This window comes from Haloprofundus salilacus (genome assembly GCF_020150815.1).
GTDB lineage: Archaea > Halobacteriota > Halobacteria > Halobacteriales > Haloferacaceae > Haloprofundus > Haloprofundus salilacus.
Genome location: NZ_CP083724.1, coordinates 402,132 through 488,583 on the forward strand (window position 1 = coordinate 402,132; position 86,452 = coordinate 488,583).

The window sequence follows — 86,452 nt, forward strand, 5'->3', positions numbered from 1 at the left end:
AACTCCCGGGGTCCTGGTGAACGATCTGTAGCGAGCGACGGACTTCGCCCCAACTCATTTCGTCGTCGTCGCCGCTGTGCACGTCCCAGATGTCGTGGCCGCGGTACTTGATGGAGCCACCGGTCGGTTTCTGGAGTCCGACAGCCGTTTTGCCGAGCGTCGTCTTGCCACAGCCGGATTCGCCGACGAGGACGACGGCGTCCTTCTCGTAGATGTCGAGCGAGATGCCGTCAACGGCTTTGACGACCGGTGGATCCGAGAAGAAGTCGAAGAAGCCCTTCTCTTTCTGGAAGTGGACCTCGACGTCTTCGAGCGACACGATCGGGTCGTCGGTTCGTCGTCTCGTCGCAGTGGTCGTCTGGACCGAGCTCTCGCCGAAACTGTCGAGCGACGATGCGTCCGCGCCCATCGGAATCGCGTCGGCCGACTCCTCCCAGTGGTGACAGTGGACGTGGTGGCCCGAGTCGACCGAATACGGGCCGGGGTCTTGCGTCTTGCACGTTTCGTCGGCGAGCGGACAACGGGGGTGGAACGAACATCCGGCTGGGACGTTCACCGGGTCGGGTGCGCTGCCTTCGACCGGCCGCATCTCGTCGATAGACGATTCGAGATTCGGCGTCGACTTCAGAAGAAGCCGCGTGTATGGGTGTGCCGGGTCCTCGAGCATTTCCGCTGTCGGACCGAGCTCAGCGATTTCGAACGCATACATCACGCCGATGCGATCGACCAAGTCCGCGATGAGCGGGAGGTCGTGCGTGATGAACACGATGGTCAGGTCGTACTGCTCCTTAATGTTCTGCAGCAGCGAGATGATCGACCGCTGCATCAGCAGGTCCAGCGCCGCCGTCGGTTCGTCCATCACGAGCACCTCGGGTTCGAGGACGAGGCTAAGCGCGATGAGCGCACGCTGTTTCATCCCGCCGGAGAGTTCGTGCGGATACGATTCGAGGACACGCTCCGGGTCGAGATACAGGTCCGAGAGCAACTGTTCGGCGCGCTCCATCCCCTCTTTGACGTTGTAGTCGTGCGCGGTCAGGGTTTCGACGAAGTGCGTCTTGATGTTCCGGACGGGGTTGAACGAACTCATCGCACCCTGGAATACCATCGAAATCTGTTCCCAGCGCAGCTCCTTGAGTTCGCGTCTATCGAGGTCGAGAACGTCGACCGGTTGGCCGTTCTCCGGGTAGTATGTGATGTCGCCCGTGAGGACGCCCGGGTCGACGATTGCATCGAGGAATGCGGATGCGAGCATCGACTTGCCCGACCCACTTTCGCCGACGACGCCGAGGATTTCGTTCCGTCGGACGTCGAGGTCGACTTCGTTGAGAACGCGTGAATCGCCCCGCTCCATGTCGAACGAGACGGACGCGTTGCGCATCTCGAGTATCGATTCGCTCTTCGGGACCCCGCTCGCGGGGTCGGTCTGTGAAATCGTCATTGTCGGTTACAGCCCTCCCATCGTGTTAGTGTTCGTCTCTGCGTCGTCGTTGATTTTTTCGGCAGCGTCGGCGCTCATCTTCTCGTGGCGCGCGCGGACCCGGGGGTTGAACACCCGGTCGAGCGACTGCCCGAGCAGGATGAGTCCAATGGAGATGAAGATAATCGCGACCATTGGAACCATGAACCAGTGCAGCGCTTCGGGGCGGTAGTGCCCGCCAGCCGTGTACGCGAGGTTCAACGTGACCCCCCAGTTGAGGTTCTCGAACGGCAGAATGCCGAGGTAGTACAGCGCCGCCGCCTCGAAGATGACCCGCCGCGCCGCGTTGGTCAGATTGATCACGACGAACGGCATCAGGTGCGGGACGATGTCCTTGAAGACGATCTTCCGCGTGGGGATGCCCATCGCACGCGCCGCTTCGACGAACGATTCCTGTCGGAGCGTCAGAACCTGTGACCGGATGGCCCTCGCGAGGCCACCCCACGACGCCACGCACAGCAGGATACCGATGACGTACGGATTACCGCCGATGGGCAGCAACAGCGCCAGCACCATCACCAGCGGGAAACCGGGGATGTTGATGAACACGTCAGTGATGGAACTCAGAACCGTGTCGGTCGTTCCACCTTTGTATCCGGCGACGGCGCCAACGACCGTTCCGAGGGTCACTGTGAACAGCGCCCCCGAGAGAATCATCTTCAGCATTTCTTGGGTCGCGTGGACCGTCTGCGAGAACAGGTCGCGGCCCATATCGTCGGTGCCGAGGGGGTACTGCATGGTCTCGAACGGTTGGGCAAGCGCCGGCCCTTCTGCCACTACGGTCGGTTCGACTACCCACGTCCCGACAGTGCCCATCAGGATGTAGAGCACCACGATGGTGAAGCCGATGCGGGCACGCCAGTCGCGCCAGACGATGGCGACGGGGGCGTAGATGTACGCATCGTACAGTTTCTTGTAGCGGTCGCGGCGCGTCTCTTCGTACTGGGAGACTGCGTCAAACGGCGAACTGACGTTGCCGCCGTCGGTCATCACACCGAAGTCGGTTGACTCGCTGGGGCCACCGGAGCCATCTGGGCCGTCGCATTCGGGGTTCTGTTCTCGGTCAGTGTGGTCCGTCATTGGTGAGTTCCTCTAGAGGCTTCGGTTGATTCGCTCGCTCGTGCTCGGTTCGCGGAGAGGGACGACACCGATGTCGACCCCGCTCGTTCCGTCGGTCGCTCAGAACGAGTCACTGTTCTGTCCTCCTGCGCGCGGGTCGACGTAGCCGTACGTCAAGTCGGCAACGAGTAACGCGATGACGACTGCAATCGTGATGAGCATGAACCCGCCCATCATCAGCGGGTAGTCGCGCTGATACATGGCCGCCAGGATGTAGTATCCCAAGCCTCGGTACTGGAAGACCTGTTCGAGAACGACGGATCCCCCGAACATCTCGCCGATGCTGATGAGCAGCGTCGTGTACATCGGGAGAACAGCGTTACGCGCGACGTACTGTGTCGATATCGTTGAGTCCGAGAGCCCCCGAAGGCGGGCGACACGGAGATAATCTGACCCGAGCACGCGGATACTGTTACCACGCATTCCGAGCGAGGCGACCCCCGATGCGACGAGCATGGACATGACTGGCAGCGCGGCGTGGTGGGCGATTCCCTTGATGTACGGCCAGTTGAACCCTGCCGGAACGCCGGTCGGCGCGCGACCGCTCGTCGGGAACCAGTTGAGCCGGTAAGCGAGGAATATCAACAGCATGAACGCTAATACGTAGTAGGGAATCGATCCCATCAGGATAGCCCACGAGGTTAGTCCCGTGTCGAGTTTGCCTCCCTCCCAGTACGCCATCAGCGCCCCGAACGAAATTCCGACGAAGAAACTGATGAAGAGCGACCAACTGAGGACGAAGAGCGTCCACGGCATCGCCTGCGCCAACACCTCGGCCACAGGCTGTGCGTAGTAGGTGGACACACCGAGGTCACCCTGGAAAATGTTTGCCATGTACTCGACGTACGCAATCGGAATAGGTTTGTCCGGGTCGATACTCAACCGTAGTTCGACGAGCTGTCGAGCCCGAACTGGATTTACGCCCTGTGCCTCGAGCTGTCTGACCATCGCACCCATTGGATTTCCGGGCATCATCCGTACGAGAACGAACGAGAGTGTGGTGACAGCCCACACCGTAAACGCTGCTTGCGCCACCCGTCGTAAGCGCCAGTCTATCATTGCCATGGTATAGATATACATGTGATTTGGGGACCTCCGTTATCAATGTATCTCCTCCTTTAATTGGAATGATACGCAGGAAGCTGTAGACATTCACGCACAAATACTGGTTTGGAAGGGGGTAGATACTACGTCATGAATCGTCGATACTCGCGTTCGACGGAACGTCTACCTTCTCACTTCCGGTAAACTTATCGGTGATACTACGTCTCTCAGCGTATGACCGACCGAAACGACGAGCGACGGATGCCGATGCCAACCCGTCGAAGAGTAGTCTCTCTATCAGTGGCCGCACTAACGACGCTCCTGGCTGGTTGCAACGGCGATGCGGGACTCGAAAACGAGTCGGTTCCGACCGAGACGGCTTCGACTTCGACGAACACGACACTAACGAACACGACGCCGACGAACGGCACGAATCGGATAGACGCTGCTTCCATCGCTCAGTCTCCGACGTCTCACGTCGCACCCACCGACGGGTTTGCAGACGTTTCGTGGCTCGCGGAGGTACCCGTAGAGGTCGTCAAGGTGACGACGCTCGACAGTTCTGGGGACGGCTCACTCCGCTGGGCGCTCGAACTCGACCGCCCGCGTATCGTCGTCTTCGAGGTGGGTGGCGTCGTCGACCTCGGGGGAGAGTCGATAGATGTGACCGGTTCGAATCTCTTCGTCGCGGGACAGACCGCACCTTCGCCGGGTATCACGACGATTCGAGGCGGTATCTCCATCGACGCCGACGACGTGTTCATCCAACATATCAGGGTCCGACCGGGTGACGACATCTCTGAGCCGGTCGACGGCATCGGCAACAGTGACGGGTCGAACGTCATTGTCGACCACTGCTCCGTGAGTTGGGCCACTGACGAAGGCATTTCGAGTGCCAGCGGTGCGGACAACCCTGACGTGACCTTCTGCAACAACCTCGTCGCGGAGGCGTTGAACGACTCCATCCACCCGAAAGGGACGCACTCGTACGGGACGCTCGTGATGGACCGCAGTAAGCGAGTGACTATCGCCGGAAACCTCTGGGCGCACAGCGTCGGCCGCCACCCTCGGCTGAAAGGCGGCTCGAGCACCGTTGTCGCCAACAACGTCGCCTACAACTTCGAGCGGGGACTCCGACTCGGGGGCGGCGTCGACGACGAGACGACCGCGACGATCGTCGGGAACTACTACCGCGCTGGGACGCTGACGTCCAGCGATGACCCGGTCATCGGAACCACCTTCACGGACTCGGTGGGACCCGTCCGCGCCTACATCGCATTCAACGCGACCGACCCGTCAGAGATTCCGGTTACCGGGGCGTCGTCTGGAATCACCGTTCCGAACCAACGACCGCTGTGGCCGGAGTCGCTGCAGACCGCCTCTGCGACGGAGGCCTACGAGACGGTACTCGCGTCGTGCGGTGCGCGTCCGGCCGACCGAACGCCGCACGACGAGCGCGTCCTTCGAGACGTACGCGAGCGGTCCGGATCTATCATCGACAGTCAAGCAGATGTCGGCGGCTACCCTGATCTGGAGTCGAACGAACGGAAACTGGAGGTTCCCGACGAGGGGTTCGCCGAGTGGCTCTTCGAGTTCACGCTTGCGGTCGAGAGTGGGGAGTGAATGCGGCGACGTTTCGTCGGTTAATCAGTTTCGCCGATATCGTCGAGTAGTCGCCGAAGGAAGGTGTTCTGCGGCGACGAAATTTCTAATGGCACCGACGAAACACGATGGCGACGTGGTCGCAATTGCTCGGAGTTGCTTTCGACGACAAAAAAGAATGCGTTAGCGACTGTGGCGCTCAGTCGTACCGAACGAAGACGAGCGCGGCCGCGAGTAGCGCGAGTATCGCGACCAGGACGCCGAACCCGGGCGTCGTCGTCTCCGACGTGTCGTCGTCCGACGACCCACTCGTTTCGGAACTCGACGTCGTCTCGGTGCTCGATTCGACCGTGTACTCCGCGTTAGCGGAGAGCGAGGAGCCACCTTCGTCCGCGTACGCCCCGTCCTCGGCGGGGAAGTCGAACTGCTCGTTGCCGTTCGTATCTTGGTGAACCATCACGTAGAGCGACGTGTCCCCGGTGACGGACTCGTCGAGGGCCACTTCCACGTTGGAGTGGGTCCCCGATTCGAGGTACGAACTGGCACCGATGGTCGGTCCGTTGGGCGATCCGGTGTGGACGGAGACGAATCCGCCGTCGCTCAGTTCGATCTCCTCGACGACGACGGACTGGCCGTCACCCGACTGGTCGGAGAGCGAGACGCTCCCGCTCGGGGGTTCGGCGATGACGCCCGTGACCTCGTCGACGACGACCGTGTCGTTGTACTCACCAGGGAGGTCAGCCACGATGAGGGCCTGAACGGTTACCTCGGTACCGACGGGGAGACCGGATGTGTTGAACGTGGCGGACGTCGTCCCCCACGGCTCTGTGGCCGGGCCGTCACAGCAGATGGTTTGACCCATGCCATCCAAGCCGAGTTCGCCGCTCTGTTCGTCGTACCCCTCTGCGTCCGCAACGAGTCTGATGCCCATCGCGGTGCCGCGAGCTTGCGTCGAGTTAATTGTGATCTCTTGCTCTTCCGACTGCGTCAGCTCCAACTGGTCGCCGGGGTACTGAACTTCAGTCTTCCCCTCAACGATCTCGAAGCTGGTGGTCTCCTCTCTCGTCCCCTCGTCAGTCTCGATGGTCAACGTGGCTTCGAACTCGTCGCCTACTTCGGGTTTGACCGGTTCACCATCTTGGTAGAAGACCATCTCGTTCAGTTTGAACGAGAAGAAGAGTCCCGTCTCCTCGGAGCTGTTGTAGATTCGTGGGTCGGAGTCCCCATCGTCGGGGACGACGTAGACGCCCGATGAGTTCTGCGACAGGTTGAGCGTCTTGGGTTCACCTTCCGCGTTCACCTGCGTGACGTCAAGCGAGGCCGGCGAACTCTGGAATTTCTCTACCGTGTCGCGACCAGGTGAACGCCGAATCGCCTCGAAGATTTCGTCGCTCGTCTCGTAGTGGAGCCACATCTCGTCGAAGTACGTCGGATCCACGTCGGCGTTTTTCGCAATCGTGGAGTCGCCGGAGGCGTGACCGTCACCGATCTGGTTCGCAATCCCTGCCGGCGTGTCATGGTCGGGGTTCGTGTACGCGATCGTCATCGTCTTCGAATCCCTGATCGTCGCATTGGATATCGTGTACTCCGGATCGATGTAATCTTTGACCGTCCCTGAACCCTCGCCCAGGAGGACGGAGAAATCACCGCCGCGGTCGTCCTCGGCGTACAGATACACGTTGAACGACTCGCCTTCCATCCCGCTGAAGTCGAACTTCCCGGTGATGTTACCGGTCGGAACCGTTCCCGGGTTCTCGGCGTCGGCGAGTACCCTGTTCCCTTCGACTTCGACTTCGGTCGACATGTTCTCGCCCTCCTCGGGCTCAATGACCATCTCGACTGCCGTACCGGCGGCGAGCGTCGTCTCGACGCTGAGCTCTTCACCGAACGAGTTCACCGGCTCGTAGTCGTCTCTCGTTGTCGCCGTTCCGTCGACCATCTCAAAGGTAACGGTCTGCGTCTGGCCGTGTATCTTGAACTTCGCCTCGTACGTTTCGCCCGGCTCGAAACTCGCCTCCTCGCCGTTCTCGGTCAGTGTGGCTCGGTTCGGATCGACCCACACATAGAGGCTCGTCTCGGGGTCGCCGTCCGTGAGGTAGTCACTCATGACTACTTCTGTATCAGCGAAGATCATGACCGGCGGGATGTCCGCTTCGGTCGGCGCTTCGAGCTGTGGCGACTCGTAGCCCTCCTGATTAGCCGCCAAGTCTAGCGTTTTATCCCCATCGACCTGCGAGATATCGACGTCCCAGTTCTCGTTTTCGATGAAGTTCTCGGTCACGAGTCCGGTTTTCGCAGGGTCGTCGGAGCCCGGCGGGTCGAGTTCTTCGAGTCCAGTCGTCTCGACGTTGAGGACGAGCATATCCCACTTCCCGTTCGGGTTCCGCGCAGTCGAGTTATCGACTCGAATCTGGGCGTCGCCCTTGGCGTTCGCGAACATCTGCAATCCTGCGGACTCGTTACCGTCGTACTCGTTCGGTGGAACGGGATACGGACCGTTCGCATCACCGTCGTCTCGGAACCAAGAGATCGTCATCGCCTTGGCGCTCTCGTTCTGCATAGTTGGACTTTCCTGTGCAACTGTCGAATTCGTCGTTGTCGAGGTCGCTGCCCCCGCGATGGCCGTCGTGCCAGCGAACACCGATATTACCATCAGTGCTGCGAGGAACAGCGCTCGACCCTTGTAGTTCGAGGCTGTCATATTGACCAGTGTGTGATTCAATCGAAACGATATAATCAATAACGTATATAGTTTCGTGTTCTCACCATTCACGGGCCTCAGGAGAAAATCGCTCGATGAGCAGTTCGCACGTAAACACTAGCGAAAATCGAACGCGATGTGGTGCCAGTACCCAAAACTCTATTATTCATTAGTAAAAGTGATATTACGACACTAAAATGAGTCACGACAGGAGAAAGTTCCTGCGAGTGCTCGGCGTCGGCAGCGTCGGGGCTCTCGCAGGCTGTCCGAGTAAAAATGCGGTAGATGCAGACAGTTCGTCAGGGTCCAACGAGACGGAGGATTCGTCGAACGACGGCGATTCCGCGGCACCCAAGGTGATCACCGTCAACGGGGCTGGGGCAGATATCTGGAACTCCAGCGACCTGGGCCACTTCTACTACGCGCAAGTGAGCAGCGACTTCGATGTATCGGTGCAGGTGACGTCGATCGAGAACACCAACCCCCACGCGAAGGCGGGTCTTATGGTTCGCGAGAGTTTAGAACCGGACTCGCGGAACGTGATGGCCCGGCGTCGTGCGGGTTTCGCACTCTCGCCGCAGTGGCGCCCTGAAGATAGCGCGTCGACGACGAGTACCACTTCGGAGGACGGCTCGGATCTAAGCAGAGTCGAAGGCGGTACGATGGAGGGGAGTTGGCTCCGTCTGCAGCGGGTTGGCGACACAGTCCGGGCTTACGGGTCGGAGGATGGCGAGAACTGGACGCTCATGGTCGAGCTCACGGCGAGCCAGATCGACCTCAGTTCGGAGGTCTACGTCGGCCTCGCAGTCACGAGTCACGATCAAGCGCAAGCCGCATCCGCAAGATTCCGGAATCTGTCCGGAATCGAGCTCGAGGAGAACGGCGACATCGGCAAGCCCATCGTCCCCGGAAGCGTCGACGTCTCTCAGTCGGCTGTCCTCACGGCCGTCGAACCGGCGGACACGACGGCCACGTCGGCGACGCTGCGGGCCAACCTGGAGGCGCTCGGCCAGGCTGAGTCGGTTGACGTCCGTTTCGACTACCGCGAAGTCACTGCCGACGAGTGGCAGCAGACTGAGGCGAAAACGCTCCCGGAGACGGGCGAGTTTGGAATCGACGTGTCGGGGCTCACCGGGAGACGGTACTACGAGTTCCGCGCGGTCGCCGACGATGGCGAGAACGAAATCAGTACCGTCAACGACCTGTTCTCCACGCCGAGTGGGTCCAGCGGCGGGTCGGGCGACGGACCACGGAGCAGTTCCCAGTTCGACCCCGACGACGGGTTTGCGGAGATGGCTCCGTGGCTCGACGACGACACGCCGCTCGTCATCGTGAGTGAGCCGACTCGAGAGGCGCTGGAGACGGCGACCAACGTCGACGGTCCACGCGTCGTGGTGTTCGAGACGAGCGGCGTGATCGACCTCGAAGCGCAGGATCTGAACCTTCGAAACAGTCAGTGTTGGATTGCCGGTCAGACAGCGCCATCTCCGGGAATCACACTCATCCGCGGCGGGCTCTGGGTCTACGGCAACGACTGCGTCGTCCAACACATACGCGTCCGTCCCGGTGACGCCGGTCAGGAAACCGGCTGGCAGCCCGACGGCATCGAAATCGCCGACGACACCCGAAACAACGTCGTCGACCACTGTACGGGGACGTGGGGTGTCGACGAGAACATCAACGCTGGCTACGACACGGAGAACAGCACTATCTCAAACTGTTTGGTCGCCGAACCGCTCAACGACGCCACCCATCCCAAGGGGACGCATGGGTACAACACCATCATTGGTAACCGCGCGAAAAACGTCACGCTCGCCGGAAATGTCTGGGCTCACGCGACTGACCGTAACCCACGGCTGAAGCAGGGTTCCGAGGCCGTCGTCGTCAACAACTTCATCCACTACTACCACGACGGCATGTGGGCGGACCCCGATACGTCTCACAGCATCGTCGGCAACGTCTTCGAGAAACCGCAAACCGACCAGCCGAACATCTTCGGCGAAGGGAGCGTCTACGTCGAGGACAACGTTCCCGACCCCGACGCGGACGTCCCAATGGTCGGTGAGGGGATTTCGGAACTCGACTCGCGGCCGTTGTGGCCCGAGGCGTTGTCGGCTATCTCCTCGGCCGACGTGAAGGAGCACAACCTCACGAACGCCGGTGCCCGACCGGCCGACCGGACGGAACACGACGAGCGAATCGTCGAGAACATTCGCAACGGCGGTGGTGGTGTTATCGACAGTCAGGACGATGTCGGTGGCTACCCCAGCCTCGCCGAGAACTCCGAACCGCTCGACGAACCGGAGAGTGGTCTGCGCGCGTGGCTCCGTGAACGGGCATTGGCAGTCGAACAGTAGCCCTCTACGGAAACGGCGTCGAATCTCTTTTCTGTGCGTGGTGTGATTTTCCAACGATTCTCGCGAGACGACTCAGCTGATTTTGCACCTGTCAGTCACCGTACTCGTGGTAGGGTCCGTCAGAACAGTCCGTCGGTATTGCCCGCCGAAACGGTTGCTCGAAGATGTTTGTTGAAGTGGTTCGTCGGGCTACTCTCTCACTCGAAGGGTTCCCACTCGGTGTAGAGAATCACGAGGCTCGCAATCAGCGTGAGCGTGATAGGAATCAGCGTGATCTGCGCTGTGACGTACGACCCCGATCCGGGTTCGAGAAAGACGAACGAAAAGCCCAGAAGGAGTAAAAAGAGGATGTCGATTCCAACGATGGTCCTCGAAGCCGATTGGAGTAGTCCCATGCTCGAACGGTACCGACGCGGCGTATTAAATATTCAGTCGCAACTACGCGGGTGAATGCGGACGAAACAAAAACGTACCTCGACGAAAACGAGTGACTGACGGACCAGGACTAGCAGTACACGATCTCAGTTATCACCTATGTAGCGCAGCGTGCCGTCGGACATCTTCGGCGCGATGTAGAGCGCGTCGTCGACACCGTTGCGGATGCCGGCTCTAACGTCCAGTTCCCAGTTGCCGCCGTCGTAGGCCCCCGCGTCGGGTTGGTACATCATCTCGGCCTCGGGCAGCGTCTGGTTCCACCACCACATCAGCTCCTTGTGGTATTGGGAGTCGCCGGTGACCTGCCACTGGCTGATGTGGTCGCGGACGTTGATGGTCTTCGTCCCGCTGGAGCCCTCGGGGTCGCCGACGGGCATCGGAATCTCTGCCTCAGGGTTGAAGTGCGTAATGGACTGGACCCAGTCGGCGACGAGGTCAATCGACCAGAGGGCGGTTACGCCGTTGGCAGACGACCCATCCGGCATGATGTCGTAATCGCCGTTCATTCGCCGCTCGTCGAACGTCGCGTCGTCGACCTGCTCTTGATTGACGCTGATACCGAACTCGTTGAGGTTCCGCTTGAGCACCGAGATGTCTTGGCGGTCCGCGCCGTTCATGATGTTGAGCTCGAAGCGCTCGCCGTTGGGCGTCATCCAGTTGCCGTTGCTCTCTTGTGAGTAGCCTTCTCGCTCGAGGAGCTCCGTAGCGCGCTCGGTGTCGTTCTGTCCGTAGAGGGTGAAGTCCTTGACCCACTCGGTGGCCTCGTGGTCGCCGGCCTCCAGCACCTTGCCGGGGACACGACATGGTGCCCACTCGAACATCCGGTTGACGCCCTGAAGCAGACCCTTGACTTGTTGACGGTCGAAGACGTGTGCGACCGCCTTGCGGACGTTTCGGTTGTTCACCGGCGAGTCGTACCCCTCGGTCTCGTGGCCGCAGTTGAACGCGAAGAGTTTGTTCTCCGAACGCCCCTCGCGGAAGAGCGTGTGGCCCTCCGGTAGCCGACTCTTGAGGTCGTCTTGGACCGGGAACCCTTTGTGGGCGGCGTCGACCTGCCCCGTCGCGTACGGCTGCGTGGGGAGGTTCTGCGAAAAGAGGTGCAGCGAGAACCTGTCGAAATTGATGTTGTCTGCGTTCGGGTGGTCCTCGTACTTCTCCATGATGACGACGTCGTCGCCGACCTCCGCAATCTGGAACGGGCCGTGTCCGATAGGTTCGTCGGTGAGCTTCGGATACTTCGCCGACGTGAGTTCCTCGACGACGGCCGTCTTCTCCTCGCCGGATTTGTTTTTGAGGCCGTCGAGCCACTCGCTCCATTTCGGGTCGTCGTGTTTGGTGAAGATGCCCCGGCCGAGGTTGCCGTGGTACATCGCGATGGTGTTCTGGACGGCGAACACCTCGGCGAGGGGGTCGTGCAGCGTGACTCGGATGTGCTGGTCGTCGACCGCTTCGACCGACTTCATCACGGCATGGGGTCGGTCCGAATCCGGGTTAGCCGCACGGGCCAGTTCGATTTCCATCTGTTGTTGCATCACCCAGTCCTGCGCGACGAATTGGTCGCCGTTGTGCCAGGTCCACTGGTCGCTAAGCGTGGCCTCCAGGACGTTGTCTTCCGCCATTTGCCACTCTTCGGCGATGAGCGGGTACGACTCGTTCTTCGTCGGACTGTACACCGCGAGGCGGTCGAAGATGGCCGCGCCCGGATGCCAACAGCCAGTTTGGGATGGATTCCACGGGTTGAAGTGGCGCTGGTCAGGTGTGGCTCCGCTGGTCAACGGATCGAACACTCGGAACTGGGTCCCCGATTGTTGGCCGTTACCGCCGGTGCCGGTACCGTTACCACCACCCGGCTCGGGAGGGTTGTCGTCGCCGGCACAGCCAGCGAGCATCGCGGCACCGCCGACGGCGCCCATCTTGAGGAAACTCCGTCTTGTACTCAGGTCTCTCCGCCAGTTGGTAGAATCTGGCATGACAATACCATACAAACTATAGTATATATATTTATTTATCGCCGTACCAACGAGTCGGCAGTCTCAGTCGGTCTGTCGGAATGCCGAGCGACCGCGGTCTCAGCGCGAGACGTTGGCGAGGAACGGGTAGTGTTCAACGAGTTCGAGTCGCTCGTTACGCCGACCCGATTCGTACGCGGCCATCGTGACGACAGTCGCCCAAAACGCATCGCGCGCTGTCGACGGCGGTTCCGTCTCGTTCACGATGGACTCGACGAACGCACCGGCTTTGCTCCCTCTGCCTTTCGGGTAGGGGACGTGTTCGGTCCCGTCGGTGTCAATAGTGTAGGACGTCCGCTCGTCCCACTCACGACCCTCGAAGTAGACTGCGCCCTCGTCGTCCCAGATATGAATGTGCTCCCGTGTACGCGGAACAACGCCCGTGTCGGCGATGTTGGCGACCGCTCCGTTTTCGAACTCGACGATAATCGACGACTGCTTGTCGAACAGTTGGTCTTCGTCGTGAAACTCCACTGTTGCAGTTACGTGCGTAGGGGTTAGTCCCGTCGTCCAGAGGATGGCGTCGATGATGTGCGTCCCGACGTTCAACAGATGGCCGCCTCCGCTTAGTTCCGGGTCCATCCGCCAGTCAGTCATTTCCTCGTAGTACTCGCGCCAATCGTGCGTGATCTCTCCGGTGATGAACGTGGGGTCGAGATTGCCGAGCGCCCAGCGTTCTCGCCCAGCGATGAACGCTGGATTGAGGTGGCGCTGATAGCCCAGCATCACGACCTTCTCGCTAGCTTCGGCGCGCTCTAGCAACGCGTGGGCGTCCTCGACGGTCGTCGCCAGCGGTTTCTCACAGAGGACGTGTAGGTCGCGATTGAGCGCCGCGGTCGCTTGGTCGTAGTGCAACCCGTTCGGCGTCGCGATAGCAACCGCGTCGAGTGACTGTTCGTCCAACATCGTCTCGTATTCACGGTACTGTGACGATTGCGGGATGTCGAACTCACGACCGGCCGCGGTCAGTCCCGCCTCGTCTACGTCTGCAATGGCGACGAGGTCCGTCTCGAAGAGCGAGTCGAACTCCCGCCCGAGACGGATACCTAAGCTACCGAGGCCGACGAGGCCGACACGGAGTCGACCGTCAGATTCCGGTTCTCTAAACATTGTGAGTGGTTCTTCGTTCTGCGAAAAGAGCATAATTGTTTTTGTTTATTTTCTGTCGAATCCCGAAGTGCTGACCGTTCGATATCAGTTTGTTGTGGCAAATCTGTTCCCGAGAGGGGAACTCACCCGTGGTACGAAGTAGCTTAAGATTACAGCATTAGTGCTGTAATGCAAGGCGTTCTTCAAGTCGACCGTCGGTACGAGATTACGGGTGAGCAATCGCGCTACCCGACGTATACTACGGCCAGAAACAGTTTCAGAAACCATTTCCAGACGGCGTTCTCGAAGGGGGAACCCACTGCACTTTCTTCGCAGATTCTATTCCCCACTATGTGCGGATTTCGGGCCCCTCGGTGGCGCGTCTCGAAGGAAACGTGGATACGATCACACGTTACGACCGAACACATCAGGAGAGTAGTTTTGGAAGAGGCGTTTGCCGTAGGGGAACGAAAGGCCACGTCCGAAAAATCGTTTCGAAAGTTGAAAACTAAAGACAGAGTGAGAAACGAAGCGCGCGCCGAAACGAGCACCGAACGATAGTAGCGGCGTCTCGTCTACGATGTTTCGAAGGTAGCATCGCACGACGAGTCGATATCGACGTGCTCCGCGAGACGGCCATGATTTCCACTGAGCGAGACCTGTTCGGTTCCTGCACCGCTCGCTCGCAGAAACGTCTGTTCCGGGGACGAGACACGGCAGCCGCGTATCTGAACCGTTTCGACATCAGTCACAGCCACTGCTGGCGACGGTGCCTCTCCGGATAACTGGAGTCCGTCTATCGAGAGCCGTTCTACCTCTTCGAGTGCCAACGCGGGGCTCTCCGGCGAGCGAATCTCTACATTCGTGAACGTCACGTCGGCGAGTGACTTTGCGAAGAACGTGTGCGAGGCCTCGTAGTTGTCGGCCATCGCCGGTCTGTGGTCGGTGGCGTCGAGCGGCCGGGTCGCGTCGATACGAACGTTGGAGAACGAAATTCCCTCGAAGGGTTGCTCAGGGAGTCCAGCAAGGAACCCTGCGTAGGACACCTCCCGGGCCGTGATGTTGTGAAAGTGGACGTTTTTGACCATCGGCGTCCCCTCGTCGACCGGAAGCGGGTCGCTGTCGATGTCGGTGAAGTAGTAACCGTTGATGACGAACGGACAGGCAACACGTCGCATGGCGATGTTGTCGAAGCGCAGGTCCTCGACGACACCACCGCGGTCACGCTGGGTCTTGATACGGACGCCGCGGTCGGTGTCCGTGAAGGTGCAATTACTGACGACGACATCCCGCACGTCTCCGGACATCTCGCTTCCGATGACGACCCCGCCGTGACCCGCCTCGACCGTACAGTTGGTAACGGTGATCTGTGCTGCCGGTCTGCCGACCTCACGGCCCTCCTCGTTCTTTCCGGATTTGATGCAGATGGCGTCGTCGCCGGCGTTGATGTACGTGTCGCTGATTCGGACGAACTGCGACGAGTCGATGTCGATACCGTCGCCGTTCGGTGCGTCGGCCGGGTTCTCGACGTTCACATCGTGTAGCGTCACGTTCCTGGAGTAGACGACGTGGGTGTTCCAAAACGGGGAGTTTCGGAGGGTGACACCGGAGACAGTGACGTTCTCTGACTCCAACACTTGAAACAGCGGTGGCCGGAGTGTGAAACTGCTCACGTCGTCGCTCTTCCCGTTTCGCTCGTCGAACTCGTCGAGCCGCTCGCAAAGTCCCTCGGGATACTCCGACTCCGGCATGTCGTAGAAGTTCCACCAGTAATCGCCCTGTCCGTCGATCGTTCCGCGGCCCGTGACAGCGACGTTCTCCGCGTCGGCGATCCAGAGACACGGGTGGAAGCCGACCTGGTCCCACCCCTCCCACCGACTTTCAACCATCGGGAAGGCGTCGTAATCTCTCTCGAACTGGAGTGTCGCTCCGGCTTCGAGATGCAGCGTCGTGTCGCTGCTGACCTGCAGCGGTTCTGTCCGGTACTCTCCGGGCGGAATGTGAACGGTACCGCCGGTCGCCGCGCAGTCGTCGAGTGCACCTTGGATCGCCTCGGTGTCGAGCTCGTCGCCGTCTCCGACAGCACCGAGTTCACGAACGTTGTACTGGGCCGTGCCTGACGTTGTCATCGCTCGTTAGTTTCGCAGTGCACCCATAAACGTTGCGTCGATGCGTCGCAGCACGCGAGGGAGCTGCCCTTCGACCCGACTCCGGCTATCCGCGTAGACGCATCGTTCAGTCCGGTTGTTCGACGACGCTACCGTCGGTCGACTACTCGTCTTCTTCGACTTCTCTAGACCACTGCCGCAGCCACGCATGCGTGCCGCTCTGGGGCACGTCCAGTGTATGCGTGTTTTCGGAGAGGTCCGGGTAGCCGCCGACCTCCTCTTGGCTGTCGATGTACGACCCGTTTCCGCTTCGGACCGCTTCGATGATTCGCTCGTCGTGCGCTGTTCGGTCGGCGGGTCGCGCACCGACGTTCCGGAAGTTGTGTTCCCGAACGTCGTCGGCCGCGAGCGTCTCCAATCCGTCGGGCCACAACGGTCGCGAATCGAGTTCGGTGATTCTGTCGCCGACCATCGGAACGTCCGCCTCCCAGTTCAGGACGTTGTCGTCGACGTACACCCCGCCGTCGCCGAAGACGTTCGGCTGTTCGCTGATGGGCCACTCGAAGACGTTGCCCTCGATGCTGGCCTGCGTGTCGGGGTCCATCCAGACGCCGTCCTTGTAGTGGTGGACTACGTTGTTGACGACGACGGTCCGCGTACCTTCCTTCAGCCGCGGGTTGCGGTCGAGGGTGTGTGCCCAGACGTTTCCTGCGAGCGTGACGTTCTTCGCGTTGTTCCCGATTAACGAACCGTAGCCGTGGGGTCCCTTCGAGTGCGAGGAGTCCTGAAGCGCCTCTGCGATGAGACAGTTCGACACCGTCGTATCGCTGGTGTCGTATCCAACCGAGATGTTCTCGTCGACACCCCACGTCGCCGTGCAGTGGTCGATGACGTTGTTCTCGGTTCCGTCCTCCGTGAAGATACAGTCTGGTTCCCATCCGCTGTCGTTCCCGGCGTCGCCCGGTCGCACCCGAATGTGTTGGATGACGTTGTCGCTCGAGTCCAACCAAATGCTCCCGCGGACGAGCGTGATACCGGGTGAAGGAGCTGTCTGACCGGCGATGTAGAGCTCGTCGTTGGTTACCGTGAGCTGCTGTTCCTGAAGGTCGATGACGCCGCTCGTCTCGAACACCACAACACGCGGACCGTCGACGTTGAGCGCGGTCTCAAACTGTCGGGTCGTCGGCTCGGTGATCTTGATCACCGGTGTGTCGTCGTCGAGCCACGGCGCGGGGTCGGCGAACCCGTCGCCGAGGTCGAACTGCGAGACGCTCTCCGGTCCGTTCTCACCGCTTTGACCGTTCGCGCGACTCGGCGTTCCGAACGTAACCGCCGATCCGGTCGTCGAATCGCCGTCGCTCATCTCCGCGACCGCGCGCACCTCGTAGTAGCGACGCCTCGTAAGGTCGTCGAGCTCCGCGCTGTACGTCCCGGTCGACGAGAGCGTCGTGGAACTCGCCGTCTGCCACGACTCGGTCGGTACCTTTCGGTACTCGAAGTAACACTCGGCCGACTCCGCGCCACCCATGTCGGTAAGGTCGCCGTTGACCGTCGCTGACGTCGCCTCCACGTCCGTCGGTGGCTCCGTCGAGACGAACGGCACGCCCTCCTCGACAGAGACGCTCCCTGCGACCTGTACGTCTCCGATGTCCCGGTTGGTGTCGGGCGAGAGACCCGAGAGATCGCGGAGTTCCGCGGTACAAAGTGTCCCCTCGACGTGGCTCGTGACCGGAAGTCCGACGTACGTGTCCGAACTGAGTTCGAGATTGTCGGCGGTGAGTTGAGCGATACGGGTCCAGTCGCTTCCGTCGGTAGAGCCGTAGGCTTCGATCACGTCTCCGGAACGAGTGAGTCGGAGCCAGTCGGCTTCAAGACTCCCTCCGCTCACTTCGCTCTCGTCTTCGCCGCCGGAGGTGGTACTCAGCGTGTCTATGCCGGCCGCCGGTCGCCACTGGAGCGACGCTTCGCCGCTGGGTGTCCGACGGAGCATGACGTTCTTCGCGTCGGGTTCGAGCGTCTCTCGAACCATGATGCCAGTCTTCGCGTTGGCCTCGGTCCGTTCGAGCGCCGTGTTCCGCACAACGACGTCGAAGTCGCCGCTTCTCGCCTCGTAGTAGTAGTGGAACGCGTCCTCGGAACTCCAGATGTCTGCGCCCGCCCCTCGGATGGTGATGATGGTCGCCGCCACAGCCGTCCCGCTCGTAAGTGGCAACAACGCGGCTCCGATACTTCCTGCACCGACTGCTCGCATGAACGATCTTCTGTTCGGCGTCATTGTTTGAACACCGACAGTAAGGTAATTATAATAAGCAAAAAACATTATGGCTATACGTGTGACATGAATTTATCTATGTTTCATACATGAAGAACTGCACCTTCACGGAGGAGTTCGTTAGAGAAATACGAGGCGAGTTTTCGAGTCGTCCGAGACGAGAGAGGTCTCGTGACGAGTCGTAATGATGAGAGACTGGGAGTCTCTCGGAGCTCCCGATCGTGAGGCGGAGTCGTCCTTCCCCGTTCACTGCTCCTGTGCGTCGACGACGGCGACGCCCGCGAGATTGACGATATCTTTGACCTCGTCGCCGCGCTGGAGCACGTGGACGGGTTTGTCCATGCCGACAAGCATCGGGCCGATGGCCTCCGCGCCGCCGAGGCGCTGGAGCAGTTTGTAGCCGATATTGCCCGCCTCTAAATTTGGGAAGATGAGCACGTTCGCCGGCTCGTCCAACTCGGAGAACCCGTAGGTTCCGTCGAGGATATCTTCGACGACGGCGGTGTCGGCCTGCATCTCGCCGTCGACGGGGAAGTCGACCGCGTGCTCGTCTCTCAGCGTGCGAGCGGCCGCTCGCGGCTTGCGCGTTCCGTCGTTGTCGACGCTGCCGAAGTTCGAATAGGAGAGGAACGCGACTCGCGGTTCGACGTTGAACCGACGCGCGAGGTCGGCAGTATGGAGTGCGATCTCGGCTAACACGTCGGCGTTCGGGTCCTGGTTTACGGTCACGTCGGCGCAGAACACCACTCGGTCCGGAAACGCAAGCAGGTAGACTCCGGCTACGTAGTCGGCGTCGTCGTCGGTCCCGATGACTTGCAACGGCGGCCGAAGCGCCGACCCGTAGTCGTGGGTGAGCCCAGTGAGCATCGCGTCCGCATCCCCGGCGTCGACCATCACGCTCGCGAGGTAGTTCGGGTCAGTCCGGACGAGCGCCGCTGCCTCACGACGCGTGATGCCTTTCCGACGCCGACGTCGGTAGAGTCGGTCGGCGTACGCTTCGAGGACATCTGCGGAGGGGTCGACGATACGGGGCTCGTAGTCTAGACCTCGCTCGATGACGACCGATTCGATCCGCTCTCTGTCACCGACAAGCAACGGTTTCGCGATACCTTCTGACTCCATTCGCACGGCCGCGCGAATCGTCTTCTCGTCGTCGCCCTCCGCGAGGACAACGCGTTTAGGTTCGTTCTGTGCCTTGTTGAGGACGACGCGCATCATCTCCAACGACTTGCCGACGCGTCCTTCGAGATACTCTCGGTAGCTGTCTAACTCGACCGCCTCTCGGGCGACTCCGCTTTCCATCGCCGCCTTCGCGACGGCCGACGACACCTCGAAGAGGACGCGAGTATCCAGCGGCTTCGGGATGAGATACTCGGGGCCAAACTGCAGTGATTGGTCGCCGTACGCTTTCACGACGGCGTCGGGCACGTCCTCACGCGCAAGTTCGCCGAGCGCCTCCGCGGCGGCGACTTTCATCTCCTCGTTGATTTCGGTCGCGCGTACGTCGAGCGCACCGCGGAAGATGAACGGAAAGCCGAGTACGTTGTTCACCTGGTTCGGGTAGTCCGAGCGCCCCGTCGCCATGATGACTGTGTCGTCGCGAGCCGCTTTGGCTTCTTCGTAGCCGATCTCGGGGTCCGGATTCGCCATCGCGAAGATGATCGGATTGTCAGCCATCGACCGAACCATCTCCTGTGAGACGATGCCGCCAGCCGAGAGACCGACCAATACGTCTGCGCCCGCAATCGCGTCGGCGAGACCTCCCTCGGGTACGTCGCGCACGAACTCGTGGTGGTGTTCGTCGAGTTCCCCCTTCGACTCGCGCTCTGTCGTGAGGATACCGTCGATGTCGCACATGACGATGTTCTCTGGTCGAACGCCGAGCGAACGGTAGAAACGAGCGGTCGCCGTCGCGGCGGCTCCCGCTCCGGCGAACGCGACGCGCACCGATTCAAGGTCCTTGTCGACGATGTCGAGCGCGTTGAGGAGGGCCGCTCCGGAGATGATTGCGGTTCCGTGCTGGTCGTCGTGGAAGACGGGAATGGACATCTCCTCACGGAGTCGGTTCTCAATCTCGAAGCACTCGGGCGCGCTGATGTCCTCTAAGTTGATACCGCCGAAGGTTGGTCCCATCGCGCTGACGGTGCGGACGAACTCCTCGGGGTCGTCGACGTCGAGTTCGATGTCGAAGACGTCGATGTCTGCGAACCGCTTGAAGAGGACTCCCTTGCCTTCCATTACGGGCTTCGAGGCCTGCCCGCCGATATCGCCCAGTCCGAGGACTGCGCTTCCGTTCGAGACGACGCCAACGAGGTTCCCTTTCGCCGTGTATTCGTAGGCGCGTTCGGCGTCGTCTGCGATGTCCAGACACGGTGCGGCGACGCCCGGCGAGTACGCCAAACTCAGGTCCCGTTGCGTACTCGTCGATTTCGTCGTCGATATCTCGATTTTGCCCGGTGGTGCGTCCCGGTGGTACGTTCGAGCGTCTTCTTCCAAAGACATACTCGATTTCTGTGGTCTCAACATATAAAAATAGGCTGCACTCCGCTACTGTCGACGACGAATCGTAACGACCCGAAAAGTCAAGTCCGTCGGTAGGACATACATTCGCATGACAACGTCGGGCGTGGACGAGTTTATCGATTCAGTGCGAACTCACGCGAAAACCGTACTAGAACATGGCAGGGACCAATACGGACACAAGCGTACACCACTGTTTGCTGATGCGATAGACCCGACTGAGGGGGAAGCGCTTCCGTACGATGCGCGTGACGTGGACGACGAGCGACGACTCTCGAATTTCTCCGTGCAACAGGAGTTTCTTCGAACGCTCGTCGCGCTCACGACGATGACCGGTGAGACGGTGTTTCGTGACAAAGCCGAGAGACTCACGTCGTGGGTTACGACCAATCTCACAGATACGTCCGGCTTGTTGTACTGGGGCGGACACACCGCGTACGACCTCGACGACGACGAACTCGTCTTCCATAAGGGAAAACACGAACTGAAGTTCGAGTATCCGTTCTACGAACTCCTCTTCAACGTCGATACTGAGGGGACGAGACGCTTCGTCGAGGCGTTCTGGAACGCGCACGTCTGTGACTGGTCGACGCTCGATTTCAATCGTCACGGGGAGTGGGACGAAGTCGTCGGCGATGTCTGGCAGCACGACTACGATGGGGGAGATGTCTTTTTCTGGGGCGATGGACTGACGTTCGTCAACACGGGGAGCGATCTTTACTACGCCGCAGCCATGTTGGCGGCGTATACCGACGACGACGACCCACTCAGATGGAGCAAACGCCTCGCTCGACGGTACGTGGAGACGCGTCAAGACCCGGGAATCAGCGGATACCAGTTCAGTCAACACGCCAGCTACTGTAACGGACCAGCGATCCGCGGCGACCGCGCACAGTACCAGTTTGCCCCTTATATCCATGGCGACCACCTCGTGTACGAGGGGACGCTCTTTCGCCCACGACCCGTGATCCAGCGTCAGCAGCTGGCCCTCGGCGAGTTGCTCGGTGACCGCGGTAGCGAGTTCACGCGATGGGCAGTCGAGGAACTTCGTGCGTGGTACACAGTGGCCTACCGAGTCAGTACCAACGAGTTCGAACCCATGCTCACGGATGGGTTCAGTCTGGAAGGCTTCGTCTGTCGCCGTGAAGGGTACTTTGGACCGAAAGGCCGCATCGTCGAACCCATTAGAGCGGGACCGGAGTTCTTCTGGGCGTATGCTCAGGCGGTTCGGCTCACGGGCGATGTGATCTGCTGGCGAGCCATTCGAGATATCGGACGCGGTATCGGTCTGGGCGACGTGGGCGATGCCGTGGATGGCGAAGTGGACCTTCACCCCGAATCGAGTTCCGACCGCCCGGACTACGCCGTACTCTACGGGTTGCTCGAACTGTACCGCGCTACCGAGCGGAGCGCGTATCTCGACGCTGCTCTCGAGGTCGGCGAGAGGCTTCGAGACAACCGATACCGGGAGCAGTTCGGCGGGTTCGTCGACGACAACGAACGGCTTCGACTCGACGACCCCGTTCCGCTGGCTCTGCTTCACCTCGCGGCTGCCGTCCACGGTGACGACGGTGAGAACCTCCCGAGTCCAGTCGGAGAATCCCACATCCCGAAGGGCGGTATCTGACATCTCTTCGCTACTCCACTATTCTGCATCCGAAAACGGATACTCCGTTCATCGCTGAGAAAAGTGTCAGATATGTGGTTGCCGACATCGGTTGATTCGCCACCCCCACTCGGTCCTTATGTTCCACTACCTTCTGTTGTTTGTACAGCCCCTGGTAACGACTTCAGGCGATTCTGTTCCCGCCTGAGGAATGAGGAGACGCGCAGCGGTGGTGACGAGTTCGCGTACGGCGATATCGTCGAATGGTCACTAGCAAGTCTGTGAGCCCTGTTTTGGTGGGATTGTTTTAGGCGAATCTCTGCCATCTGGGGAAAATAGTGAAACCGTCGTACACGTGCCCAGTGGGCGCCTCTCGGTCGAATCTCACCCCTCTTCATCTCCTCATTTGGGGTTCCCGTTACGGGAACAAAAATCGTCATTCAGTGGCTCAATCGGTCATCCCGTGCTCGTGATACCGATCCCTCGTCGATTCAAATCGCCTGCCTAGACGGAGAGACGGCGGTTGTGCCCGTGTTTTCTTGTCGTTCGCTAAACACGGTTATGTTTGTCAGAGGGGAACACTTTCTGCGTTGGCAGCGCCCTGATATAGTCGAGGGTTCTGAGCGTTGGGGGAGCCTCGAGACGAAGCTACGAAAAGAGCGATAAGTTACTGACTCGCTGCTAAACCCCGTAGGGTTGCGTAACTGCTACGAATAATGGGCGTGATTGGTAGTGTTCGGTAGCAAACCAAACCCAAACCATTATATGTATATCTAATCTACATGGTGGCAATGGCTGAGTTCACGTATCAAGGCAAAGAAGCAATCACGAAGGAAGTCACCAAAACCGGGACCGGAGCGCACGTCTTCGTCCCGAAAGAATGGCTTGGCGAAGAAGTCGCAATCATCAGACTCGACCAAGACTAATCAGCAAGAATGGCGTCCACACACCTCTCCCTCCCGATTCGGCTACCATTCGAGGAGCGAGAGCGCCACGCCCGACTCGACACACTCACGACTCGCGTAGCAAATACGCTTATCGAGCGATACTGGACGCCCAACCACCTCACGGGGATTGACGATTACCAGTATCAAGCATGGAAATACTTTGACGAGGGCGAAGCGTTCGCAGACGTTGACTTGTACTTCCCAAGTCGGTACAAACGCTGTGTGATGCAGAAAGTCGGAGAAACGCTTCGCAGTCACGCAGACAAACTCGAAGCGTTCAAATCAACCAAATCGGTCCTCCCCGACCACAAGATTCGTCGTATCCACACCCGGCAAATCAAAGAACAACTCTGGAACGCTGAGGACTACATCAAATCCGGGTACGTTGACATCCTCATCGGGCAACTCAACTCGTACTACGACCGTCACGGACGGTATCCTGAGTCGTATTTCGAGATGCAGGACTGCCCATCATACTCGAAAGGCGTGCTTCCGTACTCCGCAGACGATGGCCCAACGAGCGGACAGGCTGTGAAATACGAGTACGACGAAAACACGCAGACACTCACGGTTAAACTCAAAACGCCTGATACAGTCGAACCGGAATCTCGTGGTGATTGGACGTGGACAGAACACGACTTGGAAGGCTATGAAGCCTTTCACGAATTACTCGAACACGGCAGTCTCTCCGCCCCATCGTTCCAACCCACAACCACAAACACGGGAGACGACTACTACGAAATCTCGCTCCCTGTAGAAGTCGAACACCACGAGAAACCAGACGACGTTACAACCATCTTAGCGATTGATGGTGGCCTCCGCAAAGACGCTACTGCCGTCGTCGTGAACGAGGAAGGAGAACAACTCTCTGTCCCGTATTTCATCCAGAACACGGAACGAGACAAGATGAAGTATCTTGCACGGGAACGCAACCAACTCAACTCGAAACTCGCGTATCTGCGTCGTGAAGGGCGTGACCACTTGGACTCATTCAGACAAGTGCAGGCGGAGTACGAGCGCGTGAACAACAAGATTCGACACAAGCGCGAGCAACTCGTTCACGATGTAGCCAACCAAGTTCTTGCGCTCGCTCTCGTGTACGACGTGGGTGCAATCGTCCACGAAGACCTGCGAAGCCTGTCACCGCCTCGTGGTGAGGGGCAACTCTCGTGGGAACTCTCGTCGTGGGCGCGTCGAGAGATTATCTCGAAAATCGAGTATCGAGCGGACATCGCCGGACTGCACGTGAGGCGAGTGTATCCGGGCAATACGTCTCGCTCCTGTCCTCGATGTGGCTCTACCGGGCATACCACGAAGTCTCCCGAACACTTCCACGAAGTGTGGTGGGGCGGGCACTTCCGCTGTGACAACGCCCGATGTGGCTTCCAAGCCGACCGTGACTACGTTGGTGCGGTGAACGTAGCTCGCGTGTTCTTCAGCGAGACGACAACGCTGGACCACGATTTCACGTCTTCCTACACGGGGGACTTTAAAATCGTGCCAGCTAGCCGTTCCGCTGGCACGCGTCTCACGTTCGGTGACGCCCCAGTAGCGTACATCGAACAGTCTAACGAGCAGAGGATGACTGCTGGTGGCGGGTCGTGCTTGATAGCGCCCGCTGTCACCCCGACAGAGACGAAAAACAACAGTAGCAAACCTTCCGCATCAAGCCCAGCGATGCTTGGCGTGACCCGTTTTACCCGGGTCACTACCAATTGCTACCGAAAATATGAACGGTTAAGTTGGTCGTATCGAAATGACTCCACATGAAGCGATATCAGACTGACGTACGAACTGATGACCTCTACATCGAGACCGATGACGGGTGGCTCACAGTCGGGGCGATGGACGACATCTGTGAGTTGGTCGGTGGCGAGACGTATAGTATCGTGTACGGGAAACGGCAGCAGGCAGTTAGTTGGCTCGACACTGACGACGAGGGAACGCTCACCTTCGACGTGCGTGAAACGCTGGCGGAGATGAGCTACGACAAGGAGTTCGTTTCCACGGTCGCCGACGTACCGATTACCGAAAGCGACGACGAGGGGTATCCGCTTCGGACGTCGGTCTTTGCGGATTTAATGATGCGCATCTGGGACTCGAAGGGTAATCTCGAAGCAGGCCCAGAAACGCAAACTACTGGGGACGACACCTCGACGTGAGGTGTAGGTGGTCGTGCGGAAAGAGTTCCTATCTGTGTACTTGCGCTGTAGTCCGAAAATTTCTTTGAATGATCACCGAGATCTGAGTCAATCCAGTGTGGCTGATTCTGCCATTACAACTATAGAGGTGTAATCGTCTGTGAAACGTACGGTACATTGGTGTGGTTTTTATTCACGTTCGATCAATAATCGGATGTGCGGCTCATCTGGGCACCTGTTCAGACAGGCAGAACAAAGATTTTGCCGACGTTGCTGACTGGCAGGTGTCTGGACGTCGGGGGACCTCTCGCTGGTGACCGGTGGACGTATATTTATCGCATGCGCGTACACGTTATGATGCAAACGGCAATCAATCTGTTTACCCTCAGCGATTTCGAGAAGACACATACGCTGTCAGACGTACTCGAGCTGTGTGCAGACGCAGGATACGACGGCGTCGAATTTCTCCATCGGTTCCCGGAAGCCGACTTGGAGAGTGTCAAGCGAACACTGGAATCGAGTGGTCTAACGGTTCCTGGTGCACATCTCGGTCCGTTCATCAGCTTGGACGAACAGCCTGCCGAACTCGAACGAACCATCGAAATGTACGCGGCCGTCGACTGTGGCGCCCTGGCGATTTCCGTCGGCGATCAGACGTACTTTGAGACAGCCAACCGCATTGCAGAAACGGCCCGAAAACTAGAGTCACTCGCCGAAACAGCTGCAGATTACGACATCGACTTTCTCTATCACAACCATCACTGGGAGTTTCAGCCCCTCTCGGGGACCGACACGGTGATCTTCGACGTGCTGATGGCAGAACTCGACGACTCCGTCGGTGTCGAACTCGACGTCGGTTGGGTCGCCGCAGGTGGCGATGACCCGGTCGAGCGAATCGAGTTACTAGGCGATCGGCTCGAAATTCTCCACGTCAAGGACGTCGATATAGCGGAGAAACGGTCTGTCGAGGTCGGGGAGGGTGGCGTCGATCTCGCTTCGTGTGTCGACGCAGCCCTAGCAGCGGGTGTCGATTGGTTCGTCTACGAGCACGACGAACCGGACGACCCGCTCACGTCCCTCGAAACCGGTGCTAGATTCATCACTGATCTCTAGTTGAGCGTGCGTTTTTGATTCAGTGGCATGTACGTCGTTCCACACCGTGTCCTGTCGCCTCCGAAAAGACAACTGTTCAGCCAAGATGAACTGAGATTCAATTCTCGACGGATATCATGAATTTTGTTTCTGATTTACCATATCCACACATCTACCTAGAATTCCATTTTTTGTTTCAATTTGCTCCATATATACCCATAGATATCTCTGTAACAAAAACGTAACTGTCTGAGATTATTCCACCATCTGGGCTCATAAATAATTTTGTATCGACCGTAAGTCAGTTGAGCGCGTGTGATACTACCAAGCATATTTTAAGTTCAGACTGTTCGTTTCGATGTTCTATCTGGGTGAACGGATCTTCCACATAATGTGGACCTCCTTCGCTGATAGGTGAAGGTTGTGCGATAGCGACGAATTCCCTCCTTCGTGGATAAGTAACACTCATGTGGGTCTGAGCAGGCAATCAATGTATGCAACGGTACGACGTTGTCGTGACCGGAGCGACACCTGCGGGCATCGGTGCAGCGGTCCACGCTGCTCGGTCAGATCTCGACACGCTCCTGATTGCGTACAACAATCATCTCGGTGGTATGATGGCGAGTGGACTTGGGATGACCGACACACTTTTGCACCCTAGCAAGGGCCGATCACCAGTTCTCGACGAGTTCTTCGAGCGTGTCGCAACACATTACCGAGAAGAGTACGGACCCGATTCGGCCCAGTATCGGACCTGTAACGACGGTCTTGTTTTCGAGCCCCATGTTGCAGAAGGGGCATTCGACGCCCTCGTCGACGCAGAAGAGACGCTCGACATCGACCGCGAGTGGCACCCCGTTGCCGCAGGACGCTCTGAGCGGACTGTCTCGGATGTCACATTCGTCGCCTCTCACGACGATCAGATGATGACAGTGAGCGCCGAGACCTTCGTCGACGCGACCTATGAGGGCGATCTGGCTGCGACAGCGGGGGTTCCCTATCGGGTCGGCCGTGAGGCTCGCGAGGAGTACGGCGAACGCTTCGCCGGTACTGTGTTCACGAACGCCGACGACGTAACGACGATCGGAGCCGGCAGCACGGGCGAGGGCGACGACGCCGTCCAATCGTACAACTACCGCATCTGTCTGAGTAGCGACCCGGACAACATGTGCCACCCGGAGAAACCCGATGGCTACGACCGACGGGAATACCTCTGGGTACTGCACGACCTCAAGCAGATGCGCGATCTGCTCAACGAACGGGGCATCGAAGACCCCATGGCGTTCGGACTCTCGAATCGATCAGCCCCGGAACTCGCAACTGCCATGCGGCGCTGGTACGACCGAGATGAACCCCCCGTCGCCGTCGACGACGACGACCGCTGGGTCCCGCTGGCGCACGATGTGTATCGGGGCTCCGATCCGGTCGAAGACGAACTACTGCCGTTGCCGGCCCAGACGCGCCTGCTGGACCGAACCCCCGAAGGGCTCGCGGGTGACATCTACCTTGAACAGGAGGGCGAGGAGTTCGTTTGGGGGAACCTGCCCAACAACAAGCGAGACATGAATGCATGCGACCTCGTCGGTGAATCTCACGCCTACCCCGAAGCCGACTGGGAGACGCGCCGCGAAATCGCCCAGCAACACCTCAATTACGCTATCGGCTTCATCTACTTCCTCCAGAACGACGACGCAGTTCCGGAACGCGCGCAGCGTGAGGCTCGGCAGTGGGGGCTCGCGACCGACGAGTTCGAGGATAACGACAATAAGCCGTTCCAGCTCTACGTCCGCGAAGCCCGCCGTATCGAGGGGCGTGAGACATTCACAGAACACGACGCCTTCCTCGCCGAGCAGCTCGACCGCGCGCCGGTCAATGACGGGTCGGTCGCCATCGCCGAGTTCCCGCTCGACCCCCACGACGTGAAGGCGGTCCGACGCACCGGGACCGCCTCGGACGGGCGGTTTTTCCTGACCGAGTCGACTGTCCCCTCCCAGATCGACTACGGGACGTTGCTTCCTGAGGGGCTCGACAATCTGCTGGTGCCGGTCGCGCTGTCGGCCAGCCACGTCGGATTCCAGACGGTTCGGCTCGAACCGACGTGGTTCCAACTCGGCGAGGCCGCCGGCGTCGCCGCCGCCCGTGCGCTTCGGACGGACACACTCCCTGGGACGCTCGACCCCGTCGACCTCCAATGTGAACTGGCCGAAGCCGGGACAATGCTCACCTACTTCGCAGACGCCGATTCGACTGCCGACGAGCCATGGGCAGCGGCCGTTCAGGTCCTTGGCGCGAAGGGCTTCTTCGACGGTTACGCGGCCCGTCCCGACGACCCAATCGACGCTGCGACGGCCGACGTGTGGGCCGCAGCGACCAATGACCTCGTTTCCGGTGATGGTGATGCGACGGAACGAGCCCGCCAACTGCCAACTCCTGAAGAGCGATCTGTCGCTGAACCGGTCAGCAGCGAGAATTTCCTCGCGGCGCTCGCGGCCGAACTCGAAGCGGACATCGATCCGGCGGCTGCTGCGTCAGAGGTAGGAGTCCCTGACGAAGTGACGCTCTCACGCGGCGAAGCCGCCCGGATCGTCTACGAACTTGTGGCCGGCAACCGTGGTATCGACATCTGAACGTCGCTGAATCAGCCTCTGGTTGCCGGCTCAGCGTTGCTCGTAAACGCGGGCCTCGTAGGGACGCAGTGCCTCGTCGACGGCGGGAACCGTTTCGTCTGAGTAGTTGCCGATCAGTGCTTCGAACTCGTTTCCGGCGATCGATTCCGGCAGTTCGATTGTGGTCGCTTCGTCGTCGAAGTTGAGGGCCACGAGCGCCTGCTTGTCGCCGTCGGATCGCAGATACATGAAGAGGGCTTCATGGTCGGGGACCAGTAACTCGAACTCGCCGTCGACTAGCAGCGGCTGCTCTTTTCTGAGGTCGATAAGGTCTCGATAGTAGTGCCAGATAGAGTCAGGGTCGGTCCGGGCGTCGGCGACGTTGACCGATTCGTAGTCATCGTTGACCCTGAGCCACGGCTCGCCGTCCGTGAAGCCGGCATGTTCGCCGTCGGTCCACTGGACCGGGGTTCGGGCGTTGTCCCGGGTGCGACGGTTAATGTCTTCCTTTACTTCTTCGAAGCTCGACACCTCGCCATTCTCGATGGCGTGAGCGAGAGTCCGCCGGGTAGCGATATCCTGGATCTCCCTGAGGTCGTCGTACCAAGGGTTGGTCATGCCGATCTCTTCGCCCTGATAGACGAAGGGCGTCCCGCGCAGCGTCAGCAGCAGCGTCGCGATGACTTTTGCGGACTCACGCCGATACTTGCCGTCGTCGCCGAATCGCGAAACGGCCCGCGGCTGATCGTGATTGTTGAAGTACAGCCCTTGCCACTCATCGCCGACTAGTCCGGTCTGCCAGCGCTCGATCACCGATTTTAGCTCGGGGAGTTCCCACTCGCGCATCTCCCAGCGCAGCCCTTCTTCGGCACGGTCGACCTCCACGTGTTCGAAGTTCAGCACCATGCTTAGGCTGTCGGTCTCGGAGCCGACGTAGGAGCGAGCACGGTCGACAGAGAGGTCGGGCGTTTCGCCGATTGTCACCACGTCGTTGTAGGCGTGGGTGCGCTCACAGAGCGCCCGAAGGTGCTCCTCGACCCGGGGACCGTTGGCGACGACGCTAATCCCGTTCGGGTCTTCGGCCTCGGCCGTATCCGGCAGTCCCTCGGGCTTGGAGATGAGGTTGATCGAGTCCAGTCGAAAACCGTCGACGCCCTTCTCGAGCCACCAGTCGACGATCTCGAAGATCTCCTCCCGCACCGTTGGATTGTCCCAGTCCAGGTCGGCCTGACGCTCGTGGAAGAGGTGGAGATACGACGCCGCCGCCGTCTCGTCGTACTCCCATGCGGTTCCTCCCCATACCGCTTCCCAGTCGTTTGGTGGCGTCTCGCCGTCGCTCTCCCGCCAGAAGTAGTAGTCTCGATAGTCGTCGTCGCCCCGGCGTGCACGCTGGAACCACTCGTGGTCCGTCGAGGTGTGGTTCAACACCATGTCCATAATCAGGCGCATTCCCCGCTCGTGGAGGCCGTCGATCAGGTCTTCCCAGTCGTCCATCGTCCCGAACTCTGTCATGATCGCGCGGTAGTCGCTCACGTCGTAGCCGTTGTCGACGTTGGGTGAGTCGTAGACTGGACTCAACCAGAGCGCGTCGACGCCCAGCTCCTCGAAGTAGTCCAGTTTCTCGATGATACCTGGGATGTCGCCGATCCCGTCCCCGTCTGTGTCGTTGAAACTGCGCGGATACACCTGGTAGATGACGGCGTCTCGCCACCACGGTCGATCGTTGCTCATATCCCTCCGGTAGGCAGTCACCGAAATATAGTTACTGACCAAGGGTCGCGGTCGCCCCAATGCCTCATCGCCCACGGGTCGACCACCTCCTGTCTCACACCCACTCGCTGGCACCGTCTCGCGAACGGACGAAGAAGTTGGGACCCCCGAGTTGGCCGCTCTTGAGTGCGATTTCCAGCCCGTCGAACCGCTCAGTCGTCGCGTGAGCGGTGCAAATCGGACTCCCCGGCGCGAGCGGGAAGCGTGACCGGAGGGCGTACACATCGAGGTGAGGCGTAACGTAGCCGCAGGTGTCGCCGCCGGCCACACAGACCCGGTCAAGCGGTTCCGCTTCCAGAAGTTCACGCAGCAATTCGCCCTGCTGACGCCCGATATAGCGACCGACATCCTGGGGGGCGTCGGTCAGTTCGTCGGCACGAGCCTTCGTCTCCGCGACGGCGTCGTCCCCTGGGCCGAGCGCGGTGTAAGCGACAACGCTGTCGCCCGAACGCAGAGCGGACAGGACCTCATCGCGGACCCGCTCACGCTCGTCGTCGGTCGCCGGATCGACCACCGCTGCCGTATCGATCCTAACTCCTGTAAACCCCGCCGCCAGCGCGGTCTCTATCTGGGTCTTCGTCACCGGCGACGCGCTGCCCGACACGACAAGCAGCCTGTCGACAGGGTCGAGCGTCTCGAACGCAGGGGTTTCGTCAGCGATTCCGGCGGTCGCCCAGTATTCCGTCATGGCGTACTCGAAGCCCGAGGAGCCGACCGCGAAGGCCGTCGATTCAGTCGCTTCCGCGTACTCTTCCCAAACCAGTCGCCCGACTGTCGCCTGCTGATCCTCATTGAGCGTGTCGAAGAAGACGATGCTAGGGTCGTCCTCGCGCACGTCGGCCAGCGAAGCTTCCGGGTCCGCTTGCAGTCCCAGCACGTCGACCAGTCCCATCGACCGGTCGGTCTGCTCGGCGAGGTGGCGGCACAGGTCGCTTTCGTCCATCGGTGTCACCGGATGTTCGCTCATCGTCGGGTGGCGGTCCAGTCGATAGACGCCGTCCTCGTCGGCCGCGAACATGTTGCCAAAGACGACGTAGCGTCCGAGCGCGGGGGCGGCCGGGACGACCGGCACCGACTCCGTCTCGAAGGCGTCGGCAGCGGCGTCGATGGCGCGTCCGATACTTCCGATCTCTGGGGCCGAGTCGAACGTCGAGCAGACCTTGTAGTGGACGATCGGTACCGGCAGTTTGGCGAGTTGCTCGAACACCGATGGGAGCGCCTCGTCCATCTCCGCGGGCGTCATCGATCGGCTGGTCCCCGCGACGCCGACGGCCTGTGCGTCCCCGAACTCACGCTTGACCATGGACCGCTCGGGTGGATCGAGGAAGAGGACCGTCTCGATGCCGGCCCGGCTCAGCGCGTCCATTGCGTCCGTTGATCCGGTGATGTCGTCGCCGTAGAAGGCCAGCAGGTGTCCGTGATCGTTCATTGGTATTGCCTCCCTCGGTGTGTCGGCCGTTCCGACCGGCGGTGACTACCAATACGTCTCCGACGAGCGATGGGCTGCGCTTCGTTGATCATCGAGTCGACGATGTCTGCGATAGAATTTAACCATTGTGCCGAGAGTGCGACGTGGTGGAAAGATATTTTATCGACCATAGCCAGTGTCAAGGCGAATGGTAGTGCTATCAGACGATCAGCTATCGTCGTTCCGCCGGAACGGGTACGTCAGGATCGAGCAGGCTGTTCCAGACGACAATTGCGAAGCCGTTGTCGACGCAATCTGGGACTTCCTCGGGAAGTCGCCGGACGAACCGGAGACCTGGTACGGCCCGCCTTCGGGCCTCGACGAACCGGCTCACGGTCAATTCGCCGGCATGGTCAACCTCTATCAGCATCAGGCGCTCTGGGACAACCGCCAGCATCCGGACGTGTATGAGGCGTTCAGCCAGATCCTCGACGAGTCCGATCTCTGGGTGAGTCTCGACCGCTGTAACATGACGCCGCCGAGACGCGAAGAGTATCCGGAGTACAGTTCGTCGTTTATCCACTGGGACGTCGATACGTCGCCGCTTCCCGAACGGCCCGTGAACGACCAGGGAACGCCAGCCGTCCCGTTCGGCGTTCAAGGGGTTCTCTACCTTGAGGACACGACCAAAGAGATGGGCGGGTTCCAGTGTGTCCCAGAACTGTACCGCGAACTCGACGAATGGGTGCAAAATGCGCCCGAAGACAGGGACCCCTACGAACCAAACTTCGACGATCAGTACGAAATCAAGTCAATCCCGGGCAAGCGAGGGGATCTCGTCATCTGGGACAGTCTCCTCGCACACGGCAACGGACACAACGAATCGAATCAGCCGCGTCTCGCCCAGTATATCAAAATGTCACCCGCACAGCCGAGTGACGTGGCCACTCGCCAAAACCGGATCGAGTGCTGGCAGAAACAGCAGGCTCCGATTGAGGAACGACGTGACCCCCGAAACAGAGAAGCGCAACGATACGAGAGAGCCGAACTCTCAGGGCTCGGCGAACAGTTGCTCGGAATCGAACGGTGGGAGGACTGATTCGGACGACTGCAAAACAAGGTTCTCTCCGAAAGCCACGAAGGTTTATTTGCCCACAACGTGCAGCGCAACACACTCACGATGCCAGACGAGCGACCATTATACGAGGCACGCATGGAAGTTGGCGACCTAGGTCGCCGGATGCTAGCACAGGATCTCACCCGCGGGACCGGCGGGAACGTCAGCGTTCGCGGGGACAACCGTGTTGCGATGAGCCCCTCCGGCGTCCCCTACGAGGACGTGACGCCAGATAGCGTTCCGCTGGTGGATCTCGACGGCGAAGTGGCCAGCGGCGACCTCAAACCCTCCAGCGAGACCCCGATGCACACGATGATCTACCGCGAGCGTGACGACGTGGGTGCGGTGATCCATACCCATTCGCCCTACGCAAGCACGTTCGCCAGTCTGAACGAACCGGTCCCCGCCTCGCACTACCTGATTGCCTACATCGGTCGTGAGATTCCCGTTGCAGGCTACGAACCGCCGGGAACTGAGGCGCTGGGCCGGCTGGCTGCCGATACGATGGGCGACGACCACGACGCCGTCTTGCTGAAGAACCACGGTGTCATAGCCGTCGGCCCGACCGGCGAGGACGCCCTCGAGTGCGCGATGATGGTCGAGTACTGCGCCCGGATCCACTATCAGGCGTCGGCGATTGGTTCTCCAGAGATCCTCCCAGATGAGGCCGTCGACGACCTAAGGACGATGTTCAGAGAAGATTACGGCCAGCAGTAGCCCCCTCAGCTGACGCGGTCGGCCGCCGACCGTTCACGAGGGTAAACGGTTTGTACCAGTGGCTGCACTGGTCGGACGTACTAATGACCACAGTGTGTTTCTTCCACACAGTCGCGAGTCTCTCGGGCCGCTTCGGCGAACTGGCAGTCGACTACATCCCAGAGTCAGAGCACTTCCACGTCGTCGATGAGAGCACGCTTGACGATCTGCTCGACGTAGGCAAACTGACACCGTCGATCAGGAATCGGATCTGTACGCAGATGGAACTGGCACAACGGGGCGGCGCGGATATCGTGCTGGACACGTGTTCTAGTACATCGCCTGCGGTCGACACGGCGCGGGAACTCGTCGACGTGCCGATCGTTAAGATTGACGACCCAATGACCGAGCAGGCCGTCGAACTCGGTGAGCACATCGCCGTTGTTGCCACTGCGAATTCGACGCTCGGACCGAGTACGGAACTGGTTCAGCGCAAAGCCGACCAGCGCGGTCGGGACGTGACGATCGAGTCGTCCCACGTAGAGGGCGCACTTGACGCCCGCACGAGCGGCGATCAGGAGCGCCACGACGAACTCATTTCTGAGCGTGTCGACGAACTTGCCGCGGACTTCGACGTGATCGTCCTCGCACAGGCTTCGATGAGCCACCTCCGGCCGGAACTCGACGAGGCATACCATGTGCCGGTTCTCTCCAGCCCGCATAAGGCGATGGAGCACCTCGCCGAGCGGGTCGAAGAATTAGATTGATGTCCACGCCAAACGTCCTCTGTTTCCACCTCGATCAGCTTCGGTACGACCATCTGGGGGTGTCGGAAATGAGACCATCGAGACACCCAGCGTCGACACACTGGCGGACCACGGCGTGATGATGGACTCGGCCGCACTTCAACAACCCGCCATGTATGCCTGTCCAGGCGTCGCTTGTGACCGGACTGATACCACGGGACCACGGTGTCCGAATGAACGGTATCCACTCGACCGGGACGCGACAACATTGCTGAGAACGCTCAACAAGGCTGGCTGCCGATCCTATGCGGCGGGAAAACTCCACTTCCATACGTCGACACTCCCCATGACGTGGACTCGGCGGACGTGAACCCCGCCGAGTTCTCGGAGGCGAAGCCGCTGTAAGAGTCCGGCGGACCGTATCACTGTCTGAACCGTTCTACGACCTCGACAAGATGGACTTCACCGGCGGCACGTCGACTGGACCTTCGGTGAGTACGTACAATGGCTCGAAGACGAACGGCCCGCGGCTGCCGCACTGATCAACCGGGGGCAAGAGCGAAACGACACGCGCCTGGCACCGGACGCCTTCGACTGGGCCATCGACAAAGCCGATCACTACAACCGCTGGATTGGAAAACGGACGTGGACGTTCCTCAATGAGCGAACGAAGCGAGTAGGGAGGGGCCTCAGTGGCTCAAACCAGGTGATCAGTTACAACAGTCACTCTGATCGACCGCGAAAAGTCGAAGTTTTCGGCGCTATACGTCCATCCACTCGCCGATCTCGTCGCTAACCTCGATGGCGTCGAGGATGCGCTGGGCCGAGTACCCATCAAGGAACGAGGGTGTGTACGGCTTGTCATCGACCACCGCGTTGAGGAACTCGTAGTTCTCGTGGACGAAGGTGTGTTCCCAGCCGATGACGTGGCCGGGCGGCCACCAGTGGTCGACGTAGGGGTCGTCAGGATCGGTCACCAGCACCGTCTCGAATCCCCGCGCCCCCTCACTGAGCAGTTCGAGTTCGTTCAGCCGATTGAGCGAGAATCGGATACTTCCCTTCGAGCCTTCGATCTCGATCGAGTGGTCGTTCTTGTGACCCGTCGAGAAACGAGATCCTTCTAGCGTCCCGATCGCTCCATTGACGAATTCCACGCTCGCACTGTAGGCGTCGTCAACTGTGACCGGTTTGGTCTCGCCGTCACCAGTGGGGCGCTCATCGACGAACGTCCGCAAATGTCCGGTCACGCGGTCAATGTCACCTACCAAGAAACGGGCGAGATCGGTGGTGTGTGCGCCCAGATCACCGAGGACGCCGCTGCCGGCCGACTCTTTGTCGAGTCGCCAGGACCACTCGGCCTCGGGATCGACTAGCCAGTCCTGCAGGTAGCGCCCGCGGAAGTGGTGAATCTCCCCGAGTTCTCCCGCTTCAATGAGTCGCTTCGCGTACTGGATCGCCGGGACGAACCGGTAGTTGAACGCCATCCCGGTGATGGCGTCGCTCTCGGCGTCGGCCTCGACCATCGTCTGAGCCTCGCTCGCGGAGCGAGCGATCGGCTTCTCACAAAAAACGTGTGTGTCTGACTCTAGTGCGGCGATCGACGGCTCCCGGTGGAGGAAGTTCGGGCCGAGGTTGTAGAGGACGTCGACCTCGTCGACGACAGCTTCCCAGTCGGTGCTGATGCGATCGAAGCCGAGCGTCTCTTTAGCCTCTGACAGCGCAGCCTCGTCTCGACCGATGAGGACGTCGCGGTTCGTCTTGGGGGCGTCGGGGAAGAACATGGGGAGGCGCTCGAGCGCGTTCGCGTGGGCTTTCCCCATGAACCGGTAGCCGAGAAACCCGATGTCGAGTGGTTCCCTCATACGACTGCCCTCCCGGTTGGCTGCTTCGATCGGTCGCTGCAGTGTGGCAGTCCAGCTATGGTTTTGCTTCGATCCATAGTTCGGGAAGATCAGACGTAATCACATAATACTTGTGTGGCTCCGCTCGGACCTCTGTTTCTGCGCTCTCCGTGGATCTCACCGGTTTCACGACGGGTGTGACCGTGATATCCCATCATAAATATATGGATAGTAACATAATCTTTATTACCATCTGATAGGAGTCAAGAGTAGACGTATGTCAGAAGAGAGCCCTAACAGTTCACAGAGAGTGCAAGATATCGCATCACGTCGCCGATTCCTCCAGGGAGTCGGAGTGGCAGGGATCGCCGGCCTGGCCGGTTGTAACGGTGCCAACAACACGGAAACGAACGGTGAAAACAGCGGATCCGACGGCAGTGGCGGATCCGACACCGGCACGGGGAGCGGTGGCGCACCGATGGACCCGGAACTCACGTTGGACTCACTGGGTGTCCCGGCCAGCGACGTGCAGTGGAATGAGTTCAACTTCGCGAACTACAAGTGGATGGTCCAGGCTCACATTCTGGACCCCTTCGCCGTCCACGACCCCGTGAACAACGAATGGGTCCCCATGCTTCTGGATGACTGGAGCATCGACATCAACAACCGGACAATGACGCTGCAGATCAACGACGAGTACAGTTGGCACGACGGCGAAGAAGTCGTCAAGCCGGTGACTTCGGAGGACTTCTACCGGCACTTCAAGATGGAGCAGTACATGGGCTATTCCTCGTCGAACTACGTATCGGCGATCAATACGCCCGAGGACACGACGGTTGAGTTCGAACTCACGGACGAGGCTTCGAACCGCTCGTTCATTGAGTGGAACCTGTTGAACAACGTTCTCGCTCATGGGATGCCGTTGTACGACGAGTATCTCGATCGCTTCGAGAACGAGGACACTTCCGCGGTCTCCGAGGACGTGGCCTCGCTCTCGATTTCGTCGGAGGACATGCTCTCGTACGGTCCCTTTGCTATCGTTGACGCGAACCAAGAGCAGATCAACGCTGTGAAGAACCCTGGCCACCCCGCAAGCGATGACATCAACTTCCCGGAGATGGCCTTCCGGTACGTCGGTGGTTCCGGCCAGAACCAGTGGCAGGCGCTCAGTGGGGGCGACTTGGACGGACACGTTCGGATGAACGTTCCCTCTGACGTGGTGAGCTCGTTCCCAGACCATGTCGAACACATGACCTACCCGAGCCTTGGCGGAATGTCCGTCGCCGTAGGCTGGGAGGGTGTCACCGCCGATCCCCGCGTCCGACAGGCACTTGCGTACGTTATCGATCAGGAGGGTGCAACTCGGAACGCGGGTGGAGCTACCCGCGAGCCTGTCACGAGCCAGCTCGGAATATCCGACGGGTACGCCGAAGACTACCTCAACACGGACAACTACCGGAGTTATCCCAAGGACGACGATCGGGCAACCCAGCTACTTCAGGATGCCGGCTTTACTAAGGAAGACGGACAGTGGATGACGCCCAACGGCTCACGGTTTGGACCCACGCTCAAGGCGGCAGCCGGTGGCGGTCCGACCATCCTAGCCGCACAAACCATCTCGAGTCAACTTTCGTCGTTCGGGATCGACACGCGGGTGCAGACCTCCGACGCGACCTCTTTCCAGAGCAACATTCTGGAACGTGGTGATTTCGAGCTCGCTGTCACCACCTGGGGTGCGGGGTACCCTCACCCCTATGCCTGGTACAATGATGCAATCAACCAAACCGGCCGAAAGAGTAAGCGAATGCCAAAGACGGTTGAGCTCCCGCCGATCGGTGACTTCGAGGCCGAACCCGGCGATATCTCGATCAACCTCGACCAGGAGGTCGAGGCGCTTTCCCAAATCAGCGACGACGAGATGAACGACGCCGTCGCCCGCATGGCGTGGGTCTACAACTGGGGTATCCCACAGATCCAGATCTTCGAGGCCGAAAACATGACCTGGTTCAGCAACGACCACTGGGAATACCCAGCCCTCGACAGCGATATCATGCAGCGCCGGTTCTACACCCCGTTCCACAACATCCTGAAGACGGGGAAGTTCAAGGCAAAAACGGAGTAACATCTTCGCGCGAGTGGTCCGAGAGCACTATCGGAGACGACGATCAATTCGGCACGTCCGATTCGATCGTTCCGGCCGAACAGTAGACTTTGGAGTGTGGTCGGATACGATACTCCCACCGTATTGTCTGTCCCTCTCCGTTTTCGTCTGTGTATCCGCTCTCGTTTAGCCACAGCAATTCGGTCAGCGAGCAAAATTTTTTATAACAAAATGTTTATGTTGTGGGGTTCGAAATCGAACAGTGGAATGAGATGGCTTATCAAGCGAATAGGGCAGATGCTTATCACTATTTGGGCAGTGATCACGCTGTCGTTTGTCCTCATTCGCTTTCTCCCAGGTGGGCCGATAGATTACTTGCAGGTGCAACTTCGCCAGCAGGGACTCCCTGAGGAAACGATCGATCAGTACGTCCAGAACTACATCAGTGTTCTTCCAACGGACCCCTTGCACGTCCAGTATATCGATTACATGAGCAGCGTTCTGACGCTCGATTTCGGGGTCTCGTTCTGGAACAGCGAACCAGTGTTCCAGATTCTGGCCGCAGCACTCCCGTGGACGATCTTCCTGATGTCGATCGCCACGCTCGTCAACACCGTGGTTGGCATTATTATCGGCGGGATTATGGCCTACATGGAAGGTGGCAAGTTCGACACCGGGACGACGATCACGTCAATCATTTTGACTTCGGTCCCCTATTACGTGAGTGCGATCGTCCTCATTTACATCATGGGCTACCAGTGGGGATGGTTTCCGACCGGTGGGCAGGTTGAACAGGCACTGCAGCCGGGGTTCAACTGGCCATACATCCAAAGCATCCTGTATCACGCAGCACTTCCACTGATCTCGTTGACGATCGGTGGCTGGGCCGGCGGTGCGCTCACGATGCGTGGAAACGCGATCAGTGTTCTCGGCGAGGACTATGTCCGCGTGGCTCGGCTACGTGGGCTCGCGCGCCGTCGGATCGCGCTCAGATACGTCGCGCGAAACGCGATGCTCCCGATGTACACGGGAATCCTGATCTCAATCGCCGCCCTGCTCGGTGGGTCGGTGATCTTAGAACAGATCTTCGCTTATCCCGGCGTTGGCTACTACCTCTTCCAGGCGGTTGAGTCACGTGACTACCCGCTGATGATGGGTGGGCTGATCATGACGACCGTCGCGACGATCTTTGGCGTGTTTATCGCCGACCTGACTTACAGTAGGATCGATCCACGAGCTTCCGGAGAGGGTGACCGTGAAACCTACTAAGCTGCCATCCACGAGCACGAACACATCTCGACAACCAACTAGAGGACGATAATAATGTCAAACGTCGACAGTTCCGAAGACACGGCCGACGATCTCCCGTTCAAGCGCACGGCGGAGTCGCAGATGGGAACGCAGGACCGCCTTCGATACAACCTCGATAGCTACCTCCTCGCACCGTTTCGAGTGATCTGGACTGACATGCGCGCCCGCGTCGGATTCATCATCACGACGATCTTCATTCTTCTGGGAACGGTGGGGGTCTGGGTGATTCCCCAGTCTGCGGTCAGCGGTGCGCCACGCTACGTCCAGCCGTTCAACCACCAGATGACCCATTCTGTACTGGGAATCGCGCCGATCAAAATCGGTATCGGTGGCTTCTCGTGGACGTATACCGGTATCTGGAAGTATCCGTTCGGTACCGACGCGCTCGGCCAGGACGTGTTCACGCAGGTCATCCATTCGACCCCGGTCATGCTCAAGATGATCCTCGCCGGAGCCGTCTTCTCGGTATTTCTGGGGACGTTCTTGGGGACGCTCTCGGGATTCAAAGGCGGGCTGATCGATCGGGTGATCATGACTCTCTCAGACATCATCATGACGATCCCGGGTCTGCCGTTAGTGATCATCATCGCTGCGGCTGTCGAGCCGTCGAACCCCTACATCATCGGGCTTATCCTCGGGATCAACAACTGGCCCGGTCTCGCACGGGCGGTCCGGTCCGAGGTCCTCAGCATCCGCGAACGCGAGTTCGTCGAAGCCTCTCGAACGATGGGCATCTCGACGCCGACGATCATGAAAGACGACATTATCCCCGACATCATGTCCTACGTCGCGGTGAACTTCGTCATGGGCGCTCGCGGGATAATCTTCGAGTCCGTCGGCCTGTACTTCCTCGGAATCTTGCCCTTTACGACGCTCAACTGGGGCGTAATGATGAACCTTGCGTACACGACCTCTGGGGCACTGTACACCTGGCAGTCGGCTCACTGGCTGTTCATTCCGATGATCACCATCACAGTGTTCTCGCTTGGGCTGATGCTGTTTGCCCAAGGGCTGGACCGGCTTTTCAACCCGCGGGTCCGTGCCCGTCACGTCAACCGCATTTCGGTGGAGGATAGTGGCAAAGGCAGCCAACCGAGCCCCACGGAGACCGTGCAGTCACAGGGGCGGTTCTAGGAGCGTACGATGACGACTAACAAACAACAGATCACACACGAGGCGGTGACGGTACCAGACGATCAGGCGATCCTCGAGGTCCGCAACGCGAGCGTGACCTTCGACATGGAACGCGGCGAGTCGAAAGTTATGGACGACGTGAGCGTCGACATCAAACGCGACGAGATTCTCGGCGTCGTTGGGGAGTCTGGCTCCGGAAAGAGTATGTTCGCCTCGGCGTTGCTCGACGCCGTCGTCGAACCCGGTATCCTCACCGGCGAGATCACGTATTATCCGAGTATCGGCGATCCAGTCAACCTGCTCGAACTGAGTGAGCGGGAGACGAAGGCGATTCGGTGGGAGGAGATCTCGATGGTGTTCCAGGGCGCGATGAGTTCGTTCAACCCGACGATGACCATCGGCGGTCACTTCGAGGAGACGCTACGGGCTCACCAGGCCGATGTCGAAGCAGGACTCGAACGAGCCCACGAACTGCTCTCCGATCTGTACCTCGAACCCAAGCGCGTTCTAGGCGCGTACCCCCACGAACTGTCCGGCGGCATGAGCCAGCGCGCATTGATCGCACTGAGCCTTGTGCTCGAACCCGAAGTGCTCGTGATGGACGAACCGACGGCGGCGTTGGACCTGCTGATGCAGCAGTCGATCCTCGCGCTGCTGCGTGACATTCAGCAGAAGTACAACCTAACGGTTGTATTCATCACCCATGACTTGCCGCTTGTCGCCGGTCTCGCGGACCGCCTAGCCGTGATGTACGCGTTCAAGTTCGCCGAGATCGGACCGGCCGATGACATCGTGCGTGACGCGGCTCACCCGTACACTCGGGCGCTCCTCAAATCAGTCCCGAACACCGAGGCCGACGTCGACGAGATGAAGCCGATCGAAGGAGCGAGCCCCGACCCGGTGAACGTCCCGTTGGGGTGTGCCTACCATCCACGCTGTCCGCTGTCGACCGAAAAGTGCGTCCAGCAGGACCCGGACTACTACGAAGCCGGGGAGAACCACTATGCGAAGTGTCACCACTGGGAGGACGCTGCTGATGCAATCAAATACAGCATTGGCAGCGCGACCAGTTCGGGTGATCTGCCATGACGGACCCGGTCCTCTCACTGGACAGCGTCGAAGTCCACTTCGAGGAGAGTGGTGGTATCCTCAACAGTCTGTTTGGCGACAGTGAAACGGTCCACGCCGTCGACGACGTCTCACTTACCGTCGAGGAAAATGACGTCGTCGCGCTCATCGGCGAGTCTGGCTGCGGCAAGACCACGCTCGGGAAGACCTCAATCGGGCTTCAGCGCCCGACCGGTGGGAGCGTCAAGTTCCGCGGTCAGGACATCTGGGACGCCAAGGACGGCAACGGAGACATCGACATCCCGTATCAGGAGATCCGCAAGTCGCTCCAGATCGTCCACCAGGACCCCGGTGCATCGCTCAACCCCAATAAGACGGTGATGCACAGCCTCCAGCAGCCATTGAAGCGCTGGCAGGACGACATGTCTCAGGAAGATCGGCGTGCGCGTGTCCTCGGGATGCTCGAGTACGTCGGGATGACGCCAGCCGAAGACTTCGCACACCGGTTCCCTCACCAGCTATCGGGCGGCGAGAAACAGCGGACAGCACTGATCCGTGCGCTGCTGATGAATCCAGACCTCATCCTCGCTGACGAGGCTGTCTCCGCGCTGGACGTCTCGCTGCGCGTCGACATGATGGACCTGATGCTCGATCTTCAGGACGAGTTCAACACCTCGTTCATCTTCATCAGTCACAACCTCTCGAATGCTCGGTACCTGACGAAGAAGGCCGACGGGAAGATTGGTATCATGTACATGGGCGAACTCATCGAGATCGGATCAGCCGACGAGATCCTCCAGAACGCCCAGCACCCCTACACGAAGGTGCTCCAGTGGGCGACAGCGGAACTCGATCCCGACGCCCACAAGGCTCGCGATCCGCCCGTGCGGACAATTGACATCCCCGACCCAAAGAACCCGCCGTCGGGCTGTCGCTTCCACACGCGTTGTCCGTACGCCCGTGAGGAGTGCAGATCGTCGAAGCCCGCACTGCTTTCCCACGACGGCACGCCCGAGGACCACATTGCTGCCTGCTTCAGGGGGTACGACGAGGACGAGCATCCCTACTGGGACAGTCCGAAACTCGACGAGAACTCGTTCGCTGACAGCGACGGTTCGGAAGGCGAAGCAACTGGGGACTGACCACTCCTCCGTCTGGTTTCAGCCTGTGTCGACATTCGAATTCTGATCGATCGCGTTCAGGACGTCTCTTGGTCGTCTGCCGCCTCGTATTTCTTCTTGTTGAGCGGATCGGGGTACTTCCGGTAGCCGTCCCAGTCGATGTAGATCAGCGTCCCCGTCAAAAGCAGCGTCACGGTGATGACGCCGACCGAGAGTATGGCTACGACGAACGAGCCGCTTCCCCGCTCAATACCGAGAAACGAGACGCCCAGTAAGACAAGGAACACCACGTTCAGCCCGAAGACGACGCGAAGGAATTTTTCCATGCGTTCGCTTCGGACTGGGACGGTAAAGAATCTGCTGGACAGTACGATTCGAATAGTCGGGTTTTTGTGGACCCTCAGTGAGCTGTTTCCATGGAGTTCGGAGCCAGCTACTTCGGTGTGAGAGACGTCAGGCACGTTCGCGACGACCTTGACCGGTTCGACGACGAGGGGCTGAACGCCATCGTGCACACGTTCAGTGAGCGCGACGAGACATTCTACGAGGATACGATGGCGGAGATCGTCGCCGAGAGTTCGGACCGGGGCTTCCGGACGTACGTCAATCCCTGGGCGGTCGGGAAGGTCTTCGGTGGCGAAGCGTTCTCAGAGTTCCTCGCTAAGCATCCCGACGCGCGCCAGCAGACTGTCACCGGCGAGCGCCAGCACGGGGCCTGCCTGAACGACCCCGCCTTCCGCTCGCGACTGCGCGAGTGGACCGAATCCGCCGTCGACCTCGGCCCGGACGTGCTATTCTGGGACGAGCCCCACTGGATCATCCCCGAGTGGTTCGGCGACAGTCACCCCGAGGACGACTGGGTGTGCCGGTGTGAGCACTGTCAGAAACGGTACGAGGAGGAACACGGCGAATTGATGCCGGTCTGCGAGAACGAGACGGTCCAGCAGTTTCGCGAGGACTGCCTCATCGAGTTTCTCGCCGAGATGATGGCCATCGGCGCGGCGGCCGGCGTTGACAACGCCGTCTGTCTCGTCCCTCATTCAGACGCTGACCATGGCATCACCGACTGGGATCGACTCGCGAATATGGACGACATCGATATGCTCTCGACGGATCCGTACTGGGGCATCTCGGGCGACGAGGATGTGGAAGAATTCGTTGCTGACACGACCGACCACGTCGTCTCGCTGGCCGACGAGTACGGTCTCGAGAGTCAGATCTGGATTCAGGGCTTCGGCCTCGACGACGAACCAGAGGCCTACGATAACGTACGCACGGCCACGCGAGTGGCCATCGAGGGCGCGGCCGACAGCGTCTTGATGTGGGGCTGGGACGGCTGCCGGGTCATCTCCGAGATCGCTTCGGAAAACCCCGACGCGGTTTGGCAGGCATACCTCGACACAATCGAAGAACACCGTCCCTGAGTAAGCCGTTCACAACGACTGTTCTCTCTCATCGAGCGCGTCGGACAGTTTCGTGGCCATTCGGTCGAGTTCGGTGTCGACAATCTCTGCCCCCCGCTCGGCGCTCGCGTATTCTCGCGGGTCCTCACCGTCGACGCCAACCGGCCACTCGTCGTCGGGGAGCCGATCCATCGCGACGGCTTCGGCGTGTAGTACCATCAGCAGCGACGTTTCGTTGGCGGCGGCGTGATCGACCTGCAGTCCGGGTCCGTCGCCGGACCGCCGGCAGGTCAGCAACTCAACGTCGAACGACTCGGTCAGACTCTGTCGGTGGTCCTCGACGAACGTCGTTGAGGGCCCGTGCCCGTGTGCGACGACGATCTCGAAGCCCACTCGGTCGAGTTGCGACAGTGTGGCGTTGAGTATGTCTCCGAACAAGTCGTTATCGACCCAGTAGGCGCTGCCGGGCAATCGCTGTGGCTTCTCGCCCCGGAACGCAAACACATCCATGCCGTAGAAGTCCTCGCCGTCGACGCTCTCAGCCTTGTCAGGGCCGAGAATGAACATTGGCAACACGACGCCGCCTACACACCTGCGAGTCGGTCGAAGAAGCCCCCGGAGATGAGCCCGTCCGTGCCGTACGGGAGGTGATTGCCGTGCCATTCAAGCGTTCCCAGCGGGAGGTAGGCGATCGGGGCGGATTCGAGTCGCTCTTCGAACTCGGTGGAATGTAAGTCGACGTATCTGACGGTCCCGGTCTTTGTGTGTCCACTGGTGAGCCGGTGACTAAAATGTACGAGCGTGCTGCTTCGCAGAGGGACAATCTATATCGCCTTCGACAGGATGGACACGAACGTATGCCAGGAATCGAAGAGATCCATGTGGTTCACCACAGCCACACGGACATCGGATACACGCACGAACAGCCTGTCGTCTGGGACCTCCACCGGCGATTCATCGACCGAGCGATCGATCTCGCCGAGCAGGACCGCGACAGCAACGACCCGTCGGCCTTCCGTTGGACCGTCGAGACGACCGGGCCGCTGTTGCGCTGGCTCGAAACCGCTAGCGACGAGCGCGTCGAGACGTTCGTTGACCTCGAATCCGAGGACCGAATCGAGGTGACGGGAATGCTGAGCAACACGACGCCGCTGTACGACCAGCGCGAGTACATTGAGTCGTTGGAGCCGGTACGTCACCTGCGCGAGACGTACGGCTTCGACATCGCGGCCGCGATGAACGGCGACGTGAACGGGCAGAACTGGCCACTGGCCGATCGGCTGCTCGACGCCGGCATCGAGGGTTTCTCGATGGCTGCCAACCGTCACTGGGGGCGGACGACTATCGAGCGCCCGCTGGCCTTCCGCTGGGAGGCACCCAGCGGTCGAGAACTGCTGGCCTACAACGGTTTCCAGTACGGTGGAGGCTACAACTTCGGTATCGGGCGCGACGCCGAGGCACTGCGTGAGCGATGGTGGCCTCGCATCGAGCGCCATCTCGACCGGATCGACTACCCGCTCCCAGTGGTCATGATCCAGACGACCCATCCATTCTTCGACAACAACCCGCCGATGCGTAACCTTCCCGAGTTCGTTTCCTCGTGGAACGAGCAGGACGCCGTCAACGAGGGCAAGTTGCCCCGTATCCGTGTCACGACGCCCGCGACGTGGTGGGATTTGGTCAACGACCATCGCGAAGACCTGCCAGCCCACCGTGGTGATTGGACGGACTTCTGGAGCTTCGGCGGCGTCACGAGCGCCCACGAGACCGCAGAGAACCGCGAGAGCCGACGCCGGCTCAGGACTGCGGAGGCGTTCGACGGTGCGCTGGCCGCTGCCGGCTCGCCGCTGGCTGACGCGCGCCCGGACCGCCGGAGCGATCCCGGCCAGCGCGGTCGTGCGTGGTGGAACCTGCTATACTACGACGAGCACACGTGGGGCGCAGATATCTCCGTCGACGCCCCCGAAGCGCCCGACACGCGCGCTCAGTGGAACCACAAGGCCAACATGGCTCACGAGGCCCGCTCGCTCAGCCTGATGGAGCAGCGCGACGCAGTGGCGGAACTAGCTCGTCGAGTCACGGTCGAGGAGGGCGAGCGATGAGCGACGACGACACCCCCGGCGACAGTGAGTCCAGCGACGACCGTGCCGAGCAGTTCATGCTCGTCAATCCGCTGCCGTGGGACCGTCAGATCTCGGGCTCGGTTTCGAAGTACGCTGTCGCCCAGCGAGGCGAGATGGGTGACGAGACATCAGCACGACACTGGCACGACCGGACGATCAACGACAGCAAGTACCGACTGCCGCCAACCGAGGTGCCGGGCTTCGGATTCCGAATCTGTTACCGTGACCGGCTGGTCGAGTGTGAGGACTCGTTCGACGAGCGGCCAATCGTCGAGACCGACCGCTACCAGGTTCGGTTCGATCGTGAGCGGGGCGGCATCGCCAGCCTCTATGACCGAAAGCGAGATCGCGAACTGGTCGATCAACACGCCGATTACCCACTGGCGGGCTTCGTCTACGAGCGACTGGCCGAGCAAGACCTAGACAGCCCCCGCGAGCGGTTCTTCCGTGCCCCGCCGGCCGACAACCACAACATCAACGGGCTCTGGAACGCCGCGCCAGAACTCGTCGAGGAACTTCGCGAGGAACTGATCGACGAACCTGAACCGGAATGGGGTTATCAGTCGGGCTGGTTCGCCGAGCGCTGCGCCCCTGAGCGCGTAACGTGCCACCGCGTCTACGACACACCAGTCGGCACCGTGGTCCGACAGCACCTCGCGGTCGACGCACTCGACAGCATGGTCGAGCTGATGGTCCGGTTCCCCGACGAGAGCGACGAGATCGTCGTCGAGGTGGAATGGAAGCAAGGCCAGACCACGTACCCCGAATCGACGTACCTCGCCTTCCCCTTCGCCGTCGAGGACGCCACTGCCCGGATCGACGTGGGTGAGCAGGCGATCCAGCCGGGCCGAGACCAGCTGTCGGGGACGAACCACGACAGCTACAACGTCCAGCGGTGGGTCGACTTCGCGAACGACGACCACGGCGTCACGGTTGCCTGTCCGCTCACTCCGATGGTCCAGCTGGGTGACTTCCATTTCGGTGACGCCCGCGACTCGTTCGAACTCGACCGGGCGATGCTGCTGTCGTGGGTGACGACCAACTACTACAACACGAACTTCCGAGCCAACCAGCCCGGTCGGGTCCGTGCCCGGTACCACGTCTCGCCCCACGACGGGTTCGACGAGGCGCACGCCCACCGCGTCGGTCGAGCGGCCGAACACATCGACCCCATCACCCAGCCGCTGACCGAGCCACGAGCGGACGATCCATTCGAGACGGCCGGACAGACTGGGCAGTTGCTCGATCTACCCGAGCCGCCGATCCTCGTCACGAGCATCCAGCCCGACGGCGACGGGACCCTCTCGCCGTTCCCTGGCGGCGACGATTCGGCGGTTCCCGGCTCGCTGATCGTGCTCCTGTTGAACGCTTCCGACGAACCGCGGACGGCGATCATCGACTCCGGTCTGCTGAATATCGAGTCAGGCGAAGCAGCACAGCGGGCGGGAGCGAGTAATCCGAGCGTTGAGGTGATCAAGGGCGAAGCGCGCGTCATGCTCAACGCGCGCGAACTTGGAGCCGTGCGCCTGCATTTCGAGTGACTCGTCAGAAAACGGACGACACGAGAACCGACTGACGTGTCCTCTCTACTCTCCCGAGGTCACGACCGACGGCAGCTTCTCGTACTGATTGGCAGCGTCGGTCTCAAGCGCGACGACATGCGCCTGGACGCGGCGCGATTCGCCCACTTCGACGGCAAGCCCTTCGATCTCCGTGCGACCGAGTACGGCGTGTCGGCGGTCACAGCCGCCTACAACGATCTGCCGGTGCCCGAAGCGTTGCCCGAGGAGTGTCGCAGTCGGTATCGAGCCGATGACTGATCTTCAGGGCGTCGAAGCAGGACTCCTCAGTCCGCGAGGTCGAGACACTCGTACTGGCGGTCCGGGGCGTCAAGCGCGTCGGTCAGCAGTCCAACCATCTCGCTCTCGCATCGGGATGGTCGACGTGGTCCGTGTTGCTCAGGCAGTACTGAATACAGTCGGGCATACAGTGACCCGGTCGCCGGCGGAAATGTTAGCTCTTGTGTCGCGGTCACATCTCGCGCTGGTAGCGCATGTAGAGGTTCGACGCCAACAGGACAGCGTACGTCACAGCGCCAATGAGGATCCAGACAACTGCGAGGCCTCCTAATAGCCCTGCGATGATGTGGCTCAGTACCGGTCCACCCTCTTTGACGGTGATCTCCACCGTACCAGCGATGAGGCCCCCGACGATGAAACACAGTTCGATGCCGAGGAAGATGGCGAGGGTTTTGTGTTTCTCGATGAGATTGCTGATTTGCTCGATTCCGCTCGCGTCGGATGATTCGATCGATGTCGTGCTCATGGTTTCAGTATTCGTTTGGGGTGTTGACGGCGTTCGACAGACCGTTTCGATGATTTGGAGTTCACGTTCATCCGTTAAAAATCCGCCCCCCGAATTGGACTGTCTCCGCTTACACGCCGTTACTCGCTCGGCGCAAGCAGGCAGGCGAATCCGCCGTTCTCCACTACCGTGACGGTCAGTTCGTCCATGGCGGTCACCGTCCGCTCCTCGCGGACCAGCGCCTCGCCGTCGTCGTCCTCGCGGACCACCGTTGCCTCGTAGGTTCCGTCGGCGAGGAACGAGAGCGGGCAAGTCACCAACCTGGACTCGCCAGCGGTGATTGTCCCTAGATACCACTCATCGTCGTTGCGACGGGCGATCGAGGCTCGGTCGGCCGGTCGACCGCCGACGAAGGCGATCTCGTCCCAGACGGCCGGCACGCGTTCGAGGAACCACTCGGCTGCGGGCGTGTTGGCATAACTCTCGATGCTGTCCGCGAAGTGCTGGAGCCCGGACTCGTAGACGACCGACAGCGCGAGTTCGTGGCCCAGCCCGGTCTGGCGGGTCTCCGCCGACAGCGTCACCGGCGTATAATCCATCGGCCCCAGCACGTTCCGGGTGAACGGAAGCGTGACGTTATGTGATGGCTCGATCGTCTGGGGAATGGGGTGGTAGTTCTCGGCACCGTGGACGCCCTCGTAGGTCAGTAGGTGAGGCCAACGGCGACGCAGTCCCTTCGGGGTGATCGAGCCGTGGACGTTGAGCATGAGGCCGTGGTCGGCAGTCGCCGCCGCGAGTTCATCGTAGAACCGCATCATCTGCTGCGTGTCCGAGTTCATGAAGTCGACCTTGACGCCCCGGACGCCGAAGTCGACCCACTTGCCAAGACGCTGGTCGCGCTTCTCGGGCGTGTCAAGCCATGAGTAGCGCGACCAGACGAACACGCCGACGTCGTGGGCCTCGGCGTACTCGACCAGTTCGGCCATCCACTCACGTCCCCAGCCGTCGTCGACGAGGACGTACTCCCAACCCCGCTCGGTGGCGTAATCGACGAACTCACGCTGGCGCTCTTCGTCGGACGGGCTGAACCCGTCGGACCACCACGACCACGCGACACGGCCGGGATCGACCCATTCTGGAATTACGGACTGGGGGTCGACGCCGCGCCCGTCGGCGTCAACGAAGTCAGCCACGGCGTCCGACCGAACCACGTCGTCAAGGTCACCGACGACGGCGAGTCGCCAGGGCGTCGTCAGCGGCCGTCGGGCGCTGATCTCCTCGGGTGCGGACCCGTTGCGGTACATGGCCGCGTCGGGAAAGGTAACGTCGAAGCCCGTCTCGCCGGCCTCGGTCGAAAGCGTCGTCGCGCAGTAACGTCCGTCCACGTCGGTCTCGGCGAGAAACAGCCAGTCTTCACCCAAATCGAACAACACTGGGTAGCCCAGATCACCCTCAGTCTCGGCCGCTGTCGTCTCGCGGAAGACACCCTCGTGTTTGGCTTCGGCGGGCATCGCCCACGCCGCTGCGTCGTCGGGGAGTTCGAACCGGCTCACCTCGTCCGTCACAACGACCGACCCGTCGCCCGGAAGTCGGTAGCGGTAGCCGACAGCGTCGTCGCTTACGCGCACGTCGATTTCGATCCGGTCACCAGCGGCGGTCGACAGCGTCGCGGTCGACTCGTTCATCTCGATAGCGTGTTCGCGCCGCTTGCCTACCGGGGTCTCGTAGCGTCGCTCGAACGACCGCCGTTCGAGCGTCTCGTACGTCAGGTCGGTGTATTCGCGGTCGAGCGTCTCGATACCGAGAGGCGACTGATCGAGGACGGTTCGACCGTCTCGGCTGATCGAGAGTGTCGGTCGAGCGTCTGTCGGTACGTCGAGCGTCGCGACGAGTCCTGTTGATGGTGCGTGCGTTTGCATGATTGCGTTCTGCGGCCGCCGATACAGTCGAGTCGCGGGACACTCCCAAGGTGTATCGGCAGTCAGTTACCCGCATTTCCCGACTGTGATAATTCAATCTACCGGTCCGCGAGAAGCGCCAGCACCGCGCTACGGTGCGGTTCCGACGTCGTCGCATCGTCCTGGCCACGAGCCGAAGTATATACATAATTGGTTGTGAAATTCAGTCTTGTATGATAAATATATCCACACTTCGAGTCGGTATTGTCGGTCTGGGTGGCATGGGGCATCACCACACAGAGCTGGCCCAGAACCACGGCCACAAGGTCGTCGCCGGCGTCGACGTCTCGCCCGACGCCTGTGAGCACTTCGAGAACAAATGGGTAGATGTCGAGACCTACGAGAGTCACGAGGCGATGTACGACGACGCGCAACCGGACGCAGTCGTCGTGACGACGCCGAACAAGTTCCACGCGCCCGCCGCGATCGACGCGTTCGAGCGTGACATCAGCGTCCTGACCGAGAAACCGCTGGCCAACACCCTGGAGAACGCCGAGGCCATCGCCCGGGCCCACGAGGCCTCCGACGGCGTCGGGATGGTCGGATTCCACAACCGTTTCGCTTCGCTGTCGAGCGTGGCCCATGACTACGTCACAGACGGCGACTTCGGCGAGGTCAACCACGTCGAGACGGCCTACGTCCGTCGCCGCGGCGTCCCCGGACGGGGCACGTGGTTCGTCTCCAAGGAACTGTCTGGCGGCGGGTCACTGGTCGACATCGGCGTCCACATCCTCGATCTGACACTGCATCTGATGGACTTCCCGGAGATCGAACACGTCTCAGGCACCACCCGTCAGGAGTTCGGTGGCGAGGACGACTACACTTACCTCCATATGTGGGGTGACGACGCCGAAGGCGAACTCGACTTCGACGTTGAGGACTCGGCGACTGCGCTCATCCACACCGTCGACGGGCGCACGATCAATCTGGAGGTTGCGTGGGCCTCGAACAGTCCCGGTCGCAAGTCGATCAAGCTCCGGGGCACCGACGGCGGCGCGACGCTGGACCTGCAAGACGGCGACCTGACGCTGCACGGCACTAGCGACCGCGGCCGCGCTCACCACACCGACACCGACATCGAGACCACGGGCATCGACGAGAAGGAGGCGGAGACTGAGATGTTCTACGATGCGGTGGCCACCGGCGAGGAACCCGAGCTGAACACCGTCGAGCAGGCGCTGACCGTCCAGCGCGTTCTCGACTCCATCTACCGCTCCAGTGAGCGTGGCGGCGAGACGGTCCAGGTCGACACCATCTACCGCTCCAATGAGCGTGGCGGCGAGACGGTCCAGATCAACGACTGAGGCTGCTTTGGCGAATTCCTCCTTCGATGACTCTCACTGCTGGTCTTGCCCTCCTATAATTTCAGGAATGCGAATGCTTAATTGGGAAGGGTGAGTGAATCACAGACACATGTCGCGAGCCATCAGCAAGAGCGACCACTACAAAGTCGGAATTATCGGCACAGGGTTCCTTGGCCGTGCACTCGGCCGCGAGTTCAAGCGCCATGAGCGCGGGGCCGTCGTCGCGGCGACGGACATCAACGACGAGGAACTCCAAAAGGCGGCCGACGAGTTCGACTTCGACGACGGTAGCCAATACAACGATTACGAGGCGATGCTTGACGGTGAGGAACTGGACGCCATCGTCATCACGACGCCTCACGCCCTCCACGCCGAGCAGATCAACGCCGGTCTCGACCACGACCTCCACGTTCTCTGTGAGAAGCCCCTCTGTACCGACCTCGACGACGCGAAACAGCTCGTACAGCGCGTCGAAGACAGTGACAAGACGGTGATGCTCGGCTTCCAGCGCCACCTCGACACCGCGTTCCTCAAGACCCGCGAGTACTGGCACGATGAGGGCCACGAGCCCAAGTTTATCACCGCTGAGGTCACCCAGGACTGGATCAACGCGGTCGGTGACTCGTGGAAGGCCAACCCGGCCCTCTCTGGCGGCGGTCAGCTCTACGACACCGGAAGCCACCTCGTCGACTCCGTCCTCTGGACGACGGGGCTGGTGCCCCAGAGCGTCACCGCCGAAATGGTGTTCGAGGACGACGAGCAGCGTCTCGACACGCAGGCGATGCTGACGGTCCGCTTCGAGAACGACGCCGTCGCGACCATCGCCGTCTCCGGTGACGCCCCTCGCGTCAACGAGGGTATCCATATGTGGGGCGACGACGGGTCGACCCAGATAGACGGTACGGAATGGAACCCGCGGCGCTACTCCGAAATCAACAGCGATGGCGACATGATCGAGCCAAACGTCAACTGGGGCCCGGAGAAGCCCAAGGCCGAGGCGTTCATCGAGGCAATCGAAGGCGAAGAGGAACCGCCCGCGACGGTCCTGGATGGCTTCAAGACGGTTGCCGTGACCGAGGCGGCCTACGAGGCGGCCCAGACCGGTGAGCGCGTCAACGTCGACCTCTCGCTGGACTGAAGACTACGAGACTCCCGAAGAACCCCTCTTCTCGCGTATCAGAAGGTTTTTCGTCGCGCCCCCGACTGTTATTGACACACATGAGCCGGTATCGAATGCCGACAGTCGAGGACATCGAAGACGTGGCAGACCGGATCGGGATGAGCCTCTCCGAAGGGGAGGCAGAACGAGGTGCGAGCTACGCTGACAACGGAATGCCCGAGCGACTGGAGGGCGTTCCAGTCGAGTCGCTTCGCGCCGGCGACGGCGACGGCGACCAGTACCACGTCGCACCGTTCCGTCCAAGCGACGACGAAAACCCGAACAACGCGTGGATCACGCGCTTCGAACTGGACCGACCCGACGCCGACGGGCAGCTTGCGGGCCTGCCCACGGCAATCAAGGACAACCTCGCCGTCCGCGGCTCGGAGATGACCTGCGCCTCTCGTGGGTTCGAGAATGTCGTCCCCGGCGCCCACGCCACCGTCGTTGAGCGACTGCTCGCGGCCGGGGCTAGCCTCCGAGGCAAGACGAACATGGACGAACTCGGGATGGGCCCCTCCTCCGAGAGCAGCGCTTTCGATCCGGTCACGAACCCCCACAGCGACGAGCATGTCGCTGGTGGATCCTCCAGTGGGAGCGCCGCGGCGGTCGGCGAGGGCGAGGTGGATTTAGCGTTGGGATCTGACACTGGCGGCTCGATCCGCATCCCGTCGAGTTACTGCGGTGTTGTCGGTCTGAAGCCGACACACGGGCGCGTTCCCAAGCGCGGCTTCGTCACGCAGGCTGCGTCGCTCGACGATGTGGGACCGATTGCGACGGACGTCACGACCGCCGCGAAGGGGATGGAGGTCATCAGCGACCCGCTCCCGAACGGCGAGCGCGAATCCTTCGACGACCTTGGCACCGACCTCGCGGATCTCAAGATCGGCGTGATCGACCGCTACATGGAGGAATTCGCCGAGGACGACGTGTTCGACCGCGTCGCCAATGCGCTTGACGACATCGAAGCTGCGGGTGCGACGGTAGATAGCGTCTCGATTCCCGAACTCGAGTACGTCGGTCCGGCCTGGTGGGGGATCGGCCCGGTCGAGTTCGCTGCCGCATTTGCGACCAATGATATCGGCCTGTGGGACCACCACGCTGAGATCCCCAGCCTCGCAGACGGGATGGCTCGCGTCGGGGGTGCGACGAGCGCGGACATCGGCACCATTCCAAAGGAGGTCATCCTCATGGGTGCCCACATGCTCTTCGAGCACGACGGCTATCACTACGTCCGCGCTCAGAACCTCCGCGAGGTGATCAAGGACGCGCTCGACGAGACGCTCGAAACCTATGACGTACTGGCCGCACCGTCGACGCCGACGACGGCGATGGAACTGGGCGCGTTCGGCAGCGAGGAGATGCCCTCGCCTAACGGATCGCTGTGTGCCGGCAACGTCGCCGGGCACCCCAGCTTGACCCTCCCCTGTGGGACGAGCGACGGCCTGCCAGTCGGGCTACAGTTCCTCGGCAGCTGGTACGATGACCGGACGTTGCTAGACGTAGCCGCCGAGTACGAGACGCTTCGCGACGAGTAACGCCAACCTCTGTTCTCGTTCACCTGCGGAGTCAATAGATTGTCTCGCAGATCATCGGTCCGAGGTTTGACGAGTTGGTCTCGTACTCAATGATGACCAGGCGATCGAAGCCGGCTGTGGCAAACAGTTTGTCAGTTCCTCGAATTCGAAAATTCCCACTTCTGGCAACCCTACTGGCCGTCAACGGGGCACCTATCCGCGGGATAGATCGTGTGGACAAGGTCGCCAGTAGTATCGCGGTCGACAGCGAGTGCGACTGGATGGCCATCGCGGCGTCGGAGCTATTGAGTGTCGATACGTTGGTCGTTCTCGCCGATTGTTTCCCACTGGGTACCGTCACTATCGACGGGCGTGATCCGGCGACGGAGTAGGGTCCGAAGGTTCACGGTCTAGTGTATCGATATCTCGGTCATGGCCACGCGAGTCCACGAGATCGAATCATATCTCGAATCGTTGGAGACACTGTATACGCCGCCAGAGCGACTCGACGGGATTTTAGCCGGGTCCCGAGACGACACCGTCGAGCGCGCCGCAGTCGCGTGGATGCCTTACAAGCGGACGATCGAACGGGCACGCGCGGCCGGTTGCAGCCTGCTAGTCACGCACGAACCGCTGGAGTACAATACAGGCCCGACGGCCGATCCGGCGGACGAACGTCCTGTCGTCGCCGAGCAGATGGCCTCGAAGAGCGAACTCGTCGCAGATGCCGGGCTAACTGTTCTCCGGTGTCACGATGTGTGGGACCTCCTCCCCGGCGACGGCGTCACGGATCAGTGGGGCCAGCGCCTCGGCTTCACGGACGACGAAACGGTCGTCAGAGAAGATTATATCAGAGTCTACGACATTTCGGAACGAGTAGCAAGGGACGTGGCGCAAGAGATCGCCGATAACGTCACTGACCTTGGTCAGTCCGCAGTAGAGCTAGTCGGTCCAGACGACACCGCGGTCTCGCGCGTGGCGATCGGAACCGGCGCGATCACACCTGTTCCGCGCCTATTAGAACACGACCCTGACCTTCTGGTCTGTACTGACGACGGCTTCACTCACTGGCGCGACGGGGCGATGACGATCGACGCCGGCGTTCCAGCCGTCGTTGTGAACCACGCCACTGCGGAGGTCGCCAGTATGGCCACCCTGGTGATCCACCTCGATAATGCCTTTCCCGATCTCTCGGTTACGCATTTCGAGCAGGAGTGCATGTTCGACCTCGTCGCAGGCAACAGCGACAGTGCCTAGGCAGAGTCCCAGATCGAGTCCATCGACCAGCAGTTGAGGTGTTTGAGGGTCCCCTCCCCACCAATGGCGTAGGCGCCAAGACCAGTCGCATCGCCCCAGGTGGGGTAGATACGACTCGTTAGGCAGCGCCGCTCGTCGACGAATACCTCGATCACTGAGCGGTCGAGAAACACCCGCAGCGAGACAGTCTCGTCGTTTTGGTCGGCGGGTACCGTTAGCGTGGTCTTTCGCACGTCCTCGCGGAGGCTCGACTCAGACCGGACGATGGCCACGACCTCGTTGTCGGGTCGGTAGCCGATCCGGGTCTGTTCGGTGCCGTCGGGCGTGCGTCGCAGGACGAGACCGATCTCGTCTGCGTCATCGGCGTCAAGTTCGGCGTCAAGTTCGAGCGCATCGCCGGCCGAAAATGGACCGACAGCGAGGTCGTCGCTGGTCCAGCGGCACTCGGTACGTCGATCACAATCTTTGTTGATCGGTGCGACTACTCGGTCGTAGACGCCGTGATGTACGCCTCTGAGCTGTTCGAGTTCCGGAAGCGGTTTGATACGAAGGTCGTCGCTGTCGAGCGAGAGGACCCGCGGGACCGAAACCATCCCACCCCAGCCAGCGTCCCAGTTCCCGCGTGGATGCTGCTGTTCCGTGATCCAGCCTAACAGGATTCGTCGACCGTACTCATCAATGAACGACTGGGGCGCGTAGAAGTCGCCGTAGTCCAGTCGTGTGCGTCGCTCTGGCGTGAATTTTCGACCGTCGAAATCACCAAGAAACGCGTACACGGTGCTATGCGAGGAGACGTGCAGCAGATGCTTGCCGCCGATGTCGAATAGTTCGGGACATTCCCAGATCCGGCCCGTCTCCTCGCGGTCTCCCACCAAAATTGGGTTCAGGTACTCCCACTCGCGGAGGTCTGAGGAGCGGTACAGCAACGCCGTTCCGCCCTCGCCCTCGATCCCGGTTCCGATGATCTGGTACCAGACCCCTTCGTCCTGCCAAACACAGTGGTCGCGAAACTCCTCGTTCCAGTCATTTGAGACGAGGTCGAGACTCGCGGGTGGGTCAGCAATGACCGGATTGTCAGCGTATTTCGTCCATGTTTCGAGGTTGTCAGAACCGAACGCGAGACAGGGGCGCTGGCGACCAGCAGTCTCGTAGCGATCGCCGTCGGTCGCACCGGTGTATACGAACGTGGGCGTCTTGTCGTCGTTGACGATACAGCCCGTCCACGTGCCATAATCGTCTGGTCCCTCCGGGGCGGGTGAGAGCCCGATGGGCCGATCAGTCCAGTGGACAAGATCGTCACTGACGGCGTGGCCCTTGAAGTTTGGGATGCTATGGATGGTGCCGTGGAACGGCCCGGCCGGATTGTGGTTATAGAACAGGTGATACTGGCCGTTCCAGTAGATCAGCCCGTTGGGGTCATTGAGCCAGTTCGCTGGCGGCGAGAAGTGATATGCCGGTCGGTTCGGATCCCGGTCGACTCGCTCACGAATGTGCTTGAACTGGGCGGCAGTGTTGAGGTGCGACGCCTGGGGAAACTCGTAGGTCGGTGTGCTCGTAGCGACGGCCAGCGCGTTGTCGAGGAGGCGAGACCGTGCGTCCTCATACTGACTCTCCGTCGTGAAGCGGACGTGCTGTCCGATCCCAACGACGACGCCTGGTTCGTCCTGCCAGACGACCAGCGGCATCTCGTGAGGCAGCGGAGTACCGTCGACGAGGTTGCCGGCGAAGACCTCGCCGTCGACGGGAAGCGACTCCTCGTATCGAACGCCGCCAGCCTCGCCCGGACCGTCGGTATAGACCTGCAGCGATTGGATCCCCTCAAACAGCGGGTGGTTCCTGTAAATCGACTTCACGAGAAAGCCGCCAGCTTGCTCGTGGTTCGACTCGACTGCTCGATCCGGCGCAAGTTCGTCGATTCCGAGATCGTCAACGGCCCCGAGCGCGTGCCCGGTCAGGACGAGACCACCACCGGCGCTCCGGAAGTTCGTAATCCGGTCGACGAGCTGGGCGGCTGTGTACGCGTCAGGTGATTGGACTGGCCTGTCCTCGTGCCACCACAGCGCATCGAAGAGTTCAAGATTCACGGCTCCACTGACGGCGTCCTCGAATGTGATCCGTCCAGCGTCCCATTCGGTCTCGGTGTCGAGCCACTCGAACACCGCTCGCTGGTTGGGTGTCTGTTCACCCGCGACGACGAAGCCGATACGCGTGTCTATTGCCGACATAACCATCGCGAAGCACTGTATTACCCGGTAGATTAAGTGTATCGGCTCGGTTGAAAACGCTCCGGTGCACCAGCTGCGCACCATCTTTTCGACAGCAACGAATCCGTCCGGCTCAGAGCACGTTTTCGAACTGGCATTCAAGTCGGTCGGCGATGTGGGCGCGATCAGTCTCTCGGAGGCGCTCAACGTACCTCCGGAGTTTGACGGGCCGGCGAGTAGCGTGGTACGGTCCGCCCTCCGCGATCACGGTCCAGAGCGGATCCCTGAGACCGGTCGATGCGTTCGGGTTACCGCCATTCTCGCCGCGAGCGGACTCGTACATCCGATCGCTATGCCACGCTTCCAGCCATTGGACGCCCTCGGCGACGACTTTAGGGCATTCGTCGGACAAGTCTGTCGTCTGGTGGGAATCTTCACCAAGGTCGTACAGCTCCGTCTCATCGAAGTCGTGGATCCCGTCGTGATAAGTACGAAGCAGAAGCCAGTCGTCCCAGCGGACGCCGCGTTGGCAAGCTAGCGCACCCTGACTGAGCACGAGGAAGTCACGGCCGGCCGCTTCACCGTCGGTGACTGTCGGGGCGAACGACTTCCCATCCCAGCCCTCAGGCGCGTCGACGCCGACGAGGTCAGCGAGCGAGGGCGCGAGGTCCAGAGCGTAGTGAAACGCCTCGTCAACGCCGGTCTCGACGCCAGCCCCGCTGACGACCAGCGGGACGCGACCGGTCGGCCGGTCGGCGGTGTGGTGGTCACCGTAGATGTTGGCCTCGCCCTGATTCTCGCCGTGGTCGGCGCTGACGACGATCAGCGTCTCTTCGCGGACGCCATGGCGTTCGAGCTCGTCTAGGAGCGCGCCGATGTAGTCGTCCATGTAGCGGATCCCGACGTCGTATCCGTCTATCCACTGACGGAAGTCCGCTCGGGACTCAATGCGGGCTGGAGTCCGTTCGAGGCCGGGGTCAGCCCCCCAGTCAAGGCTTTCGTCTGGCGTCTTGCCGACGCCATGGAGGTCACGGGCGCTATGTGGACCGTACCCCTCCCAGTGTTCGTCGATAGTCTCCTCGTCGGGCCACTCGGGAGCAGGGTCGTCTTCGAAGGGGTTGCCATACTCCCGCGGCGTATCGTAGGGCGTGTGGGGGTCCCAGAAGTTGACGTGGAGATACCAGTCGTCCTCGTCGGCGTGGTCGTCGAGCCAGTCTTCAGCGATGTCGTACACCTCGCCGGCACGCTCGAACCCGCGCCCGCCGGTGTCGCGCCAGTCCTCGAAGCCGTCGAGGACGTGCCACGCACCGTGACGAGTGGGGAACGAACTGATGAGTGCAGTGTGGTGGCCGGCGTCTCGCAGGACGGCGGGCAGCGACGAGAAGCGGCCGTCGGTGGAGAACCCACGGTTCGTGCCTCGCGACCGAGGCTCAGAAGCGAGACCGCCGTGGTTGACGACGCCGGTGTGTATACCGAATCGACTGGAAAAGAGCGCCGTCCGTGAGGGCAGGCAAGGTAGGTCCGAGGCGTAGTACTCCTCGAAGCGCAATCCTTCCTCGGCCAATGCGTCGATCGTCGGTGTTGTGTCACGCTCGTAGCCGTAGCACCCGAGGTGGTCGGCTCTTAGCGAGTCACAGTCGATGTAGAGGATCTTCATGGGTATCGGATGTCGTGAAATCGAGAGATAATTACCCCACGTTGTAGGTTGCCATCTTCTCGCGCAGGAACTGCGCGGACTGGTCGAGGTGTTTCTCGCCGACGCTTGCATCGTAGCCGTCTTCGATGGAGATCCAGCCGTCGAAGTCGACCTCGGCCAGTCGCTCGAAGACTGCGTCGTAGTCGATCATCCCCTCGCCGGTGACACCGTGTTTGAGGATATCTGCGTAGCCCTGACTCCCCTCGTCCTCCATGGCGCGCAGGTCCTCTATGGTCCCGCCTTCGAGGTAGCGATCACTGGCGTGCATGGTCACGACGCGGTCCTTGATGGCGTCAAGCAGTTCGATCGGGTCGTCGTCCGCGATGATGGCGTTCGACGGATCGAAGTTGACGCCGAAATTGGGATGTTCGGGGATCCGGTCGAGCAGATCCAGAAAGACTTCCATGTCCTGTGCGAACTCGGGGAAGTCCCAGTAGTCGTCCTTGTAGTGGTTCTCGAGGATGAGTGTCACGCTGTGGTCGGCGGCGAAGGGTAGCAGTTCCTCGATGCACTCGGCAACCCAGTCCAGTCCCATGTCACGGTCGACTTGAGGTCGGCGCTGGCCCGAGAGGACCCGGCAGTACGATCCGCCGAGGCGCGCGGTCGCGCGAATTGCCCGTTTCTCCTCGTTGATCTCGGCCTGCCGGTCTTCGGAGACAGGACGAGTGAAGTCGGGCGAGTAGCACATCATCGGTGCGCTGAGGTCACGCGCTTCGAGTTCCGATCGGATCCGGTCGAGTTCGTCGAGGTCGGGCGTGATGCCCCAGTAAAACTCGACGCCATCGAGGTCGATCCGATCGGCCACGTCAAGCCACTTGTCGATGGCCATCTCGCCGCTCATCAGGTCGTCGAGGTAGCACTTGGGGAAGGCAGCTAGCGGCACCTTACTGCTCCTCACCGGGCTTGAGGACGCATTTGACGTACTCACGGTCATGCATCCCCTCGAAGCACTCGCGCCACTCCGAGAGCGGGGCGACGTTGCCGATGATCGGCTCCACGTCGATTTGACCGGTCGAGAGCATCGTCAGGACGTTCTCCCAGACGGACCAGTTGTGGCTGAAACTTCCCTGAACGGTGACACCCTTCCCGACGATCGGGTCAAGTGTGGCGTTTAGATCCTGTGGTCCCCAGCCGACTTTGGTGATGTGACCGTTGGGACGGACCGCCGCCATCGCCGTCTCGAAGGTCGCCATCACACCCGAAGCGTCGATCACGCAGTCGAAGCCTAGTCCGTCGCCCAACTCGTCGACGTAGTCACCAAGTTCGCCCTCGACGGTATCGGTCGCGCCCATCTCGTAGGCCGTCTCCAGACGCTCGGCGTCCTGCGGGAGGCCATTAACGACGACGTTGCTCGCGCCGGACTCGGCGGCCATCGTCGTCGCCAGCAAACCAATCTGGCCGGGACCGATGATCAGCACGTCGTTTCCGGGTTTCACGTCGCCGTTCTCAACGACAGCGTTGTAGGCGACGCTACAGGGTTCGGTGAGCGCGGCCTGCTCCATCGGCAGCCCTTCCGGGACGTGGTGCAGACACCGCTCTGGGACGGCGACGTAGGACGCCATCGCGCCGTCAACTCCGTAGCCGAAGCCCAGCCGCGTCGGATCGAGGTTGTACTTGCCCTGTCGGCTGAGGGGATTCTTCTCGTCGATGACCGCAGCGGTCTCGCTGACGACGCGGTCGCCGGGCTGGAACTCGTCGTCGTCGGAGTCGATCTCTTCGATGACGCCGCCGAACTCGTGGCCCAGCGTCACCGGGTAGTTGACCTCCCAGGAGTTGCTGCCGTGCCACTGGTGGATGTCGCTACCGCAGACGCCGACCGCCTCGACACGCAGCAGTGCCTGCCCGTCCTTGATCTCGGGGACCTCAACTTCCTGCAGTTCGACGCTTTCGGACTCGTAGTTGACCAGCGCCGTCATCGTCTCGACACCGTCGTTTTGTACTGGTGACTGTTCGACACCTTCACTCATACTTATCACCCGTTCACCATCGTGGTTATAAGTATCGATTTCTCAGAATATGGAACGTACGGTGCCCTCGCTTGCGGATGGCCGACGATGGTCGTCAGTAAGGTCGGCGACCCAATACTTATACTGAATTTATGAGAACGTGACACTATGTCCCGACAACGGCTCCGTCGCGCCCGGCGCAAACTTCTCGGTGGGCGACCACGCGAGGTGGCGCTGGGTTGGGCCGCTGGCGCGGTCTACACCATCGTCACGTTCACGGCTGCCACCGAAGGTCTCGTCCCGATGACCGTCGCCAGTATCGGCGGCATCGTCGCGGGGCTCGCCGCAACGACCCCGGCGCCCTACCGGTGGGGTGACGGCGCCAGCACTGGCGCGCACGCCGCGACACTGGCCGCAGTGACGTTCGCCGTTTACTTCCTCGCTCACCTGCTGCACTTGTTGTACGTCATCACCGGTGACTACTTTCTCGTCGTGGCCCCCTCCTACGCGCTGATCGTTGGAATCGGTGTCGTCATCGGGTTCGTCCTCAGCGGGGGACTGGCGGGGCTCGTCGTGTTCAAGGTCAAAGGATGGATGCTCCGCAATGAAGTCGGTCACATTCGGCGACGAAAACCGAAGTAAACGACCGGAAGCGGCCGATCAGAGCACGTCCTCAACGGCGGCGTCATCGTAGACGATCCGTTCGAGTTTGTCCAGCATCGCGACCGGGTCCTCACGCTGCCATATATTCCGGCCGACGGTCAGGCCATCACCGCCGCCGTCCATGAACGTCTTTACGTCCTGCAGGAACGCTTTTTCAGTCGTCGTATCGCCGCCGCTCATCAGGATTGGCATCTGCCCGGAGACGTGGGCGGCCCACTCCACGTCCTCTTTCCGACCAGGGTACTTGATCTTCGAGAGATCCGCGCCCAGTTCTAGCCCGATCCGGGCGGCGTAGGCGACGACCTTCGGAGCATCGTGGTCGTTGACACCCTGTCCGCGCGGGTAGGACCACAGCACGATCGGCAAGTCTTCGTCGCGTGCGGTTGCCTGGGCCTCGCGGAACTCCTTGAACATCTGGGCCTCCTTGCGCGAGCCGGTGTAGACGGTGTATCCGATGGCGTCCGCACCGATTTCGGCGGCGCGCCTGGCGTCCCAGTTCGGTGGCGCGTACCGGTCGCCTTCGCCTAGCAGCGTTTTTCCGTTGAGCTTGGCGACGAGGTTAACGCTGTCATCGTAGGAGGGGTAGTACGTCTCAGCGACACCCTTCTGAACTGCGAGCCCGGTGACGGCGTCGTGGGTCGCGATCTCGAAGACGTTGGCCGGGTCGGCCCGCTCGGGCACGTCCCGGAACACTTCGGGGCCGCGTTCGAGGCCGTGATCCATTGCAATGATGAGTGATTTTCCGTCACGTGACAGTGGTGAGTCTCCTAGTGGTACCATCAACAGCCGGCGTTTCGGAGGACACTGTCATATCACTTTTGGACCGTGGGAGTTACTTACTCGCTCTTGGTCGATGCGTCGTAGGCATAGACTGCCGGCTGTCGCGTTCGGTCGTCTGGGTCCGCCTCCTGTTTGGTCAGGCAGTGCAGCGCGACAAGCGTCGAGAACCCACCGACAGTCGTGAAGTTTACCAGCGGTCGTTTGAGCTCCGAAGCGAGGCTCACGACGGCCCCGTTGCAGTCGCCCTGGCTGATGGTCTCGTCACTGTCTGCACAGCACGCGAAGGTGCGGCAGTTGCGATCATACCACCTTAGAAGATGCTCGATAGCCTGCCGAGAGTGGTCATAGTACTGCGGAAGCGCTCATCTACTTCCCGACGGGCATGCGATTCGGGATCGACACTCTGGACAGCGCCGCCAACGGAAAATCGCTCTAAGAATTCGTGTCAAACACCAGTAGGGAAGCCTGTGAAACACTCTTTACACAATATTATTATTTGTAATCAAGTGGAAAACAGTTACAAGGCCTTGTGGCATAGTTGCAAATAACAACAATCTATGTCAGCAGAGATGGAGACGCAGAACCATTTGCGTGAGTGTCGCCGCAATCTCCCGAATTCGCTCGATGGCGAGAAGGTAGTGTTCGGCTTCGACGGCGTCGTTGACCGCGTGCGACGAGTCGTCGCGAAGCGTACGGGACCGGAAGAGTACGAGATAATGGGCTTGATGTCCGATTTCAGTACCCGCATCGGAGACTCCGCAGGGATGAAAACATCGCTCAGTATCGAGTGGAAAAACAACGGCATGCGTGCTGGCGGACATACCTCGCATCTCGGACGCGCGATGGAGCAACTGGGCTGCAAACCGACACTTATCGGTACGTTTGGGAACCCGCCGGTCGAAACCTTCACCAGGGAGTATGAGCGTGCGGATCTCCTGTCAGTCGGGCATCACGCGACAACCGATGCCGTCGAATTCAATGACGGCAAGATCCTGCTCAGTGACAGCGGTATCCTCGCATCGCTTGACTGGGATACTATCTGTAACGAAGTCGGACTCAACACGTTGGCGAGCCGTATCGATCGGACCCAGGTGCTCGGTATTGGCTACTGGGCGACCGTCCTCCAAATTCCCACGATCCTCGAGGGGCTCCGAACGGAGCTGTGGCCACGCCTTCGGGATCCGCCGGAGCGGATCATCTTCGACCCTGCCGACATCCGGCGGCTCTCGAAGCCGACACTGGAGAGCGGCCTCGAAGCGATCGAACGCCTCAACGAGACCGTCCCGATCACTGTCAGTTCCAACCGTGTCGAGACGCTCCGGATCGCCGACCTCTTCGACGACGCAGACGAGCTCTCGCTGACCGATGCCGCCCAGACAGCACGTGAGGGACTCAATGTCTCGAAGTTCGTCGTCCACACGGTACACGAGGCAATCTCAATCACGGCGGACGGCATCGATAGAGTCGAAATCCCTCACGTCGAAGAACCTACCCTCACCACGAGCGCTGGCGATCATTTCAATGCGGGGCTCGTACTCGGTCGAATCGCTGGCCTCAACGACGGGGCACAGTTGATCGCCGGCAGTGCCGTCGCGGGCTACTTCGTCCGTAACGCCGCCCCACCGACATTCGAGGAGTTCACGTCGTATCTCGACGAATACGAGGCGATGTTCCCCGAGTCCCAGGCCACCGAATAGTCAGAGACCTCCGGAAGACTTATTCGTTCATTCGCACCCATCACAGCCATGTCAACAGCAGACGATGCTGCAGTTGTACGGTTCGGTATCATCGGCGGTGGCTGGCTCGGGATCGACATTGGCGGGCAAGCCCGTGACTACGACGGCGCAACGGTTGGCGCTATCGCGGACGTATCCAAATCGGCGCTGGCCGATGCCGGTGACAAGCTCAACGTTCCCGAGACGCAGCACTACACCGACTACGAGACGATGCTCGACGAGGCTGACATCGACGTAGCGGTCGTTACGACGCCACATGCGTTTCACTACGAACAGGTCGCGGCCGCACTTGACGCTGACCTTCACATACTCTGTGAGAAGCCGCTGTGTATCGACACCGAACGCGCTCGCGGACTCGTTGAGCGCATCGAGGACAGCGATCGTCAGGTGATGCTGGGTTACCAGCACCACCTCCGCCAATCATTCCAGATCGCCCGCGACCACGTCCAGACAGCAAATGAGATCACCGCGGTCGACGCAGAGATCACCCAACCATACCTCGAGAGCTTCGACGGCACCTGGCGGACCAATCCAGACATTAGCGGCGGCGCGATCACGTACGATACGGGAAACCACCTGATCGACGGCCTCCTGTGGACGACAGGTCTGACGCCCGTCGCCGTCTCTGCCGAGATGGACTTCGTCGACGACGATGACCGCGTCGACGCGGCCGCTTCGATAAGCGTCGAGTTCGAAAACGGCCTTGTCGGATCGATCGGTATCTCAGGGAGGACAGCGCGTTTCAGCGAATCCTTGCGAGTCTGGACCGACGAGGACAGCATCCGGTTCGACGAGGATAGCGTCGAGATCGTCGACGAGGAGGGCAAACACCGACCGAATCTCGAACGCCACGAGGAACAGAATAAGGTTGAGGCGTTCCTCGACGCACTCGAGAGCGACGAAGAACCAGTCGCAACAGCCCGAGACTCCTATCGTACGATCGCCCTGACCGAAGCGGCGTACGAGGCTGCACGGACCGGGGAGCGGGTGCCGGTCGATATCCAGTAGCCTTACTCCCGGTACGGGTACTCCATGTTGAGTTCAATGACATTCGCCGAACTCTGGACGAGATCCGGGAATTCTTTTTCGTACATGTCGCCCGACAGGCGTCGGGTCGGACCACTGATCCCAATCGCACCTAATGGGTCACCGTTCCGGTTCAGGATTGGGGCGGCGACACACCGCAAGCCCTTCATCCACTCTTCGTCGTCGTAGGCATAGCCCTGCTCCGCGATCCTATTCATCTCCGTCTCGAGTTCGTCTCGATCAGTCGTGGTGTTCTCGGTGTACGCGTTGAGCCCGTGGCGAGCGATTATCTCGTCGGTACGCTCGTCGCTGTAATGTGTGAGTATCGCCTTGCCTTGGGCAGTCTGATGGAGGTGAACGCGCTTTCCGACGTGGAGGTTCGTGTTGACGGCCCGGTCGCCGTAGGACTGGTAGACGTACACGCCCCAGCCGTGCTCTTCGATCATCAGGTTCACCAATTCGCCAGTTTCGTTGGCCAGTCGGTCGACCTCGGTGCGGGCCGCGTTGAGTATCTCGATGCGCTCGTTGACGAACATCCCGAAGTCGAGGAACCGGAGCCCGAGGTGGTACTCGTTGTCATCCTCGACGATGAACTCACACTCGATCAATGTCTGCAGGTGGTTGTGGATCGTGCTCTTCGGGAGGTCGAGGTGGTTTGCCAAAACTGTCACACCGGCTCCTTCGAGGTGTTTGATCGCCTCTGCAACCCTGATCGTCGTCTTCGACGCATCGACTGTATTTGTGTTTGAAGACATACTTACGATGGGGTATACACTTATTCCACATAAACATTCATTCACCTCTGATGAACAGCCTCGAGGTTCAGTACGAATCACTCTAGCCAGCAACAGAATCTGACGAATCCTGACCTCATCGCCATTGACGGTCTACCGGTACGATCAGTCTAACAACAACTAAAAACCAGGATGTTGTTCATCCAGGCTGAACAGTATGCCATTCCATACGAACACGGAGGCAATTGTTGTTCTATCTGCGATGATCTCGATAGTGAATTGTTTGACGGGTGCAACGGCGAACTTTCCAATCAACTGATCGTCTCGATATCCGATCTCAATGCCGAAAGTTGTCTGAACAGTTTCTGAATACGTCGGGTCGTAACAAAGAGTCATTACAACATTAGGAATGTAATGGTTAGTCCAGATTTTGCTCAGTAAGTTCCGTCGAGCCGTCGGAGTATTCAGCCAGTCTGAACAGGCTATGGCGAGTACGATTAGGAACGTCGTTCAGACAGTCTGAACACCCCGTATCGCACCACTGACTCAGTCGTCCCTATCGCTCGTTAGGATTGGTGTTTCTGTCCTTGATGGAAACGCTCGCTTCGACGGTCATCACACGATGACTTGTTTCGAACTGTCCTCGGTTACCGTAAAAAACAGTTCGTACTCGCGTATTCAGAACGCCGCCAAAAAGAGTGTTTAGTCGCTTACGATGCGCTGTTTGCGTGCATCTTCGACAAGGCGTTGTGCGTCAACGTGCCGTTCGTTTCGGGCCGCTTCGTAGGCTGCCTCAGTCAACGCAATGACCTGAAGTCCCTGCTCACCGGGGACTTCCACATCTGCACCCGTTTCGACAGATGCCTGAAAGGCCGAGAGCTTGCGCTCCATCAGGATCTTGAAGTCGTCGCCTTCCCCCTTGACAGAGATCTCGGCCGAGTGTGGTTCGCCGTCCTGTTCGTGGACCGTGAGCGAACCAGCGCTGTACTCAATGTGACCTTCTGTTCCCCAGATGAAAAGTCCTTCCTCGAACAGCGTTCCGTCGCCAGAGACACCGATTGATGCGGTGACGGGGCGGCCGTTTTCGGATTCGAGCATCGCGGAGACACTGGAGGTAATGTCGACGTCGTATCCCCAATTGTCGATGACAGCTGTTACCGTTCGGGGCTTGCTGTCGGTCAGCCAGAGGACGGCGTCGAGCAGGTGCGAACCGGAGTCGTAGAGTTGGCCACCACCAGACATCTCGGGATTACCGCGCCACCCTTCGGTCGCCGCCAGCCACGGCTGCGAGAGGTAGGCAGTGATCGAGCGGATGTCGCCGATCCGGCCGGCGTCGATCAGTCGCTTGACCTCGCGGAAGCCGGGGTGGAAGTGACGCTGGTATCCAACCTGCAGGACGAGATCGCGCTGTTCCGCTTCGTCAACGAGTCGCGTTGCGTCCTCGATGCCGACGGTCAGCGGCTTCTCGACGTGGACGTGCAGACCGTACTCGAAACAGGTCAGTACGTGCTCTGTGTGAAGCGCGTGTGGTGTGGTGATCGCCGCTGCGTCGGCGCCGTCACCGTGTTTGGCTAACGCTGTCTCGATCGATTCGTAGGCAGGGGCGCCGAACTCCTCACTGAATCGTTCACGCGGCTCGTCTGCGATGTCTGCGCCGGCGACAACCTCGAACTCCTCCAGGGAGCCGAGACAATCGAGCGTCGCGTACCCGAGACCACCCAGTCCGATTGCAATAATTCGTGTCGGCATCATCTGATTCGGTGGATACCCTTTCTAATAAACCTATATAATCGTGTCAGTTGATTATAACAGAGGGTTCAAGTCACCAGACGGAAAATTAAGCGAGTATGTCCGAAGACAGTGTCAATGCACTCGTTTGGTCAGAAGGCACAGAACCCGAAGACATCTACCCCGACGGCATCCGCACCGCCATCGCCGCCGCCCTCGACAACGCAGGAATCCAGACGAAGACCCGTTCAATCGAGGATGACCAGCAGGGTGTAAGCGAGGCCGACCTCGAGTGGGCGGATGTGATCCTCTGGTGGGGACACCTACAGCACGACGACGTGACTGACGAGACGGTCGACCGGATCGAGGACGCGGTCCGAGAGGACGGTGTCGGCTTCATCTCCCTGCATTCCTCGCATTACGCGCGTCCGTTCAAGCGCCTGGTCGGCGCGTCGGGCGACCTCGGCGAGTATCGCTTCGATGACGACGAATCCGAGTTCATCGAAGTGGCTGCCCCCGACCATCCGATTGCAGATGGTGTCGACGACTTCACGATTCCCGAGGCGGAGATGTTCGGTGACCCCTTCGATGTTCCTGAACCAGAGACAGTCGTGTTTCGCAGCACGTACTCCAATGGACCGGAGAAGATGCGTTCGGGTATCACTTTCCAGTTCGACGAGGGACGAGGCTTCTACCTGCGCCCGGGCCACGAGGAGTTCGAGATCTACTACGACGACGCTATCCAGCGGATTTTGGTCAACGCGACCAAGTGGGCTGCCCAGTAATCCCGTTCTGTTCACGGTCGTTTTTCGCCCCAAGACTGCCCTCGCCATCGTTCACGATGGATAGCAGTTGAAAATCGACCTCTGGTACCGGAAGCGGCGTCGATCTTCTAGTGTTCGTTGTAACTAATTCCCAGCTCAATTGTACGTCGTTGTGCTGTCGATTCCGTTCCGAATCACGATCAACACGATCAGTGGACTGTTCGGTCGTCGTCGATGTCGATGTCCTCGATGGGTTCGTGATTGCCGCGGTAGATTTCTGGGCCGTCTTCGTTCGGTGCGGCCCACTCGACAGCGTTGGCGAGTACTTGCTGGATCTCTTCTTGGTGGTAGACCGGGTACGTCTCGTGGCCTGGGCGGAAGTAGAAGACCCGTCCTTCACCACGGCTGTAGCAACAGCCGGAGCGGAACACCTCTCCACCTTCAAACCAGGAGTTGAAAACGAGCGTCTCCGGAGCAGGGATATCGAAGTGCTCGCCGTACATCTCCGCCTCGGGGACTTCGAAGGACTCGGGGAGTCCGTCAGTGATCGGATGCGACGGATCGGTCACCCACAGTCGCTCGGTCTCCGCTGCCTCGCGCCACTTGAGCCCACAACCCGTGCCCATCAGTTTTCGGAAGATCTTCGACATGTGGGCGGAGTGGAGCACGAGCAGCCCCATCCCATCGAGCACGTGTTCCTGTACCCGCTCAACGACCTCTTCGTTCACCTCGTCGTGGGCGGCGTGACCCCACCACGTCAGCACGTCCGTCGCTTCGAGGACTTCCTCTGAGAGCCCGTGCTGGGGCCCATCGTCGAGCGTAGCCGTCTCGACGTTGTGACCGGCGTCTTCGAGGGCATCGGCGATGACGGCATGGATGCCATCAGGATAGACTTCGGCGACTGCATCATTCTCTCGCTCATGTCGGAACTCGTTCCAGACGGTGACTCGTCGTCCCATACGAGGTCGGTCGCTCACGGGGCTCAAAAATCCACCGTCTCGACCGCTCGACTCGGTTCGAAATCGACAACAGGCGTAAGCGTTAACTGATAGTGCTGACGGTCACGTAGCCGTCGAAGTTCAGGATGACCGCCTGCGCCGTGTCTCCGAAGATAGCTTTGCCCGCAGGCGATCGGCGACGACCGTGGAGGAAGACGTGATCGCAGTTGTGTTCTTCAGCGATCTCGAGGATTCCGTCCGCTCGCTCGCCGTCCTCGATGACCGCACCGAGTGGCTCGAACGAGACACTTCGGCCGGTCAGGGCCTTCTTGGCGATGTTGTCCGCTCGCGTTTCGGCGTACCCTTTGGACGTCTGGTTTTCGTATGAGGTATGTTCCTCGTTAGCGATCGTATTGAGTATACCCTGGTCGTTCTCCCATTCTTCCTCTGTGATCAGCATTAGTGTCAGTAGTTCGGCGTCCGCGCCAGCAGCGTACTGGGCCGCCTCGCCAAGCATTGCTTCGTCACTGTCCTCACCGTTGAGCACTACAAGTGCACGATCCATGCCCGGGGATTTTGTGGGAAGGGCTAAATAACTACGTCTTCAGTTTGCGAATCAAAAGCGATAGCAGGAGCCGCAATGACATGTTAGGCCACGCCTTCGCGGCGCGACCGATCGAGGAGACCTTGCGGAACCACTTGGCGGCGATGGCCTTCTTGAGCAATTCAGCGAGGAACCCGTCGAAGGTGTCGACGGGGACGGAGACGCCCATGTACGTCACGTCGTGGGCGACGGCGTCGTCATCGATCGAGACAACCGTACATGTCGTCGGAGGTCCACGTGTCCAGTTGACGGCCCTCGTTGGCTCGTACGACGTTCACTCCGGCGACCTCGGGAGCCTGCCAGGCGGCCTGTGCGGTCGGCGGCGCGGGGTACTTTTCGAGGCAATGTCACCGACTGGGATCGTGACTTTGTGCTGGACGCTCGGGTCACGGATGCACCGATGGGACTCGTGGAGGACGAGGTGGTAGTCCCGAGATCCACGTAATGTCGGTGCTGCCGTTGGACTGTGCTCGAGGCTCGTGGTCGCACCTGCGCCGGCATACTCAGCGCTGAGGACGACAACGTTGTCCGTCATACAGCCTACCCCTGCGAATGGGAGGTACGAAGCCTTTGATATCGCTTCAGTCATGAGCGACTGCACGACACGTACCGCAAGCCGAACGTTTAATCACAGGGTCGTCGGTATTGATGACATGCCCAAGATCTCTTTTATCGGAGCTGGGAGTATCGTCTTCGCGCGAAACCTGATGGGCGATATCCTCTCGTTCCCTGAATTGCAGGGTTCGACAATCTCGCTGATGGACATCGATCAGGACCGCCTCGACCGGACAGCCGCGGCAGCCGACGCGATGCTCGAACATAACGACGTGAAGGCCACCATCGAGACGACCACCGATCGCATTGAGGCCCTCGACGGCGCCGACTATGTGCTGAATACAATCCACGTTGGCGGTCGCGAGCCTTTTGAGAACGAAATCGAGATCCCACGCTCTTATGGCGTCAATCAGGCCGTCGGGGATACGCTCGGCCCAGGCGGCATCTTCCGATTCCTGCGAACCTACCCGACAATGCTCGACATCGTCCGGGACATGGAGGACCACTGTCCCGGCGCACTCTTGCTGAACTACACGAACCCGATGGCGATGTTGTGCTGGGCGATCGACGAGGCCACCGAAATCGACGTGATCGGGCTTTGTCACAGCGTACAGCACACTGCTGAGGCCATCGCGAAGTACGTCGACGTGCCCGCCGACGAATTGGAGTACTGGGTCGCCGGCATCAACCATATGGCGTGGTTCCTCGAAGCCGAACATGACGGCGAGAGCGTTTATCCCGACCTCTACGAGGTCCTTGACGACGAGGAGACCTACAAATGCGACAACGTTCGTTTCGAGATCATGCGTCACTTCGACGCCTTTGTCACGGAGTCGAGCAACCACATGTCCGAGTACGTCCCGTACTTCCGGACCGAAGAGGAGACCATCGAGGCGTTCACGGTTGAGGATGATTTTGAGGACTACTTCGTCGAGTGGATGCCCACCGGCCAATACTTCAAGCACTGGTGTTCGTATCAGGCCGACGCCGCCGAGATGAGTTCCGACGACATTGACCCCGAGATCGAGCGCTCCGAGGAGTACGGCTCGCGGATCATCCACTCGATTGAAACCGGCGAGCGCCGTCGGATGAACATCAACGTTCGCAACACGGACGGCCTGATCACGAACCTCGCAAACGACGCCTGCGTCGAGGTTCCCTGTCTCGTTGACGGCCGCGGCGTACGGCCCTGCTCGGTCGGGAAGCTCCCACCACAGTTGGCCGCGCTCGACCGCTCGAACGTCGATGTCCAGCGCCTCGCCGTTGAGGCGGCTATTGAGGGGAATCAGGCCAAGCTTCGGCAGGCCGTCAAGCTCGATCCGCTGAGCGGGGCCGCCTGCACACTCTCGGAGATCGACGCGATGGTCGACGACCTTCTCAAAGCCAATGCTGAGTACCTCCCCGATGCGATCGTCGAGGGAGACGCTTCGCACTCCGCACAAGCGCCGTCGGCAACGAATTCGACCAACGACGACTGACAGCCCCGCAGATGTGCGAGCTCCGGCGCTGATTCGAGATCGGGAAGCCACGTTCCAAGGCCCAAGTAGGCGATTTTTCGAGCGGGCGCGTGTTATCTCATTAAGAGGTCTGGGGTGCTCCTTCTATCCGCTATCAACTCGGTGGATGAGAATTCCTATATATGCGACTGTGTTAGATAGTTTCTGACGTGCCTAACGACGAGTCTCCCAATAACTTCGAGATGAGCAAAGCGGTAGTCACCAGACCACTGTGGCGTATCCTCCGCACATTTGGAAAGGAACATCGGCCCTGGCTGGGTGCCGGCCTGACGACCGGTCTGGTCCAGCGGCTCGTCTCCTTGCTCCCGCCGTTCATCCTCGGTATCGCAATCGACGCAGTGCTGTACCAGACGATCCCGTTCGACGTGCCGGTAATCCCGAACGCGTGGGTCCCGGCGACACGGCTCGAGCAGTTGTACTTCGCTATCGCACTCATCGCAGGCAGTTTCGTCATCAGCAGCACCCTCTCGACCGTGCGAATGCTGTCGATGGACTACTACAGCCACCGGCTGATGCACGAGGTCCGAACCGCGACCTATGACACGCTCCAGGACCTTGACCCGGTCTTCTTCGAGAATCATGAGCGGGGAGACTTGCTCTCGGTACTCAACAACGATATATCCAATTTCGAAATATTCTTCGACGATGCACTCACGCAGACCGTCCGCATCTTGACGGTTGTGATCGGCGTGACACTCATCTTGCTGTACGAGAACGCACAGTTGGCGGCGGTAACGCTCGTGTCGGTGCCGCTGCTGTTAGTCGCCACAATGGTGTACATGCGCCTGATCGAACCGGTCTTCGACGCGATCCGCGATAGTGTTGGGAAGCTGAACACACGGCTGGAGAACAATCTCGGGGGGATGACGCTAATCAAGACGAAGGTGACGGAGGGCTACGAATCCGACCGCGTTGACGCCGCCTCCTGGCAGTACTTCTCGACCAACTGGGACCGAATCAAACTCGGAACTGTCTACCATCCCGGGAGCAGCCTCATCACCGACCTCTCCTTCGTGGTCACGCTGCTGGTTGGCGGGTACTGGATCGTCGTCGGACCGCCGCTCTTTTTCACCGGTGGACTCACCGTTGGGACGCTCGTGACCTTCCTGTTCCTGAGCCAGCGTTTCACTGGCCCACTCAAGCAGATCACGACGATCATCGAGCGCTATGAGAACGCCCGCGCCTCGGGTAAGCGCGTTTTCGCCCTGTTGGACATGGAGCCCTCGATCACCGACGATCCCGAGGCGACGACCCTCTCTGCTGTCGATGGCCACGTTGAGTATGACCACGTCACTTTCAGCTACGAGGGCCGCGGTACGAACGACGGTTCGGCGGAGAGCGACGAAGCGTCCGCGCCGGTCATCTACGACATCTCGTTCGAGGCTGAACCCGGCGAGAGCGTCGCGCTCGTGGGACCGACCGGGGCTGGCAAGTCGACGGCGATGAAGCTCCTTCCGCGCTTGTACGACGCCGACGGTGGGACGATCCGGCTTGACGGCCGTGACGTGCAGACAGTCCGTCTCCGAGACCTCCGTGAACACATTGGCTACGTCGATCAGGAGGATTTCCTCTTCTCGGGGACGATCGCCGAGAACATCCGTTACGGATCCTTCGACGCGGGCCGCGAAGACGTGATCGAGGCCGCCAAGGCGGCGCAGATTCACCAGTTCGTCACCAACCTCACCGACGGCTACGAGACGCCGGTCGGCGAGGAGGGGGTCAAGCTCTCGGGCGGCCAGCGCCAGCGACTCAGCATCGCCCGCGCGGTGTTGCAGGACCCCGACCTTCTCATCTTCGACGAGGCGACCAGCGACGTGGACATCGAGACGGAGATGCTCATCCAGCGCGGCCTTGAGGAGATCACCGCCAACCGGACCACTTTCTACATCGCCCATCGCCTCTCGACGATAAAGGCTGCCGACACAATCCTCGTACTGGAAGACGGTGAGATCGTCGAGCGCGGCAGCCACAAGGAACTGCTCGCAGCCGACGGGCTGTACGCGAATCTCTGGCGCGTGCAGGCTGGCAACGTCGACGACTTGCCCGAGTCGTTCCTCCGGACAATCTCCGAGTGAGCGGGCAGTCAGATCAGCAGCCGACTGCAGCAGTCGGTGGACGATCGGGCTGCGGTACGATCCTGTCTTGTCACTGCCGCTCGAACGCAGCGGGCTGCTCATTGATCTCTCGGATCCGCTCAGGGTCGAACTTCGGCTCGCGGTCGTACGTGTACAGGCCGTTCGTCTCCTGCTCGATGTCGTACAATTGTGTGTAGCACAGCGCCCACATGTCCTCGTTGTCCAGCAGCGTGTTGGTGAGCCCGCGGTAGCGCTCGAAGAACTCGGCCTCGTCCGCCGGGCGGTCGCCGTAGCCCCAGCCGTCCTCGACGTCGGGGTTCCACCAGATGCCGCCGTACTCGCTAACGTAGCTCAGGGTCTCCCAGGTTGTCTTGTCGTGAGCGCTGGGCTCGACCGGCCCATCAGTCTCGCCGTAGGTCTCACGGAACGCCTCGGGGTTCTGCTCGTAGTCGTGTGCGTCGACGAGGTCAGTTTCGACGTGATACCAGCCGCTTGTGTCGATGACGGGCCGGGTGGGATCAAGGGCCTTCGTCGTGCGGTACAGCGTTCGCACGAAGTCCTCGTGAGTGTCAGGTGCGGTCTCGTTGAGCGGCGTCCATCCCACTAACGACGGGTGATTGTAGTCGCGTTCGACAACTTCGAGCCACTCCTGCAGGAAGGGGCCAAGCACCGCGGGATTGCTGTGAGTCAGCCCCCAGTTCGGTCCCTCGTTCCAGACGAGATAGCCGAGATGGTCGGCGTGATAGAGGTAGCGCGGTTCGAACACCTTCTCGTGGAGGCGCGCGCCGTCGAACCCCATCTCCTTGCTGATCTCGATATCCTCGATTAGCGCCTCGTCGGTGGGCGCGGTGTAGAGGCCATCGGGGTAGTACCCCTGATCGAGGACAAGGCGCTGGAAGCGCGGTTCGCCGTTGAGGTAGACACAGTGTTCGCCGAGCCTCACCGAGCGCAGTCCGAAGTAGCTCTGGACTGCGTCAACCGTCGCACCGTCGTTGAGCACCGCGAGTTCGATGTCGTACAGGTTCGGCTCCTTAGGCGACCACCAGTGTGTCTCGGCCAGTTCGAGCGTAAACACAGCGAAGCGACCGTCTGTCTGGACAGTGGTCACACCGACCGACCGATCACCGTACGTGACTTCGGCACGGACTTCGCCGTCAAGCAGTGCGCCGGCAAGTTTCACTTCGGCATGTACAGCGTCGTTCTCGGGGTCCGGTTCGAACTGGAGGTTCTGGACGTAGGTCTCGGGTACCGGTTCGAGCCAGACCGTCTGCCAGATGCCGGTGACGCGGGTGTACAATGGCCCGTGTGAGTCGTACTGCTGGCTCTGCTTGCCACTGGGCTGGACGGACGAGCGCGTGTCGTCTTCGGCACAGACCGTAACGACATTTGACCCCGGCGTCACAGCGTCACTGATGTCCAGGCTGAACGGCGTGTATCCGCCCCGATGGGTGCCGACTGACTCGTTGTTTACCCATACCTCTGCCTCGTAGTCAACCGCACCGAAGTGCAACAGGAGGTGGCCGTCGAGCCATTCCTCGGGCACATCGATCTCACAGCGGTACACCACACCGCGTCCATGAAGTCGGTGTGGCCGATACCCGACAGTTCACTTTCGGGAGCGAAGGGAACGGTGATCTCGTCTGCAAGTCTGTCAGCATCGGGGAGCCCGCGGGCGCGACCGCTCGCACCGTGATCGATCTCGAACGCCCACTGCCCGTTCAAATTGCGCCACTGCTCTCGTCGAAGTTGGGGCCGCGGATATTCCTGCCGCGGCACGCGCTCGTCTTTCACACTCCATCTGTATCCCTGTGGTACATCAAACCACACGAAAAGCCGAATCATTTACGTGCTGTCGATCGTTCGTAGTCGCATGACGGCTGAAGAGCCAGTGCCGTATCTCGATGCATCGCTCTCGACGGATCGACGCGTAGCCGATCTGCTCGAACGGATGACCCTGACGGAGAAAGTCGCTCAGCTCACCTCGATCTCGCCGACCTCTATCAGCGGGTTCGACGCCGAGGGGGGTGCCCTGATCGACGACGACGGCACGTTCGACGCGGATCTAGCCCGCGACGTATTCGCCGACGGCGTCGGGCACGTCACTCGAATCGGCGGCGGGCCGAGTCTTGAGCCCGAGCGCGCCGCCGAAGTGACCGACAAGATCCAGTCGATCCTCGTCGAAGAGACTAGACTCGGGATCCCGGCCGTCCCCCACGAGGAGTGCCTGAGCGGCTACATGGGTCCGGACGGAACCACCTATCCGCAGGCCATCGGGATGGCGAGCACGTGGGACCCAGAGCTCGTCGAAGGGATGACCGAGCGAATCCGCGAGCAACTGTTAGCCATCGGGAGCGCCCACGCCCTCTCGCCGGTGCTCGACATCGCCCGAGACCCACGCTGGGGCCGCACCGAGGAGACCTTCGGCGAGGACCCGCAACTGGTTGCCGAGATGGCGTCTGCGTACGTCCGCGGACTACAGGGCGACGAGCCGAGCGAAGGAATCTCCGCGACAGTCAAACACTTTGCCGGCCATGGTCTCGGCGAGGGTGGGAAGAACCGGCCGACAGTCCACGTTGGAGAGCGAGAACTACGTGAGGTCCACCTCTATCCCTTCGAAGTGGCCGTCCGCGAGGCTGGTGTCGAGTCGCTGATGAACGCATACCACGATATCGACGGCGTCCCCTGTACGGCTGACCGCGAACTCCTGACGGAGATCCTCCGCGAGGAGTGGGACTTCGACGGTACGGTCGTTTCCGACTACTTCAGCGTGATTCACCTCATCACCGAGCACGGCGTCGCCAAGACGAACAAGGAGGCGGCGATTCAGGCGCTCTCGGCGGGGGTTGACGTGGAGTTGCCGAAGATTGATTGCTACGACACGCTCGTCGAGGCAGTCGAGGAGGGTCGGATCTCCGGGGCGGTCATTAACACCGCCGTTCGGCGAGTCCTCCGCCAGAAGTTCGAGAAGGGGCTGTTCGAAGAGTACCGCACGGACCCCGACGACGCCGCCGCGGCGTTCGGTCCCGACGCCAACCGCGAGTACGCCCGGCGAATGGCTCGCGAGTCCGTGACGCTGCTGAAGAACGACGGGGCGCTCCCGCTCGCCCAGTCCGATTCAGTCGCGCTGGTCGGCCCGAAGGCCGATGCGCCGACCGGGCAACTGGGCGACTACGCCTACGCCGCCCACTACCCCGACGAGGAGTCGAACCGCGACATCGTGACCGTCAGGGATGCCTTCGAGTCTCGGCTGGGCGACGCCGTCACCTACACGGAGGGCTGTACGACCAGCGGCCCCTCGACCGACGACATCGACGAGGCCGTCGCTGTCTCCAGAGATAGTGACGTGGTTGTCGCCTGCGTCGGTGCCCGCTCCGCGCTTGCGCTGTCTGACGACGTAGACGCCCGCGCAGACCAGCCGTACCTGCCGACGAGCGGCGAAGGGGCAGACGTGACCGACCTTTCGTTGCCTGGTGTGCAGGACGAACTCCTCGAAGCCGTCCACGAGACTGGCACACCGCTGGTGGTGGTCGTCATCAGCGGGAAGCCCCACTCGATCACGTGGGCCGACGACCACGCCGCCGCGGTCGTCCATGCGTGGCTCCCCGGCGAGGAGGGCGGTAACGGCATCCTCGACGTCCTCACCGGTGAACACAACCCGAGCGGGCGGCTTCCCATCTCGGTCTCGAAGTCGGTTGGGCAGCTCCCAGTGTACTACAGTCGTCGGCCCAACAGCCGCGACGAACGCCACGTCTACACCGACAGTGACCCACTCTACTCGTTCGGCCACGGCCTCTCGTACACCGACTTCGAGTACGGTGACTTCGAGCTCTCCGACATGGAGGTCGGACCCGCAGGGACGATTACGGCGTCCGTGACCGTCGAAAACACCGGCGACCGCGCCGGCCACGAGGTCGTCCAGCTATACGTCAGCGAGGAAGAGCCGTCGCTGGTCCGCCCCGTGCAGGAACTCGTGGGCTTCGAGCGGGTCCACCTCGAATCAGACGAGTCGGTCCGCGTCTCGTTCGACCTCTCGGTGACGCAACTCGCGTCTCACGACCGGCACATGGACCTGGTCGTCGAACCCGGCCCGTTCGAAGTTCGGGTCGGCCGAGCTGCCGACGCCATCGAGGCCGCCGAAACTGTCGAGGTCGTCGGTGACCGCTACGAGGTCCCGAACACCGGCCGATCGTACACTACCGATCGGAGCGTCGAGCGCGATTAAAATGTATATCTCATACGACGGGTGAGCACACCACCGATCGAGATGGGCTGGTGACGTCCAAAGGGTGGGACGCGAAGATTTTTATCAATTTATCCTGAACGTCTACCGATGCGATACTACCAGTTCATCGACTCGGGACAGCGACGGCTCGCCGTCGCGACCGAGACAGGGATGTACGACATCACGAGCGCACGCCCGAAGATCCGATCCTTCGGCGAACTTCTCCGTGGCGCCGATATGGCCGACAAGCCGATCGACCGACTGGTCGAGTCGTGGCTCAATGAGGCAGATCATCTAGACGACATCCCAGATTCGTTGCGAATGCCGATCGACGCCGAGGAGGTCTGGGCTGCCGGTGTCACCTACGAGATCAGCGAGGAGGCTCGTGAGACCGAGAGCGACACCCCCGACATCTACCTGAACGTCTATGACGCGGATCGCCCGGAAGTATTCTTCAAAGCGACGCCGAGTCGGATCGTCGGTCCGAACGACGCCGTGGGAATTCGCTCGGACTCGGAGTGGAACGTTCCCGAGCCGGAGCTCGGGATCGTCCTCTACGACGGCCAGATCGTCGGCTACACCATCGGGAATGACATAAGCAGTCGTTCCATCGAAGGCGAGAACCCCCTCTATCTTCCACAGGCCAAGACCTACGACCGCTGTTGCTCGATCGGCCCCTGCGTCGCGACGACCACGTCCATCGAAGATCCACACGACTTGACGATGGCGATGACGATCGCTCGCGATGGCGACGTGCTCTACGACGACCAGACTTCGACGGCCAACATGATCCGGACCTGTGAGGAATTAGTGTCGTACTACACCCGCCACAACGCCGTCCCCGAATTCGCCGTGTTGCTTACCGGGACGTCGCTAGTGCCCGAGGACGACTTCACACTTCGCGAAGACGATCACATCGAGATTAACATTGAGGGGATCGGCACCCTGACTAACGACGTGACGCCGGTCTGATTGTCCGATACACGCGGCTTGCGTGCCTCGTCGCCGATTGTCGTCAAGTGGGGATTCGAGGTTTCGATCCAGTGATCTTGGCCGTTCGCCCGACTGCGAGTCTGTAGCCTGGTCTGACCATTGGTAACACGGAACCTTTATCAATCTTTTCGCTAAATCGATCCCCTGCCAAATGAGCTACGAGAACCTGCGAGATCCGAACGCAGAGTATACCATGCGTGACCTCTCCGGTGAGACGATGGGGCTTTCACGCGAGGAGTCGCCTCGCGGCGTGGAGATCACTGACGTACAAACAGTCATCGTCGACGGCAATTACCCCTGGACGCTTGTGCGCGTCTACACAGACGCCGGCGTTTGTGGTATCGGTGAATCCTACTGGGGTGGCGCGATCCCCGAGATCATCGAGCGGATGAAGCCCTTCGTCGTCGGTGAGAATCCACTAGATATCGACCGCCTCTACGAACATCTCGTCCAGAAGATGTCCGGCGAGGGATCGATCGCCGGGAAAGACATCGCAGCCATCTCCGGCATCGAAATTGCCCTCAATGACGTGGCCGGTAAACTGCTGGACGTGCCCGCTTACCAGTTGCTGGGCGGGAAGTATCGCGACGACGTGCGAGTCTACTGCGACTGTCACACCGAGGACGAGGCCGACCCCGACGCCTGCGCCGACGAGGCCGAGCGCGTCGTTGACGAACTGGGCTACGACGCGCTAAAGTTCGACCTCGACGTGCCCAGCGGGTACGAGCAGGACCGGGCCAACCGCTATCTCAGCAAGCCTGAGATCGATCACAAAGCCGAAATTGTCCGGAAAGTCACCGAGCGCGTCGGTGACCGTGCCCTCGCTGCGTTCGACTGCCACTGGGCGTTCAGCGCCGGTAGCGCCCGCCGTCTCGCCCAAGCGCTCGAACCGTACAACGTCTGGTGGCTCGAGGACCCCATCCCACCGGAGAACCACGACGTCCAGCGCAACGTGACGCAGGGCACCGCCACGCCCATTGCGACCGGAGAGAACGTCTACCGAACCCACGGCCAGCGTCGCCTCCTCGAAGAACAGGCCGTCGACATCCTCGCACCCGATGTTCCCAAGGTCGGCGGCATGCGCGAGACGATGAAGATCGCCATGCTTGCCGACATCTACTACACCCCGCTGGCGATGCACAATGTCTCCTCGCCGGTCGGGACGATGGCGTCGGCCCACGTCGGCGCTGCCATCCCCAACGCCCTCGCACTTGAGTACCACAGCTACGAACTCGGCTGGTGGGAGGACCTCGTTGAGGAGGACGGTCTCATCGAAGACGGCCGGATGGTAGTCACCGAAGCACCGGGACTCGGCCTTACGCTCGATTTCGACGCCGTCGAAGCACATCTGGCCGAAGGACAGGAACTGTTCGACGAAGCCTGACGACCGACACAGCGGTTTGATTAGTGCCCGTTGTCGGATTCTCTTCCGCCCTGGAGTACGGGATTTCCTCCTGGCAGGAAACGGCTGGCCCTCCGTCAGTCGGTTCTATAGTTCCCGCCGCTAGGTGACGAGAGAACCCAACTATAAACCGGCCGGCGAGGGTGCTACTCGTATGGTCGAGTACGAACACACGCCGGTCTCAGTCGACGGCAAGCGGGCTATCGTCGTCGGCGGGACGAGCGGTATTGGACAGGCGATCACGTTGGGCTTCGCCGCTGACGGCGCGGACGTGATTGCGACGAGCAGGAGCGAAGATAGGGTCAAGGAGACGGCCGATGCCATTGAGGCGCGCGGTGCGACCACGGCCCGCGTGACGTGTGACGTGACCGACGCAGAGAGCCTCGAAGACGTCCGCGAGACCGCCATCGAGACGCTTGGCGGTGTTGACGTCGTCGTCGCGTCACAGGGTGCAATCTCCCGCGAGACGGTGTTGGGTATTGACGACGAGTCGTGGGATCGCGTCCTCGATGTCGCGCTGGACGGCGTCCGACGCGTGACCCAGGCGTTCGCCCCCGCACTGGACGAAGGCGGATCGATCGTCGCCATCTCCTCGCTGTCCGCTCGTCTCTCGATGGCGAATCTGCTGGCGTACTCCGCCGCGAAAGGCGGTGTCGAAGCGTTCACCCGCGCGGCAGCCAAAGAGCTGGCCCCTGAGATCAGGGTCAACGCCATCGCACCCGGTTTCGTCATCACGCCACAGAACGCGGACACCTACGCCGAGGGGACAAAGAAGCGACAATCCATCGATGAGCGGACGCCGCTCGGTCGCGTGGCCGACCGCGAGGAGATGGTCGGCGCGGCGATCTACCTCGGGAGCGACGCCAGTTCGTACGTCACCGGTGAGATCATCACCGTCGACGGCGGGTTCGCCGACAGCGCGCTGTAAATCTGACCGTTTCCGGCTACGAGATGGCTACTCCAGCGTGACGCGCTCGCCGGACTCCCCAGCCTCGTGGATTGCACGAACGATCCGCATGTCTTGCAGGCCGTGGCGGCCGTCCGGATAGATGCTCGCCCCGGAGAGCAGCCGGTCGGCGAAGTAGTCTAACTCCTCACGCATCTCCCGCTGGGCGTCGAACGTTTCGTGTTCGACGGTCACTGTGAGGTCGTCGCGACGGAGGCGCAGCGTCGCCTCGCCGTGGAACGCGGGATAGATCTCAATCTGTCCTTCGGTTCCGATGATCTTGAGGTGTGAGTCCGAGTAAGCATTCTGACTCGCCGTCGTAACCATCGTCACGCCGTCTTCGAAGGCCAACAGCGACGAGGAGCGCTCGTCGGGCACGTCGCCGAAGGCCTCGTGGAGCGAGCGCATCTCGTTGGCGACCGCCACCGGCTCCTTCCGGAGCAGGAAGCGGGCTGTATTGAGCGAGTAGATGCCCAAATCCATCACGGACGTGCCGTACCCTGAGAGGTCTGAGTTCAGTCGCCATTGGTCGGGATTCGGGAACATCTCCAGCAGTGGCTGGGAGTTGTGGCCGTAGACTGAGACTGGTTCGCCTAGGAACCCGTCCTCAATAAGCTCGCGCGCACGTCGGATGGCCGGATTGGTGTGCATTCGGTAGGCGATCATCAGCGGCACGTCGGCTGCCTCGCAAGCCTCAACCATCTGCTCTGCTCGCTCAACGGTTGACTCCATGGGCTTTTCGCAGATAACCGGTTTGTCGAGATCAGCCGCAGTCTCGACGTATTCGAGGTGGAGCGCGTTCGGGGTGCCAACGTAGACGGCGTCGTACGCGTCGCCGGCCGCTCCACCGTGGAACTCGTCGTAACTGATGCCGTGGTCCACGTCGTTTTTGGCCGCGATGTCTGTCGCCTTCTCGGTCGAACTGCTGACCAGCACCGTCACCTCGCCGAGATCCGAGTTTTCGATCGCCGGCAGGACGACATCGAGTGTCCACCAGCCAAGCCCCAGCAGCGCGTATCGGACGGTGCCGTCGGTCGACGTTTGCCAGTCACGTTCTTCGTACCCCGTGATCCAGTTATACATTACCTACTGGTTTCTGATCCCTCTCAAAAAGTACTCCGATAGGACGACTAAAGGAAAACTGGATCGTCGAGATCACCGACACTCGGGTAAGGACATCAATCAACAACATCGATCTAAACGAGTTACTGTGTACAGTAGTAACGAGCTGTAGAGTGAATTTAAAATCTAGCCATACACAGTTTCGGAGGATAGGGTTCTAATGCGTGCCTCCCGGCAAGGTACGTAGGGCATTGTTCGAATGGAGAATCAGCAGACGTAACCTAATTCAGTCTGAGAGCTGTGAAAATGAGACCCACATCACCTGGCCAAATTCCGAACTTGTGGGGAACACACAACCTCTGAGGATGAAAGTGATGCGTACCTTCTATTCTTCAGAAGCAGCTGTGAAATAGGAGATATCTGGTGATTCTGAATTTGTGTCACTCAGAGAACTTTTCTGAGCAACATTCCACGCATCGATTTACAAATCACTAGACGAGGGCATAATCGGACGCACCTAGTACGAAATTAAGCCACGCATCACAACCCAAACTCCGAAACTGTGGGGAACATTACACGGCAGATTGTATATCGCAGAATAGACTTTATCGGCGCTTTAATCAGGTATCCACTCACAATCGGCGTTCACACAGACTGAAGGAGTCAGTTAGTTCCCAAAATATATATCCTATCTGTCTAAATAGCTCTGTCACCCGAAAATGACCGTCTTAGAAAACCAAACCAGCTCATCGAGGCTTCTACCTCGGGCTCAGGGCCATCATTACTGGAAACGATGGGGTGGGACCAGTGAGTGAGACCTCGAGTCGACCGTCAGACCGCGACTGGCAGGACGTGGACGACGTCTCGTGGACGCTCCTCGATATCGACGAACTCGCCGACGCGTACTGGTCCGTCGTTTCGCCGAAACTCGAAGCCGACGGGCTGAATCCCCGAAGTGAGAAACCGACACACCGCTGGCTTCGAGACCACGAGTTGCGGCCGTTGCTGTATGCCCTCCGTGAGTATCACGACAAGACGTTCGCGCAGTTTTGGACCGACGACTTGGAACTCGAAGCAATTGACAGCGTATACGACTGGGCCACCGACGACGATCGGACGGTCGAAGCACTCGAATCGTTTCTCTCGTCGCGGCGAGAGCGCAAAGGACTCGCCGAATCATCTATCGAAACGCTCCGATATCGACTCAACCGGTACGTTCGGGCGTATCGCGCCGAAAACGGGACCGACGACCTCGTGACCCCGATAGCCCGCGACAGCGATGTCCCTGCTTACGAAGCGGTAGACGCCTGCTGGGCGGCGTTCGACCGACTTCACGGGGAACTCGACAGCGGCCAGACCAAGCGCCGAATTCATCTCGCGGTTTCGAACTGGTACGCTCACCTCGTCCGCCGGAAGTGGGCCGGCGTGAATCCGGCAGACGGACTTGACGACGAGTTCGATTGGTCTCGGTCGACGAACGGCGACGAAGACGCGGATACGCCGTGTCTCTCGAGCGAGCACGTGCGCGCGCTCTACGATGCTGCCGCCGAACTGCAGGAGCGCCTTCTCGTCCTCGCGCTCTGCGCGTGGGGACTTCGGCCGAACGAAGTCGCTCGTCTCCACGTGGGACAGTTCGTCCTCGACGTTCCCGACGACGACGTCCCGTATATCGACTTTCGAAAGCGGAAGAACGGACCCGGCGAGGTGTCTCTCCTGTACGGTCGCGAGGAACTCGAAAAGCGACTTGCGACGGAAGCTGAGAGTGACGTCTGGGACGGCTATCTGTTTCCCTCTCCGCATGCCTCCCGCGAACACGTCTCTCGATGGACCGTCTGGAACCGCTTCAACGAGTTGGCCGAGCGCGCAGGTCTCCCCGGCGAGATCGACGGCGTCTCACCCGCCCCGAAGATGGGGCGTCGATTCTGGTACGACGCGTACGCGTCGTCTCTCGACGTCGTCCTCGGAAGCCTTGACGAAATCGCCGCCGAGCAGGGGAGTTCGAGCGCCGAGGTCGTCCTCCAGAATTATCTCTCCGATTCGCGGGCGCGACAGCTGCGACGCGAGTACATGCGCGAGCAGTTAGCCGAGGCATTCGAAGATGAACTGAATCGATGTGAGTCCGAACATGAGTGATTGAAACCCCAGTCACCAATTAGTTGAGTGAACGGACGAAACCCACACATCTCACTCATTGCAACCATTGTTCTCGTGTATCTACACCAATCACGAATAGTGTTCAGGAGTGTTGTTCACTACATACGTTCAGTGCATGTATCCACCACATCTATTCAGTACATGAGTTCATTGAACCATGCATAGAATGTACGCCAGGAGTTCAACGGGCCCCGAACGTGTTTGTGTTCACTGTTTAGATACAGTAGAAACATTCAGTAATCGT

Annotated in this window: 64 protein-coding genes and 1 pseudogene (1 of these 65 running past the window's edge); 35 read left to right on the forward strand and 30 right to left on the reverse strand. The window is 60.4% G+C overall.

Going from position 1 to position 86,452, the window contains the following annotated elements:
* From LAQ58_RS19210 to LAQ58_RS18555, 3 genes are all read right to left on the reverse strand, one after another.
* Positions 1–1,438 carry the 5' portion of an ABC transporter ATP-binding protein gene (locus LAQ58_RS19210; protein ID WP_255595096.1) on the reverse strand. 743 nt of this gene lie to the left of the window's left edge, so the window shows 1,438 of its 2,181 coding nt (coding positions 1–1,438); its start codon is at positions 1,436–1,438; its stop codon lies off the left edge, out of view.
* A gap of 6 nt (positions 1,439–1,444) precedes the next feature.
* The gene (locus LAQ58_RS18550; protein ID WP_224450353.1) at positions 1,445–2,557 is read right to left on the reverse strand and encodes an ABC transporter permease; all 1,113 of its coding nucleotides are present in this window, start codon (positions 2,555–2,557) and stop codon (positions 1,445–1,447) included.
* 99 nt (positions 2,558–2,656) lie between these two features.
* Positions 2,657–3,661, reverse strand: coding sequence for an ABC transporter permease (locus LAQ58_RS18555; RefSeq protein ID WP_425490736.1), 1,005 nt, complete (start codon positions 3,659–3,661; stop codon positions 2,657–2,659).
* Between the two features lie 213 nt (positions 3,662–3,874).
* Here LAQ58_RS18555 and LAQ58_RS18560 point away from each other — a divergent pair, with 213 nt between their 5' ends.
* Positions 3,875–5,263, forward strand: a complete 1,389-nt coding sequence (locus LAQ58_RS18560; protein ID WP_224450355.1) for a pectate lyase family protein — start codon at positions 3,875–3,877, stop codon at positions 5,261–5,263.
* A gap of 178 nt (positions 5,264–5,441) precedes the next feature.
* Here the strand turns inward: LAQ58_RS18560 and LAQ58_RS18565 are convergent, their stop codons facing one another.
* Complete coding sequence (locus tag LAQ58_RS18565; protein WP_425490737.1) at positions 5,442–7,943, reverse strand: DUF7282 domain-containing protein; 2,502 nt, start codon at positions 7,941–7,943, stop codon at positions 5,442–5,444.
* 197 nt (positions 7,944–8,140) lie between these two features.
* On the opposite strand from LAQ58_RS18565, the gene LAQ58_RS18575 reads away from it, so the two are divergent.
* Positions 8,141–10,300 carry a DUF1349 domain-containing protein gene (locus tag LAQ58_RS18575; protein ID WP_224450356.1) on the forward strand — a complete coding sequence of 720 codons (2,160 nt, stop codon included), beginning with the start codon at positions 8,141–8,143 and terminating at the stop codon, positions 10,298–10,300.
* A gap of 197 nt (positions 10,301–10,497) precedes the next feature.
* Here LAQ58_RS18575 and LAQ58_RS18580 read toward each other — a convergent pair whose 3' ends face one another.
* The 6 genes from LAQ58_RS18580 to LAQ58_RS18605 all read right to left on the reverse strand — a co-directional run bounded on the left by LAQ58_RS18580 (position 10,498) and on the right by LAQ58_RS18605 (position 20,715).
* The gene (locus LAQ58_RS18580) at positions 10,498–10,695 is read right to left on the reverse strand and encodes a hypothetical protein (protein WP_224450357.1); all 198 of its coding nucleotides are present in this window, start codon (positions 10,693–10,695) and stop codon (positions 10,498–10,500) included.
* A 126-nt stretch (positions 10,696–10,821) separates the two neighbouring features.
* The gene (locus LAQ58_RS18585; protein WP_224450358.1) at positions 10,822–12,705 is read right to left on the reverse strand and encodes an ABC transporter substrate-binding protein; all 1,884 of its coding nucleotides are present in this window, start codon (positions 12,703–12,705) and stop codon (positions 10,822–10,824) included.
* 99 nt (positions 12,706–12,804) lie between these two features.
* Positions 12,805–13,854, reverse strand: a complete 1,050-nt coding sequence (locus LAQ58_RS18590) for a Gfo/Idh/MocA family protein (RefSeq protein ID WP_224450359.1) — start codon at positions 13,852–13,854, stop codon at positions 12,805–12,807.
* 554 nt (positions 13,855–14,408) lie between these two features.
* On the reverse strand, positions 14,409–15,962 hold the full coding sequence (locus tag LAQ58_RS18595) for a glycoside hydrolase family 28 protein (protein ID WP_224450360.1): 1,554 nt from the start codon (positions 15,960–15,962) through the stop codon (positions 14,409–14,411).
* 142 nt (positions 15,963–16,104) lie between these two features.
* A complete protein-coding gene (locus LAQ58_RS18600) occupies positions 16,105–18,216 on the reverse strand; it encodes a pectate lyase (RefSeq protein WP_425490738.1) in 2,112 nt (703 codons plus the stop codon).
* Between the two features lie 243 nt (positions 18,217–18,459).
* Positions 18,460–20,715: an NADP-dependent malic enzyme gene (locus LAQ58_RS18605; protein WP_224450362.1), complete on the reverse strand. Its 2,256-nt coding sequence runs from the start codon at positions 20,713–20,715 to the stop codon at positions 18,460–18,462.
* Between the two features lie 109 nt (positions 20,716–20,824).
* Between LAQ58_RS18605 and LAQ58_RS18610 the strand changes: the two genes are divergently transcribed.
* The 6 genes from LAQ58_RS18610 to LAQ58_RS18635 all read left to right on the forward strand — a co-directional run bounded on the left by LAQ58_RS18610 (position 20,825) and on the right by LAQ58_RS18635 (position 29,146).
* Positions 20,825–22,360 carry a hypothetical protein gene (locus LAQ58_RS18610; RefSeq protein ID WP_224450363.1) on the forward strand — a complete coding sequence of 512 codons (1,536 nt, stop codon included), beginning with the start codon at positions 20,825–20,827 and terminating at the stop codon, positions 22,358–22,360.
* A gap of 770 nt (positions 22,361–23,130) precedes the next feature.
* Entirely contained in the window at positions 23,131–23,265 is a 135-nt protein-coding gene (locus LAQ58_RS18615) for a DUF2080 family transposase-associated protein (RefSeq protein WP_224450364.1), read from the forward strand.
* Between the two features lie 9 nt (positions 23,266–23,274).
* Positions 23,275–25,056, forward strand: coding sequence for a zinc ribbon domain-containing protein (locus LAQ58_RS18620; protein WP_224450365.1), 1,782 nt, complete (start codon positions 23,275–23,277; stop codon positions 25,054–25,056).
* On the forward strand, positions 25,053–25,448 hold the full coding sequence (locus LAQ58_RS18625) for a hypothetical protein (RefSeq protein ID WP_224450366.1): 396 nt from the start codon (positions 25,053–25,055) through the stop codon (positions 25,446–25,448). Before LAQ58_RS18620 ends, LAQ58_RS18625 begins: the two co-directional genes overlap by 4 nt.
* Before the next feature lie 336 nt (positions 25,449–25,784).
* Positions 25,785–26,540, forward strand: a complete 756-nt coding sequence (locus LAQ58_RS18630) for a sugar phosphate isomerase/epimerase family protein (protein WP_224450367.1) — start codon at positions 25,785–25,787, stop codon at positions 26,538–26,540.
* 473 nt (positions 26,541–27,013) lie between these two features.
* The gene (locus LAQ58_RS18635; RefSeq protein ID WP_224450368.1) at positions 27,014–29,146 is read left to right on the forward strand and encodes an FAD-dependent oxidoreductase; all 2,133 of its coding nucleotides are present in this window, start codon (positions 27,014–27,016) and stop codon (positions 29,144–29,146) included.
* A gap of 30 nt (positions 29,147–29,176) precedes the next feature.
* Here the strand turns inward: LAQ58_RS18635 and LAQ58_RS18640 are convergent, their stop codons facing one another.
* Together LAQ58_RS18640 and LAQ58_RS18645 are read right to left on the reverse strand one after the other, a co-directional pair.
* Complete coding sequence (locus LAQ58_RS18640) at positions 29,177–30,856, reverse strand: glycoside hydrolase family 13 protein (protein ID WP_224450369.1); 1,680 nt, start codon at positions 30,854–30,856, stop codon at positions 29,177–29,179.
* 94 nt (positions 30,857–30,950) lie between these two features.
* Entirely contained in the window at positions 30,951–32,324 is a 1,374-nt protein-coding gene (locus LAQ58_RS18645) for a four-carbon acid sugar kinase family protein (protein ID WP_224450370.1), read from the reverse strand.
* A gap of 187 nt (positions 32,325–32,511) precedes the next feature.
* On the opposite strand from LAQ58_RS18645, the gene LAQ58_RS18650 reads away from it, so the two are divergent.
* The 3 genes from LAQ58_RS18650 (at position 32,512) to LAQ58_RS18660 (ending at position 34,883) form a co-directional block, all read left to right on the forward strand.
* On the forward strand, positions 32,512–33,402 hold the full coding sequence (locus LAQ58_RS18650; protein WP_224450371.1) for a phytanoyl-CoA dioxygenase family protein: 891 nt from the start codon (positions 32,512–32,514) through the stop codon (positions 33,400–33,402).
* Between the two features lie 114 nt (positions 33,403–33,516).
* A complete protein-coding gene (locus LAQ58_RS18655) occupies positions 33,517–34,137 on the forward strand; it encodes a class II aldolase/adducin family protein (RefSeq protein ID WP_224450372.1) in 621 nt (206 codons plus the stop codon).
* Between the two features lie 83 nt (positions 34,138–34,220).
* On the forward strand, positions 34,221–34,883 hold the full coding sequence (locus tag LAQ58_RS18660) for an aspartate/glutamate racemase family protein (RefSeq protein WP_224450373.1): 663 nt from the start codon (positions 34,221–34,223) through the stop codon (positions 34,881–34,883).
* A gap of 740 nt (positions 34,884–35,623) precedes the next feature.
* On the opposite strand, the gene LAQ58_RS18665 is transcribed toward LAQ58_RS18660, so the two are convergent.
* On the reverse strand, positions 35,624–36,724 hold the full coding sequence (locus tag LAQ58_RS18665) for a Gfo/Idh/MocA family protein (protein ID WP_224450374.1): 1,101 nt from the start codon (positions 36,722–36,724) through the stop codon (positions 35,624–35,626).
* 256 nt (positions 36,725–36,980) lie between these two features.
* Between LAQ58_RS18665 and LAQ58_RS18670 the strand changes: the two genes are divergently transcribed.
* The 5 genes from LAQ58_RS18670 to LAQ58_RS18690 all read left to right on the forward strand — a co-directional run bounded on the left by LAQ58_RS18670 (position 36,981) and on the right by LAQ58_RS18690 (position 43,459).
* Positions 36,981–38,825, forward strand: a complete 1,845-nt coding sequence (locus LAQ58_RS18670; protein ID WP_224450375.1) for an ABC transporter substrate-binding protein — start codon at positions 36,981–36,983, stop codon at positions 38,823–38,825.
* A 246-nt stretch (positions 38,826–39,071) separates the two neighbouring features.
* Positions 39,072–40,073: an ABC transporter permease gene (locus tag LAQ58_RS18675; protein ID WP_224450376.1), complete on the forward strand. Its 1,002-nt coding sequence runs from the start codon at positions 39,072–39,074 to the stop codon at positions 40,071–40,073.
* 54 nt (positions 40,074–40,127) lie between these two features.
* Positions 40,128–41,249, forward strand: coding sequence for an ABC transporter permease (locus tag LAQ58_RS18680; protein ID WP_224450377.1), 1,122 nt, complete (start codon positions 40,128–40,130; stop codon positions 41,247–41,249).
* A gap of 9 nt (positions 41,250–41,258) precedes the next feature.
* Positions 41,259–42,338 (forward strand): ABC transporter ATP-binding protein, encoded by a 1,080-nt coding sequence (locus LAQ58_RS18685; RefSeq protein ID WP_224450378.1) that lies wholly within the window; start codon positions 41,259–41,261, stop codon positions 42,336–42,338.
* On the forward strand, positions 42,335–43,459 hold the full coding sequence (locus LAQ58_RS18690; protein ID WP_224450379.1) for an oligopeptide/dipeptide ABC transporter ATP-binding protein: 1,125 nt from the start codon (positions 42,335–42,337) through the stop codon (positions 43,457–43,459). Before LAQ58_RS18685 ends, LAQ58_RS18690 begins: the two co-directional genes overlap by 4 nt.
* Positions 43,460–43,515: 56 nt before the next feature.
* On the opposite strand, the gene LAQ58_RS18695 is transcribed toward LAQ58_RS18690, so the two are convergent.
* Positions 43,516–43,764: a hypothetical protein gene (locus LAQ58_RS18695; protein ID WP_224450380.1), complete on the reverse strand. Its 249-nt coding sequence runs from the start codon at positions 43,762–43,764 to the stop codon at positions 43,516–43,518.
* A 90-nt stretch (positions 43,765–43,854) separates the two neighbouring features.
* Between LAQ58_RS18695 and LAQ58_RS18700 the strand changes: the two genes are divergently transcribed.
* Complete coding sequence (locus tag LAQ58_RS18700) at positions 43,855–44,862, forward strand: hypothetical protein (RefSeq protein WP_224450381.1); 1,008 nt, start codon at positions 43,855–43,857, stop codon at positions 44,860–44,862.
* Between the two features lie 9 nt (positions 44,863–44,871).
* Here the strand turns inward: LAQ58_RS18700 and LAQ58_RS18705 are convergent, their stop codons facing one another.
* Together LAQ58_RS18705 and LAQ58_RS19215 are read right to left on the reverse strand one after the other, a co-directional pair.
* Positions 44,872–45,408 (reverse strand): creatininase family protein, encoded by a 537-nt coding sequence (locus LAQ58_RS18705; protein ID WP_255595098.1) that lies wholly within the window; start codon positions 45,406–45,408, stop codon positions 44,872–44,874.
* A gap of 17 nt (positions 45,409–45,425) precedes the next feature.
* Positions 45,426–45,665: a creatininase family protein gene (locus LAQ58_RS19215; RefSeq protein WP_425490750.1), complete on the reverse strand. Its 240-nt coding sequence runs from the start codon at positions 45,663–45,665 to the stop codon at positions 45,426–45,428.
* Between the two features lie 33 nt (positions 45,666–45,698).
* On the opposite strand from LAQ58_RS19215, the gene LAQ58_RS18710 reads away from it, so the two are divergent.
* From LAQ58_RS18710 to LAQ58_RS18720, 3 genes are read left to right on the forward strand one after another with little or no spacing between them, the layout of a single operon-like run.
* On the forward strand, positions 45,699–46,943 hold the full coding sequence (locus tag LAQ58_RS18710) for a glycoside hydrolase family 38 N-terminal domain-containing protein (protein WP_224450382.1): 1,245 nt from the start codon (positions 45,699–45,701) through the stop codon (positions 46,941–46,943).
* A complete protein-coding gene (locus tag LAQ58_RS18715) occupies positions 46,940–48,505 on the forward strand; it encodes an alpha-mannosidase (RefSeq protein ID WP_224450383.1) in 1,566 nt (521 codons plus the stop codon). The genes LAQ58_RS18710 and LAQ58_RS18715 overlap by 4 nt, the downstream gene beginning before the upstream one ends.
* Before the next feature lie 36 nt (positions 48,506–48,541).
* Complete coding sequence (locus tag LAQ58_RS18720) at positions 48,542–48,784, forward strand: hypothetical protein (RefSeq protein WP_224450384.1); 243 nt, start codon at positions 48,542–48,544, stop codon at positions 48,782–48,784.
* A gap of 211 nt (positions 48,785–48,995) precedes the next feature.
* On the opposite strand, the gene LAQ58_RS18725 is transcribed toward LAQ58_RS18720, so the two are convergent.
* Positions 48,996–49,289, reverse strand: a complete 294-nt coding sequence (locus tag LAQ58_RS18725) for a hypothetical protein (protein WP_224450385.1) — start codon at positions 49,287–49,289, stop codon at positions 48,996–48,998.
* A 119-nt stretch (positions 49,290–49,408) separates the two neighbouring features.
* Positions 49,409–51,187 carry a glycoside hydrolase family 97 protein gene (locus LAQ58_RS18730; protein WP_224450386.1) on the reverse strand — a complete coding sequence of 593 codons (1,779 nt, stop codon included), beginning with the start codon at positions 51,185–51,187 and terminating at the stop codon, positions 49,409–49,411.
* 212 nt (positions 51,188–51,399) lie between these two features.
* Here LAQ58_RS18730 and LAQ58_RS18735 point away from each other — a divergent pair, with 212 nt between their 5' ends.
* The 4 genes from LAQ58_RS18735 to LAQ58_RS18750 all read left to right on the forward strand — a co-directional run bounded on the left by LAQ58_RS18735 (position 51,400) and on the right by LAQ58_RS18750 (position 56,463).
* Positions 51,400–52,530: a Gfo/Idh/MocA family protein gene (locus LAQ58_RS18735; RefSeq protein ID WP_224450387.1), complete on the forward strand. Its 1,131-nt coding sequence runs from the start codon at positions 51,400–51,402 to the stop codon at positions 52,528–52,530.
* A 109-nt stretch (positions 52,531–52,639) separates the two neighbouring features.
* A complete protein-coding gene (locus LAQ58_RS18740; RefSeq protein ID WP_224450388.1) occupies positions 52,640–53,668 on the forward strand; it encodes a Gfo/Idh/MocA family protein in 1,029 nt (342 codons plus the stop codon).
* 80 nt (positions 53,669–53,748) lie between these two features.
* Positions 53,749–55,227, forward strand: coding sequence for an amidase (locus LAQ58_RS18745; RefSeq protein ID WP_224450389.1), 1,479 nt, complete (start codon positions 53,749–53,751; stop codon positions 55,225–55,227).
* A gap of 411 nt (positions 55,228–55,638) precedes the next feature.
* On the forward strand, positions 55,639–56,463 hold the full coding sequence (locus LAQ58_RS18750) for a Nif3-like dinuclear metal center hexameric protein (RefSeq protein WP_224450390.1): 825 nt from the start codon (positions 55,639–55,641) through the stop codon (positions 56,461–56,463).
* Here the strand turns inward: LAQ58_RS18750 and LAQ58_RS18755 are convergent.
* The 4 genes from LAQ58_RS18755 to LAQ58_RS18770 all read right to left on the reverse strand — a co-directional run bounded on the left by LAQ58_RS18755 (position 56,460) and on the right by LAQ58_RS18770 (position 62,330).
* Positions 56,460–58,694, reverse strand: a complete 2,235-nt coding sequence (locus LAQ58_RS18755; RefSeq protein ID WP_224450391.1) for a GH32 C-terminal domain-containing protein — start codon at positions 58,692–58,694, stop codon at positions 56,460–56,462. The genes LAQ58_RS18750 and LAQ58_RS18755 overlap by 4 nt on opposite strands.
* 106 nt (positions 58,695–58,800) lie before the next feature.
* The gene (locus LAQ58_RS18760) at positions 58,801–60,324 is read right to left on the reverse strand and encodes a sulfatase family protein (protein WP_224450392.1); all 1,524 of its coding nucleotides are present in this window, start codon (positions 60,322–60,324) and stop codon (positions 58,801–58,803) included.
* A 31-nt stretch (positions 60,325–60,355) separates the two neighbouring features.
* Positions 60,356–61,246 (reverse strand): sugar phosphate isomerase/epimerase family protein, encoded by an 891-nt coding sequence (locus LAQ58_RS18765; RefSeq protein WP_224450393.1) that lies wholly within the window; start codon positions 61,244–61,246, stop codon positions 60,356–60,358.
* 1 nt (position 61,247) lies between these two features.
* Complete coding sequence (locus tag LAQ58_RS18770; RefSeq protein ID WP_224450394.1) at positions 61,248–62,330, reverse strand: zinc-binding dehydrogenase; 1,083 nt, start codon at positions 62,328–62,330, stop codon at positions 61,248–61,250.
* A gap of 147 nt (positions 62,331–62,477) precedes the next feature.
* On the opposite strand from LAQ58_RS18770, the gene LAQ58_RS18775 reads away from it, so the two are divergent.
* Entirely contained in the window at positions 62,478–62,951 is a 474-nt protein-coding gene (locus tag LAQ58_RS18775) for a hypothetical protein (protein WP_224450395.1), read from the forward strand.
* An 18-nt stretch (positions 62,952–62,969) separates the two neighbouring features.
* Here LAQ58_RS18775 and LAQ58_RS18780 read toward each other — a convergent pair whose 3' ends face one another.
* A complete protein-coding gene (locus LAQ58_RS18780; RefSeq protein WP_224450396.1) occupies positions 62,970–63,752 on the reverse strand; it encodes a class I fructose-bisphosphate aldolase in 783 nt (260 codons plus the stop codon).
* 557 nt (positions 63,753–64,309) lie between these two features.
* Here LAQ58_RS18780 and LAQ58_RS18785 point away from each other — a divergent pair.
* Positions 64,310–65,449 (forward strand): carbohydrate kinase family protein, encoded by a 1,140-nt coding sequence (locus tag LAQ58_RS18785; RefSeq protein ID WP_224450397.1) that lies wholly within the window; start codon positions 64,310–64,312, stop codon positions 65,447–65,449.
* Between the two features lie 48 nt (positions 65,450–65,497).
* Positions 65,498–66,496 carry a Gfo/Idh/MocA family protein gene (locus LAQ58_RS18790; protein WP_224450398.1) on the forward strand — a complete coding sequence of 333 codons (999 nt, stop codon included), beginning with the start codon at positions 65,498–65,500 and terminating at the stop codon, positions 66,494–66,496.
* Between the two features lie 2 nt (positions 66,497–66,498).
* Here the strand turns inward: LAQ58_RS18790 and LAQ58_RS18795 are convergent, their stop codons facing one another.
* Entirely contained in the window at positions 66,499–67,269 is a 771-nt protein-coding gene (locus tag LAQ58_RS18795; protein ID WP_425490751.1) for an IclR family transcriptional regulator, read from the reverse strand.
* A gap of 681 nt (positions 67,270–67,950) precedes the next feature.
* On the reverse strand, positions 67,951–69,000 hold the full coding sequence (locus LAQ58_RS18800) for a Gfo/Idh/MocA family protein (protein WP_224450400.1): 1,050 nt from the start codon (positions 68,998–69,000) through the stop codon (positions 67,951–67,953).
* Between the two features lie 95 nt (positions 69,001–69,095).
* Here LAQ58_RS18800 and LAQ58_RS18805 point away from each other — a divergent pair, with 95 nt between their 5' ends.
* Positions 69,096–69,761 carry a ThuA domain-containing protein gene (locus LAQ58_RS18805; protein WP_224450401.1) on the forward strand — a complete coding sequence of 222 codons (666 nt, stop codon included), beginning with the start codon at positions 69,096–69,098 and terminating at the stop codon, positions 69,759–69,761.
* A 188-nt stretch (positions 69,762–69,949) separates the two neighbouring features.
* On the opposite strand, the gene LAQ58_RS18810 is transcribed toward LAQ58_RS18805, so the two are convergent.
* The 3 genes and pseudogenes from LAQ58_RS18810 to LAQ58_RS19220 form a co-directional block, all read right to left on the reverse strand.
* Entirely contained in the window at positions 69,950–70,699 is a 750-nt protein-coding gene (locus LAQ58_RS18810; RefSeq protein WP_224450402.1) for a ThuA domain-containing protein, read from the reverse strand.
* Positions 70,700–70,781: 82 nt separating this feature from the next.
* Entirely contained in the window at positions 70,782–71,243 is a 462-nt protein-coding gene (locus LAQ58_RS18815) for a universal stress protein (RefSeq protein WP_224450403.1), read from the reverse strand.
* 31 nt (positions 71,244–71,274) lie between these two features.
* Positions 71,275–71,611: pseudogene (locus LAQ58_RS19220) on the reverse strand (hypothetical protein); the annotation flags it as partial.
* A 324-nt stretch (positions 71,612–71,935) separates the two neighbouring features.
* On the opposite strand from LAQ58_RS19220, the gene melA reads away from it, so the two are divergent.
* Entirely contained in the window at positions 71,936–73,315 is a 1,380-nt protein-coding gene (melA, locus tag LAQ58_RS18825; protein ID WP_425490752.1) for an alpha-glucosidase/alpha-galactosidase, read from the forward strand.
* A gap of 221 nt (positions 73,316–73,536) precedes the next feature.
* Positions 73,537–75,429, forward strand: a complete 1,893-nt coding sequence (locus LAQ58_RS18830) for an ABC transporter ATP-binding protein (protein ID WP_224450406.1) — start codon at positions 73,537–73,539, stop codon at positions 75,427–75,429.
* 70 nt (positions 75,430–75,499) lie between these two features.
* Here the strand turns inward: LAQ58_RS18830 and LAQ58_RS18835 are convergent, their stop codons facing one another.
* Positions 75,500–76,996: a glycoside hydrolase family 2 protein gene (locus tag LAQ58_RS18835; RefSeq protein ID WP_224450407.1), complete on the reverse strand. Its 1,497-nt coding sequence runs from the start codon at positions 76,994–76,996 to the stop codon at positions 75,500–75,502.
* Positions 76,997–77,299: 303 nt separating this feature from the next.
* Between LAQ58_RS18835 and LAQ58_RS18840 the strand changes: the two genes are divergently transcribed.
* From LAQ58_RS18840 to LAQ58_RS18855, 4 genes are all read left to right on the forward strand, one after another.
* Positions 77,300–79,651, forward strand: a complete 2,352-nt coding sequence (locus LAQ58_RS18840; RefSeq protein WP_224450408.1) for a glycoside hydrolase family 3 N-terminal domain-containing protein — start codon at positions 77,300–77,302, stop codon at positions 79,649–79,651.
* Between the two features lie 108 nt (positions 79,652–79,759).
* A complete protein-coding gene (locus tag LAQ58_RS18845) occupies positions 79,760–80,623 on the forward strand; it encodes a fumarylacetoacetate hydrolase family protein (protein WP_224450409.1) in 864 nt (287 codons plus the stop codon).
* A 172-nt stretch (positions 80,624–80,795) separates the two neighbouring features.
* A complete protein-coding gene (locus LAQ58_RS18850; protein WP_224450410.1) occupies positions 80,796–82,028 on the forward strand; it encodes a mandelate racemase/muconate lactonizing enzyme family protein in 1,233 nt (410 codons plus the stop codon).
* Positions 82,029–82,200: 172 nt separating this feature from the next.
* Complete coding sequence (locus tag LAQ58_RS18855; protein ID WP_224450411.1) at positions 82,201–82,974, forward strand: SDR family NAD(P)-dependent oxidoreductase; 774 nt, start codon at positions 82,201–82,203, stop codon at positions 82,972–82,974.
* 27 nt (positions 82,975–83,001) lie between these two features.
* Here the strand turns inward: LAQ58_RS18855 and gfo6 are convergent, their stop codons facing one another.
* A complete protein-coding gene (gene gfo6 / locus LAQ58_RS18860; protein WP_224450412.1) occupies positions 83,002–84,075 on the reverse strand; it encodes a D-xylose 1-dehydrogenase Gfo6 in 1,074 nt (357 codons plus the stop codon).
* A 786-nt stretch (positions 84,076–84,861) separates the two neighbouring features.
* Between gfo6 and LAQ58_RS18865 the strand changes: the two genes are divergently transcribed.
* On the forward strand, positions 84,862–86,187 hold the full coding sequence (locus tag LAQ58_RS18865; protein WP_224450413.1) for a tyrosine-type recombinase/integrase: 1,326 nt from the start codon (positions 84,862–84,864) through the stop codon (positions 86,185–86,187).
* Positions 86,188–86,452 lie beyond the last annotated feature (265 nt).

Excerpts from the sequence above, each read along its gene's own strand:
- LAQ58_RS18675 (WP_224450376.1), top strand. The coding sequence starts at position 39,072 with ATGAGATGGCTTATCAAGCGAATAGGGCAGATGCTTATCACTATTTGG.
- LAQ58_RS18805 (WP_224450401.1), top strand. The coding sequence starts at position 69,096 with ATGTCCGAAGACAGTGTCAATGCACTCGTTTGGTCAGAAGGCACAGAA.
- LAQ58_RS18640 (WP_224450369.1), bottom strand. The coding sequence starts at position 30,856 with ATGAGCAACGATCGACCGTGGTGGCGAGACGCCGTCATCTACCAGGTG.
- LAQ58_RS18620 (WP_224450365.1), top strand. The coding sequence starts at position 23,275 with ATGGCGTCCACACACCTCTCCCTCCCGATTCGGCTACCATTCGAGGAG.
- LAQ58_RS18775 (WP_224450395.1), top strand. The coding sequence starts at position 62,478 with ATGTCCCGACAACGGCTCCGTCGCGCCCGGCGCAAACTTCTCGGTGGG.
- LAQ58_RS18750 (WP_224450390.1), top strand. The coding sequence starts at position 55,639 with ATGGCCACGCGAGTCCACGAGATCGAATCATATCTCGAATCGTTGGAG.
- LAQ58_RS18695 (WP_224450380.1), bottom strand. The coding sequence starts at position 43,764 with ATGGAAAAATTCCTTCGCGTCGTCTTCGGGCTGAACGTGGTGTTCCTT.
- LAQ58_RS18625 (WP_224450366.1), top strand. The coding sequence starts at position 25,053 with ATGAAGCGATATCAGACTGACGTACGAACTGATGACCTCTACATCGAG.
- melA (WP_425490752.1), top strand. The coding sequence starts at position 71,936 with ATGCCCAAGATCTCTTTTATCGGAGCTGGGAGTATCGTCTTCGCGCGA.
- LAQ58_RS18845 (WP_224450409.1), top strand. The coding sequence starts at position 79,760 with ATGCGATACTACCAGTTCATCGACTCGGGACAGCGACGGCTCGCCGTC.
- LAQ58_RS18715 (WP_224450383.1), top strand. The coding sequence starts at position 46,940 with ATGAGCGACGACGACACCCCCGGCGACAGTGAGTCCAGCGACGACCGT.
- LAQ58_RS18665 (WP_224450374.1), bottom strand. The coding sequence starts at position 36,724 with ATGAGGGAACCACTCGACATCGGGTTTCTCGGCTACCGGTTCATGGGG.
- LAQ58_RS18785 (WP_224450397.1), top strand. The coding sequence starts at position 64,310 with ATGTCAGCAGAGATGGAGACGCAGAACCATTTGCGTGAGTGTCGCCGC.
- LAQ58_RS18850 (WP_224450410.1), top strand. The coding sequence starts at position 80,796 with ATGAGCTACGAGAACCTGCGAGATCCGAACGCAGAGTATACCATGCGT.
- LAQ58_RS18575 (WP_224450356.1), top strand. The coding sequence starts at position 8,141 with ATGAGTCACGACAGGAGAAAGTTCCTGCGAGTGCTCGGCGTCGGCAGC.
- LAQ58_RS18585 (WP_224450358.1), bottom strand. The coding sequence starts at position 12,705 with ATGCCAGATTCTACCAACTGGCGGAGAGACCTGAGTACAAGACGGAGT.
- LAQ58_RS18800 (WP_224450400.1), bottom strand. The coding sequence starts at position 69,000 with ATGATGCCGACACGAATTATTGCAATCGGACTGGGTGGTCTCGGGTAC.
- LAQ58_RS18725 (WP_224450385.1), bottom strand. The coding sequence starts at position 49,289 with ATGAGCACGACATCGATCGAATCATCCGACGCGAGCGGAATCGAGCAA.
- LAQ58_RS18840 (WP_224450408.1), top strand. The coding sequence starts at position 77,300 with ATGACGGCTGAAGAGCCAGTGCCGTATCTCGATGCATCGCTCTCGACG.
- LAQ58_RS18790 (WP_224450398.1), top strand. The coding sequence starts at position 65,498 with ATGTCAACAGCAGACGATGCTGCAGTTGTACGGTTCGGTATCATCGGC.
- LAQ58_RS18700 (WP_224450381.1), top strand. The coding sequence starts at position 43,855 with ATGGAGTTCGGAGCCAGCTACTTCGGTGTGAGAGACGTCAGGCACGTT.
- LAQ58_RS18670 (WP_224450375.1), top strand. The coding sequence starts at position 36,981 with ATGTCAGAAGAGAGCCCTAACAGTTCACAGAGAGTGCAAGATATCGCA.
- LAQ58_RS18755 (WP_224450391.1), bottom strand. The coding sequence starts at position 58,694 with ATGGTTATGTCGGCAATAGACACGCGTATCGGCTTCGTCGTCGCGGGT.
- LAQ58_RS18635 (WP_224450368.1), top strand. The coding sequence starts at position 27,014 with ATGCAACGGTACGACGTTGTCGTGACCGGAGCGACACCTGCGGGCATC.
- LAQ58_RS18705 (WP_255595098.1), bottom strand. The coding sequence starts at position 45,408 with ATGTTCATTCTCGGCCCTGACAAGGCTGAGAGCGTCGACGGCGAGGAC.
- LAQ58_RS18655 (WP_224450372.1), top strand. The coding sequence starts at position 33,517 with ATGGAAGTTGGCGACCTAGGTCGCCGGATGCTAGCACAGGATCTCACC.
- LAQ58_RS18730 (WP_224450386.1), bottom strand. The coding sequence starts at position 51,187 with ATGCAAACGCACGCACCATCAACAGGACTCGTCGCGACGCTCGACGTA.
- LAQ58_RS18830 (WP_224450406.1), top strand. The coding sequence starts at position 73,537 with ATGAGCAAAGCGGTAGTCACCAGACCACTGTGGCGTATCCTCCGCACA.
- LAQ58_RS18610 (WP_224450363.1), top strand. The coding sequence starts at position 20,825 with ATGACAACGTCGGGCGTGGACGAGTTTATCGATTCAGTGCGAACTCAC.
- LAQ58_RS18630 (WP_224450367.1), top strand. The coding sequence starts at position 25,785 with ATGCAAACGGCAATCAATCTGTTTACCCTCAGCGATTTCGAGAAGACA.
- LAQ58_RS18590 (WP_224450359.1), bottom strand. The coding sequence starts at position 13,854 with ATGTTTAGAGAACCGGAATCTGACGGTCGACTCCGTGTCGGCCTCGTC.
- LAQ58_RS18595 (WP_224450360.1), bottom strand. The coding sequence starts at position 15,962 with ATGACAACGTCAGGCACGGCCCAGTACAACGTTCGTGAACTCGGTGCT.
- LAQ58_RS18780 (WP_224450396.1), bottom strand. The coding sequence starts at position 63,752 with ATGGTACCACTAGGAGACTCACCACTGTCACGTGACGGAAAATCACTC.
- LAQ58_RS18600 (WP_425490738.1), bottom strand. The coding sequence starts at position 18,216 with ATGACGCCGAACAGAAGATCGTTCATGCGAGCAGTCGGTGCAGGAAGT.
- LAQ58_RS18795 (WP_425490751.1), bottom strand. The coding sequence starts at position 67,269 with ATGTCTTCAAACACAAATACAGTCGATGCGTCGAAGACGACGATCAGG.
- LAQ58_RS18560 (WP_224450355.1), top strand. The coding sequence starts at position 3,875 with ATGACCGACCGAAACGACGAGCGACGGATGCCGATGCCAACCCGTCGA.
- LAQ58_RS18690 (WP_224450379.1), top strand. The coding sequence starts at position 42,335 with ATGACGGACCCGGTCCTCTCACTGGACAGCGTCGAAGTCCACTTCGAG.
- LAQ58_RS18740 (WP_224450388.1), top strand. The coding sequence starts at position 52,640 with ATGTCGCGAGCCATCAGCAAGAGCGACCACTACAAAGTCGGAATTATC.
- LAQ58_RS18555 (WP_425490736.1), bottom strand. The coding sequence starts at position 3,661 with ATGGCAATGATAGACTGGCGCTTACGACGGGTGGCGCAAGCAGCGTTT.
- LAQ58_RS18770 (WP_224450394.1), bottom strand. The coding sequence starts at position 62,330 with ATGAGTGAAGGTGTCGAACAGTCACCAGTACAAAACGACGGTGTCGAG.
- LAQ58_RS18580 (WP_224450357.1), bottom strand. The coding sequence starts at position 10,695 with ATGGGACTACTCCAATCGGCTTCGAGGACCATCGTTGGAATCGACATC.
- LAQ58_RS18735 (WP_224450387.1), top strand. The coding sequence starts at position 51,400 with ATGATAAATATATCCACACTTCGAGTCGGTATTGTCGGTCTGGGTGGC.
- LAQ58_RS18680 (WP_224450377.1), top strand. The coding sequence starts at position 40,128 with ATGTCAAACGTCGACAGTTCCGAAGACACGGCCGACGATCTCCCGTTC.
- LAQ58_RS18815 (WP_224450403.1), bottom strand. The coding sequence starts at position 71,243 with ATGGATCGTGCACTTGTAGTGCTCAACGGTGAGGACAGTGACGAAGCA.
- LAQ58_RS18745 (WP_224450389.1), top strand. The coding sequence starts at position 53,749 with ATGAGCCGGTATCGAATGCCGACAGTCGAGGACATCGAAGACGTGGCA.
- LAQ58_RS18810 (WP_224450402.1), bottom strand. The coding sequence starts at position 70,699 with ATGGGACGACGAGTCACCGTCTGGAACGAGTTCCGACATGAGCGAGAG.
- LAQ58_RS18650 (WP_224450371.1), top strand. The coding sequence starts at position 32,512 with ATGGTAGTGCTATCAGACGATCAGCTATCGTCGTTCCGCCGGAACGGG.
- LAQ58_RS18615 (WP_224450364.1), top strand. The coding sequence starts at position 23,131 with ATGGCTGAGTTCACGTATCAAGGCAAAGAAGCAATCACGAAGGAAGTC.
- LAQ58_RS18565 (WP_425490737.1), bottom strand. The coding sequence starts at position 7,943 with ATGACAGCCTCGAACTACAAGGGTCGAGCGCTGTTCCTCGCAGCACTG.
- LAQ58_RS18605 (WP_224450362.1), bottom strand. The coding sequence starts at position 20,715 with ATGTCTTTGGAAGAAGACGCTCGAACGTACCACCGGGACGCACCACCG.
- LAQ58_RS18550 (WP_224450353.1), bottom strand. The coding sequence starts at position 2,557 with ATGACGGACCACACTGACCGAGAACAGAACCCCGAATGCGACGGCCCA.
- LAQ58_RS18685 (WP_224450378.1), top strand. The coding sequence starts at position 41,259 with ATGACGACTAACAAACAACAGATCACACACGAGGCGGTGACGGTACCA.
- gfo6 (WP_224450412.1), bottom strand. The coding sequence starts at position 84,075 with ATGTATAACTGGATCACGGGGTACGAAGAACGTGACTGGCAAACGTCG.
- LAQ58_RS18855 (WP_224450411.1), top strand. The coding sequence starts at position 82,201 with ATGGTCGAGTACGAACACACGCCGGTCTCAGTCGACGGCAAGCGGGCT.
- LAQ58_RS18645 (WP_224450370.1), bottom strand. The coding sequence starts at position 32,324 with ATGAACGATCACGGACACCTGCTGGCCTTCTACGGCGACGACATCACC.
- LAQ58_RS18710 (WP_224450382.1), top strand. The coding sequence starts at position 45,699 with ATGCCAGGAATCGAAGAGATCCATGTGGTTCACCACAGCCACACGGAC.
- LAQ58_RS18760 (WP_224450392.1), bottom strand. The coding sequence starts at position 60,324 with ATGAAGATCCTCTACATCGACTGTGACTCGCTAAGAGCCGACCACCTC.
- LAQ58_RS18660 (WP_224450373.1), top strand. The coding sequence starts at position 34,221 with ATGACCACAGTGTGTTTCTTCCACACAGTCGCGAGTCTCTCGGGCCGC.